98 protein-coding genes, 2 tRNA genes, 20 pseudogenes and 1 riboswitch are annotated in these 103,216 nt (G+C 64.3%); of the genes and pseudogenes, 51 read left to right on the top strand and 69 right to left on the bottom strand.

The window, feature by feature from the left end; all coding sequences use genetic code 11:
- From RM543_RS17665 to RM543_RS17680, 4 genes are all read right to left on the bottom strand, one after another.
- Positions 1–1,197, bottom strand: a 1,197-nt coding sequence (locus RM543_RS17665) for a recombinase family protein (protein WP_311694096.1), incomplete at its 3' end; no start/stop codon positions are given.
- Positions 1,091–2,830 carry an AAA family ATPase gene (locus tag RM543_RS17670; RefSeq protein WP_311694098.1) on the bottom strand — a complete coding sequence of 580 codons (1,740 nt, stop codon included), beginning with the start codon at positions 2,828–2,830 and terminating at the stop codon, positions 1,091–1,093. The genes RM543_RS17665 and RM543_RS17670, both read right to left, overlap by 107 nt.
- Positions 2,831–2,919: 89 nt before the next feature.
- Positions 2,920–3,858: a GIY-YIG nuclease family protein gene (locus tag RM543_RS17675; protein WP_311694100.1), complete on the bottom strand. Its 939-nt coding sequence runs from the start codon at positions 3,856–3,858 to the stop codon at positions 2,920–2,922.
- 137 nt (positions 3,859–3,995) lie between these two features.
- On the bottom strand, positions 3,996–4,535 hold the full coding sequence (locus RM543_RS17680; protein WP_311694102.1) for a hypothetical protein: 540 nt from the start codon (positions 4,533–4,535) through the stop codon (positions 3,996–3,998).
- Positions 4,536–4,665: 130 nt separating this feature from the next.
- Between RM543_RS17680 and RM543_RS17685 the strand changes: the two genes are divergently transcribed.
- The 3 genes and pseudogenes from RM543_RS17685 to RM543_RS17695 all read left to right on the top strand — a co-directional run.
- Positions 4,666–4,842: a hypothetical protein gene (locus RM543_RS17685; protein WP_311694104.1), complete on the top strand. Its 177-nt coding sequence runs from the start codon at positions 4,666–4,668 to the stop codon at positions 4,840–4,842.
- A gap of 447 nt (positions 4,843–5,289) precedes the next feature.
- Positions 5,290–7,047, top strand: coding sequence for a plasmid recombination protein (locus RM543_RS17690; RefSeq protein WP_311694106.1), 1,758 nt, complete (start codon positions 5,290–5,292; stop codon positions 7,045–7,047).
- A gap of 168 nt (positions 7,048–7,215) precedes the next feature.
- Positions 7,216–7,674 (top strand): annotated as a pseudogene (locus tag RM543_RS17695) (thermonuclease family protein); the annotation flags it as partial.
- Between the two features lie 138 nt (positions 7,675–7,812).
- On the opposite strand, the pseudogene RM543_RS17700 reads toward RM543_RS17695, so the two are convergent.
- Positions 7,813–8,831, bottom strand: a pseudogene (locus RM543_RS17700) (IS30 family transposase); the annotation flags it as partial.
- 7 nt (positions 8,832–8,838) lie between these two features.
- On the opposite strand from RM543_RS17700, the pseudogene RM543_RS17705 reads away from it, so the two are divergent.
- Positions 8,839–9,131: pseudogene (locus RM543_RS17705) on the top strand (transposase); the annotation flags it as partial.
- Between the two features lie 141 nt (positions 9,132–9,272).
- Here the strand turns inward: RM543_RS17705 and RM543_RS17710 are convergent.
- From RM543_RS17710 to RM543_RS17730, 5 genes are all read right to left on the bottom strand, one after another.
- Positions 9,273–9,362: transfer RNA gene (locus tag RM543_RS17710), tRNA-OTHER, on the bottom strand.
- Positions 9,363–9,480: 118 nt separating this feature from the next.
- Positions 9,481–10,074 carry a GNAT family N-acetyltransferase gene (locus tag RM543_RS17715; protein ID WP_311694108.1) on the bottom strand — a complete coding sequence of 198 codons (594 nt, stop codon included), beginning with the start codon at positions 10,072–10,074 and terminating at the stop codon, positions 9,481–9,483.
- A complete protein-coding gene (locus tag RM543_RS17720) occupies positions 10,067–10,756 on the bottom strand; it encodes a sugar transferase (protein ID WP_311694110.1) in 690 nt (229 codons plus the stop codon). Before RM543_RS17720 ends, RM543_RS17715 begins: the two co-directional genes overlap by 8 nt.
- 3 nt (positions 10,757–10,759) lie before the next feature.
- Positions 10,760–11,947 (bottom strand): UDP-N-acetylglucosamine 4,6-dehydratase, encoded by a 1,188-nt coding sequence (locus RM543_RS17725; protein WP_311694112.1) that lies wholly within the window; start codon positions 11,945–11,947, stop codon positions 10,760–10,762.
- 3 nt (positions 11,948–11,950) lie between these two features.
- Complete coding sequence (locus RM543_RS17730) at positions 11,951–13,081, bottom strand: LegC family aminotransferase (protein ID WP_311694114.1); 1,131 nt, start codon at positions 13,079–13,081, stop codon at positions 11,951–11,953.
- Between the two features lie 251 nt (positions 13,082–13,332).
- Between RM543_RS17730 and RM543_RS17735 the strand changes: the two are divergent.
- The 3 genes and pseudogenes from RM543_RS17735 to RM543_RS17745 all read left to right on the top strand — a co-directional run.
- Positions 13,333–14,143, top strand: a pseudogene (locus RM543_RS17735) (IS66 family transposase); the annotation flags it as partial.
- Between the two features lie 354 nt (positions 14,144–14,497).
- Positions 14,498–15,079: a hypothetical protein gene (locus RM543_RS17740; RefSeq protein ID WP_311694116.1), complete on the top strand. Its 582-nt coding sequence runs from the start codon at positions 14,498–14,500 to the stop codon at positions 15,077–15,079.
- Between the two features lie 86 nt (positions 15,080–15,165).
- Positions 15,166–15,585, top strand: coding sequence for a hypothetical protein (locus RM543_RS17745; RefSeq protein WP_311694118.1), 420 nt, complete (start codon positions 15,166–15,168; stop codon positions 15,583–15,585).
- An 88-nt stretch (positions 15,586–15,673) separates the two neighbouring features.
- On the opposite strand, the gene RM543_RS17750 is transcribed toward RM543_RS17745, so the two are convergent.
- Positions 15,674–15,943 carry a hypothetical protein gene (locus RM543_RS17750; protein ID WP_311694120.1) on the bottom strand — a complete coding sequence of 90 codons (270 nt, stop codon included), beginning with the start codon at positions 15,941–15,943 and terminating at the stop codon, positions 15,674–15,676.
- Positions 15,944–16,024: 81 nt separating this feature from the next.
- Here RM543_RS17750 and RM543_RS17755 point away from each other — a divergent pair.
- A pseudogene (locus RM543_RS17755) lies at positions 16,025–16,213 on the top strand (transposase); the annotation flags it as partial.
- Positions 16,214–16,256: 43 nt separating this feature from the next.
- Here the strand turns inward: RM543_RS17755 and RM543_RS17760 are convergent.
- The 25 genes and pseudogenes from RM543_RS17760 to RM543_RS17875 form a co-directional block, all read right to left on the bottom strand.
- A pseudogene (locus tag RM543_RS17760) lies at positions 16,257–16,456 on the bottom strand (IS256 family transposase); the annotation flags it as partial.
- A 132-nt stretch (positions 16,457–16,588) separates the two neighbouring features.
- Positions 16,589–16,723: pseudogene (locus RM543_RS17765) on the bottom strand (IS110 family transposase); the annotation flags it as partial.
- An 11-nt stretch (positions 16,724–16,734) separates the two neighbouring features.
- On the bottom strand, positions 16,735–17,910 hold the full coding sequence (locus tag RM543_RS17770; protein WP_311694122.1) for a glycosyltransferase family 4 protein: 1,176 nt from the start codon (positions 17,908–17,910) through the stop codon (positions 16,735–16,737).
- Positions 17,911–17,912: 2 nt separating this feature from the next.
- Positions 17,913–18,257 carry a hypothetical protein gene (locus RM543_RS17775; protein ID WP_311694124.1) on the bottom strand — a complete coding sequence of 115 codons (345 nt, stop codon included), beginning with the start codon at positions 18,255–18,257 and terminating at the stop codon, positions 17,913–17,915.
- Between the two features lie 289 nt (positions 18,258–18,546).
- Positions 18,547–19,719: a hypothetical protein gene (locus tag RM543_RS17780; RefSeq protein WP_311694126.1), complete on the bottom strand. Its 1,173-nt coding sequence runs from the start codon at positions 19,717–19,719 to the stop codon at positions 18,547–18,549.
- A gap of 48 nt (positions 19,720–19,767) precedes the next feature.
- Positions 19,768–20,898 (bottom strand): non-hydrolyzing UDP-N-acetylglucosamine 2-epimerase, encoded by a 1,131-nt coding sequence (gene wecB, locus RM543_RS17785; protein WP_311694127.1) that lies wholly within the window; start codon positions 20,896–20,898, stop codon positions 19,768–19,770.
- 38 nt (positions 20,899–20,936) lie between these two features.
- Positions 20,937–22,043 (bottom strand): polysaccharide biosynthesis C-terminal domain-containing protein, encoded by a 1,107-nt coding sequence (locus tag RM543_RS17790; RefSeq protein WP_311694129.1) that lies wholly within the window; start codon positions 22,041–22,043, stop codon positions 20,937–20,939.
- A gap of 1 nt (position 22,044) precedes the next feature.
- A complete protein-coding gene (locus RM543_RS17795; RefSeq protein WP_311694131.1) occupies positions 22,045–23,085 on the bottom strand; it encodes a polysaccharide biosynthesis protein in 1,041 nt (346 codons plus the stop codon).
- Positions 23,085–24,299 (bottom strand): glycosyltransferase, encoded by a 1,215-nt coding sequence (locus RM543_RS17800; protein WP_311694133.1) that lies wholly within the window; start codon positions 24,297–24,299, stop codon positions 23,085–23,087. The genes RM543_RS17795 and RM543_RS17800 overlap by 1 nt, the downstream gene beginning before the upstream one ends.
- Before the next feature lie 2 nt (positions 24,300–24,301).
- Positions 24,302–25,309 (bottom strand): sulfotransferase domain-containing protein, encoded by a 1,008-nt coding sequence (locus RM543_RS17805; protein ID WP_311694134.1) that lies wholly within the window; start codon positions 25,307–25,309, stop codon positions 24,302–24,304.
- A gap of 165 nt (positions 25,310–25,474) precedes the next feature.
- Positions 25,475–26,751, bottom strand: a pseudogene (locus RM543_RS17810) (nucleotide sugar dehydrogenase).
- Complete coding sequence (locus RM543_RS17815; protein ID WP_311694135.1) at positions 26,748–27,911, bottom strand: glycosyltransferase; 1,164 nt, start codon at positions 27,909–27,911, stop codon at positions 26,748–26,750. Before RM543_RS17815 ends, RM543_RS17810 begins: the two are co-directional and overlap by 4 nt.
- 3 nt (positions 27,912–27,914) lie before the next feature.
- Positions 27,915–28,379 carry a class I SAM-dependent methyltransferase gene (locus RM543_RS19010; RefSeq protein ID WP_432280478.1) on the bottom strand — a complete coding sequence of 155 codons (465 nt, stop codon included), beginning with the start codon at positions 28,377–28,379 and terminating at the stop codon, positions 27,915–27,917.
- Positions 28,380–28,595: a hypothetical protein gene (locus tag RM543_RS17820; protein WP_311694136.1), complete on the bottom strand. Its 216-nt coding sequence runs from the start codon at positions 28,593–28,595 to the stop codon at positions 28,380–28,382. It abuts the gene before it with no gap.
- Positions 28,596–28,598: 3 nt separating this feature from the next.
- A complete protein-coding gene (locus RM543_RS17825) occupies positions 28,599–29,546 on the bottom strand; it encodes a glycosyltransferase (protein WP_311694138.1) in 948 nt (315 codons plus the stop codon).
- Positions 29,543–30,814: a glycosyltransferase family 4 protein gene (locus RM543_RS17830; protein ID WP_311694139.1), complete on the bottom strand. Its 1,272-nt coding sequence runs from the start codon at positions 30,812–30,814 to the stop codon at positions 29,543–29,545. The genes RM543_RS17825 and RM543_RS17830 overlap by 4 nt, the downstream gene beginning before the upstream one ends.
- Entirely contained in the window at positions 30,811–32,064 is a 1,254-nt protein-coding gene (locus RM543_RS17835) for a hypothetical protein (RefSeq protein WP_311694140.1), read from the bottom strand. The genes RM543_RS17830 and RM543_RS17835 overlap by 4 nt, the downstream gene beginning before the upstream one ends.
- A 51-nt stretch (positions 32,065–32,115) precedes the next feature.
- A complete protein-coding gene (locus RM543_RS17840; RefSeq protein WP_311694141.1) occupies positions 32,116–33,975 on the bottom strand; it encodes an ABC transporter ATP-binding protein in 1,860 nt (619 codons plus the stop codon).
- The gene (locus RM543_RS17845) at positions 33,972–34,829 is read right to left on the bottom strand and encodes a hypothetical protein (RefSeq protein ID WP_311694142.1); all 858 of its coding nucleotides are present in this window, start codon (positions 34,827–34,829) and stop codon (positions 33,972–33,974) included. Before RM543_RS17845 ends, RM543_RS17840 begins: the two co-directional genes overlap by 4 nt.
- A 190-nt stretch (positions 34,830–35,019) precedes the next feature.
- Complete coding sequence (locus RM543_RS17850) at positions 35,020–36,117, bottom strand: hypothetical protein (protein ID WP_311694143.1); 1,098 nt, start codon at positions 36,115–36,117, stop codon at positions 35,020–35,022.
- 33 nt (positions 36,118–36,150) lie between these two features.
- Entirely contained in the window at positions 36,151–37,242 is a 1,092-nt protein-coding gene (locus RM543_RS17855) for a polysaccharide pyruvyl transferase family protein (protein WP_311694144.1), read from the bottom strand.
- 180 nt (positions 37,243–37,422) lie between these two features.
- Positions 37,423–38,427 (bottom strand): SDR family NAD(P)-dependent oxidoreductase, encoded by a 1,005-nt coding sequence (locus RM543_RS17860; protein ID WP_311694145.1) that lies wholly within the window; start codon positions 38,425–38,427, stop codon positions 37,423–37,425.
- Complete coding sequence (locus RM543_RS17865) at positions 38,424–38,621, bottom strand: UDP binding domain-containing protein (RefSeq protein ID WP_311694263.1); 198 nt, start codon at positions 38,619–38,621, stop codon at positions 38,424–38,426. Before RM543_RS17865 ends, RM543_RS17860 begins: the two co-directional genes overlap by 4 nt.
- A gap of 91 nt (positions 38,622–38,712) precedes the next feature.
- Positions 38,713–39,075 (bottom strand): MarR family EPS-associated transcriptional regulator, encoded by a 363-nt coding sequence (locus RM543_RS17870; protein ID WP_311694146.1) that lies wholly within the window; start codon positions 39,073–39,075, stop codon positions 38,713–38,715.
- A gap of 158 nt (positions 39,076–39,233) precedes the next feature.
- A complete protein-coding gene (locus RM543_RS17875; RefSeq protein ID WP_311694147.1) occupies positions 39,234–39,419 on the bottom strand; it encodes a hypothetical protein in 186 nt (61 codons plus the stop codon).
- Positions 39,420–39,598: 179 nt separating this feature from the next.
- Here RM543_RS17875 and RM543_RS17880 point away from each other — a divergent pair, with 179 nt between their 5' ends.
- Positions 39,599–39,964: a hypothetical protein gene (locus RM543_RS17880; protein WP_311694148.1), complete on the top strand. Its 366-nt coding sequence runs from the start codon at positions 39,599–39,601 to the stop codon at positions 39,962–39,964.
- Here the strand turns inward: RM543_RS17880 and RM543_RS17885 are convergent.
- Entirely contained in the window at positions 39,945–40,295 is a 351-nt protein-coding gene (locus RM543_RS17885) for a hypothetical protein (protein WP_311694149.1), read from the bottom strand. The genes RM543_RS17880 and RM543_RS17885 overlap by 20 nt on opposite strands.
- Before the next feature lie 221 nt (positions 40,296–40,516).
- Here RM543_RS17885 and RM543_RS17890 point away from each other — a divergent pair, with 221 nt between their 5' ends.
- Positions 40,517–41,749: a MobA/MobL family protein gene (locus tag RM543_RS17890; RefSeq protein WP_311694150.1), complete on the top strand. Its 1,233-nt coding sequence runs from the start codon at positions 40,517–40,519 to the stop codon at positions 41,747–41,749.
- 18 nt (positions 41,750–41,767) lie between these two features.
- Here RM543_RS17890 and RM543_RS17895 read toward each other — a convergent pair whose 3' ends face one another.
- The 3 genes from RM543_RS17895 to RM543_RS17905 all read right to left on the bottom strand — a co-directional run bounded on the left by RM543_RS17895 (position 41,768) and on the right by RM543_RS17905 (position 43,700).
- Positions 41,768–42,292, bottom strand: coding sequence for a hypothetical protein (locus RM543_RS17895; RefSeq protein WP_311694151.1), 525 nt, complete (start codon positions 42,290–42,292; stop codon positions 41,768–41,770).
- 143 nt (positions 42,293–42,435) lie between these two features.
- Positions 42,436–42,750 (bottom strand): hypothetical protein, encoded by a 315-nt coding sequence (locus RM543_RS17900; protein WP_311694152.1) that lies wholly within the window; start codon positions 42,748–42,750, stop codon positions 42,436–42,438.
- Between the two features lie 167 nt (positions 42,751–42,917).
- Positions 42,918–43,700 (bottom strand): hypothetical protein, encoded by a 783-nt coding sequence (locus tag RM543_RS17905; protein WP_311694154.1) that lies wholly within the window; start codon positions 43,698–43,700, stop codon positions 42,918–42,920.
- 143 nt (positions 43,701–43,843) lie between these two features.
- On the opposite strand from RM543_RS17905, the gene RM543_RS17910 reads away from it, so the two are divergent.
- From RM543_RS17910 to RM543_RS17940, 7 genes are all read left to right on the top strand, one after another.
- A complete protein-coding gene (locus RM543_RS17910; protein ID WP_311694156.1) occupies positions 43,844–45,430 on the top strand; it encodes a hypothetical protein in 1,587 nt (528 codons plus the stop codon).
- A gap of 72 nt (positions 45,431–45,502) precedes the next feature.
- Positions 45,503–46,045, top strand: coding sequence for a hypothetical protein (locus tag RM543_RS17915; protein WP_311694158.1), 543 nt, complete (start codon positions 45,503–45,505; stop codon positions 46,043–46,045).
- Complete coding sequence (locus RM543_RS17920; RefSeq protein ID WP_311694160.1) at positions 46,042–46,476, top strand: hypothetical protein; 435 nt, start codon at positions 46,042–46,044, stop codon at positions 46,474–46,476. Before RM543_RS17915 ends, RM543_RS17920 begins: the two co-directional genes overlap by 4 nt.
- 169 nt (positions 46,477–46,645) lie before the next feature.
- Entirely contained in the window at positions 46,646–46,939 is a 294-nt protein-coding gene (locus RM543_RS17925; RefSeq protein WP_311694162.1) for a hypothetical protein, read from the top strand.
- Complete coding sequence (locus RM543_RS17930) at positions 46,926–47,099, top strand: hypothetical protein (protein WP_311694164.1); 174 nt, start codon at positions 46,926–46,928, stop codon at positions 47,097–47,099. Before RM543_RS17925 ends, RM543_RS17930 begins: the two co-directional genes overlap by 14 nt.
- Before the next feature lie 34 nt (positions 47,100–47,133).
- Positions 47,134–48,096 carry a tyrosine-type recombinase/integrase gene (locus tag RM543_RS17935; RefSeq protein WP_311694166.1) on the top strand — a complete coding sequence of 321 codons (963 nt, stop codon included), beginning with the start codon at positions 47,134–47,136 and terminating at the stop codon, positions 48,094–48,096.
- Entirely contained in the window at positions 48,093–48,431 is a 339-nt protein-coding gene (locus tag RM543_RS17940; protein WP_311694168.1) for a hypothetical protein, read from the top strand. Before RM543_RS17935 ends, RM543_RS17940 begins: the two co-directional genes overlap by 4 nt.
- Before the next feature lie 182 nt (positions 48,432–48,613).
- Here RM543_RS17940 and RM543_RS17945 read toward each other — a convergent pair.
- Positions 48,614–48,687, bottom strand: a tRNA-Cys gene (locus RM543_RS17945).
- Between the two features lie 270 nt (positions 48,688–48,957).
- Between RM543_RS17945 and RM543_RS17950 the strand changes: the two are divergent.
- The 3 pseudogenes from RM543_RS17950 to RM543_RS17960 all read left to right on the top strand — a co-directional run.
- Positions 48,958–49,255 (top strand): annotated as a pseudogene (locus RM543_RS17950) (transposase); the annotation flags it as partial.
- 99 nt (positions 49,256–49,354) lie between these two features.
- A pseudogene (locus tag RM543_RS17955) lies at positions 49,355–50,376 on the top strand (IS110 family RNA-guided transposase).
- A gap of 288 nt (positions 50,377–50,664) precedes the next feature.
- A pseudogene (locus RM543_RS17960) lies at positions 50,665–51,234 on the top strand (IS5 family transposase); the annotation flags it as partial.
- A 235-nt stretch (positions 51,235–51,469) separates the two neighbouring features.
- On the opposite strand, the gene RM543_RS17965 reads toward RM543_RS17960, so the two are convergent.
- The 10 genes from RM543_RS17965 to RM543_RS18010 form a co-directional block, all read right to left on the bottom strand.
- Positions 51,470–52,237: an HpcH/HpaI aldolase family protein gene (locus RM543_RS17965; protein ID WP_311694170.1), complete on the bottom strand. Its 768-nt coding sequence runs from the start codon at positions 52,235–52,237 to the stop codon at positions 51,470–51,472.
- Positions 52,234–53,016, bottom strand: coding sequence for an FAA hydrolase family protein (locus RM543_RS17970; protein WP_311694172.1), 783 nt, complete (start codon positions 53,014–53,016; stop codon positions 52,234–52,236). Before RM543_RS17970 ends, RM543_RS17965 begins: the two co-directional genes overlap by 4 nt.
- Positions 53,017–53,026: 10 nt before the next feature.
- Complete coding sequence (locus RM543_RS17975; RefSeq protein ID WP_311694174.1) at positions 53,027–54,481, bottom strand: 2-hydroxymuconic semialdehyde dehydrogenase; 1,455 nt, start codon at positions 54,479–54,481, stop codon at positions 53,027–53,029.
- Between the two features lie 10 nt (positions 54,482–54,491).
- Entirely contained in the window at positions 54,492–55,181 is a 690-nt protein-coding gene (locus tag RM543_RS17980; protein WP_311694176.1) for a class II aldolase/adducin family protein, read from the bottom strand.
- Positions 55,181–56,047 carry a VOC family protein gene (locus RM543_RS17985; RefSeq protein ID WP_311694178.1) on the bottom strand — a complete coding sequence of 289 codons (867 nt, stop codon included), beginning with the start codon at positions 56,045–56,047 and terminating at the stop codon, positions 55,181–55,183. Before RM543_RS17985 ends, RM543_RS17980 begins: the two co-directional genes overlap by 1 nt.
- Positions 56,044–56,907, bottom strand: coding sequence for a VOC family protein (locus RM543_RS17990; protein WP_311694180.1), 864 nt, complete (start codon positions 56,905–56,907; stop codon positions 56,044–56,046). The genes RM543_RS17985 and RM543_RS17990 overlap by 4 nt, the downstream gene beginning before the upstream one ends.
- A 67-nt stretch (positions 56,908–56,974) precedes the next feature.
- Entirely contained in the window at positions 56,975–57,943 is a 969-nt protein-coding gene (locus tag RM543_RS17995; protein WP_311694182.1) for a TRAP transporter substrate-binding protein, read from the bottom strand.
- A 98-nt stretch (positions 57,944–58,041) separates the two neighbouring features.
- Positions 58,042–58,980, bottom strand: coding sequence for a 3-hydroxyacyl-CoA dehydrogenase NAD-binding domain-containing protein (locus tag RM543_RS18000; RefSeq protein ID WP_311694184.1), 939 nt, complete (start codon positions 58,978–58,980; stop codon positions 58,042–58,044).
- The gene (locus RM543_RS18005) at positions 58,977–60,248 is read right to left on the bottom strand and encodes a TRAP transporter large permease (RefSeq protein ID WP_311694186.1); all 1,272 of its coding nucleotides are present in this window, start codon (positions 60,246–60,248) and stop codon (positions 58,977–58,979) included. The genes RM543_RS18000 and RM543_RS18005 overlap by 4 nt, the downstream gene beginning before the upstream one ends.
- Entirely contained in the window at positions 60,248–60,829 is a 582-nt protein-coding gene (locus RM543_RS18010; protein ID WP_311694188.1) for a TRAP transporter small permease, read from the bottom strand. The genes RM543_RS18005 and RM543_RS18010 overlap by 1 nt, the downstream gene beginning before the upstream one ends.
- A gap of 157 nt (positions 60,830–60,986) precedes the next feature.
- Here RM543_RS18010 and RM543_RS18015 point away from each other — a divergent pair, with 157 nt between their 5' ends.
- Entirely contained in the window at positions 60,987–61,658 is a 672-nt protein-coding gene (locus tag RM543_RS18015; protein WP_311694190.1) for a GntR family transcriptional regulator, read from the top strand.
- A gap of 146 nt (positions 61,659–61,804) precedes the next feature.
- On the opposite strand, the pseudogene RM543_RS18020 reads toward RM543_RS18015, so the two are convergent.
- Positions 61,805–62,774 (bottom strand): annotated as a pseudogene (locus RM543_RS18020) (IS5 family transposase).
- A 61-nt stretch (positions 62,775–62,835) separates the two neighbouring features.
- On the opposite strand from RM543_RS18020, the pseudogene RM543_RS18025 reads away from it, so the two are divergent.
- Positions 62,836–63,114, top strand: a pseudogene (locus RM543_RS18025) (DDE-type integrase/transposase/recombinase); the annotation flags it as partial.
- On the opposite strand, the pseudogene RM543_RS18030 reads toward RM543_RS18025, so the two are convergent.
- A pseudogene (locus RM543_RS18030) lies at positions 63,109–63,237 on the bottom strand (IS3 family transposase); the annotation flags it as partial. The pseudogenes RM543_RS18025 and RM543_RS18030 sit on opposite strands and share 6 nt — an antisense overlap.
- Positions 63,237–63,368, bottom strand: a pseudogene (locus RM543_RS18035) (IS5/IS1182 family transposase); the annotation flags it as partial. The pseudogenes RM543_RS18035 and RM543_RS18030, both read right to left, overlap by 1 nt.
- Before the next feature lie 130 nt (positions 63,369–63,498).
- Here RM543_RS18035 and RM543_RS18040 point away from each other — a divergent pair.
- Both RM543_RS18040 and RM543_RS18045 read left to right on the top strand, forming a co-directional pair.
- Positions 63,499–63,762 (top strand): hypothetical protein, encoded by a 264-nt coding sequence (locus tag RM543_RS18040; protein WP_311694192.1) that lies wholly within the window; start codon positions 63,499–63,501, stop codon positions 63,760–63,762.
- Between the two features lie 388 nt (positions 63,763–64,150).
- A pseudogene (locus tag RM543_RS18045) lies at positions 64,151–64,911 on the top strand (IS5 family transposase).
- 1 nt (position 64,912) lies between these two features.
- On the opposite strand, the gene RM543_RS19015 reads toward RM543_RS18045, so the two are convergent.
- Entirely contained in the window at positions 64,913–65,143 is a 231-nt protein-coding gene (locus RM543_RS19015; RefSeq protein WP_311694265.1) for a topoisomerase DNA-binding C4 zinc finger domain-containing protein, read from the bottom strand.
- Positions 65,144–65,554: 411 nt separating this feature from the next.
- On the opposite strand from RM543_RS19015, the gene RM543_RS19020 reads away from it, so the two are divergent.
- Together RM543_RS19020 and RM543_RS19025 are read left to right on the top strand one after the other, a co-directional pair.
- Complete coding sequence (locus RM543_RS19020; RefSeq protein ID WP_432280480.1) at positions 65,555–65,800, top strand: transposase; 246 nt, start codon at positions 65,555–65,557, stop codon at positions 65,798–65,800.
- Positions 65,797–66,201 (top strand): transposase, encoded by a 405-nt coding sequence (locus RM543_RS19025; RefSeq protein WP_432280479.1) that lies wholly within the window; start codon positions 65,797–65,799, stop codon positions 66,199–66,201. The genes RM543_RS19020 and RM543_RS19025 overlap by 4 nt, the downstream gene beginning before the upstream one ends.
- A gap of 212 nt (positions 66,202–66,413) precedes the next feature.
- Here RM543_RS19025 and RM543_RS18065 read toward each other — a convergent pair whose 3' ends face one another.
- The 4 genes from RM543_RS18065 to RM543_RS18080 all read right to left on the bottom strand — a co-directional run bounded on the left by RM543_RS18065 (position 66,414) and on the right by RM543_RS18080 (position 70,434).
- Positions 66,414–67,367, bottom strand: coding sequence for a 2-hydroxyacid dehydrogenase (locus RM543_RS18065; protein WP_311694196.1), 954 nt, complete (start codon positions 67,365–67,367; stop codon positions 66,414–66,416).
- Between the two features lie 70 nt (positions 67,368–67,437).
- On the bottom strand, positions 67,438–68,943 hold the full coding sequence (locus RM543_RS18070) for a tripartite tricarboxylate transporter permease (protein WP_311694198.1): 1,506 nt from the start codon (positions 68,941–68,943) through the stop codon (positions 67,438–67,440).
- Entirely contained in the window at positions 68,943–69,428 is a 486-nt protein-coding gene (locus tag RM543_RS18075) for a tripartite tricarboxylate transporter TctB family protein (protein ID WP_311694200.1), read from the bottom strand. Before RM543_RS18075 ends, RM543_RS18070 begins: the two co-directional genes overlap by 1 nt.
- A 22-nt stretch (positions 69,429–69,450) precedes the next feature.
- Positions 69,451–70,434 (bottom strand): Bug family tripartite tricarboxylate transporter substrate binding protein, encoded by a 984-nt coding sequence (locus tag RM543_RS18080; RefSeq protein WP_311694202.1) that lies wholly within the window; start codon positions 70,432–70,434, stop codon positions 69,451–69,453.
- Between the two features lie 285 nt (positions 70,435–70,719).
- Between RM543_RS18080 and RM543_RS18085 the strand changes: the two genes are divergently transcribed.
- The 3 genes from RM543_RS18085 to RM543_RS18095 all read left to right on the top strand — a co-directional run bounded on the left by RM543_RS18085 (position 70,720) and on the right by RM543_RS18095 (position 73,328).
- Complete coding sequence (locus RM543_RS18085) at positions 70,720–71,640, top strand: LysR family transcriptional regulator (RefSeq protein ID WP_311694204.1); 921 nt, start codon at positions 70,720–70,722, stop codon at positions 71,638–71,640.
- Positions 71,641–71,820: 180 nt separating this feature from the next.
- Positions 71,821–72,729 (top strand): NAD(P)-dependent oxidoreductase, encoded by a 909-nt coding sequence (locus tag RM543_RS18090; protein ID WP_311694206.1) that lies wholly within the window; start codon positions 71,821–71,823, stop codon positions 72,727–72,729.
- A 23-nt stretch (positions 72,730–72,752) separates the two neighbouring features.
- The gene (locus RM543_RS18095) at positions 72,753–73,328 is read left to right on the top strand and encodes an amino acid synthesis family protein (protein WP_311694208.1); all 576 of its coding nucleotides are present in this window, start codon (positions 72,753–72,755) and stop codon (positions 73,326–73,328) included.
- Positions 73,329–73,342: 14 nt separating this feature from the next.
- On the opposite strand, the gene RM543_RS18100 is transcribed toward RM543_RS18095, so the two are convergent.
- Positions 73,343–74,248 (bottom strand): LysR family transcriptional regulator, encoded by a 906-nt coding sequence (locus RM543_RS18100; protein ID WP_311694210.1) that lies wholly within the window; start codon positions 74,246–74,248, stop codon positions 73,343–73,345.
- Between the two features lie 123 nt (positions 74,249–74,371).
- On the opposite strand from RM543_RS18100, the gene RM543_RS18105 reads away from it, so the two are divergent.
- Both RM543_RS18105 and RM543_RS18110 read left to right on the top strand, forming a co-directional pair.
- Positions 74,372–77,221 carry an FAD-binding and (Fe-S)-binding domain-containing protein gene (locus tag RM543_RS18105; RefSeq protein ID WP_311694212.1) on the top strand — a complete coding sequence of 950 codons (2,850 nt, stop codon included), beginning with the start codon at positions 74,372–74,374 and terminating at the stop codon, positions 77,219–77,221.
- An 18-nt stretch (positions 77,222–77,239) separates the two neighbouring features.
- Positions 77,240–78,028 (top strand): SDR family oxidoreductase, encoded by a 789-nt coding sequence (locus RM543_RS18110; RefSeq protein ID WP_311694214.1) that lies wholly within the window; start codon positions 77,240–77,242, stop codon positions 78,026–78,028.
- Positions 78,029–78,217: 189 nt separating this feature from the next.
- Here the strand turns inward: RM543_RS18110 and RM543_RS18115 are convergent.
- The 3 genes and pseudogenes from RM543_RS18115 to RM543_RS18120 form a co-directional block, all read right to left on the bottom strand.
- A pseudogene (locus RM543_RS18115) lies at positions 78,218–78,486 on the bottom strand (transposase); the annotation flags it as partial.
- A gap of 215 nt (positions 78,487–78,701) precedes the next feature.
- Positions 78,702–78,819 (bottom strand): annotated as a pseudogene (locus tag RM543_RS19030) (transposase); the annotation flags it as partial.
- Between the two features lie 513 nt (positions 78,820–79,332).
- A complete protein-coding gene (locus RM543_RS18120) occupies positions 79,333–80,277 on the bottom strand; it encodes a recombinase family protein (RefSeq protein WP_311694216.1) in 945 nt (314 codons plus the stop codon).
- Positions 80,278–80,497: 220 nt separating this feature from the next.
- On the opposite strand from RM543_RS18120, the gene RM543_RS18125 reads away from it, so the two are divergent.
- The 11 genes from RM543_RS18125 (at position 80,498) to RM543_RS18175 (ending at position 88,694) form a co-directional block, all read left to right on the top strand.
- Positions 80,498–80,983 (top strand): hypothetical protein, encoded by a 486-nt coding sequence (locus RM543_RS18125; protein ID WP_311694218.1) that lies wholly within the window; start codon positions 80,498–80,500, stop codon positions 80,981–80,983.
- A 208-nt stretch (positions 80,984–81,191) separates the two neighbouring features.
- Positions 81,192–81,292: riboswitch (TPP riboswitch) on the top strand.
- Positions 81,293–81,352: 60 nt separating this feature from the next.
- On the top strand, positions 81,353–82,153 hold the full coding sequence (gene thiD, locus RM543_RS18130) for a bifunctional hydroxymethylpyrimidine kinase/phosphomethylpyrimidine kinase (RefSeq protein WP_311694220.1): 801 nt from the start codon (positions 81,353–81,355) through the stop codon (positions 82,151–82,153).
- Positions 82,150–83,118: an FAD-dependent oxidoreductase gene (locus RM543_RS18135; RefSeq protein ID WP_311694222.1), complete on the top strand. Its 969-nt coding sequence runs from the start codon at positions 82,150–82,152 to the stop codon at positions 83,116–83,118. The genes thiD and RM543_RS18135 overlap by 4 nt, the downstream gene beginning before the upstream one ends.
- On the top strand, positions 83,102–83,299 hold the full coding sequence (gene thiS, locus RM543_RS18140; RefSeq protein WP_311694224.1) for a sulfur carrier protein ThiS: 198 nt from the start codon (positions 83,102–83,104) through the stop codon (positions 83,297–83,299). The genes RM543_RS18135 and thiS overlap by 17 nt, the downstream gene beginning before the upstream one ends.
- 1 nt (position 83,300) lies before the next feature.
- Entirely contained in the window at positions 83,301–84,071 is a 771-nt protein-coding gene (locus RM543_RS18145; RefSeq protein ID WP_311694226.1) for a thiazole synthase, read from the top strand.
- A complete protein-coding gene (locus tag RM543_RS18150; RefSeq protein WP_311694228.1) occupies positions 84,068–84,664 on the top strand; it encodes a thiamine phosphate synthase in 597 nt (198 codons plus the stop codon). The genes RM543_RS18145 and RM543_RS18150 overlap by 4 nt, the downstream gene beginning before the upstream one ends.
- The gene (locus tag RM543_RS18155) at positions 84,661–85,644 is read left to right on the top strand and encodes a HesA/MoeB/ThiF family protein (protein ID WP_311694230.1); all 984 of its coding nucleotides are present in this window, start codon (positions 84,661–84,663) and stop codon (positions 85,642–85,644) included. The genes RM543_RS18150 and RM543_RS18155 overlap by 4 nt, the downstream gene beginning before the upstream one ends.
- On the top strand, positions 85,641–86,576 hold the full coding sequence (locus RM543_RS18160; RefSeq protein WP_311694232.1) for an ABC transporter substrate-binding protein: 936 nt from the start codon (positions 85,641–85,643) through the stop codon (positions 86,574–86,576). The genes RM543_RS18155 and RM543_RS18160 overlap by 4 nt, the downstream gene beginning before the upstream one ends.
- Positions 86,573–87,244, top strand: coding sequence for a TenA family protein (locus tag RM543_RS18165; protein ID WP_311694234.1), 672 nt, complete (start codon positions 86,573–86,575; stop codon positions 87,242–87,244). Before RM543_RS18160 ends, RM543_RS18165 begins: the two co-directional genes overlap by 4 nt.
- Positions 87,241–87,966 carry an ABC transporter ATP-binding protein gene (locus RM543_RS18170; protein ID WP_311694236.1) on the top strand — a complete coding sequence of 242 codons (726 nt, stop codon included), beginning with the start codon at positions 87,241–87,243 and terminating at the stop codon, positions 87,964–87,966. Before RM543_RS18165 ends, RM543_RS18170 begins: the two co-directional genes overlap by 4 nt.
- Positions 87,963–88,694 (top strand): ABC transporter permease, encoded by a 732-nt coding sequence (locus RM543_RS18175; RefSeq protein WP_311694238.1) that lies wholly within the window; start codon positions 87,963–87,965, stop codon positions 88,692–88,694. Before RM543_RS18170 ends, RM543_RS18175 begins: the two co-directional genes overlap by 4 nt.
- Positions 88,695–88,915: 221 nt before the next feature.
- On the opposite strand, the gene RM543_RS18180 is transcribed toward RM543_RS18175, so the two are convergent.
- Entirely contained in the window at positions 88,916–89,623 is a 708-nt protein-coding gene (locus RM543_RS18180) for an IclR family transcriptional regulator (RefSeq protein WP_311694240.1), read from the bottom strand.
- Between the two features lie 145 nt (positions 89,624–89,768).
- Between RM543_RS18180 and RM543_RS18185 the strand changes: the two genes are divergently transcribed.
- From RM543_RS18185 to RM543_RS18195, 3 genes are all read left to right on the top strand, one after another.
- The gene (locus RM543_RS18185; RefSeq protein ID WP_311694242.1) at positions 89,769–90,590 is read left to right on the top strand and encodes an antibiotic biosynthesis monooxygenase; all 822 of its coding nucleotides are present in this window, start codon (positions 89,769–89,771) and stop codon (positions 90,588–90,590) included.
- Positions 90,591–90,602: 12 nt separating this feature from the next.
- Entirely contained in the window at positions 90,603–90,953 is a 351-nt protein-coding gene (locus RM543_RS18190; protein WP_311694244.1) for an EthD domain-containing protein, read from the top strand.
- A 267-nt stretch (positions 90,954–91,220) separates the two neighbouring features.
- Positions 91,221–92,177, top strand: a complete 957-nt coding sequence (locus tag RM543_RS18195; protein ID WP_311694245.1) for a zinc-dependent alcohol dehydrogenase family protein — start codon at positions 91,221–91,223, stop codon at positions 92,175–92,177.
- A gap of 294 nt (positions 92,178–92,471) precedes the next feature.
- Here the strand turns inward: RM543_RS18195 and RM543_RS18200 are convergent, their stop codons facing one another.
- Positions 92,472–93,485 carry an alpha/beta hydrolase family protein gene (locus tag RM543_RS18200; protein ID WP_311694247.1) on the bottom strand — a complete coding sequence of 338 codons (1,014 nt, stop codon included), beginning with the start codon at positions 93,483–93,485 and terminating at the stop codon, positions 92,472–92,474.
- 113 nt (positions 93,486–93,598) lie between these two features.
- On the opposite strand from RM543_RS18200, the gene RM543_RS18205 reads away from it, so the two are divergent.
- Positions 93,599–94,669: a helix-turn-helix domain-containing protein gene (locus RM543_RS18205; protein WP_311694249.1), complete on the top strand. Its 1,071-nt coding sequence runs from the start codon at positions 93,599–93,601 to the stop codon at positions 94,667–94,669.
- Between the two features lie 63 nt (positions 94,670–94,732).
- Here the strand turns inward: RM543_RS18205 and RM543_RS18210 are convergent.
- From RM543_RS18210 to RM543_RS18225, 4 genes and pseudogenes are all read right to left on the bottom strand, one after another.
- Positions 94,733–95,650, bottom strand: a pseudogene (locus RM543_RS18210) (IS5 family transposase).
- Between the two features lie 226 nt (positions 95,651–95,876).
- Positions 95,877–96,971, bottom strand: a complete 1,095-nt coding sequence (locus tag RM543_RS18215) for a M24 family metallopeptidase (RefSeq protein ID WP_311694251.1) — start codon at positions 96,969–96,971, stop codon at positions 95,877–95,879.
- A gap of 70 nt (positions 96,972–97,041) precedes the next feature.
- On the bottom strand, positions 97,042–98,631 hold the full coding sequence (locus RM543_RS18220) for an ABC transporter substrate-binding protein (protein ID WP_311694253.1): 1,590 nt from the start codon (positions 98,629–98,631) through the stop codon (positions 97,042–97,044).
- A gap of 43 nt (positions 98,632–98,674) precedes the next feature.
- On the bottom strand, positions 98,675–99,286 hold the full coding sequence (locus RM543_RS18225) for a helix-turn-helix domain-containing protein (protein ID WP_311694255.1): 612 nt from the start codon (positions 99,284–99,286) through the stop codon (positions 98,675–98,677).
- 136 nt (positions 99,287–99,422) lie between these two features.
- Here RM543_RS18225 and RM543_RS18230 point away from each other — a divergent pair, with 136 nt between their 5' ends.
- From RM543_RS18230 to RM543_RS18250, 5 genes and pseudogenes are all read left to right on the top strand, one after another.
- Positions 99,423–100,448: an ABC transporter permease gene (locus tag RM543_RS18230; RefSeq protein WP_311694267.1), complete on the top strand. Its 1,026-nt coding sequence runs from the start codon at positions 99,423–99,425 to the stop codon at positions 100,446–100,448.
- Complete coding sequence (gene nikC / locus RM543_RS18235) at positions 100,448–101,350, top strand: nickel transporter permease (RefSeq protein WP_311694257.1); 903 nt, start codon at positions 100,448–100,450, stop codon at positions 101,348–101,350. The genes RM543_RS18230 and nikC overlap by 1 nt, the downstream gene beginning before the upstream one ends.
- On the top strand, positions 101,347–102,189 hold the full coding sequence (locus RM543_RS18240; protein WP_311694259.1) for an ABC transporter ATP-binding protein: 843 nt from the start codon (positions 101,347–101,349) through the stop codon (positions 102,187–102,189). The genes nikC and RM543_RS18240 overlap by 4 nt, the downstream gene beginning before the upstream one ends.
- Positions 102,186–102,974, top strand: coding sequence for an ABC transporter ATP-binding protein (locus tag RM543_RS18245; RefSeq protein WP_311694261.1), 789 nt, complete (start codon positions 102,186–102,188; stop codon positions 102,972–102,974). Before RM543_RS18240 ends, RM543_RS18245 begins: the two co-directional genes overlap by 4 nt.
- Positions 102,974–103,216 (top strand): annotated as a pseudogene (locus RM543_RS18250) (GAF domain-containing protein); the annotation flags it as partial. The gene RM543_RS18245 and the pseudogene RM543_RS18250, both read left to right, overlap by 1 nt.

The following is a 103,216-nucleotide window of genomic DNA, read 5'->3' on the forward strand; positions in this document are numbered from 1 at the left end:
TCGCCCGGCCCTCGCGCGCGAGGCCTGCGTGTCCGCTTGTGCCTCGTTCCAGGCCGTGCGGTATTCCTCGATGAAGGTGTCGAGGAGGGCAGGGTGAAGCAGGCATTCCCGAAGACCGGCCAGGACCCGCTCTTCGACAGCGTCGCGGCGGATGGTGGTTCGGTTAGTACAGATGGCCGGTCCCTTGTTGCGCACCGCCGAGCACCCGTAACGGGTTTTGTTGATGAGTGTGTAGGTTGCCCCGCAGCATCCGCATTTGATCAGTCCTGAGAGGAGGTAGCTAGGGCGGCGTCCTCGCTCGGGGCGAAGTCCACCGTCCTGAATCCCTGCGGGGTTCATCTCCTCTCGCACGGCGCCCTGACGCATCTTGACTCGGTGCCAAAGTACATCCTCCACGAGGCGCAGCTCCGGAATGTCCTCAATGACCCACGCATCAGGCGGGTTGAGGCGCGCCTGACGTTTGCCGGTCTCGGGATCCTTGACGAACCGCTGCCGGTTCCAGACCCGGCGGCCGATGTAGAGCTCGTTGTTCAGAATGCCGGTGCCGCGTTTGTGGTTGCCGGAAATGGTCGAGAAGCTCCATCGCCCACTTCCATTACCCGGACTGGGAATGCCCTCGGCATTCAAGGCAGCCGCGATGGAGCGCGCGCTCAGGCCAGCGGCGTAGTTCTCGAAGATCCTGACAATCGTCACGGCTTCCTCGGGCACGATGTCCAAGTCACCAGTCGTAAGCTTGCCGTCCGGCTGGGGCTGGCGCAGGGGGCGATAACCATAGCTGCGCCCACCGGCCGACTTGCCGCCGCGCACCCGGCCTTCGAGCCCGCGATGTGTCTTGTGGGCGAGGTTCTTCAGGAAGAGGGCCGACATCGTGCCGCCGAGGCCGATATGCATCTCGTTGATCTCGCCCTCGGCCTTGGTCGAGATCGACACATCGAGGAAGCTCATGCGCTTGTGGAGGGCCGCGATATGCTCCTGATCGCGCGACAGCCGGTCGAGCGCCTCCGCGACAATGATGTCGAAGTGGCCGTTCATCGCGGCTTGCTGCATCGATTGAAAGCCGGGCCGCAGGTGCGAGGCGCCACTCATAGCCTCATCGGCCGCCGTCGCGGGATAGCTGCATCCGGCGGACCGGTCCCGCGCCCAGGAGGCTCGCGACAATGGCGTGTCCGCATTCGTGGATCGCAATCCGGCGATCATAGCCTTCGAGTACGGGCGGACGCGCCGCGATCAGCGTCTGGATGCGCAGAAGCTGGCCCGACCGCCGCGCCTGCGCCTTCGCCGCGCGAATGGCCGCGTCGATCATGGCTGGCGTCTCGCCCGAGAAAACCCGTGCGAGCATTGCAAGATCCGGCTCCGTCGCCTCTGGCAGGGCGCGCCGCAGCATGTGCAGGATCTGGACCTGCGTCGGACGCCCCAGACTATGATGCAGGTCAAAACGCCCTGGCCGCAAGATCGCCGGATCCAGTGCATCCTTATGGTTTGTCGCACCGATCAACAGCACGCCCTCGCCACGCCGGAGGTTGTCGATCTCCTGGAGGAACTGGTTGACGACCTGCCGGCGATAACTCTCCGCATGACGGTCCTGGCTTTCGCGCGAGCCTGCGGCGTCGACCTCATCGACGAACAGCACGCAGGGCCGCCTCGATGCGGCTTGCGAGAAGGTGCGCCGCATTTCGCGCAACATGTCGCCAAGATGGCCGCCGCTTTGCCAATTGCCGAAGGACCCTTCGACAAGAGGCACCCGGGCCGAGGCCGCAATGGCGCGGGCGAGGAGCGTCTTGCCGCTGCCGGGCTCGCCCTCAAGGTGGAGCGATGCGCTGAGTTCTGTCCACTGCGCCTCGCCGCGCCGCCAAGCGGCCAGATCCGTTACAAGATCCCGCGCGGCCTGATGCGTGGGCGTGTCACCGCCGATCTCCTCAAGCGTCATGTCGGATGAGGTATTAGCCGAAGGCGCCAGAAGCGCCGTCAGTTTATGCGCTACAGCCGAGGCATCCGGCTCCCGCAGGGCGGACATCAGGCTCGGCATATCGAGTGTTGTAAGCACCTCGTTGTCGGGCAGATGCGGGCGGACCAGCGCGGCATCGATCTTGCCAGTGGCGGAATGGGTCCGGCCGAGCAGCTTAAGAATGAGGTCGCGGTTGATCGGCGCCAGCCGCTTGGCAGGCGGTAGAACCCGGCGAAGCTCTGGCGGAAGCAACGCAGTTTCCGGAAGCAGTATCATCAGCGGATGCGGCAGGGTCAGCGCCGTCAGGATCTCCTGCTCGATCTTGGCAATAGCCTGTTCGCTGATCTTCCTGGCCCCGCTATCCATCGGGCGCAGAAGCTGGAGCACGCCGGAGTCCATGTGGCGGGGCGCGCGGGCGTGCGCTGTCCAGCCTTCCGGCACTAACAGTCGGCCGATCAATGTGGCCGCACCGGAAAGCTGCGCAGGGACGATCCCCTCCAGCACGGTCACCGCGCGCGGTTCGAGCGCGTCCAGGAAATGTTCCTCGCGGATGAAGGTGGCGGCAAGACGCAGCGCCATCAGGATTTTGCCCGTGGCAATGGTGTGAGGCGGCCGGTCCGAGCCGCGATCATCCAGGGCGACGCCATCGACACCGGCTGCGCGCATCGCGGCGAGGTCGCGCGGATCGTGCTTCTGCGTGGAGTCCATCCCATCAAGCAGCTCGATGACACCGGGCGGCGTCCTTTTGCTGCGCGGCGCAATCGCGTCGCCATCCATGTCGATGTCCAGATCGAAGCTGCTGTCATCTTCGGATTCATGCAGGCGGCGCAGGATCGTGCGGGCAAAAGGCGCCCAAGGGGCGTTCGTGTTAGTGGTCTTCGGCATGTCGCTTTGCTCCATGGCACAGGAAAAGGGGCCGGCTGACGCCGGTTCTTTCTTCAAAAAAAAGGGGGGAAGGGACGGACGGGGCGGGATCAGTCCGGGGCAGGGGCGCCGGGATCGAGCCGGTCCAGCATGTCCAGGATCACCGGCTCCAGATCGCCGGCGTAGATCTCCGACTTCACATTCAGCCACGGGCCATAGTGTTCAGCTGGAACGACGCTGCCGGGATGGCTACGTCTGAGCGCGGCATGCATCTTTTTCTCCTGGCACAATGCGAGGTGTCCGGTCCGGATCTGGATGCTGCGAAGGATCTGCCCGGAAGGCTGGGCTTGCTCGAACAGGTCGGGGGTCCGCAGGAGCTGCCAGTTCATCCGGCTCTCCGGATTCCGGGAAAACCCGAGCTTCACCAGCGGCCGCAGTCCGGGAAGCTTGAAGCGCATGCAGTAGATGAAGCTTGGGCTCGCCGACCAGCAAACGCCGCAGCCTGCGCAGCTGACGCGTTCGGTGCGCATGTTCACGCGCGCGATCTCCTGCTCGTGTCCGCAGTCGTGGCGGTAGCGGCGGTAGTTCACGCCGCGCTCATGTGCGGGACCGAGCAGGGTCCAGCCAGCGGCCGTCGCCTCGGCCTCTTCCTTGGTGCGCTGGCATGTCTCACAGCGCAGCGCGCAGGCGCCGGCCACGATCCGCTTGATCAGCTCGAACTGGCGGCTGACCTCGTGGCCGCAGGGAGCGCGATAGCGGCCGCGCTTGGGGTCGTGCGGGTCGCGTCCCAGCCATTCGAGCCCGGCTGCGGTGGCATCCTCCTGCCAGCGGGCCCTGACGCAGTGCGGGCAGACGGGGGTGTGATCCATCAGCACGTTGCGCTTGCTGGTATGCCCGAGACCGCAGCACTCGCAGAGGAGCACAATCCGGTAGCGATCCGCGCCGCGGCGCGTGATGCGGTAGCCCTTAGCGCGGGCCATCCGCTGCCAGTGGTCGGGGATCGTCGCGGCGAAGGGCGCGGGGGTGGTGGTAGTGTCGGGTTGGGTCATGACGAGACTCCGGGATCAAAGCGTGGCCGTCCCGCGGCCTGGACGGGCGCGGAGGACGGCACGCGGAACTGACGTGCGGGAACGGGGAGAGGCGCCCGGCGCGGCGCGCGCGGGCCGGTAAAGCCGTGGCGGGGAGGTCAGATCGCGCAGGTCGCGATAAGCGCGCCTGGCTCGGGATCGGAACTCGGCTCGGCCCAGGCCGCGACCGGGTCATTGAACTCGCCAAGCTCGGCAATGGCGTCGATCTGCTCGTGGCAGATCTTCAGCATCTGCCGCGTCCGAGCCGCGACCACGCCATGCTCGAGGCAAGCGAAGAGCTCCGCATGGGTGCCGAGCAGGGCGTGCAGGGCGGTGAAGGCCGCATCGCTGTCGCTTTCGATGAGCGCATGCGTGAGCATGCCCGACCGCTTGAGCGGTAGGTCCTCGTGGCGGGCAACCGGCGACGCCGCGATGTGCCCCGCGAGGCCCAGCACCTCGGCCCGGGCGCGCTCGGCGGCTCTCGTCCAGCTGACGAACGCTGGATCGAAACAATCCGCATGCTCGAGATCGCGCTCGCACTCGATGTAGCGCGTGAGCGCCGGGATCAGCCGGGAGAACCCGGACGAGATCGGCGTATGCGAGAAGTGCGCAAACGGTTCAGTCACGCTCGGCGGCGTGATACGCGGGAAGGTAGCCATGGTGATCTCCATACGATCATTCAGGGTTAGGATCAGGGAGGTGTTGGTAGCACCGCCTTGATCCGCATATAAAGCATATGCTCTATAATGACATATTGTCAACGGCTTGGTTGCATTATAATCCGCTTTCATGCCCAGAAAGACCGCCTATCCCGTCAAGAAGCTTGTGAGCCTGACTGAGGTTCAAGCTGAGCGGATCTCTGATTATCGGTTCGATCAAAGGATTGCCTCTGAAAACGAGGCGATCCGGCAGTTGATTGAGTACGGGCTCAGGGCAGTAGAGGCCGAGCGCGATCAAGAGGCCTAGCGGAAAGGTTCCCGAACCTCTGGCTCGGGTGGCTACGCCAGGGCACAAACCTATTGATTGTCCCGCGCATCGATGATCCGGCAAGCTGTTATGTCACACCAGCCCCTCCAGTTCTTATCTGGCAACCGACCCATATCGGATATCTAGATCCCGGACAGTCCGGGTTCAGCAGGCTGCTGACCGCGGACGGCTAGGGGAGGGCTAGCCCGTGCGCGCTCGACGAGGAGGGGATCGACGGGGGTATCCCCTCGCCAACAGGCATGTTGAAGGGTCGGGGCCCAGCCCGAACCTTCGGCGTGACGCGCGTCAACGATCCCGCTGCGGCTGGTCCCGGAAGCCCACCGAGCGAGGATGCTGAGCGCCGCCCGGTCGCGTCCCGGAAAGCGCCATCGGCGTGCGGGGTGTCGAGAGGGGCATCGCCTCTTCGGCCTGGGGTTTCGAAAGGGGATGCGCAGCGTTCCCCTTCGCCGAAGAGAGATAACACCGGACGCAAGTCGGGTGGTTATCTCTAGTAGGTTTTGCCATGCGGAAGTCGACGTGGCAGACAAACAGATGATCTTGCTGAAATTGGTGTTTCGGATTTTCGACGATCGCGCGGATCCTAGGGGTATGAAAGATCTACCCGACACCCAAACCCAGCTTTCCCCGGACGGTAATCCCCGTGCTGTTTCCGTCCGACTTGAATCACGCAACATGTCGAAGGCGAAGGGAACGCGGCGCCACGACTTCAGGATCGGCAAGCTTCCGAACTATGTCAACAAGGACCGCGTAGATCTCAATTGCACCCTGATGCCGATGCGTCCTCTCCCGGAAATCCAGAAAGAGAATGCCGAGCTGCGCAAGAAAGCGGGGCGGCAGCGGGCCATGAAGTCGAATGCCGCCGTGATCACCTCAGGCATCATCACCTTCGGTCGCGAGGCGGCGCGTATGTTCGAGACCTTGCCGCCGGACCGGCAGGATGACGCCTTCCGGAATCTCGCCAAGGCCATTGCGGCACAGCTCGACACATCGCTTGAATCCCTGGTCGTCCATCTCGACGAGAGCACGATCCATGCGCACTTTACGCTCAGGAGTTACACGACCGCAGGTCTGGCTCTCAGCGAGGCCGCCAAGCGTGGGACGATGGCACGCCTCCAGGATCTGGCAGCCGAGATCATGCAGCAGTACGAGCCCGGAATCGAACGGGGCCACCGGAAGTGGGACCGCATCGAGGCCGGAGCGGATTATCCCGATACCCTCCATCGCAGCGTGCGCGAACTGCATCAGGACCTGCCGGCGGAGCTCGAGGTGCTTCGCCGCCAGCGTGACGAGCAGCAAAGGGCGCTCGCGGAGATCTCGAGCGAGAGAAAGGCCGAGCGGGTCGCATTGGATGCACTCCTCGCAGACCGCGAAGACGTCGAGACGGATCTCGACCTCATGCGGGAGGAACAGCAGACCCGGATCGCCGAACTGGCCCGGATGAAGGCTGACGAAAAGGCGCAGCAGGCGGAACTCGACGTGCTGACGGCCTCCGCCGACAAGACGCGAAGGCACCTGGCCGAGCTCGACGCCAAGGCGGTCGAGGAGGAGAAGAAGGACAAGCGACGGAAGACCTACTTGGTCCGCCTCGAGAAGAAAGAGACGGAGATCGCGGCACAGCAGGCGGACCTCGCCCGCAGGTCTGCGGACACGGCGGCCGCCGAAGCCGCTCTGACGGAGACTGCCCGCCATATCGAAACGCGTGAGGCCGACCTGGCGCTCCGGGAGCAGCGCCAGACCGAGGCGGCGGAGACGACTCGCCTAAAGGGCGTGCAACTGGAGGCCGAAGCGGTCGACGTGTCGAGGAGGGAAGAGGAGGTGGCGGCGGCCCGGTCCAACCTAGAGACAGAAGCCGAAGAGGTGCGGACGCAGAAGTGGGAACTTGATACCAGCCTCGCGGCCATCGATCATGTCCTTGGCGCGGTCGAGACAGGAGCGATCCGGGTCAATGACAACGGGAAGATCACCCTGGATGATACGGCGCCAGTCCTGGCCGCGCCGAAGTTCCTTCGCTCTCGTCTGCTCCCGAGCATCATCCGGCTCGTTCGAAAGATCGACGAGACAGACAAGCGGGCGTCGCGTGTCGAGGAGATGATGACGCGGGTGCGCCGCCTCCTCTGCCGTCCGGATGTGCCGAAGGACGTAGAGAAAGAGGCGAACGAAATCACGCTTGATTGGGACATGTGAAGACCTCCGCCGCAAGCGTTCGAGGCCTGGGCGTGAATCGTTCCGCGTGCAGGGAGCACGCGCCGAGCGCCGCGGTGATGCACGATCAGGCCGACCCCCCATGATGAACCCTAATTTACGTATAGGCAAGCGGTTGGCATATGTCGGGCGGAAGAGAAAGGACACGGCATGAGGATCAGTGATCGAATACCCTGGCGCGTCGCCCTTCTTGCAGCCACGCTCAGCGGCGCACCGTCTCTTCCGTTTGCATTCGAGCGGGACGGATCTGTGGCGACCGTGTCCGGCCGTGCCGAGGTCGTCGATGGGGATGGCCTGCGGGTCGGACCGGTGGCAATCCGTATCCACGGCATCGATGCTCCCGAGGCCGGTCAGACCTGCCGCGCCGCGGAAGGTGGCCGCTGGCCCTGCGGCGTCCAGGCGATCGCGGCTCTCGAAGCTATGGTCGGCAACCGGCAGGTCGTGTGTATCGCTCTGGATCGGGATCGCTATGGCCGCATCGTGGCGCGTTGCACCGTCGATGGCGCGGACGTAGCCGAAGCTCTCGTCCGGGCCGGCCTTGCATGGGCGTACCGTGAATACAGTTTCGACTACGTCGCGCTCGAAGATCCGGCCCGCGAGAGCGGCCACGGTATCTGGCAGGCACCAACCGAGCCGGCCTGGGAGTTTCGCGCCGACCGTTGGGGCCGAGCTGTCGCCGCGGCGCCAGACGGATGCCCGATCAAGGGCAACATCGCGTCGGACGGAGAACGGATATATCAGGCAGTCTCAACCGGTCGTCGCAACATAGCCATTTTGGGCCTCGAGGAGATAGGCGTCCAGTGCTTCGGCGGGGGTTCTCCAGGCGAGAGTCTTTCGCGGTCTGCCGTTGAGAGCGGCGGCTACGGCATGGAGGACACATCGGGGGCATGGAGGCTAAGATCGGTGCCCTTGGGAAAGTACTGACGGAGTAATCCGTTGGTGTTCTCGTTCGTGCCCCGCTGCCAAGGGCTTTGAGGATCGCAGAAGTAGACCGGCAATCCGTGATCAATCTTCAGGCCGGCGTGACGCGCCATCTCGGCGCCCTGGTCCCAGGCCAACGAGCGCAGCAGCTGTGTAGGCAGGGTCGTGATCGCAGCGGCGATGGCGTCACGGACGGCTTCGGCGCCATGGCCAGCGAGCGGTGGTCCGTTCTTCACTCGGGGCTCCTCACCGTGCCCCGGCATCGGCGGGAGGCGCAGAGGCATGGTGAACCGCGTAGTGCGCTCGACCAGCGTGCCGATCGCCGAGCGGTTCAGCCCCAGGATCAAATCTCCCTCCCAGTGGCCTGGCACGGCGCGGTCAGCGGCCTCCGGGGGCCGTTCGCTGATCATCACTTCCGGCGTGACGAAAGATTTCCCTCTCCCGGATCTGCGAGTGTGGGGAACGCGCAGGACCCGCCCTGTGCGCAGGCAGGCGGTCAGCTCCTGACGCAGGGCGCCGCAGCCTTGGATGTAGAGCGCCTGGTAGATCGCTTCGTGACTGATCCGCATCGTCTCGTCCTCGGGAAAGTCGGGAGGCAGTCTGTGCGACATCTGTTCGGGGCACCACGCCCGAGCCCATCTTCTGTGCTGGCGCCGCCCGTGCCGACGGCCTTTCCACGTCACGAGCGGACCCTCGAGCTCCGTGCCGTCCGGACGCGCGAGCAGCCCCGCAAGTCGATCCTGCACGTAATCTCTGAGCGTATCGTTCACCGCCAGCTTCGCCGCTTTCGGTCGCCGTGCGGATCGCTCCGCATGCCATTGCGCGGTCGTGGCCCGGTAATTCAGCGTGCGGGCGCTCCGCAGCAGTTTGCCGGATGTCGACTGGCTGTTCGGCGATTACGGCTATGACGCAAACTGGTTCCGAGACGCCTTGCAAGACAAAAGCATGCGCGCCTGCAAACGAGCTGGAAGCAGCGGAAGACGCCCGTGAAGTATGACAGGCTCCGCTATAAACGCCGCAATCGGATCGAGGTCATGTTCGGCATACTCAAGGACCGGCGCCGAGTAGCCACGCGATCCGACAGGTGCCTGAAGGTCTTCCTCTCGGCAATCGCTCTGGCCGCTTTGGTCATCTACTGGCCATGAGACCTGACGCTAGCTATGCTCTACTGAAAGCACCCCCGGCCCGGACAACTTGGGCGGCAGGTTCAAGTGCTCCGCGAAGGATCGGTCGATATACCCTGCCTTGCTCCAGGTAATTGAGAACTGCATCAGTCTGGGGTGGGATGGAGGCGAGTACCGGAATCGAACCAGTGTACACGGATTTGCAATCCGCCTTGGGCACTGATTTCATTGAAGTTTTCTGTAAACCCTGCCGCAGGGTGGTCGTGGGAAATCAGTGGGTTAGCCGAAGACCTGTAAACCGGAAGATCGGCTACTCACCGCGCTCATCTTGCAGATTCAGCCCCCAGTATCTGACCGGTCAATCCCCTGTTCATCTCGGCAATCGGTGAACATATAAGACAGACTTGGCGCCCTTGTGAAACGTAGCTGTGAGCTTCGGCACGGCCCCCATTCGACGGTAGAAGCTGTGGGCAGTTTGAAGGTCTTCACCGACCATGATCTTGAAGGCGTCGAAGCCTCGCTTAGCGAGCTGTCGGGCGAATTCGACATATAGCCTGTCCGCCACCCCCTGACCGCGGTTGGCCGAAGCCACGACGATGCTGAACAACTCGGCGTCCGGCAGATTAGTATCTGCCGCGCCCTCGTCCTGGCTGCCCCGACGCGTGAGGATTTCTGCCAGTCCACGCAGTTTCTTCGGCTTCAGCAGCTCCGGCGCGAGCGCCTTGACCAACTGCGGGAAGCGGGCGAGCATTCGCTTGTAGATCGGTCTCATCCCCGCGCCGCCAGCGACGAAACCGATCACACAATCCTCGTCCATCTCCACGATCAGAACACACTCGTCGGCTTCGTCAATCGCACGATAGATCAAGGCGAGCACATCGACGCCAAGGCTGGAAAGAAACCCGTCCTTGATACCTTCGACATGTAGCGCGGCGATCTCTCGGTAGCGCCGAGCCTCAAGCATGCTGGGGTTGGACCCAGTCGACCTCTGCCGCGATCTCGCGAGGCGGCTGAGGCAACCCTGGGAACATGCGCCACACCAATGTGCCTCGGGATGTCGCGACCACCCAGGCCGTGAGCAGGATCAGCTTGAGGTAGGCTCCTACGCCCTGATGGGCGACATACCATTCCTCGAGTAGCCCTTTGTAGGGCATGATCACGTGGTCATAGACGTGGTCGGGGTCGTTCGCGGCGTCCATCATGTCCTCCTCATTTCGAAACACGATGGAGCCGATGCCGGAGAGACCAGGCCGGACCTTCACGATCTCTTCCTGAGAGCGGGCAGGGAAGGCATCGAAGCAGCGCCGGGTCTGGGGCCGTGGGCCAATCAGGCTCATGTCGCCCAGCAGGATGTTCAGCAGCTGCGGCAGTTCGTTGATCTTGGTTTTCCGCAGGACCCGTCCGACCGGCAGCACCCTGGGGTCGCCCTTCACCGTGACGGTGCCAGTGCCCAGGTTCGGACTGTCCTTGAGCATGGTGCCGAACTTGTAGAGCCCGAAGGGGGCACCGCCCCGGCCGACGCGGTTCTGCTTGAAGAAAACCTCACCCTCGCCGGTGAACCTCAGGATGAGCGCCACGGGGATCAGCAGGGGGGACAGCAGCAAGAGAGCGATGCCGGAGAAAAGGATATCAAGAATACGCTGCATGGGTCACATCCGGCTGTCGAGGTACTTGCCCGTTTCCTTGTGGTCAAAGTCGGGGATCATCTTGTTGAAGAGGGCAACGATCTCGGGCTTGTCCCAGGTCGGGCGGGCGCGGATCGCAGAGATCTCTTCCAGGAACCAGTCGAGCTTGGCGGGGTCGAAGTCCGGCTCGTTCTGGATGACACCGAGCGTGTCGAAACGATCCATGTCCAGGGTTTCGGCCGCGGTGAAGAATTCTTCGAAATCCTTCTCTCCGGTCGTGTCAGAGGCAAAGAAGTAAACTGGCCATTTGCGGGCCGCGATCAGTTCGGTGGCCCGGCCGCGGGCCTCGTCCTCGCTCTCGCATTCATGCGGTGTGTAGCCCCTGGCCTCGAGGTAGCGCACGGCAATGTCGGAGAACCGGGTCAGGTTGAGCGCCTCGGACAGCTTGGGAAAATAGATCTCCCGGTTGTTGCCGGTCAGGGCCGACATGAGGCAAAGTTCGCCGGATTCCTGCGGGGTGACGAAGTATCGCCGCACATCGTTGGGGGCCGAGATGGGCTGTTGCTTGGCCAGCCGCTGGCTGAACCCGTGCAGCAGAGATCCGTCGGAGAAGGCGACATTGGCGAAGCGGGCGGTAGAGATCGGGATTTCCAGGCTCTCCCGCATCAGGAAAATCTCCATGATGCGTTTGCTCGCGCCCATCATGTTGACCGGATTGGCGGCCTTGTCGGTGGAGACAGCGAAGTACTTACTGGTGCCCATCTCCCGAGCCGCCGTCATCGTCGACAGAGTGTTCAGGATATTCACCTCGATCAGCCGCATCAGGGTGAAGGGATCCTTCTCGGACCGGACATGCTTGAGTGCCGAGAGGTTCAAGACATAGTCATACCCGGCCTCGGCGGCCATCAACGCGCTGAACTCCCTGCTGCCCGCGTCGAGCGCGAAGGTTCGGAAATCCCCATTGCCGTAGCCAAGCGTGGAGCGGATATCGCGCACCAGCTCCACCATGTTGTTTTCGCTGATGTCGACGACGTGGAGCGCGCGGGGGTTGCGCTTGAAGATCTCCCGGGTGACCGCCTGTCCGATGGATCCCGCGCCGCCAATGACGAGGAAGCGGGAGGCCCGGACAATCTCGCTCAGCTCCTGCTCATGTCGCGCGACATCTTCCGCAAACAGCGCCCTGTCACGGCCGATCAGATCGAGTACATTCACCGCTCACCTCCCCTTCAGCGCGCCTTCGGGCACGCTCGACGGAATATTCACCACGCGATCCTCGAGCCAGCGGGAGTTCTCCAGTCCGTCGGTCTGGCAATCTTTGAACATCTCGAGCCGGCTCATCAACCGCCAGATTGGCCGGGTCATGACGCCGTTCGCGTTGGTATGCTCCAGAAAGGCATCCCGCTCCTCCCTGGAGTCTAAGATCAGGGCGTTGAGCCAGAAGTTCGGCCGGGTTCCGGGCCGTGCATCCACAAAACGCAGCCAATGCTTGTCGCAGAAGTCCCGGTACTGGGCCGCGATCTCTGCCTTGATCTCCAGCATCGCGGGCAGCTTTTCCATCTGCGCACAGCCCAAGGCCGCATTCAGGTTCGGCAGGCGGTAGTTATACCCCACCTCGTCGTGAACGAACTCGTAGGCATGGGGAACCTTTGCCGTCGTGGTCAGATTCAGGGCTCTCTTCGCCAGGGCATCGTCATTGGTCAGGATCATGCCGCCACCGCCAGTGGTGATGACCTTGTTGCCGTTGAAGCTGAGCGTGGCGAGCTTGCCGAAGGTGCCGGTGTGACGCTCACCGACATAGCTGCCAAGGGATTCAGCCGCATCCTCGATGACCATGATCCCGTAGCCGCCGCAAATATCCACGACCTCCTCGATCCGCAACGGATGGCCGAAGGTATGCATGGGAACACAGGCAGCCAGACGTGCGCCGGTGGCGCGGTTGTAGGCCTGGCCGTCGCGCAGTTCCGCGTGTTCGGAGAGCCATGCCTCCAGCGCCTCGGGACTGAGGCCCATCGAATCACGATCGACATCGACAAAGACGGGCCGGGCGCCGCAGTAGCTGATGGCGTTGCAGGTCGCGACGAAAGTCAGCGCCTGGCTGATGACCTCGTCCCCGGACTGGACGCCGGCCAAGACCAGCGCCATGTGCAACGCCGCCGTACCGTTGACAGTCGCCACGGCGTGGGAGGCTCCGGTCAAGCTCGCGCAATGGCCCTCGAACTCCTTCACGCGGGCGCCGACGGAGGAGACGAAATTGCTGTCGATGCAGTCGACCAGGTACTCGCGCTCGTTGCCCTCGAAGATGGGGCGGTGGAGGGGCGCTGTGTCCGAGTGGTAGATAGAACGCACCAAATTTTCTAGGGCAGGTATAAAAGGATGAGAATCTCTCAACTTTATCTCGATGTTCCAAGATAGGGGTGAACCACGCCGGGATTACCGGAGCCTGATTTCGGTTAATTACGCGGCCATGTCTTCATTTTCCAGCGCCGCGTAGAAATTTACTTATGCCTCGGCTGGCTGGATGTTGCCGACGGAGGCTCCAATCCTCCACGCCGATGTTGAGCCATCGCGCCGCCATGCGTTCGAGACCGATGGCGAACCCGATCCGCGTCTTCGGCCTATCCCGGCGGGGTCGTGGCCTCAGCAAGAGCGTTAAGCAGGGGCGGGTCTGGGCCTATGTTTCTGACCAGCGACCTTCGGCCGGCGCCGCACCACCCGGCGCCGTCTACAGCTTCTCCCCCGATCCTCAGAGCCATTCGCAAAATAGTCGCGGGATCCTACTGGCTGACGCCTATGCCGGCTTCAATCCGCTCTACGCGCGGCGCCCGGGTGGCAGCAGCCAGTTCCGCGAGGGGGCGTGCTGGGCGCATTTGGGTCGCAACTTCTATGATGTTTGGGAAGGCACGAAGTCCGAGATCGTGCCAGAGGCCCTCGACTGGATCGGATCGGCAGGCTCTACGAGGTCGAGCGCGAGATTGCCGGCCAGCCTGCGGCACTGCGCTAGGCTGCGCGTCGGCAGCATTCCCGCCCCATGGTCGATGCGTTCAAGACCTGGGCCGAGGCCCAACTGTTGCGCATTCCGGGCAAAAGCGATCTCGCCAAGGCCTTCCGTTACGGGCTCAGCCGTTGGCCATTCTTCGACCTGTTCCTTCGAGACGGCCGCGTTGGCATCGACAACAACCCGCCCGAGCGCGCCATGAGTCCGATCGGCATCGGGCGGAAGAAGTGGCTATTCGCGGGGTCCGATTGCGACGGCGAAACCCTGGCTTGAGCGATGACGCTCATCGCAACGCCAAGACGAATGGCCTCGATCTACAAGCCTGGCTGGCCGACATCCTCGACCGTATCCACGATCACAAGATCAACCGGCTCGATGAGATGCTTCCATGGCAATGGACGCCGTCGCAGTGATCCGCAGTAGCAACCGGGCGGTTACCGGAAACCTTGGCCGGACGGCGATTGATCGGAGTCCCGGCTCAGCCTCGTCGCCGCTGGCGGGGCCCAGTTCCGCCAAGTCGATGGCTGGTAGCTGTTGGCTCTGCCCTGGAGGCTGATGACGTGCCGGCGGCTGTGCAGGCTCCCTCGCGCGTGACGCAGGCCCCCCGGCCGACATACCGGATCACCCTCCTCCGCCGGGCGGCTCAAAAAAACGTTGCCAACGCAGAAAGTTTCTTTGGACCGCCGCGGACCGTTCCGACTTCCTGTCCGAGCCCCCCGCTCACCCGCCTCCCGCGGGCCTCCATGACACAACAAGGACCATCCTACATGTCCAAACTCCTCGTTCGGCCCTCCCTGCACAGCGCTTGGCCCCTGCCGATCCGGTCCGAGATCCATCGCATGTCCCTCGGTCTCGCCAATCTCGACCACGCCGCGCCGGGAGACCTGCTGGGCTTCGCGCTCGGCCACGGTCTGGGACCCTGCTACATTGGCGGCAGCGTCACCGAGTACACATGCGCCTTCATCGGCACCAGTGACGGCCGCTGTGACGGGACGGTGCTCAGCCTGAGGCCGCACGGGCAATCGATCCTCAAGGAACTCCTCCCGCGCAACCTCGAAGGCGGCACCTTGGCCCGGATCTTCCACCGGGCGCTCGGCGCGCCCGAGGGCGAGTTCGAAACCGTGCACTTCGCGGACTTCACCGTCGCGTTCCTCAAGGACACCTCCACCAGCGCGGACAACTTCCGCGATATCCGGATCTTCGCGGTCCCGGCCCGGGACGCGCGCGACGCCGGGCGGCGGGCCGCCGGGATCGAGGCGCTCTTCGCGTTCCTCGGCGACTGGCACACCACGCTCAGCGGCTACCGCTACGACCTGCCGACGCCCGAGATGCTGCTCCGCGCGGCCTGACGGTCCCGGTCCGGTCTCGGCCGGACCGCTCCATTTCCTATCCCGCTCACCAAGACCCTCCCCCGAACACAAAGGAAGAGACCCCCATGTTCATGAACGACGCCTTCACGGCAGATCCCCACGCCACCCCGCTCCTCGAGATCATTCTCACCGCGCTGGAGGCGAAGGAGCGCATTCCCGATGTGCCGCCCGCCTCGCTGGCCCCGCAGTTCACCCGCGACGCGCTCCTCGCTCTCACCATCGACGAGGTCGGGGACGGCTGGGTCGCCAACATCGCCTTCGACGTGCCTCCCGGCCATCCCGACACGGTCGGAACGCCTGACGCGTATCCGCTGCCGACCCGGCGCGACGCATTCCTGGCCGGCGCGATGATCGTCTGCGAGATCGTCAGCGGATCGCCGGAGCTGCCCTTCGTCGTCGATGCAGACCAGCTGATGGTCGTCACCGTCCGGCCGGACGGTACGCCGTTCCTGATGTCGCGCCCTTTCCCCAGGCAATTGGCCTGACCAGACACCTGGGTCCCGGCCTCCCGCCGCCATCGACGGGAGGCCGGGACGATCCGGAGCCTGCGGTCACCCGGCCTCGCCGCGTTCGCTACTGCGGGCGCCCGCGGCCCTGCCCGAGCAGGGCCTGACGGATTTCCTCCGCCTGCTCGGCGCGGACGGCCCTGGCGAAGCGTTGAAGCTCCGCGATCTCGGGTTCCGGGACTGGCGGCGAGTCGAGCACGTTGACGAGCGCCAGCAGGCAGACGCCGTAGCCGCCGAGGTCGTCGAACTGCACTTCGGGCCGCGCGGCGATGCCAGCGGGCGGCACCACGAGGGAGGCCGCTGCGTTGGCATGGGCGAGGGTGACCAGGCTCCGCATCGCGTCGCGCAACTCGTCGAGGGCCAGGGCGCCGGGTCTGCCTGCAGCGTAATTCCGGGCCCAAGCGGCGAGCCGGCGGCGACCTTCACACGGCTCGACCGGTCGCAATGGAAATCAGCCCGGACCACCAACGCCATCGAGCGCCTGAACGGGGGATTCCGCCGTCGCATCAAGTCCCAGACCTTGCCGCCCTGTGCCGAGATCGTGCCGATGCTGCTCTAGGCGCTGCTCGCCTGCGGCCAGATCGAGATGCACAAGGGCGACGGCTGAGAAACCCTCTCTCAGCCGTTCGAACCCTTGCCCCTTGACCTCGCCGGCTGACTGCGAGTCCGCCAATCCCGGTCTGGATCTCACGCTCAGGGCCGTAGCCATGCCGAACCATGAGCTGAAGCCCATCCGGCAGACGGGTTTCGACAAGCTCTGCGACGAGGGCATCCGCTTCTGCCCGTAGGGCCGCAGCCAGCATCCGGCGTGCCCCCTCGCGGGCGCGATCCTGGTCAGGGGGTCGTCCAGCGAATGGGGCTAACGAAGCGGGATGATGTCAAATCGTTCTTCATGGCGTATCGCTCTTTCAGCAAGATCTGGAAGGCTTCATCACCCGCCACGATAAACCGCCTTCTCAGGCCGCATCCCCCTTGTTCAGCTATAGTTCCTCAGATGTCCGCGCAGGGCATTGATGGCCCGTGTCCACTGCCGGATCTGGAGTTCACGCACGCGGAATGCCATCGTCGCGCCCTGGGTCTCTTCGATCTTCGTAGGCACGAAGCGCACGGTCGGGCGCAGCCTGCTCATTACGGGTGGTTGCCTTCAATCGTTGCGATCATTCTCCTGTTGACCTTTGCGACGTCGAAGCGCTGTTGCGCCAGCTGATGCGAAGCTTCTGACATCTCAAGCACGGTTTCGCGCGGGAGAGACAGCAGCGTCTGCATGGCATGTGCCAGGGCGATCGGGTTACGCGGAGGCACCAGCACGCCATTCCGTCCGTTGTCGATGGTTTCACGGCAGCCCGGCATGTCGGTTGTAATGACCGGTCGACCAAGCGCCAGCGCTTCAAGCAGCGAGCGTGGGACCCCTTCGCGATAATAGCTTGGCAGCACAACAACATGCGACTGGCGCATCAGGGGCCGAACGTCTGCGATCTGACCATGCCAGGTCAAGATGCCGTCGGCCTGCCAGGCGCCTATCTCGGCTTCGGACACGCTGTTGGGGTTGCTGTCCAGCCCGCCGACCAGATGGAATGCGGCATGGGGGTGACTTTGTCGCGCCACGCGCGCGGCCTCGGCAAAGTCGCGCACCCCCTTGGAAGCGATCATCCGTCCCACCAGCACAAAGCTCATGGGGCCGTCAGGGACCGGCACACGCGCGAAATGGGTCATGTCGACGCCCGAGCCGTTGACCACGCGGGTTTGTGTCCCAGGGCCCAGAATGCCCGCCTGCCGAAACAGCGCCAGATCATCCTGATTTTGGAAGATCACCACATCGGCGCGGCGCAACGCCGTGCGATACAGGCCAGAGACCAGCGCCTTCAGCAGCCGCTGTTTTGTGCCCCCCTCCTCATTAAACGCCAGACCAAGCCCGGTGATCAGCGCAATCCTGCGCGGCACGCGCGCCAGCCACCCCGCCAGCAGGCCCCAGATCACCGGCTTGACGGTATAGCCCATCACCACATCCGGGCGCAGCCCGCGCATCAGTCGGGCCAGCGTGAACAGCAGTTTCAGATCGCCCCGCGGCGACAGGCCCGTGCGGTTCATCGGCACGTCATGCGGGGTGATACCCATGGCGCGCAGTTCCACGGCCTCGGGGCTGCCCGCGCCCAGCCCCGGCGCGACCGCGTGAACCTCATGCCCTCGCGCCTTGAGCGCGCGCAAAAGCGGGCCCCGGAAATTCAGCAGCGAACCAGCAAAACCGGCGATGATCAGAATACGCCGGGGCGTGGCGGGCGCGGATGCGCTACTACCAGTAGACAAGGTCAGAATGGCTCTCCTGAAGGCGGGCGCTCCACTTGATCGCGCAGAACCACGATCAGCTTACAGCCCGGCGAATGACGCATCAGCCGTTGCACGGCCAAATGGTCGGGAAAGATGTTGGATCGTTGCACCGACGCGGGGGCCTGCTCGTAATCCGGCGACTCGAAACAGGGGATCTCGCCCATCGGCAGACAGACGGCGGGATGCGCGTGCAGATAATCCTGGATCGAGGTGATCGAGGCCTTCTGCACCCCGATGATGGCAAAGCCCAGCCACCCTGCTCCTTCGGCAAAGCGCGCAGCCGGACCGACAGGCGCGTGGGGGGAACCCATCGTAATCAGTCGCATGGCATATCTTCCCTGCCAGTTGGAGTGATCGACCCGGGAGGCAAAAAGAGAGGCAGCGAGCAGGCTGGAAAGAGGGACTGAAACGCAGTCATGTCCGGAAGCGTTCCTCCAGCTTGCGGATCCGCTGTGAAATCTTCTGCATCCCCCGGCGCGAGAACCGGCCGCGCATCCGCTCGGTCCAAGTCAACTCAGGATTGACTGGCGGCACCTGTGCGTTCAGGCTAGGCGTCATCAAGTCGATGGCGCGTTTCTGCAGCAGAAGATCGGTCCTTGCCCCAAGCGGAACCGATCAAAAGGCATCGATCAGTGGCCACGAGTTGGCGAAGAGAACCCATTCGAAGCCGAACACATCCTCGGCAAAGCGGTTGTCTCCACCCCAGGCGGCCCGCCGCTGATCTAGGAAGAAATAATCGCCCAAGTCGGAAAAGGCGTAGCGCTCTCGATAGTCGTACCATTGGCTCAAGGCTTTTGCATCGTCGGGAGGTACGGGCCCAAAGATCCGGTCAAACACGCCGATGACTGACGTCTTCGATCTGTCGGGCAAATCCGCGAGAAACTCGTCATAGGGCAGCTTGCTCAGCCCCAGACTCCCTCCGTGCAGCACAAGCGCTCCGTCGGGAAGTTGGCGGTAATAGTTTCCTGCCGCGTACTCGCGGCCACGATCGCCATCGATCCCACGCGAATGCTCGAGATAGGCCGCAAGTCTACTATCCGCTCCGCCGCGTTCGGCCCCGACGACGACATGCTCGATCCCGCAAGCCTTGCAAATGGCATTGGCCACACGAATGTCCTTGTGACTGGCGCCATCGCTCAACCTCAGAGTGAAGGCCCTGAAGGGAACACCGGCCGCAACCAGCGCCGAAAAGATGGTTCGCGAATCCTGGCCGCCGGTTAATGCGACGAAAAGGGGGTGGCCGGTTTGGCCAAGGGCGCGCGCGATCTCGACGAATTCAGCAGCAACGAAGGCCGCAGCCTCGTCCAGCGCACGCGGTCCAACCCGATCGCGGGACAGAACACGCGTCTGGCGTGTGGCCAACTCGAGCGATTGGTCGCAGAACAGCCGCCGCGAACCCTCGACCGGGCCAAAGGGCGAGGCGATCCAGCTGAAGCGGATATCCGAACGAGGAACCCGCAGATTGCGCTGGGTGAACCTGCTCAGCAAGACCGGGCTCGAGGCGCAGATCACATCGCCCTCACGAAAATATTGGACACCTAACGATCCCGACGCGTCAAGCGACAGCCAGCCATCCCGGATCGTCACATAGCGCCCGTCGCCCTCACGAAGCATTCGGCCCAGGATCAGGCGATCCGGCTCCTCGGTGATCAGTAACTCGGGATCATGGTGCAGGAAGACGTCCTCGGCGAGAGGCCGTGTCCGGAATCCGGGCAAGCTCGCGAGTGCTTCGGGACGTTCGGAAACGGTAACGATGAACTGTCGTCGGTGCGGCTTCATGCTGGTCATGGAGCGGTCCCTTCGGAAAATCTGCGCTCTGGTCTGGGTCGGGCGGGCTCACCCCTTCCGCCACACCACACGATTAACGAAATCCGTATAGCTGTGGATGATCCGCACCACCTTTTCCGACACATTATCGGGCGTGTAGTCGTTGACCATGCGCAGCGCCCGGTCCGGGCCGCGCGGCTGGCTGGCGAGGATGTCGAGGCCCTGTAAGACTCGCTCGGGGTTCATGCCGACCATCACCACCGCGGCCTCCTCCATCCCTTCAGGACGTTCGTGGGTTTCGCGGATGTTGAGCGCCGGGAAATTCAGGATTGAGCTTTCCTCGGTAATCGTGCCGCTGTCTGACAGCACTGCGCGGGCATTCATCTGCAACGCGCTGTAATCCGAGAACCCAAAGGGCTTCATTTGCCGCACACGGGGATCCAGATGCGCGCCGGTGGCGGCGATCTTGTTGCGGGTGCGCGGATGGGTTGAGAGGATCACCGGCAGGCCGAACCGTTCGGGCAGAAGGTTGAGGATTTGCACCAGCCCTTCAAACTGCTTCGGGTCTTCGATGTTCTCCTCGCGATGGGCGCTGACCACGAAATAGCCGTGCTTTTCCAGCCCCAGGCGGGCATGCACGTCCGAGGCCTCGATCCGCTCGGCATAGGCTGACAGGACCTCGCGCATAGGGCTGCCTGTGACGATAACCCGTTGCGGATCGAGTCCCTCACGCAGCAGGTAGTCGCGCGCGATCTGACTGTAGGTCAAGTTGATGTCGGCGGTGTGGTCAACGATCCTGCGGTTGATCTCCTCGGGCACCCGCATATCGAAGCAGCGGTTTCCGGCTTCCATGTGAAAGATCGGAATCTTCAGGCGCTTAGCGCTGATCGCCGCTAGGCAGGAATTGGTGTCGCCCAGAACCAGGACCGCGTCAGGACGACGTTCTGCCAGAACCTGCGCGGATTTGGCGATCACGTTGCCGATGGTTTCCGCCGCCGTCTGCCCAGCCGCCTCGAGGAATATGTCGGGTTTGCGCAGTCCCAGATCTTCGAAGAAGATCCCGATCAGTTCGTAGTCATAGTTCTGCCCGGTATGCACGATCAGATGATCGCAGTGCCGATCCAGTGCGGCCATCACCCGAGAGAGCCGGATCAGCTCGGGGCGAGTGCCGACGATTGTGGCGACTTTGAGTTTGGTCATCGAAAACGTCCCAACATCAAGAGAGGCAAGGGCCTTGGTTAGTTGGTCAAAGGCCTCGCGAACGTATCCGGGCGGTCCCGGTCGAACAGTTCATTGGCCCACAGCATGCAGATCAGTTCGCCTTCGCCAGTATTGGTGATGTCGTGGCTCCAGCCCGGCACGGTTTCCACGATCAGCGACTGTTCGCCAGTGGTGTCTATGATGTGGCTTTCGCCAGTGTCCATGTTCAGGAACCGGAACCGGGCCTGTCCCTTGAGCACCAGGAACTTCTCAGTTTTGGCGTGGTGGTAGTGGCCACCGCGTGTCACGCCCGGTCTGGCGGTGAAGAAGCTGAACTGCCCCGAATGCTCGGTGCGCAGCATCTCCGCGAACACGCCACGTGCGTCACCATGGCGGGTGACCTTATAGGCGAAATCCGCCACAGGCAGGTAACTGACATAGGTGGCATAGAGTGCGCGCCCCAACCCGCTGCCTGTGTCGCCTACGGTATGGGTCTGGCGAATAGCACGGTAGCCGCGCAAACGATCGGCAAGGTCCCGCAGCGTGATCCGGTATTCTGGCGCGATTGCGGTCACCTGCTCGCCGCTGCCTGGCTTTGCAAGCCAGGCCAGCCAGCCATCGATCACGTCATCAACATGGACCAGCCGCACCTCGGCTGTTGGGATGTCGATCTGGATCGGCAAGTCACGGGCAATGTTGTGGCAGAAGGTGGCGACGACGGAATTGTAGTTCGGGCGGCACCATTTACCGAAGACATTGACCAGTCGGCAGATATTTATCGGTGCACCCGTGTCCCGGGCCAGGGTCAGCAGATGCGCCTCACCCGCGCGCTTGGTGCGACCATAAGGCGTGTCGCGCTCTACCTGAATGGTCGAGGCTGCGATCACCGGGATCGGGCCTTGGCTGCGCAACACGGCACAAAGCTTTTCGGTATACTTGTCGTTGATATCCGTGAACTCGGCTTCCGTATCGGGGCGGTTGGCCCCGGCCAGATGCACCACGGCATCGGCCTGGCTTGCCAGTTGTGCCAGTTCGGGTGGGGTGGTCTGGCGGGTGGCGCGCAGAACCCCATGGCCGTTTTCCCGCAGGCGCAAGGACAGGTTGCGCCCGATAAAGCCTTCGGCACCGGTGATCAGGATCTGCATTTCATACCTCCGGATCGGCGATTTCGCCCGCCAGCGTTGCGCGGATGAAGGGCAATTGCAGCAGCAGTTGCTTCATGTCTTCCACATTCAGTCGCTGTGTGTTTTCAGACGTATAGTCGAAGCTTTCGCTGATCTCGCGTTCACCGCTGTCGACATAGACGCCATAATTCAGATCGCGCATGTCGGCCGGCACGCGATAATACTCACCCAGATCCACCGCCTGCGCCAATTCCTCGCGCGACAGCAGTGTCTCATGCTTCTTCTCTCCATGCCTGGTGCCGAGGATGTGAATCGGATGGTCGGGCTTCTCCAACAGTTCAAGTAGCGCCTTGGCCAGTATCATGATGGTTGCCGCGGGAGCCTTCTGAACCAACACATCACCGGTTACGCCATGCCCATATCCAAACAGCACCAGGTCGACCGCGTGGTCGAGAGTCATCATGAAGCGCGTCATGTCCGGGTCAGTGATTGTCAGTGGCTCGCCTGATTGTATCTGGCGCACGAAGAGCGGGATCACCGAGCCGCGAGAGGCCATCACGTTGCCGTAACGTGTGCAGCAGATCGTCATGCGGTCGGGGTCGATGGCGCGCGCCTTGCCGGTCGCGACCTTTTCCATCATCGCCTTCGACGTGCCCATCGCGTTGATCGGATAGACAGCCTTGTCGGTCGACAGGCAGATCATGCGCCGCACCCCAGAGCGATGCGCCGCGTCGATGGCGTTCGCAGTGCCCAGGACATTAGTGTTCACGGCTTCCAGGGGAAAGAACTCGCAAGACGGCACCTGTTTCAAGGCAGCGGCATGAAACACATAATCAACGCCATGCATTGCATCCATCAAACTGTCGCGGCTGCGCACATCGCCCAGAAAGAATTTGATTTTGTCGCTGCGATAGCGCTTGCGCATGTCGTCCTGTTTCTTCTCGTCGCGGCTGAAGATGCGGATCTCGCGCACATTCGAATCCAGAAAACGCCGCAACACGGCATTGCCGAAACTGCCGGTGCCTCCGGTAATCATCAGGCAAACATCATCGAGCATGAGCATCAATCTCCAATAAGGTTCGGTCCAAGTGCATTGCACCGCGCCAACAAACCGGCCAAAGCCGCGCCATGCGTCCGGTAATCAAAATGCACCTCGGCAGTGGCGCGTGCGGCATGGCGCATGGCGGTCAGTCGATTCGTGTCCAGGTCCAACGCTCGTGTCAGCGCTGCTTCGACATCGCGCTGGCCGGGGCCTGCACAGGCGAGACCGTTTTCGCCATCACGAAGATGATCCGCGAGATCCGATGTGATGTTGGTGATCACGGGCGTGCCCATAGACAGGCTTTCCACAAACTTTGTCGGAAACCCGGCCTTTGACACCCGGTTAACCTGGCGCAAGAAGATGCTGAAATCGGCGGCACGGGTAATCGCGATGGCGGCGTCATGACTGACCCGTCCATGCAGCTTCAGGCCCGCAGGCATGTCCTTGAACCCACGCAAACTTGCTAGCGCCGCCACGTCCTGTGCCGTGGGTCCCGCAATTTCCAGAGAAATGCGTCTCCCCTCCGGATCCAGTCGCATCAGCGCACCGACTACAACATCCAGCATATCATTCGAGGCCGATCCGCAATAAGCTAGCTGGACCCGCCGACACGGGTTCGCACGATCCAGCCGCGGCACGAGGCCGACCACATTAAGCGTGGGTGGAACCTGCACCACCGGGCACCCACGCCCCCGGTAATAGGTCGCAAGATAGGATGAAATTGCGATCACCCCATCCAGCCGGGGGACCAGCGCGCGCATGGCCAGTTCTGTATTCCACAAGTATGGCGAAGTCAGGAAGCCCAAGGCGGTGTTGGCGGTATACCATTCCACTGCGTCGAACAACAGGGGGATGCTCCGGCGGCGGCAAAGAGGGCTCAGTTGCAGCAGAAAGGGTGTATAGCCGCTATACAGAATTACGGCAGCCGGTGGCACGAGTTGTGCGGCAATCCAGTCGCGGGTCTTGCTACCCATGAACACATAGCGCGCCCGCTTCAGCGCGCGCGGCAGGTGCTCGGCATCGCGCTCACCGATCGAGGCCAGGCGGATGCCCGGTGCGAAGGAGCGCGCATCGCTACCGGAGCGGTCAATCTGCGCCGAGATGACAGTCACGTCATACCCCGCCGCGACCAGCGACTGCGCATTCCCCAACACCCGCCGCGCTCCCGCCCCGCCCTCGGGAAAGGCGAACGGCACGACGTAGGCGATCCAGGGGGGGGGGGCGAGGCTTGCCATGCTCACCACGGCGCGGCCCCCGGGCGGGTGGCAGCATCGCCGCCGGAGACGGTCTTGAAAGCGGCGTCTCCACGCCAACGGCTCAAGTCGCGGCCCAACAAGGTTTCTAATCTTTCCACCTGCGGCGCATAATGTGCCCGCAGCCGCTCAACAGTGGCCGGATCAGGCCCGCTACGACCCTCGACTGGCACGTAATTAGCCGAGAGAAGGCGCCGCCGCAGCATTTTGCGCAACTGCATCAATTCGGGGCGGTTGAGCACTCGCCGCAGTGGCCCCAGCGCATAAAGCCGGTTTAACATCCGCCGAAGCGCCGGATAGCGGAGGCCAGTGGCAGTGTTGGCCCGCGTCCCGGCTTCAACCGGTCGGCGTGCGATGCCCAGAAAGTCGCATAGACTGTCGGCCTGGCCCTGCAGGTCGCTGGCCAGATCCTCGGTCAGCAGGACCAGAACGTTGTCCGTACCGAAGGTCCCCGCCCAAGCCTCATAGATGTCGGCATAATGACCGGGCTCAACATACATACACCATCGATAGACATCCATGTCCGCATCGCTGGCATAGTAAGTCCCGGTGCGCGCGCGACGTCGGTCGGCCTTGTTGATGGCTGGACCTGCGGCCAGGGCGCGGTCGATGGCGGCGGCGAAGTCCAGCCGGTCAAGCTGGCCTTTGTCGCGGGCCATACCGTATTGCGAGAAGGCCCGTGCTATCGGATCGCGAAAGGTCAAAAGGATTTTTGGCGGCGCTTCCATCAGCCCCGCAATCCGATCAATGGCATCGAAGCCGAAACCAGTCGCATGGCCGATCGACATGTCGCCCCGGATCCGCGCATCGCCCGCTGCGGCAAAGTACGTTTCTACATACCACCCCAATCCCTTTACGAAATTATCATCTCTGATGAAGAAATTCGGCTCTTTCTGCCGAGGCAGGAAGACCTCAGGGTGATTGCGCAGCAAGGTGTTGACGGTTGCCGAGGCGGACTTCGGCACCCCCGCATGAAAGAAATTCGGAAGCATCGCGTTTCCTTTCCACCTCTATTAGTACCCGCGGCCCCTGAGACCGGTCTGCAATTCTTCGGCCAGCGCCGCGTTCGAAGCCGCGCCCTTCATGTTTGGAAGTCGTTTCCCCACCCCCATGCAGCAACACCAGTTGCCGATTCATCCGTTTCGCTTCCCTCAAGGTTAAAGCGTCAGATCCGCCGAACCTATGGGTAGAAAGTTTTTCACGTCGAACAGCAGGTGCCTGTCTGCACCCAACCCCCGCAATACTGTCATACCCATGTCGGCGAAGCACTGATGGGCCACGGCCAGAACAATGGCGTCATACCGACCTGGTTCTGGATGGGCGACAAGGTCAAGACCAAATTCCTCCCAAGCCAGTTCGGACCCGACCCATGGGTCGTGAACGTCGACCTCCATCCCGTATTCGCGCAGCGCTTCGATGACATCGACGACGCGGGTGTTGCGGATATCCGGGCAGTTCTCCTTGAAGGTCAGCCCCATTACCAAGGCGCGCCCTCCCTTGACCGGCAGGTCACGCTGCAGCAGCGTCTTGACCAGCCGTCCGGCCAGATAGCTGCCCATGCTGTCGTTCAATCGCCGCCCGGCCAGGATGATCTCGGGGTGGTGGCCAATCTCGGCGGCCTTGTGGGTCAGGTAGTAGGGGTCCACACCGATGCAGTGCCCCCCGACCAGGCCGGGGCGAAACGGCAAGAAATTCCATTTCGTCCCGGCAGCGCGCAGCACCTCGTCGGTGTTAATCCCCAGTTTGTTGAAGATCACCGCCAATTCATTGATTAGCGCGATGTTCACGTCGCGCTGGGTGTTCTCGATCACCTTGGCAGCCTCGGCGACGCGGATCGACGAGGCCCGAAACGTCCCTGCCGTCACGATCGAGGCATACAGGGCATCGACCGCGTCAGCAGCCTCGAGGGTCGAGCCTGCGGTGACCTTGCAGATCGTGGTCAGCCGATGGTTTTTGTCACCGGGGTTGATCCGCTCGGGGCTGTAGCCGACGGTGAAATCCCGGTTGAAGCGCAGGCCGGCACCTGTTCCAGCACCGGCACGCAATCTTCCTCGGTCGCGCCTGGATAGACGGTTGATTCATAGATCACTAGATCACCCGGCTTCAGCGCCGCCCCGACCGTGCGCGAGGCTCCGACCAAGGGTGACAGGTCCGGGCGCTTGTGCTTGTCAATCGGAGTCGGGACAGTGACAATGAAAGTTCGTGCCTCGGCCAAGTCGGCAGGGTCCGCAGTGACATGCAGTTTGTCCGCCTGCGCCAGCTCTCCACGGCTGACCTCGCGTGTGGCATCATTGCCTGCGCGCAGCGCCTCGACCCGCTGAGCGTCTACGTCGAAGCCGATCACGGGCCGAGTGCGGCCGAACTCCACCGCCAACGGAAGGCCAACATAGCCAAGGCCTATGACAGCAATGGGGGAATCTTGCTGTCCAGTCATTTATTGTCACCCTCCCTTGGAGATCCACTGCAACTGGGGTTTCGGTCATGGCCGGGCCCCGCAAAGAGCTGCCACAGGCGGTCCAGCTTGGCGTCGTCATCAAGAAGCGCGGCGGGAAGGCGGACGTTGGTCATTCTGGCGCGCAGCGCGGTGTCGGTCAGGGCACTTTGCATCGTTGCGACGATCGCATCATCATCCTGTTCGGCGATCAGGCCAGTCTCCCCTGCGATCAGCTGTTCCTCGACCCCGGAAACACGGGTTGCGACGATCGGGCGGCCCATGACCTTGGCTTCGTTGATGACGCCACACAGCCCTTCGTAGTACGACAGCATCGCGACCAGATCTGCGTGGCGAAAGGCGGGAAAGGGGTTCTCGATCCGCCCGGGAAGATGCATCTGTGCGCTGACACCCTGGGCCGCGATTTCGGCCTCCATGAGCGCGCTGTCCGGTCCGTCACCGAACACGAACCAGTCGAAATCGAGACCAGCCTCCATCAGGCGGCGGGCCACGCGCACCATGCGAACAAGAGCCTTGGCCTTATCGTTCAACCGACAGACCGATGCGATGCGCAAAGCGCCATCGCGTCGGGGCGGAAAAGGGTCCGGTCCGGCCAGCGCTCGGGCGCGCATTTCGTCGGGATTCAGGATGTTGTGGACTACATGGGCTTTCTCGGCCACTTCTGGCACCGCCGCAATCAGCGACCGCCGCGCCACGTCCGACACGCAGACAAAGGCCGTGAACGCATGCCGGTTGCGCCGCACCGCGCTGATGATTTCGGCTGACTTACCCATTTGCGACAGGTCGTTGCGGATGAACTGCAGCTTTCGGGGTGCGCGCACGACATGGCGAACGATCCATGTCGGTGCACCGGTCATGCCGACCACTGCCGCATCGAACCGCCGCGATGCCAGAGGCAGGGCCGCAAAAACACCTGCCACACCGCGCAGCATGCGCCAGGCCGGGTTTTCCGACCGTTTACCCGGTCGCAAGACGATGACCTCTATTTCGGAGTTCAACCGGTCAACCAGAGCGCCGCGCCCCTCGGTTAGAGTCAGCGTTATCTGCGCCCCGCATGCCTGCAACGCATTGAGCAGACGCAGCGTGGACATTTCACCACCGCCGATATTGAACTGAGACAAATGAAACAGAACGCGTATCATTCCTCAGGCCCAGACGCACGCAATGCATCGCACCGGCGAAGATCTGCGGCTGATCCCCGCCCATATCCTGGAGGCAAGATGAAAAGCACCCCACCCGCCAATCCGAACGATTAAAGGCCATTGTGGTGGCCACCGATGTTTCAGTTCACTCGCATCCCGCACATCGAAACCACAAGTTTTGACATTATATCCGAGGTTTGCCGCGCTCCAGGAGTAGAGGTGAAAATCTCGGTCGGATTCCCTATACGGAAAATCAGTGGGGTGTGACGGAACCACTGCAATCAAGATACCCTCGTCCTTGAGAGCGCAATGCATCTCACGAACCAGCTTCGCCGAATCTTCCACCTGCTTGATACAATGGTCGGAAATGACCATATCGAACGCGAGGTCGGGAAACTCATCGATCGTGGCGTGGACCGAAGAGCCACGCGCGTGCACGGTTTCGGCCGCATGAGAGGTGACTTCCACTCAGTTCTTCCCGCCTAAGGCCGCCAGCAAGGCAACGTCGTCGCACCCGAAATCAAGAATATCCAGGCCATCTTTCAAATAGGGCTGTAATTTCCAAGTGTTGACCTGACCACGCCACAAACCATACCGCGTTTGATCGGCGAAATACGCGCGATCATAATGCTCACTGGCTCCTTCATATTGAGTATTGCTTTCGTTCCAGTGCTCAACAACCATCTTTCAATCCTTGTCTAAGGGATCCAACGAACTGAAAACCGCCGGCATTCGCCAGTTGCGAACTGTGCGGCGCAGGCGGCCCGGCAGAGACCCTGAATACGCCTTGTGAAAGGCGGCCAGCACCCGCGGATCCTCTGGAGGCAGGTTCAGGGTCAGCGCGGTGCCAGACCCCGACAGCGCTGTATGCATGCGATCATGCGCCCGGGTATGCGTGCCGCTACCGTCAAACCCTATGTTGCGAACCAGGTTACGCACCGGATAGATCGCCACACGATCATTGATGACATGCCACAGGTTGAACATGATCGACCAGGAATCGATGCGCCGTTCCAGTTGCCTGCGCAAGCGGTCAAGCTTGTCGGAGCCGGTGGCCATGAACCGCTTGCGCAATGCCTTTTCACGCCAAAGGCGCGGAGCACCCTTGCCAGACCAGTCGACTGTTTCCCAGCGCTCGCGCCAAGTTGCCCAACTATGGCTGCAACTGCGCGGCACTGCGTAGACATCATGCTCATAGCCTTTGGGCGGCTGTGGCAGCGGGCAATACCCCGTGACCGACCCCACCGCTGCGTTCTGCGCATGAAAGTCCAGCGCGGTGTTCATGAAGGTGAGGAACTCCGGCGCAACCAGCAGATCATCTTCCAGTACGATGACCCGCCCCTCTTCGGCGATCACCTGCGTCACGCCGCCAATAATGGATTTCGCCAGCCCCTTGTTATGTTTCGCCTCTACAACTGTGACCGACTGAAATGCACTGCGCCAGTTCTGCTCTTTTAGCAAGGCGCGAACCCTTGCGACATTGGCTTCGGCTTCGGCGTTCCTGGCCCCGTCCGAAAAGACCCAAAGCGTAGTTTTGCGGGCACCTTCGGCCTTGGCAAGGGCGGTCAGTGTCTGGCGCAGGTGGTCAGGCCGAGCGTAGGCGAACAGGACAACGGGGGCAAATTGTCGGGTCATGCGGGCCGCACCTTGCTCACAGCGCGATAGGTCCGCACCAGCGTATCGACGACATTCTGGGGATCATGAGTTATAGCGGCGCGGGCCCGGGCCGCCTGAGACACCCGGTCTGCCAGAGAGTCATCGGCAAAGAGCCGCTGCACTTGCCAAGCTAGCATGACGGGATCGCCGGCTCGGTAAAACAGCGCTTCCTCCCCATCTTGCGCCATAGAAGGCACGCCCCCGGCATAGGACGACACCGCCGGCACGCCCATCATCATAGCCTCGGCCAGCGTGTTGGGACTGTTCTCGATCAATGAGGCCAACGCCACCACATGCGCGCGCCGCATGCGTTCGGCCATTTGCTCGGCATCAAGCTGACCCGTAAAGACAACATGGTCCCGCAACCCCAGATCAGAGATTAGGTCCATCAGATACACCGAATACCCGATAAGGCGCTGGGCCGACAGCCGCGATAGCGACCACGGGTTGCGCCCAGCAATGTAAAGCTTTGCCTTCGGGAAACTGCGCCGAATCAAGGCCAGTGCCTGCACAGCGAAGTGCGCGCCCTTCAAAGCCGAGGCCCCGTTGCCCACGAAGATCGAGAATGGCTCGCAGGTGTCACGCGACCAGGTCTTTTCATAGAATGGTTCACGCAGGATGCGGGGGCAGTGATGGTATTGTGCCGTCGGGTTCAGCCAGTTGGCCTGCGCGCGGTCCCAGATTGTCCGGCCAAGGATATGGTCAGCCATGGCGATGGTTTCGCGCTCACCGTGCAGGCGCGGGCGAAACCTGACGAGATTGTTGGCCAGCAACGCCAGGCCCACCAGCGCATGCTGCGGGTGCTGGGGGTTAAGGAAATCGCCCGCCTTCAGGTGGCCGAACTGATAGGATTTGCATCCATTGATTACCCCTTGCAATGAGATCAGCCGCCGTCCCTGCCAGCTTGATAGAAAGCGCCGGGTATAGGCCATTTCTGTGCCCTCGACATGCAGGATATCGGGCGAAAACTCTGTCAGGGCCCGGTCGCAATCGGCCTGCGCAACATCATAGAGGTCACCTCGCGCCTGGGGGACCGCGAAATAGTCAATCCCCTCGTGATGAACGTGTTGAAAACCCGAAACAGGCGCGCGCATTGCCACGCCGATGCGCAACCCTTCAACCTGCGCAAGACGGCTGGTCGTGACCGAAAGCCAACCACCGAAGGGAGTTTCGGGAACTCCAAGCAAAGCCGCGACGGCTGGCAGGACGATGTTGGATGTCCACAATATGGAGATCGAGTCGGTCATGCCGGTGACACTTGTCCTTGTATGAGGGTGCGTGCGGTAGGCTTCTTGCCAAACCCCATGGTCAGGCCGCAGGCGGCCGGGAACATGATGAACAGCGCCACGCCAACTGTCATCGTCAAGCTGTTGAGAAAGGGTAACAGTATGATAATGGTGAGAACTCCGCCGGTCATGCCGAGCATGCCGGGGGTGCGGCGCAGCATGCGTAGCGGGACATACAACAATAGCGCCATGTAAAGTGCCCCAAAGAGCACGCCGCGCTGGGCAAAGTGATCCAGATATTCCGAGTGCTTTCCAACGCCTCGGTCTCCCATCACGCCCAGAAGTGGGTTCTCCAAAAATGAATTGATGCTGCGAAGATAGCGCTCGGTGCGGTCATTCACGGTTCCAATAGAGCCGCCAAGTTCCAGCGACAGCCTGATGTCGCGCAATTTGAGAGCAAAGTTCGTTCCCTCGGCAAAGGGCATCAGGAAATCAACGATATGTATCAGAAAAATCGGGGCGACTAGTATCAGGACCACGGCAAGCGGAGGCGCAACAACCAATTTCCAGGGTCTAGGCTTGAGATACGCTAAAGATATCATCAGCGTAGCCATAAGCAGCAAGATTGCGATCGAAAAACCGGCATTCAGTACAACGGCAACGATCAATACCAGGGTGATAACTGGCAGCAGTCGCAGCGGCCTTGGGGCCGATGACATGTCAAACTTGCGCCTTTGCATGGTCATGGATATCATAATCGGCACCAAAATTAGGCCAGAGTAAATCAAAGAGTACCCCCCGACACCCTGCTGCATCAACTCAACGGCTTCTTCAGATGAACGGACAACTGTCCGAGCCGCGTGCGAGCCGAAGGTATCAAAGGCCCGAAAAGTGGCGAAAAACCAGATCGGCAACGTCACCATCATTGCCCAGAAAACCGGAGCCAAGCTTCTTGGATCGTGCCTGCGGCTTTCATAAACGATCAGCAACGTCAGCAGAATATACATCTGGATATGCGACAGCAGGCCCCACTCACGCAAGCCATACCAAAGCACCAGATCATAGAAGATGAACAGAAGCGCGCCAAAAACAGGAAGCGTCGGGCGCCAAAAAATGCCGTTGGGGCGCGACAGTTCAAGACCAACCCATGCCCCAAGCGCGGCCAGTGCCGCAAGGCGAGCCAAGTCATTGGGCGTCAGTATCGGGCTGGTGATCCACAGACAGAGAAAAATCAGCGCGATGTTCTGTAGCGATGTGATGCTGAACTTCATGCACCGACCCTGCCCATCTGCATCTGGATTAGCATCTCCTCAATCATCCTTTTACGTGACAAGATCGCGAAAATCAGGACTGTCTCGCAAGTTCTCGTCCCAGTTGCCCGAGGCGACGATCTGGCCATGTTTCATGACAAGGATCCGGTCACAGGATCTGACAGTGGTCAGACGGTGCGCAATGATCAGCAGTGTCTTCTCGCCTGGCAATGCATCAATGGCTGCAACCAGTTCGGCTTCGGTCACCGAATCCAGCGCACTGGTCGCTTCGTCAAAGACAATCAGATCCGCATCGCGATACAGCGCACGTGCAATGCCAATGCGCTGCCGCTGGCCCCCAGACAGACGAACGCCGTTTTCACCGACATCTGTATCATAGCCATGCGGCAACGACCCGGCGATGAAATCGTGCAACTGTGCGATGCGCGCGGCTTCCTCGATGCGAGCGCGGTCGGCCTTGCCAGCCTCCGCACCCAAGGCAATGTTCTCGGCGATATTGGCATCCGACAGAAAGATGTTTTGTGGTACATACCCTATGGCCCTTTGCCAGACTCGGATATCTGAATCGGCAAGAGGAACGCCATCAACCAGCACGGTCCCCGCCGAGGGGCGATGCAAGCCGAGGATAAGGTCCGCGAGTGTGCTCTTGCCCGCACCAGTTGCGCCAACGATGCCGATGCGCTGCCCCTTTTGCAGGGTGAGGTCGATCTTGTCGAGAGCGGGCCCATCGGCGGAGAGATAAGAGAAGGATACCTCGCGCAGTTCCAGCGAAGCGTTTAAGCGGATCTCTGCGGAGTACGGTTCGGCACGCATGGTTTGTTCTACTGGCATCGACATATCGGCATGAACACTGACGACTGCGGCAGTTCCGAATTTCATGACACTAATAGATCGGTATATCTTTTGCACTTCGGGCATAAGCCGTTGCGCGCCTATGGCAATCATGCCCAACTCAGGCAGTACACCGTTCAGTAGCTCTCCAGTGCCAAGGGTGGTTTCATCCAGGTTCAACAGCGGCAGCAGAATGATGGCAGCAAACACCAGCGCTTCGACCATGAAACGCGGCGCCATATTGATAATATTAGCGCGCGATTGCATCAGTGCGGCCCGGTGGGAAAATCTACTATAGTTGGTTAGGTAGAACTTTTCCGTGCCCGCAATCTTGATGTCCTTGATCCCACTGAGTGCCTCGCGAGAGATCCTGTAACGTTCGCTATTTGCCGCGACCCGGCTCATCCCCATCCGGCCCAGAACGCCCCGCAAAAGAAAATAGACGATCAAGTAGGCCCCGGATATGATCAGGAGCGCGAACAGCGTAATGACCGGAGCAATCGTCATCAGCACACCGACGACCGACAATGTGCCTAGGGCCCCTGCCGCCAGTTCGGCTGCAGGACGAAAGAATTGCTGCACAACCTCGCGCGTTTCGTTCAAGATGCCCTTTGCCATGTCGCCGGTGTTTCGGCCCAGGAAAAAAGTCATCGGCTGCGACATGAACACTTCCAGCAACCGAACGCTGATCGAGTGAATGCGCATTTGTGTAAATCGTTCGACCATATAGACACGCAGCACCTGAAGTGCGGCATTGGCCAACAACATCGTTATCGTTGCGATGCCCAAAAGGAAAACAAAGGTCAGGAGCGACGGTGCACCCACAAATTCGTAGCCCCAGCGAAGCCAGGCATTGGTCTCGATCGCATCGGGGCGGGTCAGCACCAGCAGGAATGGATAAACCGATGCAACGCTCAACGCCAATGTGATAGAGGCGGTCAGGAATACTGTCAGCACAAGGAAAGCATGGCGCTTTTCACGCGGAGTAAGCAGGCTCAACGCCATGCGAAGCGGCTGCCGCTGGCCGCCCGCGGTTGTATCGGTTCCATTCGGGATAGTGTTTTTTGTGGCCTCGGTCATTCATGTTCTCCGGCGCGTTTCTTCAGCCACAGACCCATGCGCTCCATCCCTTGCCCAAAAGTGTGAACAATTGCGCCGCCTGTCCCGTGGCGACCGCGCTTGCGCCGCCACAATGCCCGCAAGCGCACAGACTTGGTCAAGCGTGTGGTTCCGTCCAGCGCTATCGCCTCGGGACCAGAGAATGGCAGGTAGCGCACGGTCAGATCATCCGCATGCGCGTAATCCCGTAACAAGCGCTCAACGTTGTTGGAAGAGAACTCTTCCTCGGTGCATGGCGCCTTTTCAGCAATTTGCAATGCTTCAAAACGCTCGCTGAAGGGTTTGTAACCGGTGTCGATTCGCACATCAGCGGTAGCCATCAACCCTTCGGCCAGCCCCATAATAGCGACTTGGAAATCAGGATCGGCCTGCGCGCGCGCGCGCATTTTTGGGATCAGGTCGGCCAGAAGATGGCTGTGCTTCTGGGCATGGGTGTAGCACTTGCGAAAGATATCGCGGTTGCTTTGCCCGAAATCATGCAGCCCCACCACATAGGGGACTTGCGCCCAGGGGTGGCCGCGGGCCTTCATGCGTTGCATTGCAGTGGTTTCGGGGCGCAGCGATGTGCCTTCTTCTGGAATGCAGTCGATCATCTGCGACAGCAGCGAGGTTCGAAACAGGTGGTTTCCGGCTTGGCGCAGCGTGACGAACAGCTTGTCAAGGACAGCGCCCTGCACCTCGAACACATATGGCGGCTGAGCCTGTGCGGTGCGCAGCATTGCTGCGACAGAGCCAGCGCGTAACACCACATCGGCGTCAATGCAGAAAGTCCAGTCGCGACCTGCCGCGATCCCGGCCTCGAAACCCACGCGCATGGCTTTCGAAAAGGGCGCCTCTTGCACTGTCACGATCTGATCAGCAGTAACTCCCTGCGCAAGGATCGCCGCGCGGCACGCGGCCTCTGTGCGCTCTCCGACCGCGCGTATGATGATGGTGACTGGGTCTAGGTCAGTCACGTCTGACGCGCCGATCCGCTTCTATTTGGTCCAACGGCAAGTCCCGTTGTCATGCCCCACCTCTGCGGAGAATCTTGCGCAGTGCGCGTTTCACGGAATGCACCATGTCGGAGCGCCTTTCGCTTTGCTGTGCGGCGTGCGCCAGGAGCTGCATGGCTGCTTCAAGATCATTGCTCAGAAAACGCGACAAGAGATCGGACTCGACGAGTTCCAACTCGTGTGCCCCGGTTTCGGCTAGGCACCGGTCGATTTCGCCCCGGTCGTAAAGCTCCGGTTCATCGAAGGAAAAGCCGAAATCCGCGCGCAGGGCAAGGGCCTCGTCATGCCATGCGTCGAGGATCAACCAGCGCACTGCCGGTGTAACCGAGACGTGGCGCAACGGGACCGAACCTGCCAGCGCTGCCTCGGCTCGGGCCAGTCGCGCACGCCAATCGCGCGTATACTCAACAAAGGAGGCAGCATCGCGCTTGACGGCATTGGACAGCACCGCATGCAACGCGATGCAACCTTCGCCAGTCAAACTGACATTTGCGTTCCTCTCAGGCATCGTCACGATGGACGATAAGCCAAGCTGCACGGTCTCCAGGAAATCGACGCGAAGATCGCCAACCGCTGCAAGGTCGCGCAAATGAACCTGTCCAACCGCGCGCCACCGTACCAGCCGCGCATGCCACGGCAAATAGCCCGGCAAGCGGACGCCTGATGTGCGGCCCAGCCGTTGCGAAATCTTGGCTTCATGATTGGCGACGGGGCTTCGCAAGTAGGCGACAGAGGTCACCTCGGCACCGGGCGCGATTTGTCCCACCCATCTGCGCAGCGTGTCAAAATCGTCCAGCGACATGAAATTCTCAGCCGACAGGATCACCGTCTCGGGTGTGTGCCGCCTGACCTGATCGGCAACCGATTGCCAAGCGGCTTCGGTGCGGTGTTCCACAGCGCGGGGATCGCCACCATTGCGACGCAAATCGATGTCGCGCATCATGTCGGCCCCATGCAGCCCAGCTGCGAGATCCGTGTGATGTGTCGCCCGACCGATTGCAGGATACAGAATGCCGTTCCGCGCCAGCACCTCACGGTTCACACTCAGGGCCACTTGCAGACTGCTTGATCCGGCCTTCGGCGTGCCGATATGGATGATCAAGCGCATCTAACCACCTTGAGAAGCTGCTTAGGAATGATGTCAGCCATCATGGGTCTCGTTCTTCGCCTGCGGAGGGATGGTCGCAAGGGCTTCGGTCAGCTTGACATAATGCTGGTGCGCGTCGCGCATACCTTCCGACACGTCGTTGCTCCGACCGATGGCTATGGTTTTTGCTAGCGCACCCGGCAGCAGGAAACACCTGAGGAAGCGCAAGAGGTTGGGGCTTTCCCAAAACAGGCTCTCACGACCAATTCGTTTGTAGAGAAGGCGCGTCTTTTCCTGTCCGGCATAAGCGATCGTGGTGCCGCCATAGCTCATGGTCATGACGCCAAGATGCAGACGCGTGCTGACAAGCAGATCGAGTGAAGCTGCTTCGCGGCAAGCATCCTCGACGTCCGCGAGCGTCTTGCGAGTGCAGTTCTTCGGCAAGCGTTTCGGGGCGAACGCTTTGAATGCGCCGTTCGGGCCCGGGTGGATCTCGAGAAAGACGAAATCCAGGTCGGGGCGCAGGCGCACGATAATTTGCAGTATCTTGCGCAGCAGTTTGTAGCGCCGAGATTGTGTCAGATATAGGTTGAAGCCAATGCGACGGCGCCCGTTGCCCGACCCACGAGAGACTGGCACCTTGTCAGCGGTCGTCCAGACCATATCATTGTGAAACGCTCCCTGGATGCCGGCCTGTTCAAGCAATTGAACATCTTCGCTATTGCGCAGCGTGACATATTTCAAGGCACGCACAAGATTGTGCCGTTCAATTGGCGCAATCTGCTCCAGCGACTTTCCGGCCCCACCCAGCGAGATGCCAAGTTGTGGTATGCCTTTGGCTGTCGCCGCCCTGACCGCAGCGCCCAGATCATCATTGAAATCTTTCTGCTGGGAGCTCAGATTGCGGCGCGGGATTAGCAAGCCGCCGCCACCAAAGACGATCACGTCAGACTGGTTTATCAGGGCGGTGATGTCGGAAATCAGCTCAACATCCCAGCCCGCCATGAACTCGGGCGACTTCGTGAACACGATGGGTTGGTGGCCCAGTGTCTTGATGTGTCGCGATAGCAGATAGGCCATCAGATTGTCGCCGAGGTTGCCATAGCTGTAGTATCCGAACAGCGCGACCGTCAATTTTTCGCCCATGGGCTTCAACCTCGTTTGAAATTGCGATGGACACGACGGTGCGTACCTTCAAATTTACGTTGCCTGACCTTGCGCCGTGGGCTTTTGCCAGGGCATTCGGCCAGCTCGCGGTGCGAGCATAGTTACGTCACGCGGGTGACGACCTTGCGTTACAGGGTCAGGGGGCCAAGGTGCACAGTCTCAGGATCCGTAATAGTCGCGATACCAGCGCACGAAACACGCGATGCCTTCGCGGAACGGGGTTTGCGGGCGGTAGCCAGTGAGCTGTTGCAGCACCGAGGCGTCGGCCCAAGTGGCGGGGACATCGCCGGTCTGCATCGGCATGTAGTTGCGGATCGCCTTCTTGCCCACCTCATCCTCGATTGCCTCGACGAAATCTAGCAGCCGCACCTTGTCGGAATTGCCGATATTCACCACACGGAAGGGCGCTACGGGTGACAGGCTGTCGCCCTCGACGGCCGTTTCCGGGCCACCCGGTACCGCGTCGATCAGCAGTCGGATGCCGCGCACCAAGTCGGTGACATAGGTGAAATCGCGCCACATATCACCATCGTTGTAGATGTCGATAGGCATCCCCTCCAAAATCCCCTTGGTGAACTTGAACAGCGCCATGTCGGGGCGCCCCCAAGGGCCGTAGACCGTGAAGAACCGGAACATGGTCGTCGGCAGGGCGTAGATATGGGCATAGGAATGGCCCATCGACTCGTTCGCCTTCTTGGTCGCGGCGTAAATCGTCAGTTGGTTGTCGGCCTTTTGCGTCTCGGCGAACGGCATCTCGGTATTGGCGCCATAGGCCGAACTGGTTGATGCCATCAACAAATGCTGTACCGGCACCGCACGCGCCGCTTCCATGACGTTGAACGTGCCGACGATATTGGCGTCGATATAGGCGCGCGGGTTTTCGAGACTGTAGCGCACACCTGCCTGCGCGGCGAGATGAACTATGACATCGGGCGCAGCGCTAGTGATTGCCGCCTGAACCGCATCATTGTCCTCGAGCCTTGCCTGAGTGAAGCTGAATTGCGGATGCTGACGCAGCACCTCCAGACGCCGTTCCTTAAGCCGGACATCATAATAGTCCGTCATGCCGTCGAAGCTGGCAACCCTCCACCCTTCCTGTAGCAGCAGTTCGGCCAGGTGAAACCCGATGAACCCTCCGGTTCCGGTGATGAATGCGGTTCTCAACGTTCGACTCCCACATAGGTCTCGAACCCGGCCTGCAGTGCAGTTTTCCGGTCATAAATGTTGCGCAGGTCGACCAACGCCGAACAGGACATGCTCGCCGCCATCCGGGCTAGATCGAGCGCGCGGAACTGATTCCATTCGGTCAGGATCACAAGCGCATCGGCACCGGTGCAGGCGGCGTAAGGGTCTTCGATCCACTCTACGCCTGGCTACAGGGTCTCGCCTTCCTTGCGACCATGCGGTTCGACCACCTAATTTTCATTATATTTCTTCACAGTCGCGTTTTCAGTTCTGTGTGGATTTTAGTGCAACATCGAGCGCTTCAGCCTCGAGCGCCGCGATCTCTCCCCTCAGTGCTTCGTATTCTTCAATCTTCCGCACTAGGAACGCGCGCGTCAGCGCCGCCTTCCGCGCGACGCCTTTTGGCGTCAAAATGTAAGCATATCGGCGTTTGTCTTCAGCCGCCGTGAAATTCCCCAACTTCACTAGCCCTTTGTCGATCAGCGCGTTCAGCACGTAATGAATACCGCCGACACTGACCCCGACCGCCCCTGCCAGCTCCCGCTGGGACATTTCCGGGTTTTCTTGCAGAAGGCGAAGCACGCGGAAATACGTGTCTTCCTGCAGCTTGGTGCGCTTGCTGGCCATTTCAGGGTTTTCTCAGGCTACCGCACAAGGCCTGCCCTTGGCGTGCCTTGCTTGATACAATGGTGATGTTGAGAAAAATTCCCATCGCTCAGTTCCGACCGATATCAAATGCTGCACACGCAAACAAGAGGCAAATTCCGAGGTTTAACAGTTCGCTATCAAGCATCTTCAAGCAGCCGCCTGATAACGCCGTCACCAACTTTCGGGCATAGCTCCTCCTCGAGCTTTGCCACGCTGTCGTCCGCCGGCGCCAGAACTGTGACGCGGTGGCTGTCGGAGAGCAGCGCCTTCAGAACCGGCTGGCGGAAGTTCCAGATGTTCCAGGCGGCATTCACGGTCAGCATGACGTGAAGGGGCTGTTCTGGGGCGCTCGACTTCTGGGCCATGAAACTTGTGCCGACTATTCTGCTACTGGACGGCCCCGTCCTATTGGTGCGTCCTCCGGGAGGCCAGAAATAGTTTTTCCGTTCGCCTCCGTCGCCACCCACCTCCTCGGAACACACCCATCCGAGGAGATTTCCCCTTGTCGAGACGTCCGAAATACCCGCCCCATCCCACGCCGCCCGACGATCCCGGCCGTCGCTTTCTCGACCAATCGCTGAGGAAGCTGCGCGGCGAGGGCTATCGCGGTGCGGGGGCGCGGTCGCCCGGCCGGCGCCCCTGGAACGCGGTTTCCGAGATGGAGAGGCTGGAGGTTCGCCCCGAGGGCGACGGCTGGGTCGCCGAGCTTGGATTCAAGACGCGCTGGGGCAGGGCGGCGGTGTTTCTGCGGGTGCCGGCCCGGGGATGTTACCCGAGCCGGCGGCAGGCGGAGGTGGAGGCACGCAATGCCCTCCGCCGGCTGATGCGCCGCGTGGATGGCCCGGGGCTCACGGCCCCTTGGCGTTGAAGGGCAGGCTGCCGGTGTCCCGCGCCCTGTCCTCGGGCGGGGTCGCCCGGGCGGCCGCCGCCTCGGCAAGATCCTGCAGCACTTCGAACAACGGGAAGGCCTCGCGCTCGCGCCGCTTCAGGCGGCCATGCACGAGGCCCGCGATCCGCTTGCGCTCGTTCGGGGGCAGAGTCGTCAGCCAGTCGAGAAAGGCATAGCCGAACAGGATCTTCCTGCGGGTGTCGCGCTTGCGGTGCTGTGCGGCCGCCTTCACCTTCGCGTCGGCCAGTTTTGCGCGTTCCCGCGCGATCTTCTCTTCCAGCGCGGCGACCTGTTTTTCCACGGGTGTCATCGTCATTTCCTTTCGGTTCGTCTCACCGAAAGGGAAATGCGGCCCCGGGGCCCGTGCCGCTCCCCGGAAATTTCCTACGTGCCCGATGGCGGCAAAAAGCGCCCCCACCGAGCCTGACGAAAGGCGAAGGGCGCGGTTACGCAACTCCCAGGGGAGTTGCCGCGCGCCTGCGGCGGCCTTTTTTCCGAGCGAGGGCCGGCCGGGGGCGCCATCTCCTCGGCATGAGACACAAAGCCTCCCGCTTCGAAGTGAAGATCCGCAACCGCGCCAACACGCCCTCCATCGTCGCGGCCGCGGCCTATTGTGCGGGCGGGCGCTACCGCTGCGACCGCACTGGGCAGGTGAAAAACTATTCCCGCCGCCGCGATGTCGTCTCGGTCGAATCCATCAAGATGCCCCACGATCCCGAGCGGATCTGGAACCTCGCCAGCGCGGCGGAGAAAAATCCCCGCGCCCGGCTCGCCCGTGAGATTTTGGTGTCGCTGCCGCACGAGCTACCGCTTGAGACGCAGCGCGTTCTGGTGCGCGGCTACTGCCTCTGGCTGCACGACCGCTTCGGGATTTCCGCCATGGCGGCGATCCATCACCCGCTTGCCCATGGGTTGGATGACGAGGTCGTCGCCGACATGATCCCGCAGACCGAGGGGCGGAAAAAGCCGGCGAAGCCGCGCAAGGATGAGCGAGGGAATCCGCTCAATCACCACGTTCACATCCTGTGCCCGACGAGGTTTTGGGACGAGGAAACACAGAGCTTCGGCGAGAAAATCCGCGACCTCGACGACGTAAAAACCGGCCCCGGATGCGTCCGCCAGATCCGCGAGGAATGGCAGCGCCGCGTCAATCGTCATCTGGAAAAGGCGGGCGTGAAGACCCTTGTGGACCTGCGCAGCTACGAGGCGGCCGCCGCGGCCGGCGACGCGCCCGAGGGGCTGACCCCGCAGCCCAAGCTCGGGCCGCGCAACGCGGCGCGCGGTCGGCGGCGTGAGCAGGAGACGGGGCGCGACGACACCTTCCTCGGCCAGGCCCGGGCGAAGACCCGCGCCGCGAACGAGGCGCTCTGGCAGAGCTGGCTGATCCTGCGGGACGCCGAACGCGAGAAGGCGCGGCTGGAAAGGTCGCACCGGATCGCCGCCGAAACGGAGGCGGCGCGCCGGGCGGAGGCCGCCGAGGCCGAGGCGAAAATCGACACCGCCGAGACCGCCGCCGCCCGCGCCGAGGCCATCGCGGCCGCCCCCCACCTCGACGCGCTCGACCCGCAGCCGGCCGCGATCGCATGGGCCGAAGGCAGGCTCAAGGCCGAGATCGAACCGGAAAGCGACAGGACTCTCGACCCCGAAACAGAAACGGCGGCCACCCCGGAAACGGAGCAGCCGCCGAAATTCGTGATGAGCGAGAAGGAGAAGAAACGCGCCCGCCCGCCGCGCCAGAGGCAGAGGGTGAGGGGCGGCGGGTGAGCCTGGGCGATGACGCGATCAGACCCAATTCCCCCTGGGAGCCATGCCGGCCACTTCGCTGATTGCCGCGCGGCGAGCGATGTGCTGAGGGCTGGGAAACCGCCCGTGGGCCTTCGTGAGAAGACGGTCGTGGCGCGCCCGGTCAATGTTATCGGAGGCCAGAATGGCGCATGCGGTTTCCTGCCAGAAACGCGGCGAAAGCGAGGTCATGCGCAGGGCCGCGATCTGGCCGGTCGCACTGTCGACCACATGAAGAACGAAAGGCCAGGTGGCCTGCGACGTCAGCTTTTCCGCAGTTTCCAGAACCCTGCGCAGCGCGATGCGATCCGCCGGCGCCTCTATCCCCAGCGCGAAGCTGCAATCAAGGCAGAGGCCACCCACGCGGATGACGAGAACAGGCAGAACGTCCGGCCCGCTGCGCAGCTTGGTCAGCGAAAGGTGCAGCTTCGCGGAACCGAGCGAAAGCCGCTCCGCGTCGTCGATATCGCGAAGCTCGATGGCACAGATTGCCAGGTGGTCATCGCCCTGTTCCTTGAGAAACATGCAGGCGCCATCCTGCGGCAACCGGGGGAGGGAGGAGGGCTGACCCACTTGGAGGGAGATCATCGTTTGTATCCTTCATGATTGAGGAGACAGCGCGCGAGGGGGAGGCGCGCTGTCGATAAAGTTGTGGAGAGCGGCCTCGGTCAGCCCCGCCGCCAGGGCGCGCGGGCGACCGTGTCGACGAGGCGGCGCTGCCGCGTGTCGAGCCGCTGCCAGGCAGCGCGGAAATCGGCGTAGTCCTCCGGCAGCAGGTCGAGCCGGCCGAAGGCGAGCGCGACGGCGATGGTCTCGCTGGTCGAAAGCGGGCCGATGGCATCGTCAACGTCCGCCCCGCCGAGAATGCGGCGGCAGGCGCCGGTGTCGCCGCCCCCCATGCCAGAGGTGATCTCGGCCAGGGCGGCCTCATGCGCGGCTTTCTCCGCCTTGGCGCGGCGGAGCATGTCGAGTGCGTCGTTCATGGAAGTCTTCCTTTCGTGAAACGCGGCGGCCGGGGATCGGCCGGCTGATGAGGAAGTCGGAAGGTTCGAGATTGCGCGGGAAAGATCGGCGACATGACCTTGCGTAAGGGAGCTGGCCCCCGGCGCCCCGCGTGGCGAGGCCGAACGCGGGAGCTCCCTCCGCTTGGTCACGGGGTCTTCGCGACCTCTTGGCTATCCACAGCCGTCCGCTTGCGCCGGCCGCGTTTAGGCCAGGGCTCGCCCCAGATGTCGAAGAGAGGAAACCCCTCGCGCCGTTCGGCGTGATAGGCCCGGTAGTCGTAGATCTTCCGGGTCTCCTCGGGCGCCTTTGACGCCACGCCGTAATGGTTGCAGCCGATTATATCGGTATGCCCGCCGCCGTCGCGCTCGGCATCGGCGCGCTCCAGCTCCAGCAGCTCGCGCAGGGGCTTGGCCTGTTCGATGGCTTGGAGCCTGCGGTGTTTCGAGCTGTCGCGCTGGCGCTCCGCGACCTCGGCGTCGGCGAGCCGGCCGAGAAAAGCTTCTTGAAGATGAGATGTGGACAGCCGGTCGGAGCCGATGCGCGAGTGGCAGCGCAGGCGGAGGGCCTCGAGCGCCTCGTCACCCAGATGCGCCAGCTCGCGCCCCCGCTTCAGTCGGCGCTCGACGGCGTGGTCCAGGTATGCCGCGACGACCTGTTCCTCGAGCCGGTAGCGCAGCAGACCGAAGGTCTCCCACGAAATCTGGGCCTCGACATCTTCGAGCGAGGTGCGCTCGAGGCTGGCGGTCACCGATCTGAACGCACCGCGCGCGTCGAACTGCAGGCGGGCGTGGCAGGTCACATCGAACCGGCTCATCGCTTCGCGCAGCAGGCCGGAGACCGAGGCGTTGAGCTGGAGCTTCAGCTTCGCCGCTTCGAGGGCGACCATGCCGGACAGAAGTGCCGGCAGGCCGATGGGGAGAACATGCATCGGGGGTCCTTTCCTGTGATGCGCGGCGGCCGGGATCGGCTGCCTGACCAGGACCTGGATGCGCCCGGGGTGGCCCGAAAACGACCGACCACATGACTTAACGTCAATTTCTGGGAAGAGCCGGCCGGACGTAGGTCCTGCCCATGGATCTCTCGCAGCACCACAGTTTCAGCACCGCCACGCGCCCCGCCGCCGCGCACATGCCGGCCGAGGCTTACCTGCGCCTGTTGCACCCGCTTGGCGCGCAAGGCTCGGCGACGTTGATGCTGCTGGAAGAGGACAGGCGCTGCGCGCGCACATACCGCCCCGATGCGCTGCCCTTCGCGGCGCTCAACTGGCTCGACCGCGCGGCCTATGTCACCCTGCATCGCTTCCGTGGCACGCGCTCCGGCGGGAGGCTGGCGGCGCTCAACGTGCTGGCGCTCGATCTCGATTATCGGACCATGCCGCAATGGCGCGGGGCCGCGCCGGGAAAGGTGGCGCTTGCGGTGAAGACGGCGGCGCAGGGCCTCGGCCTGTCGCTGCCCTCGGTCGTCACCGACACCGGCCGGGGCCTCGCCGTGCTCTGGCTCATTCATGAGCTGCCCGGTGCCGCCGCGCCGCGCTGGCGGCCGGCTCAGCGCTGCCTGATCGACCTGTTTGCGACCTTCGGGGCTGACCGCTCCTGTGGCGACGCCGCGCGCATCTTCCGCCTTCCCGAGACGGTGAATGCGAAATGCGGCCGCACCGTCACCGTCCTGGGCGGCACCCTGCGGCGCCACGATTTCGACGCGCTCGCCGATGCGATCTACACCGCCGCCGGCCGGCCCACCCGGACGGAGCTTGGTCAGCGGAAGGCTCGGAAGGCTGAGCGGCACGCCATGCCGGCCGGCGGCCCGCGCGGCCTCGCCCCCGCCGCCCGCTTCGCACAGGTCCGCGCCGACCTGATGGCGCTCGCCCGGCACTGGGGCGGGCAGGTGCCGGAGGGGCTTCGCAACTCATGGCTTCACCTGCTCGCGACCTGCCTGACACACCAGCACGGCGGTCCCAACCTCGCGCCCGAGGTCGAGGCCGCGGCGCGCCACTGTGCCGGCCTGTCGCCTGCCGAGGTCGCCGCCGTGATCCGCGCGGCCGAGCGGCGTCAGAAAGGCGAGCAGGATCGGTATTTCTACAGCGGCGCGCGCACGGCCGAGATGCTGGGCGTCTCCGATGATCTCGCCCGCCGCCTGCATCTCAAACAAATCCACTCCGAGGCGGAGAGGGCCCGGCGGCGGCTGGAGAAGGAGGCCGGCCGCCGCCGCGCGAAGGGGATGGCAACGCGCGAGGACTACCTCGCCGTCCATGCAACCTCCCGGGAAAAACCATGGGAGGCCCACGGTTATTCCCGCGCGACCTGGTATCGCCGGGGCTGTCCGCCGGCGCCCGCCGCGAAAACCGCCGAACCGGCGTCCCAGGACACCTGCACCCCGCGTGAGACAGGTCTGCCGCCGCTACAGGGGGGCTTGCCACGCCGCAGGCCCCGGCCCGCCCTCTCAGCGGGGCACCAGCCCCTCCACCCATCCCCCGAAGCCCCCAGGAACCACCGCCAGCCCCCCGCGCAACCAGCCCCGACCCGGCCCGACCCCAGCCGAAGTCCGCCGAACCGCCTGCCGGACCTGTCGCCGACACCGGAAGAGATCGTATTGGCGGAAGAGATCTTCCCGGGGGCAATGGCATGCCCCGACCCCTTTGCCGCCGCACGCGCCTCGTGACGCGCAGCGGCAAGCGGTCTTGGGGCCCTGACAGAAGAGCTGCCGTCGTTTCACTTCACGACAGGAGCTATGATGTTCGATCAAATCCAACCAGACTGGCAGCAGGATCTCGCGCTCGGCGACGTGGTTCTCTTCCGCTTTCCCACCACCGAAGATCTCCCCGAGGGCGAGGCGCCCAAGATGCGGCCCTGCCTCGTTCTCGACACGCCCCGGCTTACCGGGAAGAGCTTCGCCAAGCTCGCCTACGGCAGCTCCGCCTATGGCAAATCCAATCGCGGCCGCGAGGTGATCGTCCGGCAGGCGCCCTCCATCGCTGAGGCCGGCCTCAACCGGCCATCGCGGTTCACCCTTGCCCGGACGCTGTTCGTCAGCCTCGATCACCCCGGCTTCGACGCCGAGACCCACGGCGACCCCCGCATCGGCCGGCTCGACGGTGGGCTGATGGAGCGTCTGCACGCCCTGCGCGCCCGGATGCAGGCCGAAGCGGACATCGCCGCCGACCGGCGCCGGGCACGGCGCGAGGAGCGGCGCCGCTGGCTGGCCGAGGGGCGCGCGGCGGCCCGGCACAATCGCGACCTCCTGCAAGACCGCGCTGTGGCGGGAGGTGCCCGATGAGCGGCCCCGAGACCTCCCCCACCGTCGAAGACCTCGCCGCCGAGGCGCTCGCCATAGCCCGTATCGCGGCGACGGCGATCCGCGAGGATGTGCTCCACCGGCTGCCGCCGCAGGAGCGCGCGGGGCCGGAGCGGCTGCTGCGGATGCTGGAGGCGCGCGAGATCTTCGACGCCCCGGCGCTCGATCACCTGGCGAGCCTCGAGAGGCGGCTCGTGGAGCGGATCACCGAAGGCACCGTCATGGTCGACCGGGCAGAGGCGGGCGAGGGCAATGTCTCTCCCGCCTTCTGGCAGGAGCCGAGGATGACCGAAGAGGCCGACGCCCTCTCGAACGCCCTCGCCGTCATTCTCGAGCTGAATTTTCTTCTCGAGGCCATCCAGGACCGGCTCGCCGCCGAGGCCGCCGTCGAGGCCCTGCGCCAAGCCCTCTGATCCCCGGAACATGCAGTGAAATCAACTGCATGACGGCGCGCCGGCAGTCCCTCTGCTGCTCCCGGCCGGCGCGCCGTACCGGAGATAATGAACCCTGGTCAAAGTTCCAACCGGATGGCCCAAGCCGCTCGCACCTCCTGCGTACAAGCAACGCAAAAAGGATGAAGCAATGCTCGACACCTCTTCTTTCAACCCCGGCTTCCCGCCCCTGATGACGGGCGCCGAACTGGCCGAGAAGATGCGCTATTCCGGCGTCACCTCCGCCTTCCGGCAGTCGCTGAAGATGCTCGGCATCACCCCAGTGCCCGGCCGCCACGACATCTACGATCCGCTCCTCGTGCGGCACCGGCTCAACGTGGCGCAGGGCATGCTGCCGCCGGCCCCCGGCGCAAGCGGCGTGGCGAACGCCGACAAACCCCTGAGCAAGACCCAGCAGCGGAGGAACCGTAATGGCAAGAAATGAGAACAAGACCCGCATCGTCGGCGTGCACCGCGTCACCAAGAAACTCGCTGATGGCACAACGCGGAAGTATCACTACGTCTTCCGCGGCAGCGGCACGTGTTTCTGGGACTCGGACCAGGAATTCGACGAGTCGGGATCCCCGCTACGTCACCGCCTATGATGCCGCCCTGCGCGGGCTGAGGGTAACGCCCAAGGTGGTCGAGAACTCGACCGCTTCGGTGCTGGAGCGCTATCGCGACTCCCGCGAGTTCCGGAAGCTCAAGCCCCGGACCCAGAAGGACTACAAGCTCTTCCTCAACGCATTCGAGGAGGAGTTCGGTGAGGATCCAATTTCGCTCTTCGAAGAGTCGGAGTCCCTGGGCGAGATCCGCAAGTGGCGGTCCGACAAGTGGGGCCACTCGGACAAGCGCTATGACTATGCCGGCACCGTGGTGACGACCTTCCTCAACTGGTGCGTCAACCGCGACGCGGCCATCAAGGTGCACTTCCACAAGGGGCAGGAGAAGCTCTACAAGTCCGACCGGTCCGACAAGGTCTGGCTGCCGGTCGAAATCCAGATGCTTCTGGAGCAGGCCACCCCCGACGAGAGGCGCATCGTCATCGCGTTTTCCGAGGGTGGCCTGGCGCCCCAGGATGTCGTTCTGCTCCGGCGCCGGCATGTGCAAAGCACACCCGAGGGCCGCCGCCTGTTTTTCCGCCGGCAGAAGACGAACAACCCCGTCAGCATTCCGGTGACGGATGCGCTGGGGGAGCTGATCGACACGATTCCGGAGGGGCAGGACCTTCTGGTGACCTCGCTCACCGGCCATCAGCTCACCTCCGTGCGGGCATCGCAGGTGATCCGCACTCTCAAGGATCGGCACAATGCGAAGGTGGCGGCGGGTGAACTGCCGGTGCGCATTCGTGACGAGCTTCGGCCCTACGACCTGCGCGGCACGGCGGCGACGGCGCTTCTGCGGGCGGGCTGCAACCTGAACGAGATCGCGGTCTGCATGGGCTGGGGCCTGCGGCACGCCGCGAATGTGATCGAGCGCTATGCGGCCCAGGTGCCTGAGGTCACCGATGAAGTGCATCGCAAGCTAATGAAGGCCAAGAAGAAGGCTGCGAAGGCGGAGCGCAAGGCGGCCCGGAAGGCCGCGAAGCGGGGCGGGGCATGATCGCGCTGAACGAGGTGCGGGCCGACCTGACCCTGGCGGCGGCATGGTGCGAGCTGGTCTTTCCCAAGTCCCGGGGCTGCCCGGTCTTCGGCAATGTCTACGTCGACCGGTCCGGCCGTACCATCGTCTGGCCGAGGGTGGAGGTGCCCAGTGTGGACCTCGATGACTTCCTTTTTGCCAAGATAGTGGCGGACGAGGCCCTCGAGGTTCTCGGCTACCTCACCAGGCGAGTCTGGGAGAAACCGGACAGCATGTGTGTGGCCTGCGTCCAGATCGGACCACGGTCGAACCATGACCGCATCGCGGCGCTCCGGGAGTTCTCGGTGCTGCGCTGAACGGCCTGACCGAGCGCCACCACTGACGAAATACCAAGGGCCGCGGGGAGAAATCCTCGCGGCCCTTATTCGTGTCGGTGAGGGGGCTGAAACAGGTGGGGCTGTAAACCAACCTGTAAACCGGCCGATTTCTGGCGCCTCCGAAAAGGGCTGAAAATACCAAAAATCCCAGTAAAATAAGGTGGAGGCGAGTACCGGAATCGAACCGGTGTACACGGATTTGCAATCCGCTGCGTAACCACTCCGCCAACTCGCCGTTCCAATGGATTAACCGCTAGTGTGGTTGGCGCGGCAAACGCTTCGGCAAACATTCCTAGTCCGTACACGTGATGGTCGCAAGGGGTCAAAGGGGCAGTTCCCTAGCGGCAATCTCACCTTCTGCGAATTTTCCGTCTGGCTTGGCGTTGTTGCAAAACTCTGCCCGGCGAGGATTCACAGCACGAACCCATGAAGTTAGGAGGGGGCTATGCCGAAACGCTCACCCACCCGCTACCGCACGACGAACTGATCGGACTATAGCGCCGCGCTGCGCAAGCGTGGCTCGCTGCTGATCTGGCTGGACAAGGGCAGGACGTGGCTCGCGCCGCGTGAGGGGCGACCTGGTCGGCCGCCCGTCTTCTCTGATGCGGCGATCCAATTCTGCCTGTCGATCAAGGTGCTCTTCCGGCTCCCCTTGCGGCAGACCGCCGGGATGGTGGCGAGCCTTCTGCGGCAGGCCGGGCTCGACTGGCCCGTGCCGGATGCTTCGACGCTCTGTCGTCGGCAGAAGACGCTTGGGGTCCAGATCCCGCGCTGATGGCCCACTCAACCTGTTCGTCGACAACGAGCCTTTGTCCGCCATTGATGGTATGGATGGCCCCGCCAGCGGCATCGCGATGTGCCAAGGTGGGAGCTGCATAGCATTCCACCGAGGGGAGCCATCCATGGACCAGCCTATCGTCATCGGCCTCGATCTGGCGAAGAGCGTATTCCAGGCTCATGGCGTCGATACGGAGGGACGGGTCGTCTTTCGCCGCCAGTTGCGGCGCTCGCAGGTTCTTGGCTTCTTCGAACGTCTTGGGCCGTGCCTGGTGGGGATGGAAGCCTGCTCGGGCGCGCACCACTGGGCAAGAGAACTCGGCGCACTCGGCCATGAGGTGCGGCTGATGCCGCCGGCCTACGTGAAGCCGTATGTGAAGCGGGGCAAGACCTACGCAGCCGACGCGGAAGCGATCTGCGAGGCGGTCACGCGCCCGACGATGCGCTTGGTGTCGGTGAAGTCGGCCGATCGGCAAGCGGCGCTGCTCGATCACAAGGCGCGGGACTTCCTGGTGCGCCAGCGGACCCAGACAGTGAACGCGATCCGCTCGCATCTGTCGGAGTTCGGGATGGTGGTCGCGAAGGGCATCCACAACCTGGACCGGCTGCTCGAGGCTGCGCGCGACGTGCCCGCAGCGGCGCGCCCGGCGCTCGACCTGCTCGTCGGCCAGCTGCGCGATCTGGAGGAGAGGATCGGCATCGCAACGGCGCGGATCACAGCGGCCCAGAAGACCGACCCGCTCGCCCGGCGGCTCGCCACGATCCCCGGGTTCGGCCCCATCGCGTCCTCGGCCTTCGCGGCGACCACGCCCGACGTGGCTGCCTTCCGGTCCGCCCGCGACTACGCCGCTTGGCTTGGACTAACGCCGCGGGCGCACTCGTCTGGCGGCAAGGAGCGGCTCGGGCGGATCTCCAAGGCCGGGAACCGCTACCTGCGCCGCCTGCTCTACCTTGGGGCCATGGCGCGGATCAGCGCGCGGCGGGGGCGGCGATTCGTCCCCACGGATCAGCAGGCGCCAGACTGGCTGGACCGGATGCTCGCGAGGAAACCGGTGAAGGTAGTGGCCGTCTCGCGGCCGCCCGCATGGCCCGCACCGCCTGGGCGCTCATCGCCCGGGAAGACAGCTACCGTGCCGTGCCAGGCTAAAAACGAGATCGCCACCGGGGTGCATCCGGCGGTGCTTGAGACGGTGAGGCGCAGCGTGAGGTGATGGCGAAGAGGCGAAGAACAGGATGGACGGAACACCCAGTTCGGACCGGTGCGGCTCAGACCGCGGGCCATTGATCGGGACCCGTCCCCCCAGCGGACTTCATCAGGGCGCGCGGCACCTCATGCCGCTGATCAGACGCCGTATACATGGCCGCGACCGACCAAATGCCAAATCCGAACAAAGCTCTTGTCAAGGGGCCATCCATACATGGTCCGAGGACAATGGCGAGTGGCATCAAGTTCCTCGGCGACGGGGAGTGGCAGGCCCGCAAGCACGGTGTGCAGGGCCGTCGCCAGTGGCGAAAGGATCATCTGGCCATGGACCCGGCGACCTCCGACATTCGGGCGGTGGAGTTCACCTCGAGCCGGGACGGCGACAGCCCTGTCCTGCCGGATCTGCTCGACGAAGTCCCTCGCGACGAGCAGATCGCCACGGTGACCGCTGATGGTGCCTACGATACCCGCCGTTGCCACACCGCCATCATCGAGCGAGACGCCGTCCCGGTGATACCGATCCGCAAGAACGGCCGACCTTGGAAGGACGATGGCCTGGCAGCCCGGGTCCGGAACGAAACCCTGCGCGCGACGCGCCACTATGGCAGGGCATTCTGGAAGCGTTGGACCGACTACCCCACGCGACGTCGGGTCGAAGCGGAGATGTGATGCCTGAAGGCCTTCGGTGAGCGCATCGCCGCACGAGACCTTGACCGTCAGACCGCCGAAGTTCACATCCGCATCGCCCTCATGAACCGCTTCTCATTCCTCGGCACCGCCGAGAGCGCTCGCGTGGCCTGACACCGAACGGGAAAGGGGGAAGTGCGTCTCAGGCGGGAGTTCCGCAACAACGCCGACCCCGAGCGAAAATACCTGCCGAGCGTAATCGCTGACGACATTCAAGAAGCCCCGGAGACCTGACCGTGGCGGCCGAAAGGATCGGCGCGCTGCGCACCCGTGGCGACGATGCCCACGGCCGGGAGCGGGGGCGGCCGGAAAAGCGATCCGGCCCCTCGCATAGACATGCCGCGATGCGCTACGTGCGGACCTGTTCCAGAACGCCCTTCGCCGCTCCGATCAAGAGGCCCAGATCCACCGAGGCTGCAACGAAGCGGTAGCCCCAGTCGCGGTAGCGGCGTGCGTCCTCCGGCCTGGTCGCGAGGATACCGGGCGCCTTGCCGGCGCGCCTGATCCGCTCGGCGGCGACCTCTATGGCCTCCTGCACCTCGGGAGCGGCGGGATGGCCGAGATGGCCCATCGACGCGGCGAGGTCCGACGGGCCGATGAACACACCGTCCACACCCTCGACGGCCGCGATCTCCTCCAGCCGGTCCACCGCGTCGGCCGTCTCGATCTGGACGATGATGCAGATTTCCTCGTTCGCCGTGGCAAAGTAGTCCGGCGCGAGGCCGAAGCGGCTGGCGCGCGTGCCGCCGGCAACGCCCCGTATGCCCGCCGGCGGATAGCGGGACGCCTCGACTGCGGCGCGGGCGTCCTCTGGCGTCTGCACGAAGGGAATGAGGAGCGTCTGGCAGCCGATGTCGAGCATGCGCTTGATCAGGACCTTGTCGTTCCATGCGGGCCGCCCGACGCAGGACGAAGACCCCGCCGCCGCGGCCTGAAGGAGCGGCTGAAGGCTCGCGATCTCGACCGGCGAATGCTCGGCATCGAAGAGCAGCCAGTCATACCCCACGAGGGACAGGGCCTCTGCCGCGACCGGACTTGCGAGGGACATCCAGAGCCCGTGCTGAACTTCGCCCGCGAGGAGCCTGCGCTTGAAGTGGTTCTTCGGCGCCTCGGTCATGAGAACTGCACCGCGACCGAACCAAGCGGACCGAAATCGGCGTGGAGTGTGTCGCCCTTCTCCGCCCACACGGGGCGTGTGAACGAGCCGGAGAGGACCATGTGGCCGGGCTCCAGCGTCGTGCCGAGGGGGCCGAGCTTGTTCGCAAGCCAAGCGATCGCCATGGCGGGGTGGCCGAGGACGCCGGCGGCGAGCCCGGTCTCCTCGATCCCGGCATTGCGATAGAAGACGGCACCGACCCATCGCAGGTCCACATCCTCGGGCCGCACTGGGCGCCCGCCGAGAACGATCCCCGCCGCCGCGCCGTTATCGGCCACGGTGTCGTAGATCTTCCGCGGCTCGGTCACCCGCGCGTCGATGATCTCGATGGAGGGGACGACCCATTCCGTCGCCCGCATCACGTCGACCAGCCCGATGCCGGGGCCCTTGAGCGGCTCCTTGAGGATGAAGGTCAGTTCCGGCTCGACGCGCGGCACACAGAAGCTCTCGAACGGCACGACGGCCCCGTCCTGCAGGACGAGATCGTCGAATAGATAGCCGTAATCGGGCTCGTCGATCTTCGAGGAGGCCTGCATCGCCCTCGAAGTCAGGCCGACCTTGTGGCCGACGATCCGCGCCCCGTCCTTCACCTTCCGTGCGGCAACGGCAGAGGAAATGGCGTAGCTGTCCTCGATCTCGATGCCGGGGAACATCTGGGAGGGGCGCTCGCCCTGAACCTTCGTGCGGTGGCTTTCCAGAAGCGAGGCGACCGCCTCCGCCCGCTGCTCTTCGCTCAGCATTTTCGTGTCCTCAGAGTTTGACGCAGACATTGCGGAGTTCCGAATAGAACTCCATCGAATGGACCCCGCCCTCGCGGCCGATACCCGATTGCTTTGAGCCGCCGAAGGGCGTGCGCAGATCGCGCAGGAACCAGCAGTTGATCCACGAGATGCCGACCTCGATCGCCTCGGCCGCCCTGTGGGCGCGGGTCAGGTTCTCGGTCCAGATCGTCGTGGCGAGGCCGTAGGGACTGTCGTTGACGAGCGCGAGGCCCTCCTCCTCGTCGTCGAAAGGGCAGATATGGGTGCAGGGGCCGAAGATCTCTTCGGTGACGACGCCGCTGGTCTCGGGCAGGCCGGTCCAGACCGTCGGTTCGACCCAGTAGCCGCCCTCGTAGCCCTGAAGGGCGGGCGCGGCACCGCCGGCAAGGATCTCGGCCCCTTCGGAGCGGGCCCTGTCATAGTAGGACATGACCTTGGCGCGTTGGCGCTCGGAGATGACCGGGCCGAGCGTGGTGGCCGCGTCGAACGGATCGCCCATGCGATAGCCCCGTGCCGACTTCGCCAGTCCCTCCGCGATCTCGTCGAACACGCCGCGCTGGACATAGAGGCGCTCGGTTCCGAGGCAGACCTGCCCGGTATTGGCGAAGCACGCCCGGCCGAGGCCCTCCAGCGTCTTCGTCACATCCGCGTCGTCGAAGACGATGCCGGCGTTCTTGCCGCCCAGTTCGAGACTGACGGGGCGCACCCCCTTCGCGGCAGCGGCCATGATGGCCTCGCCGGTCGTGGTCTCACCGGTGAAGGTGATGCCGTCGACGCCCGGGTGCCGCGTCAGGAACTCGCCGGCGCTGCCGCCACCCTGTCCCTGCACGACGTTGTAGACGCCGCGCGGAATGCCGACGTCGTTCATGACCTCCCCGAGGAGCGCCGCCGTCGCCGGCGTTTCCTCCGACGGCTTGACGACCACGGTGTTGCCGCAGGCGAGGGCAGGGGCGACCTTCCAGGTCATCAGAAGGAGCGGCAGGTTCCACGGGCAGACGACACCGATCACCCCGCGGGGCGTGCGCAGCGCATAGTTCAGCGCGCCGCGCCCGTCCGGCGTGGCCATCCGGAAGGTTTCCGTGTGATCGGCAAGGATCTGATCGGCGAAGACATCGAAATTGGCGGCGCCCCTCGGGATGTCGATATGGCTCGCGAGGGATCGCGGCTTGCCCGTGTCGCGGATCTCGGCGGCCAGGAAATCGTCGAAGCGGGCGTTGATGCCGGCCGCGAGCTTGCGCAAGAGGACGACCCGGTCGGGCACCGAAAGCCGGCCCCATGGTCCCTTGAGCGCGGCGCGGGCAGCGCCCACGGCGGCATCCACCTGTGCGGCATCCGCCGCGCGCACCTCGCCGATCACCTCCCCCGTGGTGGGGAAATGGTTGGGGTAGGCTTCGCCCGCCCCGGCGACGAACTCACCGTCGATGAAGTTCAGAAAATTGGTCACGTCCGTCCTTTCACTGGCTGGCTGGCAATTCGGGATCGCCTGCAGTCAGATGGTCCCACATTCGTTCGAAGATGCGTCCCGAGCGGGTTGCCCTGCGCTCGGCCTCTTCGGCGCTGATCTCGGGGGCGCCCTCGAGGCCCGTCGCCAACGCCGCCAGCTCGATGCGGCAGGCATCCTCCAGGTAGAAGGCAAGCCCCACCGCCTCTTCGAGGCTGTCCCCGACCACGACGGCGCCGTTGCCCCGCATCAGGAGCGCCCGGCTTTTCCCCATCGCGGCGATGGCCTTGTCCGCCGCATCATCTTCCCGGATCAGCTGGATATCGTCCCAGAACCCGGCCCCCGGAGCGAAGTAGGTGCCGAAGCCGTGGCGCATCCGGGGCGTCCGGCCGAGCGCACCGAGCGCCATGACGCTCGCCCCCATGAAGCGGACGACACCGCCGGCGCCTGGGCGGCTCGCATAGAGCCTCTGGTGCAGGCGCACCTCGCCCAGGACGCCCTCCGGCAGGGCGCCGATAACGGGGACCGCCGTGCAATCCGCGCCGCACGCCACCTGGGCCATCGGCACGGGCGGGCAGACGAGAAACGTCTCCTCCCCCGGCAGCCGGGCCGAGCAATGGCCGTACGCATGGACGAGACCTGCCCGTCCCAGCGCCCGCGCCGCTATGCGCACGGTGCGTGCGATGTCGCCGTGGCCCGTCATCAGATGGAACCGTCTTCGAAGGCGGCGATCCGCGGCGCGGCGCCCCAGTGACAGAAGCCCTTCGGCGCGAAATGGAACTGCCGGTCACGCCAGAGCGGCTCGTCGTGGATCTCCCGCACGCCGGTGGAATATTCGAAGGTCATGCCCTCGGGGCCGGTGAAGTAGAGAAACTCGGCCGAAGAGGTCGGATGGCGGCCCGGGCCGAACGTGACGTTGACCTGGTTGTCCTGCACGAAGTTGAAGCTGCGCTGGATGTCGTCGGTGCCGCCGACCTGATGATTGATGTGCTGGATCCCCGCCTTGTGGAAGGGGAAGAGCGCGATGGAATGGTGGATCGTCCCCAGACGCATCAGGGGCGCGTCGCCAATTCGGTCGCTGACTCTCGCGTTGCAGACCGTGGTCCAGAAGAGTTCGTCCCGCTCGGCATCGGTGGTGCAGAGGCCGACATGGCTGAAGCCGGTGATGCCCGCATCGCGCGTGCCGTGGTACCGCTGTCCCGTGGCTTCGGGACGGACGACGAACTCGATCGTGTTGCCCGTGGGATCGTTGAACCGGATGAACTCGCGCACGAAGCGCTGCTCGCATTCGGCGCGGCTTCCGTAATGGACCCGGTGCCCGAGCGCCTCCAGCGCGGCGCCGGCCGCATGGAGATCCTCTTTCCGTCCAAGTTCGAACGCGGTGGCCTGATCCTCGGGATCGCCCTCGAAATAGCAGAGCGTGTGGGCCCGGGAATCGGACTTGAAGTAAACCGCTCCGCGGCGCCGGTCCGACACTTCGAGGCCCAGGATATTGGTGGCATACCATTCCGCGCCGGCAAGGTCGGTGGTGCCGAGGCGGCAATAGACGACGTCGTTCAGCTCGATCATGTCCGTTCTCCCAGGAATTCCGCCTGATCGGTGGGGGATCCCCAGGCGCAGTGGCTGGCGGCGGCATCCGCGAACTGACGCGGCCCCCGCTCGGCGAGCTCCGGGCCTTCCTCCATCTCGCAGACATAGCTCATCAGAAGACCGAACGGCGCGCGGGTCGTGACGAACATCGCTCCCGAGGTCGGTTGCCGCCCGGGACCGGCAACGATCGGCGCCTGCCGCGCCTTGAGGGCGTACCATCCGCCCATGACGAAATTCTTGTCCTCCACGGCCCAGGTCGCACCGAGAAGACCGTCCTTCGAGGAGGGGTAGAGGGCGATGCGGTGATGCGCATCGTCGAGCGCAAGGAAGACGGCGTCGCCCGCCCAATCCGCGATGCGGAGCCCAAGGGCGCCGGTCCAGAAGCGCTCGTTCGCCGCGATATCGGCGCAGGCCATGGACACGGACTGAAAGCTGCAGATGCCCGCATCCCGGGGGCCGTGGTAGCGCCAGCCCGAGGTCATCGGCCGCCAGACGATCTCCACCGCGACCCCGTTTGGCGCGGAGGCGGCGATCCCGGCCTTCACCTGCCGCGCGACCGCCTGATCCTTGTCCAGGTCCGATACCGCGATGCCCTCGCCCTCGAGGCGCGCCCGCACGTCCTCGAGCGCGGCGAGGCTCCCGACGGTCAGCGCGACGGCCTCACCGTCTCCGGCGGAGGAGCAGCACAGCGCATAGTTCCTCTCGTCCGAGCGGAACATGGCGCGCGCGCCGTCCCTGTCAGCGGGCTGGAGGCCGAAGACATCGGCGGAGAAGTGCGTCGCCGCATCCAGATCCTCCACCTCGACGCGGACGTACCGCAGATCGCGAAACTCGGTCATATGGTTCAATCCTTCCGGGTGATCCGCCGGAGCGGCCGGTCGGCCACCCCGCAGTCTCGAGCGTCGCTCAGAGGCCGCTTGCTTCGGCTTCGAGCTCTTCGAGCATGGGCGCCTTCTCGCGCCACTCGGCGTACCAGTCGTCGATCGCGCTGCCGAACCAGGCACGGTCGGCCTCGAGGACCGGCACGTCCGTTCCCTCCAGCTTCTCGCGGTATTCCGCATCGATCTCGGCATAGGCGCCGACCATCTCGTCCACCCGCTGACCGAAGACCTCCTCGATCACCGCGCGGTCCTCCTCGGAAATAGACTGGAAGCTCCGCCCCGAGGCCACGGCGGCCATCGGGAACATCATGTGGTCGGAGATGATGATCTGCCCGGCATGATCGTAGTACTTGGTGTTCCAGGTGCCCTCGACATCGATCTGCATGCCGTCCACCTGGCCGTTGGCGAAGGCATCGTAGAGCGCCGGCAGCGGCATCGGCGTGGGCGCGGCGCCGAGGGTTTCCCAGAAGGCCAGTTCGGGGGCGAAGGGGATCGTGCGGATCTTCAGGCCGGCGAGATCCTCGACGCTGTCCACGGGATCCGCCGTCACGATCATCCGCATCCCGGCCATGCCCCAGCCGAGCCCGACGAGGCCGAACTCGGCCATTCCGTCCAAGAGCTGACCGGCGACGTCACCCTTAAGGATCTCGCGCGCCCCGGCCACGTCGTCCACGAGGTACGGCGCGAGGAAGATGCCGTAATCGGGATTGCGGTTCGCGAACTCACCAAGCGTCAGGAAGGCGAAATCCACTGCGCCGGTCTGGAGCTGCTGGAGCATCTGGGATTCGCTGCCGAGCTGCCCCGAGGGGAAGATCAGGATCTCGACACGCCCGTCGGTGCGCTCTGCAATCTCGTCCGACGCGGCCTCGGCAACCTGCGTCCACTGGTGGGACGGCGGGGTGATGAGGCCCATCCGGTACTCCTCGGCGCCGGCGGTCTGGGCAGCGAGGGCGCTGGCGGTCATGGCCAGCAGGGCTGTCGTCTTCCGTGTCATCTTCGGCTCTCCTCCCGAAACGTGGAACGGACGCTCCCCGCGCCCTGTACTCAGTAAATATCGATATTATTTGCGATGCAACCTGCAATATCGATATTTCAGTCAGACGTGTCTACCTCCGGCGCATCCCCCGGGAGCACTGCCACGGCCTTCATGAGACGAGGCAGATCCCGATCGCGGGCCGCGGCGATCTCGGTGACGGGCCGTGGATCGGCGGCGCGCATCCCAGCATCGAGGACGCGCGCGACCTTCTCGTCGAGAGACGGCGTGCCCAGATCCCCCCACAGGCGCTCGAAGGCGGGTCCGAGCGTCCGGCAGAAGCCGGCCATTCCATTGGCCTCGTCGGCGAGGTGAAAGACGGCGGACGGGCCCATCAGGCACCAGCGCGGGGCGAGCCCGATCTGGACCGCGCGCTCCACGTCCTCGACGGACGCCACCCCTTCGGCCACGAGATGCACCGCCTCCCGCCAGAGCGCGGCCTGCAGGCGGTTCACCAGATGGCCCGGCACCGGGCGCTTCAGTTGCAGGACCGTCTTTCCCATGGATGTGTAGAGCGCCACGGCCTTCGCCGCGGCAGCCTCGGACGTGCGGGGTCCGGTCGCGATTTCCACGGTCGGCATCAGGTAGGGCGGGTTGCAGGGATGTGCGATCAGCAGCCGGTCCGGGTGCGCCAAGGGCGCCGCGATCTCCTCTGCCGTGAGCCCCGATGACGAACTCGCCACGACCGCATTCGGGGAAAGGAAGGGCTCGAGTGCGATCAGCGCGCGATGTTTCAGCGCCAGATCCTCGGGCAGCGCCTCCTGCACCAGGTGGACAGGCCCGACCTCTTCCGCTTGGCCGACCACGCGCGGGGCTGCGTCCGCCACCGGGCGGCCAAGCGCGGCGAGCACCGGGCGCGCCTCGTCCCATACCCGGGCGCACCGCTCCGCGGCATCCGGTGCAGGATCAAGCACCACGGTCTCGTGCCCTGCGCCGGCGAAGGCGGCCGCCCATCCGGCCCCGATGAGACCGCCCCCGAGGACGAGAACGCGGCTCATCCCATCGCCTCCACCAGCCCGAGGCTGAGCACGGGGAACAGGATCAGCGCCACGATTACCAGCAAGACGGCAAGGAAGAACGGCAGGATCAGACGCGCCAGCCGCTCCGCGCGCACCTCCCCCATCAGGGCAGCCGTGAAGAGACCCGTTCCGACAGGCGGCGTCAGCAGGCCGGCGGTCAGGTTCAGGCAAACGATGACGCCGAACTGGAAGACGTCGATCCCGTAGACCTGTGTCGCGACCGGCAGGAAGACGGGAACGATCAGGATGATGGCCGGGATCGGGTCCGTGACCATGCCAAGGAAGATCAGGAGCAGGTTCAGCAGGAGCAGGAAGACGATCGGAGAGGAGGTCATGGCCTGCAGCGCCGCGGCAACCTGCGCCGGCACGTTCTCGAACGTGATGACCCAGGAAAAGACCTGCGCCGCCGCGATCAGGAAGAGGACCAGAGCGCTCGAAGCCGCTGAGCGGGTGAAGGCGGGCCAGATGTCGGACAGCTTCAGTTCGCGGTAGATGCCAAGCCCGATGGCCGCCGCCATGAGCGACGCGATTGCCGCCGCCTCCGTCGGTGTCGCGATCCCGCCGAGGATCGTGCCGATGATGACGGCGGGGATCAGCGCCGCGGGCAGGGCGTCGACGGCCGAGCGCAGGCGGGCCCTGAACGGCATCGGCTCGGTGCGGGGAAAGCCGTGACGTCGCCCAAGCCAGGCGATCACGCCGATGAACGCGGCGAAGAGGAAGAGCCCCGGCACGATCCCGGCGATAAACAGATCGCCGATGGGAATCTGCGCGATGACCCCGAAGATGATGAACATCATGGACGGCGGAATGATGGGCGCGAGCATCCCGCCGGCCGCCGTGATGGCAACGGAGACGTCCCGCGGGTAGCCGGCCTTTTCCATCTCGGGAACGGCGAGGCGGGACATGATCGTGATCTGCGCGACGGTCGACCCCAGGATCGACGCCATCAGCATGTTCGCCATCAGGTTCACGTAGGCAAGCCCGCCCTTGACCGGCCCGAGGAGCGCGAGCGCGAGCGCCATCAGACGTCGTCCGATCCCCCCTGAATTCATGAACTCCCCAAGCAGGATGAAGAGTGGGAGGGCGAGGAGGCCATAGTTCTCCAGCCCCCCGAAGAGCTGCTGCGGATAGCTCTGGAGTAGGACGAAATTGCCGCCGAGCGCGATGATGACGAGCGCGAGCAACAGCAGCGCGAAGGCGATGGGGACGCCGATCGCAAGCAGCAGGAGGAAGGAGCCGCCGGCCATCACAGCGGTGTCTCCCCTGTCCGCCCGAACCGCGCCAGGATATGGAGCGCCCCGGTGATGCAGAAGACCGGCAGGATGAACCAGAACCAGACCTTGCGGATGCCGAGCGTCGTGGTCGGCTCTTGGTAGAGGAAGTTGAAGGTTTCGAGGGAAAAGGACTGGATCGATTCGGCGCGCATCAGGCCCAGCGGATCGAACCAACGCCACAGCATGAGGCCGAGCACCACGAAGAAGCCGAGGAGCAGAAGATCGACGGCGAGGGCGTAGAGACGGCGGGTGCGCTCCGAGAATGTGTCGACCATCAGCGTCACGGCAATATGCTGACGCTTCTCAAGGCCGACCGACGCGCCGAGGAAGGCTCCGACGATCATGAGGTAGACGGCCAGCTCGTCCGTCCAGATCAGCGGCGCGCCAAGGGCACGTGAGATGACGTTGCAGAGAAGAAGGCAGAAGACGCCCAGGATCGCAGCCCCGGCCAGCCACGCCTCGAGGCGCGCCACCGCGGCGCTGATGCGCGCCATGAGGCCCGGCGCACGCTCATGCGCCACCGCATCTGCACTCTCCACATCGGCGTTAGACATCGCACCGTTCCCCCCGCGTCTCGCCCGGCTCCTCCGCCAGACGTGCCACAAGGAATATCGATATTAATCGTGGGTCAACTTAAAAAATCGAGATTATTGCCTGGGGTTCTTCCCCGGGTTATGCAGGGGTAAACAGGGAAGCCGAACGAGGACCAGCATGAGCGCGCCCCAGGCCGAGCCACCCGAGAAGACCAATGCCGAGCGGGCCTACCGGCGGATCCGGGACGACATCGTCGCCGGTGCCCTGTCGCCGTCGGAGAAGATGAAGATCGAGATGCTGCGCGGCCGCTACGGCTTCGGCGCCGCTCCGCTCCGCGAGGCGCTGGCCCGCCTCTCGGGCGATCACCTTGTGGAATTGCAGGGCCAGCGGGGGTTCATCGTGGCGCCGATCTCGGCGAAGGATGCCGAGGAGATCGGCGATCTGCGCAAACTTCTCGAGGTCGAGGCTCTTCGCCAGTCGATCCCGGCGGGGGACGTGGCGTGGGAAGAGCGTTTGATCACCACCTATCACCGGCTCGAGCGCCTCGAACGGGACAGGACACCGAGCGAGGCCGATCTCTACCAGTGGGAGATCCGGAACACCGAATTTCATGACGCCACCGTCGCCGCCTGCACGTCGGGGTGGCTCCTCAGGATGCGACAGCACATGTACCGCCAGCATGAACGCTACCGCCGGTTCTCCCGCAAGAGCACCGCGCGCAAGAGGGACATCCATGACGAGCACCGCGCCCTGTTCGACGCGGCGATAGAGCGGGACGTGGACGAGGCGATCCGGATCATCTCGTCCCATGTGCAAAGAACGACGGATACCGTGATCGCTGGCATGTAGGCGGACCCTCTCCGCGCCGTTCGCCCCCATGCGCGAACGCCTCGAGGAGGCCTGTCCGCCCGCGCGGGGTTACTTCACGAAGAGCTTCGCGTGGCTTTGTTGCGCAAAGGGCGTGAAGCTCGGACCTCCCCTTTCCCCGGACGCACTTATCCCACGGGCTCCGTGACAGGTATGCCGAGCGCGGTGTAGCCGTTGAGCACGGCGGCGCGGATCTGGAGTTCGGCGACTTGGCGATCGAAATCGCGTGCCATCAGGCTTTGGCCCAGCAGTTTCACGCAATGCACCTTTGTCTCGGCGCGGCTTCGGCGGTGGTATCCGCTCCACTTTCGCCAGATGGCGCGTCCAAGGTATTTCGATGCGCGCAGGGCCTCGTTCCGGGCGATGGCGCCTGCGGTCGAAGGCTTCCAGGGCCTGGCGTTCTTGCGCGGCGGGATGACGGCATGGGCGCCACGGTCGAAGATGGTGTCGTGGCACCTGCGCGTGTCGTAGGCGCCGTCGGCGGTGACCGACCCGATCTCTACGTCAGCAGGGATCTGGCTGAGCAGTTCGGGCAGCATGGGCGCGTCACCGACGTTGCTACCGGTGATCTCTATGGCTCGGATCTCCAGCGTCTGTTCATCGACGCCAATGTGGATCTTGCGCCATAGGCGGCGTTTCGTGCCGTCATGCGTGCGAGCGCGCCACTCGTCTTCGTCTTCGGCTTGATGCCGGTGCTGTCGATCAGCAGGTTCAGTGGTCCCTGCGAGCCGCGGTATGGAATGGACACAGCCAAAGTCTTCTGGCGCCGGCTCAGCGCGCTGAAATCGGGCACCGCCCAGTCGAGGCCGACGAGACTTAGAAGGCTTTCAACAAACCCCGTCGTCTGCCGGAGCGCTATGCCGAAGCGGATTTTCATCGTCAGGCATGTTTGGATCGCGGCATCGCTATACTGTGGCTTCCTGCCTTGCTTGCCCGTCGGAGGGGGCACCCAGACCATGTCGGGATCAAACCAGATGGTCAGGGAGCCGCGCTGCTTCAGCGCGTGCGCCGGTGGGCTCGAACCAATGGCGCCTTCACCGGCTTACTGCAGTCCGGCCAGTCCTTGGTCTTGTAGCTCGGCGGGATGGGTCTGCTCATGCAGACCGGCTACCACGCTGGATTCTCGAGATGGATCCCTCACCCCGCGTTTGCACAACAAAGCCACATCCGGACGCAGGAGGGCTTCGCCTACCTGGCGGTGGTCATCGATTTATTCTCACGCCGCGTGGTCGGATGGTCCATGCAGTCGCGCCAGACGACCGACGTCGTGCTCCACGCCCAGCTCATGGCCACATGGCGGAGGAAGCCGAAGGCGAAGGTGCTGATCCACTCCGATCAGGGAAGCCAGTTCACCAGCATGGATTGGGCCGCTTTCCTGAAAGCCCACGACCTCGAGCATTCCATGAGCCGTCGAGGCAACTGCCACGATAACGCCTTGCTTGCGCTTCGGGTTGTAGAACATCTCGATGTAGTCGAACATGTCCCGCCGGGCTTCTTGGCGGGTGCGGTAGGTGCGACGCCTGATCCTCTCGCGCTTGAGCAGGTTGAAGAAGCTTTCGGCCTGCCTGTCGGCGCGCCAATCCGGCTCATCTCGGGGTCGAACCAAATCGTCAGCGAACCCCGGCGCTTGAGTGCTTCGTTACAAGCTGGCCAGTTCTTGGTCCTGTAGGTCGGAGGTGCGGGTCTGCTCATGCAGGGCAGCTACCACGCTGGATTCACGAGATAAATTCCACGTCCGCATTTGCGCAACAAAGCCTCCCATCGTGCAAAGCGGAGCAAAGCGGCACAAGAAATCTACCTCAAAACATGGAAGGCCCAAAATATGTACGATACCATGGCCGGAGCCGGAGCCGGATTTCTGCTCCTATTTCTCGTCTATCTTGTGCCGGTCATTTTCACGATCTGGTTTTGCGTGCAGGTCGTGAAGCAGCTGAGGCGCATAGCGACAGCCTTGGAGGGCGGCGCCACAAGCAATATCACTTCGGCAACCAGCTCAGGGAAGCCTGCTTTCGCGAACTCTCCTGAGGAGGCACAGAGGCGTCGGGAAGCGAGTGATCCCGCCTACAAATACATTTCGAAGAAATAGTGTGCCCATTTACCAGAATGCAGAAGGGTCTGCCCATCGGCCAGCCCCTTTATGCGACCCCTTCAGCGCCCCATCAGGACTGGAACGAAAGCGCCGCTACGACCTGGTGATCGGCTCGCCGCCAACCCGACGTTAACCACTCTACCCTATTCTGTTCGCATGACAGAACTGCGCATCTCTGCCGTTCGTCCAAGACGCAGCGAAGGTCGGCTCTCCGCCCATCTCGTCATTGCTAACCGGACGGTTGCGCCGCGTTCGAGCGTCATCTCCGGCTTGTCTCGGCCAAAGCGCTGCCAGCTAGGCCGTGTTGACAAAAGGGTTTCACGCCGACCGGAAGGCGTGATTCACGCTGGTATCTGCGATGGAGACCAGCTTGGCACGAGACCTGATGTCGGACGAGGAATGGGCTTTCTTTGAGCCCTTCATCCTGGCCGTCCGCGCCCCGAACGGACGCAAACCCACCAATCACCGGCGTGTTCTGGATGGCGTCTTCTGGATCGCCCGGACAGGGGCTCCGTGGCGCGACCTGCCCGAAGAGTTCGGCAAGTGGTCCAGCGTCTACCGGCAGTTTCGGCGCTGGACGCTGGCCGGCCTCTGGGAGGATATCATGGAGGCGCTGAACCGTAGCGGTGCCGTGCCGGACGCGCTCCAAATGATCGATAGCACGGTGATCCGCGCCCACCATCAGGCAGCAGGCTCAAAAGGGGGACTCCGCGACAGGGTCTCGGCCGTTCTCGTGGTGGTTTCACGACCAAGATCCATCTCCTCGTCAACGCGCATGGCTTGCCCATGAGAACCGAGATCACGCCGGGTCAAACGTCCGATTACCGCGGCTTCGATCTGGTGATGGCCGACAACCTGCCCATCCCGAGCGTTTTGCTCGCCGACCGGGGCTATGATGCCGATCACATCCGGACAGCCGTCGAACGTCGCAATGCCCTACCGGTGATCCCCATGCGGAAATCCCGCAAGATGCGGGTTGGTGTGGACCGATCGCTCTATCGGCTGCGCAACCTGGTAGAGCGCTGTTTCAACAAGCTGAAGAATGCCCGCCGGGTCGCAACCCGATACGACAAGACCGCAGAGAGCTTCCTGGGCTTCGTCGACATCACGTCGATCCGCCTCTGGCTACGCCATTTGTCAACATGACCTAGCCACTTGTTCGCTTGACGACTTGGCGTTTCTTCTTCGACTTTCCGGTGTAATCCGGGAAGCGGACACAGCCCAGGAAGGTCCCGTATCGTCCTTTGCGTTCCACGAGCCAGCCGTCGGTGCATTTTGGACATGGTTTCTGGGCGGCTCCGCACTCTCTGCAGATCTTCTCGCCTTTGGTAGCCTTTCGAACCGGAAGCCCGGTTTCGCTATCGGGACAGGCGGGCATGCCATGTGCAGCTTATCGATCCGGTGCATCAGCTTCAGATCAGCATCCGAGACCGGACGGGGCTTGTAGTCGGCGCTACCCCGGCTGATCCCGAGCACCTTGGCCAGACGGCTGAAGCTGAGCTTCACGGCGGGATCGATCATTTCCTTGCGCTCGTCAACGGACCCGCTTTGCCGAGCGCGCCGGTCTGCGGACGCTCCCCACTTAGAGGCTGTGTGAGAAGTCGCCGTTCCGCCGTCGCGGACCATGTTTTGCCGAAACTACTGGAGGTATAGCATGGCTCGACACAGCTACCCGACGGACTTGACAGACGCCCAGTGGCCGTTCGTTGCAGGGCATTTCCCGTCCGAGCTGCAAGGTGGGCGACCTCGCCGAACCGATCTACGCCCCGTGGTCGATGCGATCCTCTAACTGCTCCGCACCGGCTGCCAGTGGCGTATGCTGCCAAGGGACTTCCCGCCCTGGGGCACCGTCTGGTGGTATTTTCGGCGCTGGCGGCTCGATGGTGTCTGGACGCGTCTGCACCGGGCTCTTCACCGTGCCGCACGGCTGAAGGCCGGCCGTCGGATCGACCCAACAGTGGTGATCATGGATGCGCAGTCGGTGAAGACTACGGAAAGGGGGGCGTTCGCGGCTTCGACGGCCATAAGCGCGTGAAGGGCCGCAAGCGGCAGATCCTCGTGGATACCGAAGGCTTTCTCGTCTCGTGCCGGGTCGAGCCAGCCGGCATGTCCGATCGCCGGGCGGCGCGCAGCCTCACCGCAGGCCTCTCTCCGCTCTGGCCGAAAATCCATACGGTGATCGCCGACGCCGGCTACGAGAGTAAGAGCCTGAACCAGGATCTTCGTGATCGCAACGGCTGGCGGCTCGTCATCGTCAAACGGACAGAGCAGGCCTTCCGGATCGCCGGGCTGAACTGGATCGTCGAACGGAGCTTCGCCTGGCTCGGGCGGCATCGCCGGATGTCCAAAGATTACGAGTACCGCGTGCAGACAGCGGAGGCCTTCATCACCATCGCCGCTTGCGCCCAGATGATCCAAAGGATCGCGTCGAAATGACTTCTCACATAGCCTCTGAGGCGTGCTTTCAGCCCAGGAGGGGAGCGCCTGCCGGGCGGTGGCGATGGCGTCCTCGGTCTGTTCGCGCGTTGCCCGGCAATACTGGCCGACGACATCGTCCAGGTCGGACGGATTGATGTTCTCTGCCAGCTCGTCGGAGGCGACCCACTCGCCGGCGATGAGATTGGGATGCACGGTCATCCGGAACCTTCTCAGTTGACTTGTGTGAGGAGCGGTCGACCGGAGTAGAAGGCCTCCGCGTTTTCGACGAAGCGCATGACGGAGGCGTGGATCGCCTGGGGCGAGATGCCGGCGATATGCGGCGTGAGCACGGCGTTGTCGTAGTTCAGCAGCTCTGCCGGCGGCGTCGGCTCGTGCTCGTAGACGTCCAGGGCGACGGCCCAGATGCGCCTTTCCTCCAGCGCCTGCGCGACGGCCTTGGTATCTACGAGGGTTCCCCTGGCGATGTTCACGACCACGCCGTCCGGACCAAGCGCGTCCAGGACTTCCGTCGAGACGACGTGGTAGGTTTCCTTGCCGCCCGGGGCGCAGACGACGAGGAAGTCTGACCATTCCGCGAGTTCGAGGATCGTGTTGAACCAGCGGTAGCCGGTGTCGTCCTTCCGGGTCCGGCTGTGATAGCCGATCTCCATGTCGAACCCGGCCGCGCGTTTCGCGATGCTTTGGCCGATGGCCCCCAGGCCGAATATTCCTATGCGGCGTCCAGAAACGTGTGGGGGCCGCGGGATCTCGTCGCGCCAGAGCCCGTGACGGACCCCCTTGTTGAGGAAGGGGATGCGACGGATGGCGGCGAGCAGGATTGCCATGGCGTGGTCGGCGACAGCGGCATCGTTGGTCCCGGCCGCGTTGCAGACCGGGATTCCGCGCCTGGCCGCAGCGTCGCGCGCGACGTTCTCGAACCCGACGCCCACCGTGCAGACGAGTTTGAGGTTCGGGAGCTTCTCGATTTCCTCGGAAAGCAGCCCGTTGGTGCCGTTCGTCAGGACCAGCTCGATATCCTGTCCGCGCGCCTTGATCTGGGCAGCGCCGTTTGATCGGTCGGCGCCAAGGTTCTCGTTCGGCGCATAGATCATGTCGAAGCGCTCCCCCAGAAGGGCGCGATGCTCGTCGGAGAGATAGACCAGAACAAGCAGGACAGGTTTCATTTAGGGCCCCTATTTTTCTTTCGTAGGTACGGGTTCTGATAGCGGCGCTGCGCGCGCGCCTTGGGCGGGATCAGCTGGTTTGAGGGCGGGACCTCTGCCGCTTTCTCAAGACGGAGACGAGCGGCGTAATCCAGATCGCGACGGTCACTAAGGCGAGAACAATCGCTATGGGGCGGTCGACGAGCCCGGTCAGGTCTCCGCGCGCCTTCATGAGCGACATCAGCATGTTCTTCTCGAGGATCGGCGCAAGGACGATGGCCAGGATCGTCGGAGCGACGGGAAAGCCGTAGCGCTCCATGAAGAAGGCGAGCACTCCGAGAGCCAGCATGACCCCCACGTCGAAGGTCGAGTTCGACACCGCGAAGGCCCCGACGATGGAAAGCAGCAGGATGACCGGCATGAGGGCTTCTCGCGGGATCCTCATGATGGAACCGGCGAACCGGATCGCGATGAGGCCCAGCGGGATCATCAGGATGTTCGCGAGCAGGAAGACGATGAAGAGCGCGTAGGCCATGTCCGCGTTCTGGGTGAAGACCAGCGGACCCGGTGATATGCCCTTCATCAGGAGAACGCCTACCACGACAGCGGTGATCGCGTCGCCGGGAATGCCGAAGACGAGTGTTGGGATCCAGGCGCCAGCCAGGGAGGAGTTGTTCGCTGACGAGGCTTCGACGACGGCGCCGAGCTTGTCCTCTTCCTCGCCCTTGGCTGCCGGCTTCGCGAAGCGCTTGCCGATGCCGTAGGAAATCCAGGTGGCCACACCGCCACCGGCCCCGGGAAGTACGCCAGTCATCGTCCCCACCAGGCTGCCACGTAGGTTCGGGAGCCAGTAGGTGCGAAGCAGGCCTTTGATATGGCCGAGGCCGCTGTGCTTCTGCGCCTCGTGAGGCACGACAATTTCGTCGCGGCTGAGGGCGAAGCGAAGGATCTCGGCGAAGGCGAACATGCCGATGAGGGCAGGGATGAACCCGATGCCGGACTGCAATTCGGTGATGCCGAAGGTGTAGCGGGTGCTCCCGGTGCTGAGGTCGGTTCCAACCGTGGCGATGAGCAGACCGATCAGTAGCGATATGAACCCCTTGAGCGGCGATCCCGCGAAGATGATGACCGCGCAGCTCAGGCCGAGTGTCGCCAGCCAGAAATACTCGTCTGAACTGAACTGGGCGGCGAACCTCGAGAGCAGCGGGGCACCGATGATCAGCACGACCGTGGCAAAGAGACCGCCAAGCGCCGAGAAGATGAGACAGGCCGTGAGGCCCTTTGCGCTCTCGCCCTTGCGGGTCATGCCGTGAATATCATCGACATAGGCGGCGGAGGAGGGCGTGCCCGGCATTCTAAGAAGGGCCGCGGGAATGTCCCCCGCGAATAGGGCCATCGCACTGGTCGCGATGATCGCGCCAAGGGCCGGCACGGGATCCATCGCGAAGGTGAGCGGAACCAGAAGGGCGGTGGCCATCGTGGCCGACAGCCCGGGAATGGCCCCGACGAAGATGCCGAAGACCGAGGCCGCGAAGATGACCGTCAGCACGTAGGGCGTGAAGACGAGTCCGGCCGAAGCGAGGAGGATTTCTGCCATTAGAACAGCCCGGTGACTGAGAGCAGGCCGCGGGGCAGCGGCACGGAGAACGCGCGTGCGAAGATGAGCTCCGCGACGGGCACCGAGACCAGCGTCAGGATCAGGCAGGGGATCGGCCGGCGCCAGAAAAACAGCGACAGCGCCAGGACGATCAGGGCCGAGGTGACGAGAAAGCCCAGGGCGTCTGCGGCGAAAATGTAGAACAGTGTGGCTGCCACGATCAGGATGAACCCGATGATCGCCGAGGGCGTCGCCTTCGGTTCGGCTACTCCGTCCTCAGCCACTTCGGGAACCTCGGAACCGGAGAGCAGCGACTTGATGGTCAGCGCTGCGCCCGAGAGGCCAAGGGCGATCGTGACGAAGACAGGAAAGGTCCAGGCTCCGAAGCGCATCCCGGGCACTGAGGCGAATGTCCAGGCTGGGGTGAGTGCCGCGACAGCGACACCCATCAGGATCAGCCCAATCAAGGTATCGGACTTAGTCATTGCTTCGAAACCTGGTGCCCACTTACTGAGCCAGGCCGGAGGCTTCGAGCACGCCGATCATGGATTCCGAGGTCTCTTGCATGAAGTCCCGGAAGTCGTCCTTGGCAGCCCAGCGAAGCCCGTATCCGAGGTCGGACATCTGCTCCTTGAAGTCCTCGGATTCGTAGATCGCCTCGATCTCGGTGACGAGAATATCGACGGCCTCTTCGTCCATGCCTTCCGGGCCGGCGAAGCCGCGCCACAGACCGGCGTTGAGGTTGATGCCGGTGGCTTCCTCGACGGTCGGAACGTCGGGAAACGCCTCGATCCGTTCGCTGCTCATCACCGCGAGCGACTTCACGTCGCCGGCCTCGATCAGGGCCGCGGCTTCGGGGACGGAGGAGGGAACGATATCCACCGCTCCGGCCAGAAGCTCGTTGAGGGAGGTGCTGGCCCCGTCACTGGGGATGAAGGTCGCGGCGTCGAGCGGCAGCTCGGCAGCCTGGAGGAAGGTCATCCACGCGACGTGCCACGAGCCGCCGATGCCGCTCGCCGATGCCGTGTACTGTCCGGGGTTCTCCTCGAGCGCGGTGACGAGTTGCTCGAGGTTCTCGAACTCGGAGTCGGCCGCGATCTGGACCCCGGCGGGATCGAAGTTGACCATCGCGATGGGCGCGAAGCTCTCGTAGTTGATATCGGAGCGGCCGAGCGGCTGGTAGCCGCCGAGGGAGGCCGTGATGATGCCGATGACGGAGCCGTCGGTTTCCGCGTCGGCCACGGCCTGAGAGCCCACGACGCCGCCGGCACCGGCACGGTTCTCGACGTTGACCGTGATGCCGAGGCGTTCGCTCAGGCGGGAGCCGATGATCCGGGCGACCGCATCTGTCCCGCCGCCAGCACCGAATGGCACGATGATACGGAGCGAGTCCGTCGGATAGTCCGCCGACTGGGCGGTGCCGAGCCCGGGAGCCACGGCGACGGTCATCGCGAGGCTCGTGGCCATTGCAAAGGTTCTGCGATTAATCATGAGATGTCTTCTCCCTTGGTAAGCCTTTGATAACGCTGAGCCAACTCTCCAGTCGCCAGTCCTCATCCCATCCAGACACCGGTTACGCGGGCCAGCGAGGTCTCTGCCCCGCTCTGCACCGTGTACCCGCCACCTGGGCCAGCCCTAACGCTGGAGAGCAGTATTGACCTTCTCCGGGTTAATAAAAGTGATATTAATTCATCCTAATGTATTCGCTTAGGGAATGACTTGAGGTAGACCTCAGGGCAGCTTCTCATGTGGCGGCACGTTCGGAGGGCTGACCCTTTGATTACACTCAAGCAACTCGAAGCGTTCTTCTGGATCAACCAGATGAGCACGTTTGAGCGAGCTGCCGCCAAACTGAATACCTCTCAGTCGACCATCACCAAGCGAATTCAAGAGCTTGAAGCCGCTGTCGGTGTCCCCCTGTTCGATCGAACCGCACGGACGGCGAGGATCACGGGGAAAGGGGAGCAGCTGCTCGCGATCGCGGAGGAGATGCTCGCCCTTCAGCAACAGGCGTCCTCCCTGAGTGACCGGGAGGTCCTGCCGATGCAGACACTGCGACTCGGGGTAACGGAACTCACGGCCCTTACGTGGCTGCCGAGCTTCGTCGCGCAGCTCCGTGACCAGTTTCCCGACCTGCTGATAGAGACGCACGTCGACATGTCCCGCGAACTTGTCGATCGGTTGCTCGACGACCGGCTGGATCTCGTCCTCGTCCCCGACGCTTACCAGGATCCGATGATCGAGCAGGTGCCGCTCGCTCGGAGTCGCAACAGCTGGATGGGAAGTCCCGATCTCGTGCGGGTGACCGAGACCGTTCCGATCGAACAGCTCGTCGAGTATCGGATCCTGATGCAGAGCAACCGCTCCGGCACCGGACACTTCGTGAGCAGGTGGCTGAGATCGGAGGGGGTCGTGGCGCGCCATCACGTCTTCAGCGACAGCCTGATCGCCCTGCTCGGGATGACTGCGGCAGGGCTCGGCATCACGTACCTGCCGCGCGACTGCTTCGAGCCGCAGGTGCGGGAAGGCAAGCTCGTCGAGATTCCGACTACGCCAGCGCTGCCCGATATCCCTTACGTCACTCTGTTCAGGCGCGACCGACCGAGCGCGTTCATCCGCAGCGTCGCGGATATCGGAAAGGCCTGCTGCGACTTCTCGCAGCAGCTTCAGCTCTCGCACTACACGGGCGCCCCATAACCGCAGGTCATGGATGCCGGCCAAATTGGCATTTTTCGAATGCTGCGACGCTCCCTAGGTTGGTCGGCATCGGCGCGAAGGTAGCCGGGGTCTGGCCTGCATCGGCATCGTTGCCGCGACGGCTGCACTCCGATGCTCGGTTCGCGCGTCTTGGCAAAGAGAACATGACAAGGACAGCGCATGGCGGGTGACAAGACCCTCGGTCTCGTAGGTGTAGGCAATATCGGCAAGCATTTCGCGGCCCGGCTTCTGAACGCCGGATGGGATGTCCTGGTGTACGACCGCAACGTCGAGGCGGCCCAGAAAGCTGTCTCCGGCGGCGGTTCGGTGGCCGAAAGCCTCGAGGAGCTGGCGTCTCGTACCGAGACGATCCTGCTGTCCCTCCCTACGCCGCAGTCCGTGCAGGCTGTCGTCGAAGAAATCTGTGCCGCCGAAGGTGCGACGACGAAGCTCGTCGTCGATCTCTCGACCACCGGACCGGCCGTCACGCGGGAAATCGCGCCGCGCCTTAGCGACGCGGGAATCGAGTTTGTCGGCGCCCCCGTCAGCGGCGGGACGGCCAACGCCGAACAGGGCAAACTGGCGCTCATGGCCGGCGGACCGCAGTCAGCCTTCGACGGGATGAAGCCGGTCTTCGATGTCCTCGGCAAGAACGTCTTCTATATCGGCGATGACCCCTCGCTCGGTCAGACGATCAAGATCATCAACAACACGCTCTACGCGACCAGCATGATCGCGAGCTGCGAGGCGCTCGTCTACGGGATCAAGGCGGGTCTCGACGCGCAGACCATGCTTGACGTCATAAACACATCCAGCGGGCGCAGTTTCTCGACACTGGAACGGATTCCGCAGTGCGCGCTGGATGGCTCTTTCCCGCTGCGCTTCAGCACGGAACTGCTGCACAAGGACGTCAAGATGTGCCTCGACGATGCTGAACGCATCGGGGCGCCGATGCAGGTGAACCCGGTTGCGCGGCAGTTCCTGGCCTTTGCGATGACGCAAGGGCAGGGCGATCGCGACAACGTCGAGGTTCTCAAGTTTATCGAAGAATGGGCGGGCGTCGAACTTCGCGCAGCTACCACCGAATAATCCTGAATCACCGGAGAAGTCACATGGACGTCGATATCCGCAAAGTCTCGGTCAACATTGACACCGTCTACCACGAACACGGTCCGGTCCAGGACCCGGCGCTCCGCATCGGCGCCGCCTATGCCGTTGTCACCAACCCCTTCGCGGGTAAGTACGTCGAAGACCTGATGCCCTTCATGGATGCTCTCAAGCCATTGGGGAAACGGCTTGCGACCGAGCTCAGCGACGCTCTTGGCGGCCCCGACGCCGTCGAAGCCTACGGGAAGGGCGCCATCGTCGGTGTCGAAGGCGAACTGGAGCACGGCGCGATCTGGCACGTGGCCGGTGGCTGGTCGATGCGCGAGGTCGTGGGCGGCAAGGCCATCGTTCCGGCTGCCAAGACCGTGGCCTACACGGGTTACCGCCTGCCGATCCCGCTCTTTCACAAGGAAGCCGCATATGTGCGCGGGCATTTCGGCTCCATGGAAGTCGGGGCGATCGACGCGCCTAAGCCGCGCGAAGTTCTCTACGGGCTCGTCATGGCGACCGGTGGACGGATCCACGAGCGTCTGGGAGGTCTGCGGCCCGAGGATATCTCCGAACACGACGGACAGCGTTGAGCCATCCGGCGGTCTCATCTCTCTTGCGGGATCGCATCCGCAAGGCGCCGGGCGCCGTGGTCCATGATGTAGGCTACCTCGGACCGCGGCTCCCGCAGCAAGACGTGGTTGATCGAAGGTCGGGTCACGATGTCTTCTGCGATGCTGATTGTGCTGAGGCCACGGGACCGAGCAATGGTCGCGGTGAAGGGGTCGATGATCGCCGCTCCCGCTCCGGCCGCCACGAGATCGCAGGCGTCCCTCGAATGATGGATGATGCACCTGGTCTCGTAGTCGATGCCGCCGTCGCCGAAGGCAGTGGCGACCATCCGTCCCAATGCCATGTCTTCGCTATGGACGATGAGCGGATGCGCCGCGATCTCGGCGAGGGTAACGGAAGTGCGGTCCGCGAGTTCATGGTCGCCGGGGACAAGCAGCACCATTCGGCGGGCCGCGATTTCGGTGGTTCGGATATTCGCGTTCTCGAGAGGCATCACCGAGACCGCGAGGTCGATCCGGTCGCTGAGAAGGGCGACGGGCATGTCCGCAAGCAGCATCGTGAAGAAATCGATGGTGATCCGCGGGTAGGTCTGCATGAAGCTCGGAATGAGGCTCTCCGCGACCAACGGGCTGAGGCAGGCGCTCACCCCGACCCTCAGGACGCCGGACATTTCCCGTGCCAGGTTCTCGACGAACTCGTTCGCCTGGATAGCCGCACTGTGGACCTTCTCGACCTCGTCGAGCAGCAGCAGCGCCTCGGTCGTCGGGATCAGGCGACCCTTCGCGCGCTGAAAGAGCTCCACGTCGAGGCTGTCCTCGATGTGGGCGATCATCCTGCTGACCGCGGGTTGGGAAATGTTCAGGAGCCTGGCTGCGTTCGTCAGCGAGCCTCCGATGATCACGGCACGGAACACTTCCATCTGGCGCATTTTGAATTGCATGGCTGATCCGACACCAAAGCCTGTGAGCTCGCCACGCTTGTGTCGGATCGGGTCATCGCTGTTCAAGGGGAAAGTGGGGGCCACCAATCAGGGGCGTCCGAGCTTGAGGACCGGGATCGCACGATGACCGACGATACCCTGCATCGAATGGACGAACTCGCGAATTCTCTGGCCGACGCCGGTTTTCGGGGCGAGATCAGCCGGGACACTGCCCTCCGCGCGGCCCTGTCGACGGACAATTCGGTCTACAGGATCACACCGGACCTGATCGTGGCGCCCTTCGATGCCGAGGACGTCGTGATCCTCATGGCAGTGGCCGAACGGCCGGAGTTCATGGGCGTGCCCGTAACCGCCCGGGGGGGAGGGACCGGAACCAACGGACAGAGCCTCAACAGCGGTGTGGTCCTCGACATGAGGCGCCACATGCACCGGCTCCTCGATGTCGATCCGGAGGGACGCTGGGCAGACGTCGAACCCGGTATCGTTCTCGACGATCTGAACGAGCAACTGCGCCCTCACGGGCTGTTCTTCGCGCCGGAAACGTCGACCTCGAACCGTTGTGCCGTCGGCGGCATGGTCTCGACGGATGCCTCGGGGAAAGGTTCGCGGGTCTACGGCAAGACCTCCGACAATCTGCTGGGCCTCGAGATCGCGCGGGGCAGGGGGCTGGTCTCGAGCCTCGAGACCGCGCCCGACTGGGCGCTGCCGATGCTGGAGGCAGCCGAAAGCGCGGCACGAAGCGGGCGCGATGCCTTCATTGCGTCCACGCCCGATCTCAATCGGCGCTTTACCGGGTACGATCTCGACCGGTCCTGCCCGGTCTCCGGTCCCTTCGAGTGGTGGCGCCTCTTTCCGGGCTCCGAAGGGACGCTGGGGCCCATCACGCGCATCCGTGTGCGCCTCCTGCCGATCCCCCGTCAGAAACGGCTCATCGTGGCGGGCTTCGACAGTTTCCGGAAGGCGCTCGCCTCCGCCCTGCCGCTCGCCGAGGACGATCCCACGGCCATCGAGGTCATGGACGAACGCGTTCAGGCTCTCGCGAGCGACGCCGGGATCCTCGACCGCCTTCCGGAGGGTCTGCGCGTGCAGGCGGGCGAGCCCATGGCCTATACCTTCATCGAGTTCCACGGGGAGGACGAGGTGGACCTCGAGGCCCGGATGTCGCAATGCCGTCAGCGGCTTCAGGAACTGCCGGGGCTGAGGGCCACGCATCTGGCAACCGACCCCGAGGAGATACGGAACCTCTGGTCGATACGGTCGGCGGGTGTGGGCCTTCTCGGTCGCGTCGATGGCCGCGCCCGGCCTGTCGCCTTCGTCGAGGACTGCGTCGTACCCCCCGAAGGCCTTCCCGGATTCCTTGACGGGTTCCTGGAGATCCTCGCGCGCCGCGACCTCGACTTCGGGATCTACGGGCACGTCGATGTCGGCTGTCTGCATATCCGCCCCGCGCTCAATATCGATACGAAAGAGGACAGGAGGGCGCTGACCGAGATCTCGGACGAAGTCTTTGACCTTGTCTCAAGCTACGGTGGCATCTTCTGGGGGGAGCACGGCAAGGGCGTCCGTGGTGCCTACCTGGAGGAGTGGATCGGTCCGGAGGCCTATCGTGCCCTTCAGGGGGTAAAGACGGCCTTCGATCCGTCAGGACGGTTCAACCCGGGCAAGCTGATCTCCACGGACACGCCCGTCATGGGCATCGGATCGACGCCTTTCCGGACCTTCAACAGCGGGGAAGGCGACCCCCTTGAGCGCGCATTCCGGTGCAACGGAAATGCACAGTGCCACAGCTACGCCGCCTCGACGCACATGTGTCCCTCGTTCAAGGCGACGGCAGACCCGCGACAGTCGCCGAAGGGGCGGGCGGATGCCTTGCGGGCCTGGCACGAGGACCGGCGCTCCGGGACCCGAAACGTCGATGAAGCCGACGTGCTCGCCGCACTCGATACCTGCCTGGGCTGCAAGGCCTGCACCTCGACCTGCCCGGTGAACGTCGACATCCCGACGATGCGCGCCGCATTCCTGGCCGACTACCACGCCCGTCATCGGCGGCCCCTCGCGGATCACGTGACACTGCTCGGAGAGCGGTTCAGCCCGTTGCTGGTCCGCCTGGCGCCGGTGATCGATCCGCTCTGGCCCATGGTGAAGGGCGCGGCGCAGTGGGCGCTCGGGCTCCGGGACCTGCCCGGGCGGATTGCTCGACCGCTTCCCCGGCGATCGCGGGTCTCGGTCACCGAGCTGTCGCGCCGCACCTTGCCGCCGCGCACGGTTCTCGTCTGGCAAGATTGGTTCTCGGCCCTGTTCGACTCTGATACGCCGACCGATATCCTTCGCGGATTGACCGCCCTCGGCTATCGGCCGCTCTTCGTCGAGATGCTTCCCTCCGGCAAGGCCGCCGCCGATCTGGGTGACCGAGCCAGCTTCGGGCGGGCCGCGGACCGGCTGCTCGAGGCGCTGCGGGCCGGCGCCGCCCACGGCGTTCCCATGGTCGGAGTCGATCCGGCCTTCGTCATGGCGCTGCGCCAGGATTACCCGAAGAGCGGGCGCAGGGTGCCGGAAGTTCTGCTGGTGCAGGAGTTCCTGGCACAGGAGGTCGAAGCAGGCGTCCAATGGCCCGCCGGCAGCGACGGCGGTTCCCTTCGGGTTTTTACGCATTGCACCGAGACGACCGGTGCCCCGCACGCCAGAGAGAACTGGGTCCGAGTGCTCGGCGCGCTCGGCATGACAGTCGAGACGCCGGCGGTCGGCTGCTGTGGCATGGCCGGCATGTTCGGACACAAGGCACGCCACCAGCCGGTGTCGCGCCGGCTCTTCGAGATGTCTTGGTCCGGCACCCTGGACGGGGCGGAGACGGCGGCAGCGACCGGCTTTTCCTGCCGCTCGCAGATGGAACGCCTCAGCAAGACCGTTCCTCGGCACCCTCTCGGGCTGATTGCGGATCGTCTCGAGGCCACAGGCCGGACCAAACAGAATTGACTTAGGAGGAGCACGACAATGGATCTCGGATTGAGAAACAAGCGGGCGCTGGTACTGGCCTCGTCGCAAGGCCTGGGGCGTGGCGTCGCGACGGCGCTGTCGGCAGAGGGAGCGGTGTTCACGATCACGGGCCGCGATGCGTCGAAGCTCCAGGATGTCGCCTACCAGATCGCCGCCGAGACCGGAGGCGAAGTCGACTACATCGAGGCCGATCTGGCCGATCCGGACTCCGCCCGGAAGATCGCCGAGGCGGTCACCGCGCGACGCGGCGGCGTCGATATCCTGGTCAACAATTGCGGCGGCCCGCCTCCCGGGACGGCACGGGACATAACCGGCGAACAGGTGATGGCGCAGACGCAGGCCATGATCGGGTCGATCATCGACCTCACCAACCGTCTCCTGCCGACCATGGTGGAGCGGGGGTGGGGCCGCATCCTGACGCTTGCCTCGTCCGGCGTCGAGCAGCCGATCCCGAACCTCGCTATGTCCAACACCCTGCGCTCCGCACTCGTCGGTTGGACCAAGTCCCTTGCCACTGAAGTCGCGGCGCAAGGCGTCACCTGCAATATGCTCCTCCCGGGTCGCGTCGACACCGCCCGAACAAGACAGATCGACGAGGCGAACGCAAAGAAGCAGGGCAAGAGCGTCGACGATATCCGGGCCGCGTCGCAGGCCTCGATCCCGATGGGGCGATACGGCGAGGTCAGCGAGTATGCGGCGGTGGCCTGCTTCCTCTGCAGCACCCCGGCCAGCTACATCACCGGGAGCAAGCTGCGGTGTGACGGCGGATCGATCCGCAGCGTCTGAAACTCCGATAAGTTCGACCGATACCTGCCGGGGAATACGTCCGAGAAGGAGGTGCGTCTGCGAGGCGGGAACTCGGACTTTTTTAGCAGGCTGCGGAAGAAGTCGGGTTGGAAGGACGCTGTTCCGTCGACCGTGGTTTGAGGGCGGGGCATTCGCGGGTTCGGACCCCGCCCAGGCTCGCTGCCATCTTCAGGCCGCCAAGAGCTTCGGCAGCCTTGCGAGGTTGCAGGCCGCCATGGTCATCGTGAACTGCGCGCGGACCCTGTCGAGGCCGCGGTGTACGGTCTGGGCCATGCCGGCCACGGTCTTGGCCCAGCCGAAGGGTTCCTCGATCTTCTTCCGGCGCCGCTGGGACAAGGTGTAGCCGGGATGTCCGGTGGTCCGCCCGTCGATGGCGGAATGCCGGGCCTTCTGCGCGACATGCGGGTCACGACCATGCGCCTCAGCTCGGCGACGAAGGATGGGGTCGATCTGGCAAAGAATGCTTTCCAGGTCCATGGCCCGCTGCGGACAGGAGACGTCCAGTTTCGTAAAAAGCTGGACACCTCCGGAAACCCCTGGTCGCTGCGCAGTCTTTCCGTAGTCTTCACCGACTGCGCATCCATGGTCACCACTGTTGGGTCGATCCGACGGCCGGCCTTCCGCCGTGCGGCACGGTGAAGAGCCCGGTACAGACGCGTCCAGACACCATCGAGCCGCCAGCGCCGAAAATACCACCAGACGGTGCCCCAGGGCGGGAAGTCCCTTGGCAGCATACGCCACTGGCAGCCGGTGCGGAGCAGTTAGAGTATCGCATCGACCACGGCGCGTAGATCGGCTCGGCGAGGTCGCCCACCTTGCAGCTCGGACGGGAAATGCCCTGCAACGAACGCCCACTGGGCGTCTGTCAAGTCCGTCGGGTAGCTGTGTCGAGCCATGCGATACCTCCAGTAGTTTCGGCAAAACATGGTCCGCGACGGCGGAACGGCGACCTCTCACACAGCCTTTAAGCGGAACTCTCTCGTTGAGGTGTGTCGCGGGGCTATGCGGACGCTGCCGCCCCTAAGCAATGGTCAGGTTCCATCTCGTCGCTGAATGCGAAAATAATTTTCACACGGTGCAGACAAGGTCAGGTAGGTAGCGGCGGTTGCCTGCCCCCGCAACCAACACTAATTCATCATCGTTGTCAGTGACTTGCCTCGCATTCCCGTGCGGGGTCGTCGCTGTTTCCGCCCGCGAAAGAGCTTCGCCTCCAGTGGCGAGCTGGAGCAGGGCCGCAAGCGCGCCGTGCAGCTCGATGCTCGAGCCACCATCGGTTTCGGGCGTCAGAACGATCCGCTCGACCAGTCCGCGCAGGGCGTCCTTCGCCGCTTCCAAGCCTCCATGCCTTCCGCGTCGCCGAGTCCCCGGATCAGCGCCCCGACCCGCTCCCTGTAGGTCACGACCATTGCCGGATGGTAGCGGAGAGGGGAGGGCGCCGTCGTCTCCGCCAGCTCCGCCTCGAGATCCTTGCGCCGCGCGTCGAGCACGATCATCCGATCCTTCACCTGCTCTGCGGGCACGCCTGCGACGATCGCATCCACCAGTTTGTCGTGATCGGCTCGCGCACGCGCGAGCTCCCGTTCCAGGGCGCTCCGCCCCGCCAGGGACGCGGCCTGGAGCCGGTTACGTCCAGCGGCGTAGTCCCTGCAAAACTCCTCGACCAGGCCCGGATCCATCAGGTGATGCTCCAGGGCATTCAGCACCCGGCTCTCCAGATCCACGCGCTTGAGTGTCGCCATATTGGTGCAGATGGCGCATCCCTTGTTGCCCGCCTGCGAGCAGCCGAACGCGTCCCGGCTGACCTTCGCGAAGCCGCCGCCACAGCAGGCGCACCTCATCAGACCAGAGAACAGGAACTTTGGCCGACGCCGGTCCCAGACAGGCACTGAGGTTCCCGCGGAGACGAGGGCACCCTGCCGGCTGCGGACCGCCTGCCAGAGCTCGCCCTCCACGATGCGCAACTCGGGGATCTCCGTCACCTCCCACTCGCCCTCGGGGTTCATACGGCTGACGCGCTTGCCCGTCGTCGGGTCCTTGGCGTAGCTGAGCCGGTTCCAGACCTGCTTGCCGACATAGAGCTCGTTGTTGAGGATCCCGGTGCCCCGCAGGCGGTTGCCGTGAATGGTGGACGCACCCCAGGCACCGCCGCGCGGACCCGGGACGCCCTCCGCGTTGAGCTGCTCGGCGATCTTCTTCGGCGATCTTCTTCGGCGATCGTCCCGCGGCATAGGCCTCGAGGATGCGCACGACGACCGCCGCTTCCTCGGGATGGATCTCCCGGTCGCCGCGGATCCGCTCGCCCTCCGCATCCAAGGCGCGGATGGCCCGGTAACCGTAGGTCAGGCCGCCCGCGGATTTGCCGGCGAGAGCCCGTCCGCGCAGTCCTTCGCGCGTCTTCTTCGCAAGGTCCTTGAGAAAAAGTGCGTTCATCGTGCCCTTCAGGCCGATATGCATCTCCTCGATCGTGCCCTCGGTCACGGTCTCGATCGGGATCCTGGCGAATTGCAGCTGCTGGATGGCCTGCGCGGGCCGATCAGCGCCGCTCTCGTCCTGGGTCCAGCCGTCGGTTCCGGCGGCGCGGATCGCCTCGAGATCGCGCCAGTCGTGCCGCTGGCTGAGCTCGAGCTCGTCGAGCAACTGGGTCACGCTGGGGCGCGTGGGCGGCTCGGCCGTACCGATCCTCTCGCCATCCTCCGTGATGTCGAGATCGAAGGTGTTGTCGGCCTCCGCCTGCCGGAGGCGGCGCATCAGGAGGCGCGCAAGGGGCGCCCAGTCGGGGCGGGATGTGGTCTTCGGCATGTCGCAACACTCCATCGCAGCACAAAGGGCCCGGCTGACGCCGGTCTATTCTCGGAAAAAAGGGGGAAGGGGCGGGATCAGTCCTGGGCAGGGTCGAGCCGGTTCAGGATCACCGGCTTCAGATCGGCGGTGTAGATATCCGACTTCACCCGCGGCCAAGGGCCATAGTGTTCAGCTGGAATTACGCTGCCCAATGCAGAACAGCCGTCAATCGCACCAATTGCCTCGCTCACCGGAGCAGCCGAGCTGTAGGGAGCCCGCCGTCGCCGCACCGTTCAGATTCCAAGCAAATCTGCTGGGTCTTCACAGGTTGAAAGTCGGTCGGCTGGCGGGTAGCCTTTCTTCTATTCCGTTGGGGTGCCCTATCCAGGGCTGAGAGGCGCAAGCCGACCCATCGAACCTGATCCGGACAATACCGGCGTAGGGAACGGAGCAAGATCTGACGCGGCATCATACCCGCGGGCTATCGACCTCCATCTCCTATTTCCGGTGGAGGAGATGTCGATGCCATACGCATCCGCACTGACGATAGCAGGCTCCGACAGCGGCGGAGGTGCGGGCATTCAAGCCGATCTGAAGGCTTTTTCCGCACTCGGGGTTTACGGGTCGAGCGCGATCACCGCGATCACGGCACAGAACACCCGAGGCGTTTTCGCCGTCGAGCCTGTATCGCCACAGACTGTCTCCGCGCAGATTTCCGCCGTTCTGGATGACATCCAGCCAGGCGCGATCAAGATCGGGATGCTCGCATCGCCGGAGATCGTCGCCGCCGTCGCTGTGGCGATCGCGGACTATGACGGACCCGTCGTGCTCGACCCCGTCATGGTCGCGAAGTCGGGAGATGCGCTTCTGTCGGAAGACGCCGAAGCGGCGCTGGTCGAAATGCTGATCCCGCGAGCGCATGTCCTGACGCCGAACCTGCCGGAGGCCGCGCGCCTGCTCGGGCGCGCCCCCGCGCGGGACGCGGAGGAAACGGTGGGGCAGGGGCTCGCCCTGCTCGATTTCGGGGCGCAGGCTGTCGTGATGAAGGGCGGTCATGCCGACGGGCCGACCTGCATCGATCGGCTGGTGACGGCGTCCGGTGTAACCACGATGGAGCAGCCGCGGCTCGCCACGCGAAACACGCACGGGACGGGTTGCACCTTGTCCTCGGCCATCGCGGCCGAGCTTGCGAAGGGAGCGGGCGTCGCGGCGGCCGTGCAGAGGGCACAGGCCTGGCTGCATGGGGCGATCCGTGCGGCAGACCGACTGGACATCGGCAGCGGCCACGGCCCCGTCCATCATTTCCACGAGGTCTGGCCGTGACGCAGGCACGCGTCATTGGCGGCGGCGTCGCCGGTCTCTGCGTGGCAACGGAGCTGGTCGCGCGCGGCTGTGAGGTGACGGTCTTCGATCCGTCGCCCCGACCCGGGCCGCATGGCTGTTCGTGGTGGGCCGGCGGGATGCTTGCCCCATTCTGCGAAGGCCAGACGGCCGAGGAACCCGTCGTCCGGCTGGGCCAGGAGGCTGCCGCCTGGTGGCAGCGGCAGGGCGTGACCGTGCATCGACGGGGAACGCTGGTGCTGGCCCTCGGACGAGACCGGCGCGAACTGGACCGCTTCGCGCGGCGCGTGCCGGGGCACGAGATGCTCGATCCGGCGGGGCTGGAGCCGGATCTGGAGGGCCGCTTCGACCGGGCCCTGCATGTCTCTGGCGAGGCGCATCTCGACCCGCGTGCGGCATTGATCCATCTTCGCGACCGGCTGGAGCAGGCCGGTGTCACCTTCATCGCTGAGCCCGGTCGCCCACAGGGGCTGACGTTCGATTGTCGCGGGCTGGCGGCGCGGGACGCGCTGCCTGACCTGCGCGGGGTGAAGGGCGAGATGGCGGTGCTGCATAGCGCCGATATCCGTCTGACCCGACCGGTCCGGCTGCTGCATCCGCGGTACCCACTTTATGTCGTGCCGCGCGCGGATGGGCTGTTCATGCTGGGCGCCACTCAGATCGAAACCGACGACCGGCGGCGCAGCGTGCGGTCCGTGCTCGAACTGCTGTCGGCGGCCTACGCCTTGCACCCGGCCTTCGGCGAAGCGGAGCTGGTCGAGATGGGGGCCGACGCGCGGCCTGCCTTCCCCGACAACCTGCCCCGCCTCGTCCAGCGGGGCGAAACGATCCACGTAAACGGCCTGTTCCGCCACGGCTTCCTGCTGGCGCCCGCCTTGGCGCGGATGGCGGTGGAGGCGGCTTGCGACGGCATCAAACCGGAGTTCTGGCATGAAGATCATGATTAACGGCACACCGACCGAAACGCGGGCGGAGACGCTCGCCGCGGTCCTCGAGGAACTCGGCTTTGGCGACGCCAAGGTCGCTACCGCCGTCAACGAAGACTTCGTCCCGGCCGCACAGCGCGGGCAGGTGTCGCTGGCACCCGGCGATCGGGTCGAGATCGTCACTCCCCGGCAGGGAGGCTGAGATGCATCTTTACGGCTCCGACATAGCATCGCGCCTGATGCTGGGCACCGCGCAATACCCCTCGCCCAGCGTGCTGGCCGAGGCCTTTCGCCGCTCCGGCTCGGGCATCGCCACCGTTTCAGTGCGCCGCGAGGCAGGCAACGAGCGCGCGGGCGCGGCGTTCTGGGATCTGGTGCGCGACCTCGATGTCGCGCTCCTGCCGAACACGGCGGGCTGCCATTCCGCGCGCGAGGCGGTCACGACCGCGCAGATGGCGCGCGAGCTTTTCGACACGCCCTGGATCAAGCTGGAGGTCATCGGTCATGCCGACACGCTCCAGCCCGACCCGTTCGGACTGGTGGAGGCCGCCCGCATCCTGACCGACGAGGGGTTCAAGGTCTTTCCCTACACGACCGAGGACGTGGTGCTTGCCGGGCGCCTGCTCGACGCTGGATGCGAAGTGCTGATGCCTTGGGGCGCGCCGATCGGCACGGGGCTGGGGCTGACCAATATCTACGGCCTCCGCACGCTCAGGGCGCAGTTCCCCGAGGTGCCGATGGTCGTGGATGCCGGGCTCGGCCTGCCCAGCCAGGCGGCGATGGCGATGGAGATGGGGTTCGACGCGGTGCTGCTGAACACCGCCGTCGCAAGGGCCGGCGATCCCGCCGCGATGGCAGAGGGGTTCGCCCGCGCGGTCGAGGCCGGACGGCTCGCCTTCGAGGCCGACCCGATGGAGCCGCGCGACATGGCGGCCCCCTCGACGCCGCTGATCGGAAAGGCGTTCCTCGAATGACCCTCGACCGCTTCTATCCGATCTTCGACAGCGCGGACTGGCTGGAGCGGATGTTGCCGCTCGGAGTGAAGCTGGTGCAGCTGCGCGCCAAGGATCTGGGCGACGCGGAGTTGAGGGCCCTCGTCAAACGGGCGCAGACGCTCTGCCGGGCCCACGGCGCCGTGCTGGTGGTCAACGATCATTGGCGGATCGCGATCGACGAGAGCTGCGACTGGGTTCATCTGGGGCAGGAAGACCTCGACACCGCCGATCTGTCCGCCATCCGTCGCGCCGGGCTGAAACTGGGCATCAGCACCCACGATCATGCCGAACTCGACCGCGCCCTGTCGCTCGCGCCCGACTATGTCGCGCTGGGGCCGGTCTACCCGACCATCCTCAAGAAGATGAAATGGGAGCGGCAGGGGTTGGAACGGGTCACGGAATGGAAACGCCTGATCGGTGAGCTGCCTCTCGTGGCCATCGGGGGGATGACCGTCGACCGCGCCGACGGCGCCTTCGCGGCCGGTGCGGACATCGTCTCGGCGGTCACGGACATCACCTTGAACGATGATCCGGAGGGCCGTCTGCGCCACTGGATCGAGGTGACGCGATGAGCCGGTATGCCCGGCAGATCGCTGTTCCGGGCCTCGGGCCGGCGGGTCACGAGCGATTGCGGCGCGCGCGCGTCCTTATCGTCGGGGCCGGAGGGCTTGCGGCGCCGGTGCTGCAATATCTCGGCGGCGCGGGCGTCGGGCACATCCGGCTGGCCGATCCCGACCGGGTGGAGGAGACCAACCTCCATCGCCAGACGCTGTTCAGGGAGGCCGATATCGGCCGACCCAAGGCCCAGGCGGCGGCAGCGGCGCTCACCGCGCTCAACCCCGACCCCAAAGTCGAACCCGTCGTCGCGGCCCTGGACCCGTCCAATGCCGCCTCGCTCTGCGCCGATGTCGATCTGGTCCTCGACTGTGCCGACAGCTTCGCGGCAAGCTACGTCCTGTCGGATACGTGCCTCGCCGCCGGGCTGCCGCTGGTCAGCGCTTCGGTGATCGGGCTGGAAGGCTACGCCGGCGCGTTCTGCGGCGAGGCTCCCAGCCTGAGGGCGGTCTTCCCGGATCTGCCTCACCGCCTCGGCTCTTGCGCCGAGGACGGCGTTCTGGGGCCGGTCGTGGGGGTTATCGGCGCTCTTCAAGCGCAGATGGCGGTCGCGCTTCTGGCGCGGATCGACCCCTCGCCGTCGGGTCAGCTTGTCACCTTCGATGCGAGATCCTTCCGGTTCGGCGGCTTCCGCTTCCTCGGTGCGCCCGAGCCCGAGCGGCAGCCCCGCTTCCTCGCCCAGACCGAGATTGCAGACAGCGATTTCCTCATCGACCTGCGCGGTGAAGACGAGGCCCCGCTGGTCCGCCCCGCCGCCCACCGCCTGACCGCCACCGCACTCGGGCCGGACGGACCTGTGCCCGCCCCCGGCCAACGCGCCGTGCTCTGCTGCCGGTCGGGCCTGCGCGCCTGGACGGCCGCCGAACGGCTCGCCTCCGTCTGGGACGGAGACATCTACCTCGTCGCCCTCGGCGACCAAACCGGAGAGACTTCATGAAAACCTCCCTGACCGCTCTCTTTCTTCTCGCTGCCCCGCCCGCACTCGCGCAGGACCAGATGAGCGTGATGCTCGACTGGTTCGTGAACCCCGATCACGGGCCGATCATCGTCGCTCAGGAAGAGGGCTACTTTGCCGAGGTCGATCTGGAGGTCGAGATCATCGCCCCCGCCAACCCCGTCGATCCGCCCAAGATGGTCGCCGCCGGGGCCGCCGATCTCGCGATTTCCTATCAGCCGCAGCTGCATCTTCAGGTGGCCGAGGGCATGCCCCTGATCCGGGTGGGCACACTGGTCGCGACGCCGCTCAATTGCCTGCTGGTGCTGGCGGACGGCCCGATCGAGGACATCGCGGACCTGAAAGGCCGCAAGGTCGGCTTCTCCGTCTCCGGTTTCGAGGAGGCGCTGCTGTCGGCGATGCTCGGGCAGGCGGGTCTCGAAACCGCAGACATCGACCTGATCAACGTCAACTGGTCGCTCTCGCCCGCGCTGATGTCGGGCCAGGTCGATGCGGTGATCGGCGCGTTCCGGAATTTCGAGCTCAACCAGATGGATATCGAGGGCGTGCCCGGCCGGTGCTTCTACCCCGAGGCCGAAGGCGTGCCGACCTATGACGAGCTGATCTACATCGCCAACCCCGAAACGATGGACGCGGAGATGATCCGCCGTTTTCTCGCCGCGACCGAGAAAGCGACGCAGTTCATCATCAACCATCCGCAGGAAAGCTGGGAGGTCTTCTCCTCGACCTCGGCGGAATTGCAGGACGAATTGAACGAGCGCGCCTGGGCCGACACCCTCCCGCGCTTCGCACTTCGCCCGGAAGCGCTGGATGCGGGCCGCTACGAGCGTTTCGAGAGCTTCCTCGCCGAGGCCGGTCTGCTCGAAGGGACGCGTCCCGTCTCGGAACTCGCGGTCGATCTGGGCGCGCAATGAGTTACGGGGCGATCTTTCCCATGTGGCAGGCGGCTGCAGGGAAGACGTGGATCGAATACACCCGCCATGCCTTCGTAGAGGGATTGGGTGACGGCACGCTGCCGCGCGAGGCGTTCCTGCGCTACCTGGTGCAGGACTACGTCTTCCTCATCCACTTCTCCCGCGCCTGGGCCCTGGCCGTCACCAAGGCCGAGACGCCTGAGGAGATGCGCGTCTGCGCCGCCACGGTCCACGCTCTGCTGGACGTGGAGTTGCGTCTGCACATCGAGACCTGCGCGGCAGAAGGCATCCCGGAGGAGCAGCTCTTCGCCGCCCGTGAAGCGCCGCAGAACCTAGCCTATACGCGCTACGTGCTCGATGCCGGGCATTCCGGCGATTTTCTCGATCTGATGGCGGCGCTCGCCCCTTGCGTGCTCGGCTACGGCGAGATCGGAACGCGGCTGGCAGCCGAGACGGGCGAGACACCCTATGCCGACTGGATCGCGACCTATGCCGGTGCCGACTATCAGCGCACCTGTCGCGAGGTCGGCACCCTGATCGACGCGGCGACCGCACGACGCCTCGGAGAGGCGCCCCAGAGCTCTCCCCGCTGGCCCCGCCTTTGCGCTCGCTTCGAGGTGGCGACCCGGCTCGAGGTCGACTTCTGGGGCATGGGTCTGTCGGCATGAACCGCCCGCCCGCGCTACGTCTGGCCGGGAGCGCGGCGATCGGGGGCGGGACGATCTTCGGCCCGCTCGCGCTCGAGGCCCCAGCCGGGGAATGGACCTGCCTGCTCGGGCCCTCGGGCGTGGGCAAGTCGACCGTGCTTCGTCTGCTCGCCGGGCTCCGCGACGAGGTCCTCTTCGCGGGTGAGGCGGTTGCGGGCGACGGCGAAGCGCTGTCCGGGCGTGTGGCGCTGATGGGGCAGACCGACCTGTTGATGCCCTGGCTGAACGTGACCGCCAATGTCACTCTGGGCGCCCGCCTGCGGGGCCGGAAGGAGCAAAGAGACCGGGCGCTGGAGGTGCTGGAGCGCGTGGGGCTGTCCAGCCATGCCGCCAAGCGGCCGACCGCGCTCTCAGGCGGACAGAGGCAGCGGGTCGCGCTGGCCCGCACGCTGATGGAGGACAGGCCGGTCGTGCTGCTGGACGAGCCCTTCTCGGCCCTCGACGCGCGGTCGCGGGCCCTGATGCAGGATCTCGCGGCGGACCTGCTGGCCGGGCGCACCGTGCTGCATGTCACCCACGACACCGCCGAGGCCGCGCGGCTCGGGCACCATGTCCTTCTGATGAGGGATGGCGGGATCACCTCGGTGACCCCGCCACCCGGCCCGATACCGCGCCGCTATGATGCGCCCGAGACGCTCGACTTCCAGGGACGCCTGCTGCGCATGCTCATGGAGCCCGGATGACGCGGTCCGTTCGCATCGCCGCCGCAACGCTTCTGGGTCTGGCGATCTGGCAGGCGGTCGTCACATTGGGCGAGCTTCCACGCTTCATCCTGCCCGGCCCCCATCCTGTCTTCGCGACACTCTGGACCAGCCGTGCGCTGATTGCCGAGCACGCGGTCGTGACGGCCACCGAGGTCCTGCTCGGCCTCGGCCTTGGGGCCGGCTTGGGCTTTGCCTCGGCCATCGCACTGGCCGCATCGCCGATCGCGCGGTCCTTGCTGCGCCCGATGCTCGTCTTCAGCCAGGCGATCCCGGTCTTCGCCCTGGCCCCGATCCTGACGCTGTGGCTGGGCTACGGGCTTTGGTCAAAGGTCGCGATGGCGCTGCTGATCATCTATTTCCCGGTCACCTCGGCCTTCTTCGACGCCCTGATGCGGACGCCGCCCGGCTGGCTGGAGCTTGCTCGCGTCATGAACGCCACACCTGGCCGCGTCCTCTGGCGGCTCCGCGTGCCGGCCGCGATGCCGGGCTTCGCCTCGGGGTTGCGTCTCGCCGCCGTCTACGCCCCCATCGGCGCGATCATCGGCGAATGGGTCGGGGCGTCGCAGGGGCTGGGCTATCTGATGTTGCTGGCGAATGGTCGCGCGAAGATCGACCTGATGTTCGCCGCACTGATCGTCCTGGCCGTCCTGACACTGGCCCTGCATGCTGCCGTTGACGCCGTATGCCGACGATTGTGGGATGGCTGAAACGCGCTCCAACTTTGGCTCGGAAGTTTACGAGACTACTCCGTTTAAGGCGCGATAGACTGGGGCGCGTCTCAGGTTCAGCACTGCCATTCGCTGCGCGTGACATGAGTGTCGGCTATGGGCCGGAAGCGACGGCCGTCGCGGCCCGCCAGGTGTTCGGTCGCTGCGCCGCCGCATGTCAGCTTGGAGGCCTACTGCGACATTCTTCGAACTCATCCGTCCTAACGAACGTCGTTCTCGGACGCGATCTTCTGCATTAGCTCGGCCGTCTCTTTCAGCCGTGATGCTGTGAGACGACTGCTGGGGCCAGCCAGACCGAAGCCCGCGCGGATCTCGCCCTCGTCGCGCCAAGGCATTGCGATGCAGTTGAGGCCGGGCATCCAGTTCTCGTGGTCAAGAGCATAGCCGCGTTCAGCGATGGCGTCGATCTCGGCCGCGATGCCGGGGCCGATCCGGTCGGCATGTGTATCGAACATCCGTTTGCGTATCGCGGGGATGAAGGCAAGGAACAGAAGGCCGATGGCGGAGCCCGCCATGGGTTCGCGGTGCCCGCGCTGGCTCGCCGCCTTGAGGGCCCGCCTGCTTTCGATCGCGTCGAGAAAGTAGACCTCATCACCCGAGGGCACGGCGAGGAACACGGTCTCGGAGGTTTCGGCGGCCATGGCCTCCAGCGCGGGGCGCAGGCGATGGCGAAGGGCGTCGTCGTCTCCCACGACGCGGGCGAGGTTCAAAATCCTGTCGCCGAGATGGTAGCGCGTGTCGCCGGCGCGGCGGCGCACGTAGCCGGCCGTTTGCAACGTCTTGAGAATGTTATGCGCCGTCGTCGTTTTGAGCCCCGAGGCGGCGGCGATGGCGTTCAGATGCGCGGCCCCCCCCGCATGGGCGATCGAGTCGAGTATATCGGTGGCGCGCACGACGGATTGGACCATGATTTGCCCCTAAGTTCATTAATGATGAATAATATTCCGGTAAGCTCATTTTTCTACGTTCTTGCATGAATAATTAGGAACGCCCGGCAAACCGTTCCGTTGTCCTGCCGAATACCGCGATGCGGCAACGACGATGGAGACAATCATGACACGTTCGATGATGGCCCGTGCCACCCCGAAACCGGGTCAGGAAGGGCAGCTCAGGGCACTTGTGGAAGACCTGGCCTGCAATGTCCGCGCCGAGCCGGGAAACATCCGCTTCGAGGCCTTTGCCGAGGACGGCGGCGCGATGGTGATGCTGGAGGAATACCGCGACGACACGGCCTTCGAGGCGCATCTGGGCATGCCGCATACCCGGCAGTTCAACGCCGCCCTGAAGGAGGTCGCGGCCGGCGGCGGCCCGAAGGTCACGAACGTTGCGGATGTCGCGGCCGACCGCCATGCCGCGCCCGGCATCCGCGGCATCGACCATGCCGGCCTGACGGTGCCCGATATCGAGGCCGCCACGCGCTTCTTCGCCGAGGCCTTCGGTGCCGTGACGCTCTACGACGTCTTGCCCCAGGATGGCCCGGACATGTCGGGCGAGGGTCCGGAGGCCGAGCTTGGCCTGACATCGGGGACGCGGATCGTTCACATGCGCCTTGTCAGGATCGGCAATGGGCCCTGCCTTGAACTATTCCGTATGGAAGACGGCGACCAAGCCGATCCCGCCCGTCTGCAAGACAAGGGCCTGACCCATATCGGCCTCTACGTCGATGATATCGACGCTGCCTGCACTGCCTTCACGGAGGCCGGGGGCATGCTCCTGAAGGGGCCACACCCGCTCGCCAACAACGAGAACCAGGACGGCAATGCGGGCATCTATGGCCGCGCGCCTTGGGGCATGCTGATCGAGCTCCTGACCTATCCGGGCGGCATCGACATGCCCGCGGACGCTCCCGCGATCCGCTGGACCCCGCACCCCTGAAGGAGAGATCCCATGATCAAGATGACGATGTTGCTGAAGCGTAACCCCAAACTCGACCACGACGAATTCGTGCGCCACCACCGCGAGACGCACGGTCCCCTCTTCCGCTCGATCCCCGAGGCAGTGACGCACGTGCTGCGCTACATTCAGACCCACCCGGTGAAGGGCGAGTTCCCGGTCCCCCAGGCTGATTTCGACGGCACGGCGGAGATCTGGTTCGACAGCCCGGAGGGTATGCGTGCCGTGCTTGGCTCGGACACCTACCAGAACGCGGTTTTCCCCGACGAGAAGACGTTTCTCGACCACGACACCACGCTGATACTCGTGGGTGAACAAACCGAAATCATCAAAGACAAGGAGTAATGTTGAAATCCTGGACGTCGCGCACCTCGATGCACCACGCATCAAGGTCTGCTTCGTCCGCGCAGTTGACCTCCGACGGTCGCGTGGGTTTGCAAGCGCGGCGAACGGCAGGTTCGACGGGCCGCGCTGCAGCATCCTGATCCAAGGCTGAATGTCCGGAGTGGGCCGGCAGCTGCCGCCAGCTGCCCAAACCGCTGTGTTGCCGCATGTCCGCACCGAGCCGCTTCACGACATTGCCTCTCCGCAGGCGGCGTGTCTTTTGGCGCTATGACCAACCGTGCTCTCGTCTACAGGTCGTTTGGACCTCCCGAGCATCATTTGAAGCTGGAAAAAACGCTGCTTTCCGATCGCCCGACGGGAAAGCTGCGTGTCGCCATGATCCAAGCGCCGATCAACCCCTCGGACTTGATCCCGGTGACGGGAGCCTATGCGCATCGGGTCTCCTTGCCCGCGGTCGCGGGGTACGAAGGAGTTGGCCGGGTCATCGACGCACCCCCGGACTATTCGTGCTGGATCGGGCGACGTGTGTTGCCCCTTCGGGGCGCAGGGACGTGGCAAACTCACGTGGATAGTGATCCCGCACTGGCGATCCCGGTTCCCGACCGGATCAGTGATGACGTCGCAGCTAGAGCTTACATCAACCCGCTCGCTGCGCAGGAAATGCTCCGCGCCGTTCCGGTTGCGGGAAAGCGCGTACTGCTCTGTGGCGCGGGCTCGAGCTGCGCCGACCTTCTTGGCCACCTCGCACGACAGGAAGGAGCCGCCGAGGTGATTGGCATATATCGGTCCGAGGGGCGGATTGAGAGGATGCGCTCCCTTGGCGTGACCCCGGTTTCAGCCAATGACGAGAAGGAGGTCATTCGCCATGCCAGAGCAGCGGATGTGACGTTCGATGCCTTGGGCGGTCCATTGGCGTCGCGGGTTCTCGAGGCCATGGCGCAGGGAACGCGTTTCGTCGGCTATGGGCTGTTGAGCGGAGAGTCCATCAGTCCGGCCGCGGTGCCGCGCGCCCGATACGAGCGATTTCACCTTCGCGACCGGTTGCAGCGGATGGACCATGCATCCTGGAAAGAGGCTTTTGAATCCGTCTGGTCGCTTCTTGCCGAGGTCGCGTTGCCTCCCGCTTGCGTTCATCCGTTGGAGAACTGGCGAGAGGCAATCCATCTGGGTCGGAAGCCCGGGTCAGCAAAGCAGGTTCTTCAATTCAAGATGCAGGCGCCATGACAGCTTTGTCCCGCTCAGCTGACCTTCACCCGCCGAAAATGCTGCTCGATGGACGAGTGGCCGTTTCGGTGAAGCTGCGGTGCGGCATCGACACTACTGATGGAGGGCAGCTGCAGGCCGGGAGCGACGGCCGTTGCGGCCCGTCTGCTGTTCTGCTCGCCGCGCGGCCGCTTCGAGCCCTTCCACGACATTGGATATGCTGAAGTAACCCACTCGCCGGCCCCTGCGGTTAAAGCCGGGACCTACGAGCGGGACCCTACCACTACGTCGATCGCTTATTTCGTTGCCGCAATCCTAAAGCCCGAGCCCGGAAGCAACGGCGTCCACGAGCCGCGAATGAGTCGCCACGCGATCTGTCCCATCGGGGTCGGAACAGATAGGATCATCGCCGTCTGCCTGCAACATGTCAGCCGCTCCAGGCTTGCAGGTGCCGAGAAAGGTGAAGTGGCTCGCCGGCGCGATCACGACATGGCGCGCATTGGGCATGCGGCGCGCAAGATCGTTCCCGTTCGGGCCGACATCGGCTGCTTCGATTCTGTCCTCCTCGCCGAGATTGATCAGCACCACGCCCTCGAGCGCGGTATCCAGACTGTCGGGTCGAACGGAGGCTCCGAAGCCTGGATCGACGGCCACGGCGCGCGTGATACGCGGATCGCGGGTATCTGTGGAAAACCCCGGATGATCGGCGAAGCGCACGCCGCCGAGCAGGAAGAAGCTGCAATCTCCGGCGCCCGCTACGCGCGAGCAGCGGGCGTCCTGAACCGCACCGTCGAAGCGCAGCCCCGAAAGGCCGAGGGCTGTCGCGCCGCCCAAAGAGAACCCGACAACTCCGATCCGGTCAGGATCGATGAAGGGCGCAAAAGCGGGGTCAGCCAGCACAGTGTCGAGTGCGGCCGTCAGGTCATTCGCCCGCGCCTCCATATCGACGGAACGTCGGGGCGAGCTGTCGCCGCTGGTCGAGCCCGGATGATCGACGGCAAGGACGATGGCTCCGCGCGCAACCAATCCCGAGGTGAGCCAGCCGAGAGTGTCAGCGTTGCCGCCCGATCCGTGCGACAGCAGGACCAACGGGTGCTGGCCTTCGGCAGGGGCAGGGCCGACGAAGGCGAATGTCGGGTCGAAGATCGGCCCATCGCCCACGGGAGCGCGGTAGGTAGGTTCGCCCGCCGGATACCAGATGGACGCCGCGACCGGCCGAGCGCGGTGGGAGGCCAAGAGATCGAACCGGTCGTACCCCGGCAGCATGTCGGCTGCGGCGGGCAGCGCATGCGACATTGCGAGGAAGGCGAGAGTAGCAAGGCGTTTCATGGGAACCTCCGTTAGTGAACGCTGCCCCTGCGAATGCACCTCAGGCTGGCCCGAGTGCGTCCTCTTTTCCGGATAAAGGTCGCCTCGATCCGGATTTCGGGTAGAACGAGCCCATGCCGATGCTGCCCGTTCCCGCCTTCGTCGCTCTTGTGCTGGCATATATCGCAGCACGAAGCCTGCTGTCTGACGGCCGGCCGCTTCTGGTCGCGTTCCTTCTGGCCTGTGCCGCGCAATCCTTGCTGGTGGCGCTGGCGGGCGGCTACGGCATTGACTGGCTGCGTCCGATCCTGCCGGTCAGCGCCGCGGTGATCCCGCCATTGGCCTGGATCACGTTCCGCGACGCTCTGGTCAGTCGGCTGAAGCTGCGCGCGATGTCGCTGCATCTGGCCGCACCGGCGTTCATCCTGTTCTGCCGCGTCTTCGCACCCGAGACGACGGATGTCGCCGTGACGCTGGTCTTCCTGATCTATGGCGGCGCGATCCTGTTCCAGCTGCGCACCGCGCCCGACATGCCGCTCGCCCGGCTGGAGGCGGGGCAAATACCGGTCGTCATCTGGCGGATTCTCGGCTGGGCCCTGATTGCATCGGCTCTTGGGGACGCGCTGATCAGCCTGGCCTACATGAGCGGCAATGAAGGTTGGGCCGGCTGGATGATCACGGTCTCATCCTCGCTGATCCTGCTTCTCCTGGGGCTGCTGAGCGGCAGTCCGGCGGCCTCCGGTGCAGAAGAGCGCGAACCGGGCGCACCCGCTGAAGCCAACCGAGAGGCGCTGGACGAAGACACCGAGATCGTCGCCCGTATCAATGTGTTCCTGTCGCGCGACCCGGTGCATCTGGACCCGAACCTGAACCTGTCACGGCTGGCGCGGCGGTTGCATCTCCCGGAAAAGAGGCTTTCATCAGCCGTCAATCGCGCGACCGGCCAGAACGTCTCGCGCTACGTCAACGCTTGGCGCGTCCGCCACGCCTGCAAGCTGATCGAGGCCGGATCGACGGTGACAGACGCGATGCTGGACAGCGGTTTCAACACGAAGTCCAATTTCAATCGCGAATTCCGGCGGGTCACGGGGGCGGCGCCGAGCGAGTGGCGGAGCAGTGAAAAGACCCCGTCGAACGTAACGGCGATGACCACGGAAAATCCGCCGCCTCAGAACTTCGCTGACGAAGGCCGCGAAGCCGGTTAGCCTTTCCCGCGGCGCCGTTGCACGAAGCGCGTGACGGACGTGGCTACCCTTTCCCGTCTGACGTCAGCCGACGGGCTGCGTGACGGGGATGCCGGGAGCGGTGAAGCGGTCGAGGTTGGCGATGCGGACCTGTAGTTCGGCGGTTTGTCTGTCGAAGTTTCGGGTGGCGAGCTTCTGGCCGAGGAGCTTCGTGCAGTTCATCTTGGTCTCGACGCGGCTACGGCGGTGATAGCCGGTCCACCTGCGTCAGAGCGTCCGGCCGAAGCGCTTCGGTGCGCGCAGGGCCTCGTTGCGTCCCAAGGCGCCTGGGCTGTCCTTTTGCCACGGCTTGGCGTTCCTGCGCGGCGGAATGATCGCTGCGGCGCCTCGCGTGGCGATGGCGTCGCGGCAGGCGCGCCCGCCCCAGGCACCGTTGGCGGTGACCGACGCGATCGTCTCGCCCTCGGGGATCTGCGACAGCAGACCGGGCAGCATGGGCGCGTCGCCGATCCTGCTGTCGGTGATCACGACGGCTCGGACCTCAGGCGTGCGTTCGTCGATGGCCAGATGGACCTGGCGCCAGACGCGCCGACGGGCCCCGCCGTGCTTGCGCGCATGCCATTCGCCCTCGCCGCGACCCTTGATCCCGGTGCTGTCGACCAGCAGGTGCAGCGGCCCGCCCGAGCCCCTGTAGGACAGCTGCACGGCCAGCGTCTTCTGGCGCCGGCACAGCGTCGAATAGTCCAGCCCCACCAGCTTCAGCAGGCTCGCCACGAAGCCCGTCGTCTGACGAAGCGGCAGGCCGAACGGGACCTTTACCGTCGGGCAGGCCTGGATGGCGGCGTTGCTGTAGATCGGCTGCGCGCCGCGCTTCCCCGAGGGCGCCGCATTCCACGGCGTCGACGGGTCGAACCAGACCGTCAGCAAACCGCGCTCACGCAGGGCAGCGTTATAGGTGGACCAGTTCAGGGTGCGATAGCGGGGGGGCGCAGGCTTGGGCATGCCGCCCACCTATGCCGCTGGACTCACAACGTGAATCCCGGGACCGGCTTCGTGCAACAATGCCCATCCCGCCCGGCAGCGAGGGTCAGCTCGTCCTGCGCCGGCCCGATCCGCTCGCAGATCCAACACCGGCGGTCGTATGCGTCAGGACAAGGACGGGTTTGGAGTGGGCACGCGCTCTTTCGTCCAATGCTACAGGTTCGGCAACCGTGGCCTGAGGGTCTCGTCAGACCCGGGGCAGTTCCGAGAAGATCTCGGGGCCGTCTTCGCGCAGGATGACGATCTCTTCCAGCCGCAGGCCGAACCTGCCGTCGAGATAGATGCCCGGCTCGATCGAGAAGACGTTCCCGGCCACGAGGGCTAACTCCGAGGTGCCGGTGATGTAGGGCGCCTCGTGGAGATCGAGGCCCAGCCCATGTCCCGTGCGGTGCGGGAAGCGGTCGCCGTAGCCCGCATCGCTGATGACGCCGCGGGCAGCGGCATCGACCTCGCGGGCGGGTGCGCCCACCCGGGCGGCCGCAAGAGCCGCCTGCACCGCCGCCTCCACGATGTCGCGGACCTTGAGGAACTCCGGATCCGGATATGGGCCGAACCAGCGGCAGCGGGTCATGTCGGACGGATAGCCGTCCAGCACACAGCCGGTATCGATCAGCACGGCCATGTTCTCGCCCAAGGCGGTGGCGCCGGGGTGGTGGTGCGGGAAGGCGCCGTTGGCGCCGAAGCAGACAGAGCAGAAGGCTGTTGCGGCACCGTTGGCCTTGTAATGCGTCTCGATCAGCTCGACGACCTGGGTCTCGGTCATGCCGGTCTTCAGGCCGGCGAAGGCGGCCTCCACCGCGGCATCGTTCAGCAGGTGCGACGCCTTGATGCGGGCGGCTTCCTCCTCGTCCTTCAGGGTGCGCAGAAGGCTGACGGTGTCCCCGGTGAAGCGGCGGCGGGGAGTGTCGAGACTGTCGAGAAGCAGCAGGGCGAAATCGGCGCGCATGGTTTCGTCCAGGGCCACCGACAGGCCTGCGCGGCGGGCATCGCTGGCGTCCAGCAGGGCGTCGAGGGCCGCCATCGGGCCATCGTCATCGGCCCAGGTGAACAGAGGCAGCGTGGTGATCTCCTGCGCCATGGCAGCATTGAGCGCGGGCATCAGGAAACCGGCATGGTCGGCGCTGACCAGCAGCATGACGGGGCGTTCGTCGCCGTGCGGGTTCAGCCCGGTCAGCCATGCCATGTGACTGGAGGGGCCCAGTACCACGAGGTCGGTTTCGGTTTCCGCCATCCGGGCGCGCAGCCGCGCGAGGCGCTCTTCGGCCTGCATCAGATTGGACATTGTTCACTCCTGAAACGAAACGGGCCGCCGGAGAACCGGCGACCCTGTGCTCTTGCGGGCGGTCGCAGGATTATTCCTTTTCGACCAGCCGGTAGTAGACGAAGTCAGAGGTCGCGCCGTTGACGTAGCCCGAGACATCGGCGCCCATGGCAACCTCGTAGGTGGCCTGGAACATGATCACGATGGGCGAGCTTTCCTGCACCTTGGCCTGAAGGTCACGGTACATGTCGAGACGCGCTTCGGGATCGCTTTCCGAGAGGGCGGCCATGGTCTGCTCGTTCATCTCGTCCGGCACGGCCCAGGCGTTCCGCCACGTGGTGGTCGCCTGGTAGTTCTCGTCCGAGTTGTCGGAGTTGTAGGCGAATGCCTTGGCGTTGGAATGCGGGTCCATGAAGTCGGGGCCCCAGTACAGCAGCATCGCCTCGTGGGTCCGCTCGCGGTACTTGGTGATGACCTGCGCGCCGGTGCCGGGCAGGATCTCGAAGTCGATGCCCGCGTCGGCAAAGCTCGCCTGCAGCGACTGCGCCATGTCGGTGAAGGGGGGCGCGTTGATCACGTCGAGCGTCACTTCGATCGGGGTCTCGACGCCAGCGTCCTCGAGGATCTGCCGGGCCTTCTCGGGGTCATAGGTAAAGGGCGTCTCGTCGTAGGAGCCGGGGAAGCCCTTCGGCCAGAAGGCCTGATGGACCTCCATTTGTCCGTTGATGATCGTGTCGGTCATGCCCGTATAGTCGACGAGATAGCGCGCGGCTTCCCAGACGGCCGGATCAGTCAGGCTGTCGGTCTTCTGGTTGAAGGACAGGAAGTGGACGGCGGCCTGCGGGAAGGTCTCGACCTTCACGTCGTCGCTGGACAGCGATGCGACCTGGTCGGGCGTCAGGTTGCGCGCCATGTCGATGTCGCCCTGTTCCAGCAGAAGCTGCTGGGTGGCGGATTCAGGGACATGGCGAATGATGACCTGGGACATCGCGGGCGCACCCTTGAAGTAGTCCTCGTTGGCGGCCATGCGCACCATCTGTCCCGGCGTGTAACCGGTGAGTTCGAAGGGACCGGAGCCTGCCGAATTGGCGTTCAGCCAGGCGTTGCCCATGTCGCCGTCCTGCTCGTTCTCCATCACCAATGCCTTGTCGACGATGGAGGCGGGACGTGCGGCCAGCACGTTGAGCACGAAGGCGGGCGAGAAGTCGCCCTCGTATTGCACGGTCACGACGTTGCCGTCGGCGGTGACCATGTCGTCCACGTTCTCCGGGGTCCAGCCAAGCTGGGTGAGGATGAAGGCAGGCGTCAGGTTCAGCTTGATGACGCGCGAGAGCGAGAACAGCACGTCCTCGGCGGTCACCGGGTTGCCCGAGTTGAAGACGGCATCATCGCGCAGGGTGAAGGCGATCGTCTTGGCCTCGGCGTCGACGTCCCACTCGGTCGCGATACCGGGCGCGAGGACGGTCGGGTCCTCGGCATCGTACTGGACGAGACGGTCATAGAGGTTGGTGACCAGCTCGCCCGAGGTGAACTCGTAGGCCTGCGCCGGGTCGATCGCGACGATGTCGTCGATGTTCTGGGCGATGACCAGCATGCCATCGGGCGTGTCGGCCAGCGCCGCGGTGCCTGCCAAGGGCAGCGCGAGCGCCGAGGCCAGCAGCGCGGGTTTCAGCATGTTCATTTGGGTCTCCTTGTTGGTGTTCGATGGCATGGGACGGCGTTCCTCAGCTTTCCAGCTGCGCCATCTCCGGTAGTCTCATCCCGCCCTTGGGGGTCAGGACGGAAAGCGTCCCGGTCCAGAGGATGCGGACGGGCCTGTCGGTGGAATTGGTCCACGAATGGGGCCGCAGCCCACTGTAGTGCAGGCTGTCGCCAGCCTTCATGTGAATGATCTGACCGTCGAGTGTCTGCTCGATCTCCCCCTCGAGGATGTAGATGATCTCCTCGCCCTCGTGGCTGACCACCTCGGAGGCGTAGCCGGCGGGGACGTGCAGGATATAGCTCGACAGTTCGGATCCGGGAAAATCCGTGGCGAGGGTCTCGTACCCGATGGACGATCCGTTGATCGAGAATTGCGGTCGCGTCTCGGCACGGGTCAGGCTGTCGGCTGGGCCGGGGGTGGCGATGAAGTATTCCAGAGCCACATCCAGCGCCGCCGCGATCTGCGCCAGCGTTCCGAGCGATGGCGTGGCATTGTCACGCTCCACTTGGCTGAGATAGCCGACAGAGACGCTCGCCGTGTCGCCGAGAGCCTGAAGCGTCAACCCGAGTTGCTTGCGGCGCTTGCGAATGAGCGGTCCGAGCTGCGGCTCGGCCTTGTGCTTTTCCCGTGCCATGGCAGGGCCCTTCCTAGACTATCGCTTCCAAGTTACAAAAGTTTTTTTACTATGGCAAAAATTCTTGCGACATTGCCGTGAAGATTTCACGCGGCGGAGGCCAGAGGAGGCGGAGACCTTGGCGACAGATGCTACAATGGCCGTCAGGGCGGGGCGCAGTGCGAAGGGCGTCGGCGGCTTTGTCGTCGTCACCGCGCTGACCTTCCTCGGCCTCTTGGCGATCACCTTCTTCATCGGGCGCGTGGTGCCCATCGACCCGGTACTCTCGGTGGTGGGCGACCGGGCGACACAGGCGCAATACGACGCGGCGCGCGTGGCCATGGGGCTCGACCGTCCGCTGATCGTTCAGTTCTTCGACTACGTCTGGTCGGTGATGCAGGGCGATCTCGGCACCTCGATCTCGACCAACCGGCCGGTCGCGGATGATCTGTTGCGGGTCTTTCCCGCCACGCTCGAGATGGCGACGATCGGTATCCTGATCGGCGTGGCGCTCGGCGTGCCCGCCGGGGTCTGGGCCGCCACCCGGCGCGGCGAATGGGTCGACCAGGTGATGCGCGTCTTCGCGCTGCTGGGCTACTCGGTCCCGGCCTTCTGGCTCGGGCTCGTCGGGCTGGCGTTCTTCTATGCCGGGCTCGGCTGGGTCGCGGGCCCCGGGCGGCTGGACATCTTCTACGAGGGCCTCGTGCCGGCACGGACCAATGTCATGCTGATCGACGCGGCACTCGCCGGCGACTGGGACGTCTTCCGCAACGCGCTGGCGCACCTCGTCCTGCCGGCCTCGATCCTCGGCTTCTTCTCGCTGGCCTTCATCGCGCGGATGACGCGCAGCTTCATGCTCGACCAGCTCGGGCAGGAGTTCATCACCACCGCCCGCGTGAAGGGCGTGCCCGAATGGCGGGTGATCTGGGTCCACGGGTTCAAGCCGATCCGGGTGCCGCTCATCACGGTGATCGGCCTGTCCTACGCCGCGCTCCTGGAAGGCTCGGTCATGATCGAGACAGTCTTCAGCTGGCCGGGGATCGGCAACTACCTGACCACGGCGCTGCTGAACGCCGACATGAACGCCGTGCTGGGCGCGACGCTGGTGATCGGCTCTGTCTTCATCCTGATCAACAAGATCTCGGACGTGCTCTACCGCGTTCTCGACCCGAGGAGCAGATGATGAGCACGAGAGACTGGCTTCTCGACGACAGCCCCGCCACTCTGACGCAGGCCAATCTCGGCCGCGCGTGGCGGATGACGACGACACTGCTGCGCAACCCGCTGGCGGTTGCCGGGCTGCTGATCGTCCTTTTGCTGCTGGCCACCGCGCTTTTCGCGCCCTGGATCGCGCCGGAAACCCCCGTGGGGCAGAACCTGCAGGCGCGCCTGCTTCCTCCCTCGGCCGAGCACTGGATGGGCACGGACGAACTGGGCCGCGACATCTTCAGCCGCGTTGTCTACGGATCGCGCATCACCTTGATGATCGTGGCTCTGGTCGCCGTGATCTCGGCCCCGCTGGGGCTGATCATCGGCGCGGTCGCGGGCTACTTCGGCGGCTGGGTCGATCGCATCCTGATGGGGGTGACGGACGTTTTCCTGTCGCTTCCCAAGCTGATCCTCGCGCTGGCCTTCGTCGCGGCCCTCGGCCCCGGGATCGAGAACGCGATCATCGCCATCGCCATCACCGCCTGGCCCGCCTATGCGCGCATCTCCCGGGCCGAGACGCTGACCTTCCGCAATGACGAGTACATCCAGGCGGTGCGGTTGGTCGGCGGCTCGCATTCGCGGATCATCTTCCGCCACGTGCTGCCGCTCTGCACCTCATCGATGATCGTGCGGGTGACGCTGGACATGGCGGGCATCATCCTGACCGCCGCTGGTCTCGGCTTTCTCGGTCTCGGCGCACAGCCGCCGCTGCCGGAATGGGGTGCCATGATCTCGCGCGGGCGGACGTTCATTCTGGACCAGTGGTGGGTCGCCACCATGCCGGGCTTCGCCATCATCCTCGTTTCGCTGGGCTTCTGCTTCCTCGGCGACGGGTTGCGCGACGTGCTCGATCCCAAGCAGGGGGGCGAGAAATGACCGAAACACCGCTTCTGGAAGTCGAGGACCTGCGCGTCAGCTTCGCCACCCCCAAGGGGCCGGTGGAGGTGGTGAAGGGCTTGAACCTGACCCTGGGCCGCGAGGAGCGGCTGGGCATCGTCGGCGAAAGCGGCTCGGGCAAGTCGATGACGGGCCGGTCGATCCTTCGGCTGATCCGGGCACCCGGCAAGCAGACCGCGAAGACCCTGCGCTTCGACGGGCTGGACCTGATGGCGCAGGGCACCCGCCAGATGCGCCGGATTCGCGGCGCGCGGATCTCGATGATCATGCAGGACCCGAAGTTCTCGCTGAACCCCGTCATGACCATCGGCCACCAGATCGCCGAGGCGCTGCAGGTGCACGAGAAGCTGCCCCGCCGCGATCTGCAGGCGCGGGTGATCGAGATGCTGAATTTGGTCCGTATCAACGACCCCGAGCGGGTGGCGAAGATGTATCCGCACGAGGTTTCGGGCGGCATGGGGCAACGGGTGATGATCGCCATGATGCTGATCCCGCGCCCGCAGCTGCTGATCGCGGATGAACCCACCTCGGCGCTGGATGTCTCGGTGCAGGCGCAGGTGCTCGACCTGATACAGGAGCTCGTCACCGGCAACGGCATGGGGCTGATCCTCATCAGCCACGACCTGAACCTCGTGGGGCGCTACTGCGACCGGATCATGGTGATGAACGGCGGCGAGGTGGTCGAAACCTGCGCCGCGCAGGATCTGCACAAGGCCACTCATCCCTACACCCGCGGTCTGCTGGCGGCGCAGCCGCGCATGCAGGAAGCCCGCGAAGAACTGCCTGTTCTCGATCGAAGCGGAGGAGCGGGCACATGACCCTCCCGGCAATCTCTCTCAGGGATCTCGATATTTCCTACGGCGACACCAAGGTGGTGCGCGACGTAACCTTCGACGTGGCGCCGGGTGAAAGCTTCGCGCTCGTGGGTGAAAGCGGCTCGGGCAAGTCCACGGTGCTCAAGGCCATCTCCGGTCTGGCGCCCGAGTGGACGGGAGAGATTTCCGTGCTGGGCAAGCCGCGCGGACATGGCACCGACCGGACTTTCTCCACTACCTGCCAGATGGTTTTCCAGGATCCCTATGCCTCGCTGCATCCCCGCAAGACCATCGACACCGTGCTGTCCGAGCCGCTGGCGATCCACGGCATTGGCCAGCGCAGCCAGAAGGTGGTCGAGATGCTGGGCGCGGTCGGCCTCGACCAGCGCTTTCGCTTCCGCTTTCCACACCAGCTGTCTGGCGGGCAGCGCCAACGCGTCGCCATCGCCCGGGCGCTGATGCTGGAACCCAAGGTGATGCTGCTGGACGAACCGACATCGGCGCTCGATGTCTCTGTCCAGGCGGAAATCCTGAACCTGTTGAAACGCCTGCGCCGCGAACAGGGACTGACCTACCTGATGGTCACCCACAACCTGCCGGTGGTCAGCTTCATGTGCGAGCGCATGGCGGTGATGAACAAGGGCCGCATCGTCGAAATCGCCCCCAAGACCGCGCTGTACGACGGCAGCTTTTCCGATCCCTATACGCTCGACCTCTATGCCGCTTCGGGCGGCAACCCCGATGCCGATCCCGCCGTTGCGGCGGCGTCAGATACCAAGGACCCGTGATGACCGATACGACCAAGGCGCTTGCCGACTTCACCACCGCGCTCGCCGCCGCGACCACCGAGGAAGCGGCCTTCGATGCGCTCTGCGCGCTGACCAAGGCGACAGTGGGCGCAAAGCTCTTTACCGTGATGACGTCGGACACCGATGCCATGGTGGCCCGCCGCGCCTATACCGATGACGCCGCGAATTACCCGACCTCGGGCGAGAAGCCGATCGAGCTGAACCGCTGGTTCGATCAGGTG

Source organism: Tropicimonas omnivorans (assembly GCF_031846565.1).
In the GTDB taxonomy this organism is placed as follows: domain Bacteria; phylum Pseudomonadota; class Alphaproteobacteria; order Rhodobacterales; family Rhodobacteraceae; genus Tropicimonas_B; species Tropicimonas_B omnivorans.

Coding starts and splice junctions, on each gene's coding strand:
- RM543_RS17965 (WP_311694170.1), bottom strand. CDS start 52,237: ATGACCGAGGCGCCGAAGAACCACTTCAAGCGCAGGCTCCTCGCGGGC.
- wecB (WP_311694127.1), bottom strand. CDS start 20,898: ATGACCAAACTCAAAGTCGCCACAATCGTCGGCACTCGCCCCGAGCTG.
- RM543_RS17670 (WP_311694098.1), bottom strand. CDS start 2,830: ATGCCGAAGACCACTAACACGAACGCCCCTTGGGCGCCTTTTGCCCGC.
- RM543_RS17685 (WP_311694104.1), top strand. CDS start 4,666: ATGCCCAGAAAGACCGCCTATCCCGTCAAGAAGCTTGTGAGCCTGACT.
- RM543_RS17925 (WP_311694162.1), top strand. CDS start 46,646: ATGCTCGACACCTCTTCTTTCAACCCCGGCTTCCCGCCCCTGATGACG.
- RM543_RS17915 (WP_311694158.1), top strand. CDS start 45,503: ATGTTCGATCAAATCCAACCAGACTGGCAGCAGGATCTCGCGCTCGGC.
- RM543_RS18160 (WP_311694232.1), top strand. CDS start 85,641: ATGAAAACCTCCCTGACCGCTCTCTTTCTTCTCGCTGCCCCGCCCGCA.
- RM543_RS18180 (WP_311694240.1), bottom strand. CDS start 89,623: ATGGTCCAATCCGTCGTGCGCGCCACCGATATACTCGACTCGATCGCC.
- RM543_RS17850 (WP_311694143.1), bottom strand. CDS start 36,117: ATGCGCTTGATCATCCATATCGGCACGCCGAAGGCCGGATCAAGCAGT.
- RM543_RS18215 (WP_311694251.1), bottom strand. CDS start 96,971: ATGTCCAATCTGATGCAGGCCGAAGAGCGCCTCGCGCGGCTGCGCGCC.
- RM543_RS17890 (WP_311694150.1), top strand. CDS start 40,517: ATGAGACACAAAGCCTCCCGCTTCGAAGTGAAGATCCGCAACCGCGCC.
- RM543_RS18005 (WP_311694186.1), bottom strand. CDS start 60,248: ATGGCCGGCGGCTCCTTCCTCCTGCTGCTTGCGATCGGCGTCCCCATC.
- RM543_RS17835 (WP_311694140.1), bottom strand. CDS start 32,064: ATGAAGTTCAGCATCACATCGCTACAGAACATCGCGCTGATTTTTCTC.
- RM543_RS17750 (WP_311694120.1), bottom strand. CDS start 15,943: ATGCGGAGCCTGGTCACCCTCGCCCATGCCAACGCAGCGGCCTCCCTC.
- RM543_RS18120 (WP_311694216.1), bottom strand. CDS start 80,277: ATGCCGCGGGACGATCGCCGAAGAAGATCGCCGAAGAAGATCGCCGAG.
- RM543_RS17840 (WP_311694141.1), bottom strand. CDS start 33,975: ATGACCGAGGCCACAAAAAACACTATCCCGAATGGAACCGATACAACC.
- thiD (WP_311694220.1), top strand. CDS start 81,353: ATGCCATACGCATCCGCACTGACGATAGCAGGCTCCGACAGCGGCGGA.
- RM543_RS18075 (WP_311694200.1), bottom strand. CDS start 69,428: ATGACTAAGTCCGATACCTTGATTGGGCTGATCCTGATGGGTGTCGCT.
- RM543_RS18205 (WP_311694249.1), top strand. CDS start 93,599: ATGCCGATGCTGCCCGTTCCCGCCTTCGTCGCTCTTGTGCTGGCATAT.
- nikC (WP_311694257.1), top strand. CDS start 100,448: ATGAGCACGAGAGACTGGCTTCTCGACGACAGCCCCGCCACTCTGACG.
- RM543_RS17790 (WP_311694129.1), bottom strand. CDS start 22,043: ATGCAGATCCTGATCACCGGTGCCGAAGGCTTTATCGGGCGCAACCTG.
- RM543_RS18170 (WP_311694236.1), top strand. CDS start 87,241: ATGAACCGCCCGCCCGCGCTACGTCTGGCCGGGAGCGCGGCGATCGGG.
- RM543_RS19015 (WP_311694265.1), bottom strand. CDS start 65,143: ATGCCCGCCTGTCCCGATAGCGAAACCGGGCTTCCGGTTCGAAAGGCT.
- RM543_RS18185 (WP_311694242.1), top strand. CDS start 89,769: ATGACACGTTCGATGATGGCCCGTGCCACCCCGAAACCGGGTCAGGAA.
- RM543_RS17740 (WP_311694116.1), top strand. CDS start 14,498: ATGTCCAAACTCCTCGTTCGGCCCTCCCTGCACAGCGCTTGGCCCCTG.
- RM543_RS17990 (WP_311694180.1), bottom strand. CDS start 56,907: ATGACCGAGTTTCGCGATCTGCGGTACGTCCGCGTCGAGGTGGAGGAT.
- RM543_RS18100 (WP_311694210.1), bottom strand. CDS start 74,248: ATGCAATTCAAAATGCGCCAGATGGAAGTGTTCCGTGCCGTGATCATC.
- RM543_RS17800 (WP_311694133.1), bottom strand. CDS start 24,299: ATGGCAAGCCTCGCCCCCCCCCCCTGGATCGCCTACGTCGTGCCGTTC.
- RM543_RS18200 (WP_311694247.1), bottom strand. CDS start 93,485: ATGAAACGCCTTGCTACTCTCGCCTTCCTCGCAATGTCGCATGCGCTG.
- RM543_RS17900 (WP_311694152.1), bottom strand. CDS start 42,750: ATGAACGACGCACTCGACATGCTCCGCCGCGCCAAGGCGGAGAAAGCC.
- RM543_RS18195 (WP_311694245.1), top strand. CDS start 91,221: ATGACCAACCGTGCTCTCGTCTACAGGTCGTTTGGACCTCCCGAGCAT.
- RM543_RS18105 (WP_311694212.1), top strand. CDS start 74,372: ATGACCGACGATACCCTGCATCGAATGGACGAACTCGCGAATTCTCTG.
- RM543_RS17930 (WP_311694164.1), top strand. CDS start 46,926: ATGGCAAGAAATGAGAACAAGACCCGCATCGTCGGCGTGCACCGCGTC.
- RM543_RS18040 (WP_311694192.1), top strand. CDS start 63,499: ATGTACGATACCATGGCCGGAGCCGGAGCCGGATTTCTGCTCCTATTT.
- RM543_RS18230 (WP_311694267.1), top strand. CDS start 99,423: ATGGCCGTCAGGGCGGGGCGCAGTGCGAAGGGCGTCGGCGGCTTTGTC.
- RM543_RS17980 (WP_311694176.1), bottom strand. CDS start 55,181: ATGACGGGCCACGGCGACATCGCACGCACCGTGCGCATAGCGGCGCGG.
- RM543_RS18155 (WP_311694230.1), top strand. CDS start 84,661: ATGAGCCGGTATGCCCGGCAGATCGCTGTTCCGGGCCTCGGGCCGGCG.
- RM543_RS17940 (WP_311694168.1), top strand. CDS start 48,093: ATGATCGCGCTGAACGAGGTGCGGGCCGACCTGACCCTGGCGGCGGCA.
- RM543_RS18080 (WP_311694202.1), bottom strand. CDS start 70,434: ATGATTAATCGCAGAACCTTTGCAATGGCCACGAGCCTCGCGATGACC.
- RM543_RS17680 (WP_311694102.1), bottom strand. CDS start 4,535: ATGGCTACCTTCCCGCGTATCACGCCGCCGAGCGTGACTGAACCGTTT.
- RM543_RS17820 (WP_311694136.1), bottom strand. CDS start 28,595: ATGGTTGTTGAGCACTGGAACGAAAGCAATACTCAATATGAAGGAGCC.
- RM543_RS18165 (WP_311694234.1), top strand. CDS start 86,573: ATGAGTTACGGGGCGATCTTTCCCATGTGGCAGGCGGCTGCAGGGAAG.
- RM543_RS17675 (WP_311694100.1), bottom strand. CDS start 3,858: ATGACCCAACCCGACACTACCACCACCCCCGCGCCCTTCGCCGCGACG.
- RM543_RS18190 (WP_311694244.1), top strand. CDS start 90,603: ATGATCAAGATGACGATGTTGCTGAAGCGTAACCCCAAACTCGACCAC.
- RM543_RS18220 (WP_311694253.1), bottom strand. CDS start 98,631: ATGAACATGCTGAAACCCGCGCTGCTGGCCTCGGCGCTCGCGCTGCCC.
- RM543_RS17805 (WP_311694134.1), bottom strand. CDS start 25,309: ATGCTTCCGAATTTCTTTCATGCGGGGGTGCCGAAGTCCGCCTCGGCA.
- RM543_RS17875 (WP_311694147.1), bottom strand. CDS start 39,419: ATGCTGACCGTGAATGCCGCCTGGAACATCTGGAACTTCCGCCAGCCG.
- RM543_RS18000 (WP_311694184.1), bottom strand. CDS start 58,980: ATGAGCCGCGTTCTCGTCCTCGGGGGCGGTCTCATCGGGGCCGGATGG.
- RM543_RS17885 (WP_311694149.1), bottom strand. CDS start 40,295: ATGACACCCGTGGAAAAACAGGTCGCCGCGCTGGAAGAGAAGATCGCG.
- RM543_RS17690 (WP_311694106.1), top strand. CDS start 5,290: ATGCGCAGCGTTCCCCTTCGCCGAAGAGAGATAACACCGGACGCAAGT.
- RM543_RS17830 (WP_311694139.1), bottom strand. CDS start 30,814: ATGACCGACTCGATCTCCATATTGTGGACATCCAACATCGTCCTGCCA.
- RM543_RS17715 (WP_311694108.1), bottom strand. CDS start 10,074: ATGCTTGAGGCTCGGCGCTACCGAGAGATCGCCGCGCTACATGTCGAA.
- RM543_RS18065 (WP_311694196.1), bottom strand. CDS start 67,367: ATGAAACCTGTCCTGCTTGTTCTGGTCTATCTCTCCGACGAGCATCGC.
- RM543_RS18125 (WP_311694218.1), top strand. CDS start 80,498: ATGCATCTCCTCGATCGTGCCCTCGGTCACGGTCTCGATCGGGATCCT.
- RM543_RS18010 (WP_311694188.1), bottom strand. CDS start 60,829: ATGTCTAACGCCGATGTGGAGAGTGCAGATGCGGTGGCGCATGAGCGT.
- RM543_RS17815 (WP_311694135.1), bottom strand. CDS start 27,911: ATGATACGCGTTCTGTTTCATTTGTCTCAGTTCAATATCGGCGGTGGT.
- RM543_RS17775 (WP_311694124.1), bottom strand. CDS start 18,257: ATGCGACTGATTACGATGGGTTCCCCCCACGCGCCTGTCGGTCCGGCT.
- RM543_RS18245 (WP_311694261.1), top strand. CDS start 102,186: ATGACCCTCCCGGCAATCTCTCTCAGGGATCTCGATATTTCCTACGGC.
- RM543_RS17910 (WP_311694156.1), top strand. CDS start 43,844: ATGGATCTCTCGCAGCACCACAGTTTCAGCACCGCCACGCGCCCCGCC.
- RM543_RS17895 (WP_311694151.1), bottom strand. CDS start 42,292: ATGTTTCTCAAGGAACAGGGCGATGACCACCTGGCAATCTGTGCCATC.
- RM543_RS17985 (WP_311694178.1), bottom strand. CDS start 56,047: ATGATCGAGCTGAACGACGTCGTCTATTGCCGCCTCGGCACCACCGAC.
- RM543_RS18095 (WP_311694208.1), top strand. CDS start 72,753: ATGGACGTCGATATCCGCAAAGTCTCGGTCAACATTGACACCGTCTAC.
- RM543_RS18175 (WP_311694238.1), top strand. CDS start 87,963: ATGACGCGGTCCGTTCGCATCGCCGCCGCAACGCTTCTGGGTCTGGCG.
- RM543_RS17745 (WP_311694118.1), top strand. CDS start 15,166: ATGTTCATGAACGACGCCTTCACGGCAGATCCCCACGCCACCCCGCTC.
- RM543_RS17870 (WP_311694146.1), bottom strand. CDS start 39,075: ATGGCCAGCAAGCGCACCAAGCTGCAGGAAGACACGTATTTCCGCGTG.
- RM543_RS18225 (WP_311694255.1), bottom strand. CDS start 99,286: ATGGCACGGGAAAAGCACAAGGCCGAGCCGCAGCTCGGACCGCTCATT.
- RM543_RS17780 (WP_311694126.1), bottom strand. CDS start 19,719: ATGACCAGCATGAAGCCGCACCGACGACAGTTCATCGTTACCGTTTCC.
- RM543_RS17855 (WP_311694144.1), bottom strand. CDS start 37,242: ATGGGCGAAAAATTGACGGTCGCGCTGTTCGGATACTACAGCTATGGC.
- RM543_RS17970 (WP_311694172.1), bottom strand. CDS start 53,016: ATGCTGAGCGAAGAGCAGCGGGCGGAGGCGGTCGCCTCGCTTCTGGAA.
- RM543_RS18145 (WP_311694226.1), top strand. CDS start 83,301: ATGCATCTTTACGGCTCCGACATAGCATCGCGCCTGATGCTGGGCACC.
- RM543_RS18110 (WP_311694214.1), top strand. CDS start 77,240: ATGGATCTCGGATTGAGAAACAAGCGGGCGCTGGTACTGGCCTCGTCG.
- RM543_RS18070 (WP_311694198.1), bottom strand. CDS start 68,943: ATGGCAGAAATCCTCCTCGCTTCGGCCGGACTCGTCTTCACGCCCTAC.
- RM543_RS17995 (WP_311694182.1), bottom strand. CDS start 57,943: ATGACACGGAAGACGACAGCCCTGCTGGCCATGACCGCCAGCGCCCTC.
- RM543_RS17845 (WP_311694142.1), bottom strand. CDS start 34,829: ATGCGCGTGGGTTTCGAGGCCGGGATCGCGGCAGGTCGCGACTGGACT.
- RM543_RS17795 (WP_311694131.1), bottom strand. CDS start 23,085: ATGCTCATGCTCGATGATGTTTGCCTGATGATTACCGGAGGCACCGGC.
- RM543_RS17905 (WP_311694154.1), bottom strand. CDS start 43,700: ATGCATGTTCTCCCCATCGGCCTGCCGGCACTTCTGTCCGGCATGGTC.
- RM543_RS17825 (WP_311694138.1), bottom strand. CDS start 29,546: ATGACCCGACAATTTGCCCCCGTTGTCCTGTTCGCCTACGCTCGGCCT.
- RM543_RS17920 (WP_311694160.1), top strand. CDS start 46,042: ATGAGCGGCCCCGAGACCTCCCCCACCGTCGAAGACCTCGCCGCCGAG.
- RM543_RS18240 (WP_311694259.1), top strand. CDS start 101,347: ATGACCGAAACACCGCTTCTGGAAGTCGAGGACCTGCGCGTCAGCTTC.
- RM543_RS17720 (WP_311694110.1), bottom strand. CDS start 10,756: ATGCAGCGTATTCTTGATATCCTTTTCTCCGGCATCGCTCTCTTGCTG.
- RM543_RS18090 (WP_311694206.1), top strand. CDS start 71,821: ATGGCGGGTGACAAGACCCTCGGTCTCGTAGGTGTAGGCAATATCGGC.
- RM543_RS18015 (WP_311694190.1), top strand. CDS start 60,987: ATGAGCGCGCCCCAGGCCGAGCCACCCGAGAAGACCAATGCCGAGCGG.
- RM543_RS18150 (WP_311694228.1), top strand. CDS start 84,068: ATGACCCTCGACCGCTTCTATCCGATCTTCGACAGCGCGGACTGGCTG.
- thiS (WP_311694224.1), top strand. CDS start 83,102: ATGAAGATCATGATTAACGGCACACCGACCGAAACGCGGGCGGAGACG.